This window comes from Bradyrhizobium huanghuaihaiense (assembly GCF_007830635.1).
In the GTDB taxonomy this organism is placed as follows: domain Bacteria; phylum Pseudomonadota; class Alphaproteobacteria; order Rhizobiales; family Xanthobacteraceae; genus Bradyrhizobium; species Bradyrhizobium huanghuaihaiense.
In genome coordinates this window covers 1-82,061 of record NZ_VLLA01000028.1, presented here as the reverse complement: position 1 = coordinate 82,061, position 82,061 = coordinate 1, and the positions used below count along the sequence as shown (strand labels likewise).

The window sequence follows — 82,061 nt, the reverse complement described above, 5'->3', positions numbered from 1 at the left end:
ATCGCTGCGGCTCCCGATGTCCTGGCGCTCGCGCCACCCATGAGCGTGCTCCTCGCCGACAAAGGGTATGATGGCGACAAGCTTCGCGGCGCAATCATTCGTCGTGGCGCCAAGCCCGTAATCCCCAATAAATCTAACCGTGTCGTCATCCATCGCTTCAACAAACGCGCCTACAAAGGACGAAATGTCATCGAACGCTGCTTTGGCAGGCTCAAGGACTTCCGGCGCATCGCCACGCGATATGACAAGCTCGCCCGTAATTTTTTGGCCGCTGTTCATCTCGCCGCTCTCGTCGCATATTGGCTCAATTGAGTCTGGACCCTAGTTTTTGGGAGCGTGAGTACGCCAGGAAGCTAGGAGTCGTGCTCGGACCGCTTTAGGATCGACGCGCCCATTGTCTTGCGGCTTTCGTCCCTCGCGGCATCCTTGAGCGCGTAATGATAGTTGATCGGCAAGATCGGATGGACCTCGGCCGACGAAATCGATCACACGATAGTCGCTGATCTCTTATCTAAACAGGTCCTGATATGGCAGTATGTAGGATCGTGACCAGATGGGACGGATGCTCTCTGCATTGCGCGAAGCTAAATCGGAGGCGCAAAGATCGAGCCGCGATAAGCCCTCATCAAGTGCGTTTGTAACAGCACATCTGCTACTCTGACATCAAGCGGCACAATCGGCCTATCCTAAAGGTAATATCAGGATCGGTGCCCGGGCCATCTCAGGAAATATCGAGGATCAAGACTCAAAAGTCAGTGCGAGAACGGGCACATCCGCGGAGATCCGGCGTTGGGTAAGCTCTAGAGATGCAATGAAGTCCGCCTCGAGGAGATACCTCATCGAAAGCGCTCCCGCGACGGTGCGCCAAGGAGCTCTGCGCGCCAAGGGATGTCTGTCGAACAAGGCTCCGCTCGCAAATCTTCTTGCTCGGTAAGGCAGCTAGAAAATTGGCCGAGTCGGTCGATGGCCACAACGAGTTGCCGAAAGTCTTGCCGGCGTAATTCGCCAACGGATCAAGTCGTCAGACCGCGAACTTGAATCCACCGTCGCCTAGCCCGTTGGGGCATCAAGATTCATGGATGGTTCTTCATTCCACGATACGTCACACCGTGGATCGAAAAATAAGTAATTGCAGGTCAGTTCTTCACCGGGTTGTACGTCACGGGCTGTGAAAACTCGGCGGTCGTCTTGGTATGTGTTTGGGCGGCTGCTGTGGTTCATGAAGCGGGCATTGTCAGCATTGTACTCGATAACACCATCGTAAGCCTTGTAGTCTCTTGGATAGGCATGCTTATCAAGTAGCGCTTGGAATGTTGGAGCTAGGGCTTCGTATTGTTCAGGCGTCACCGTGATGTCAACGATTGGGTTGTGAATCCAGATCAACGAACCTTTGGGCAAACGAGTCGCGGAGAAAAGTCCAATACCGCCAAACCTGTCTGGCTTCAAAATTGTGTCGACGATCAGCATTGAAGAAGTCTCCCGGAGTTACTACCCAGCAAACTAACTGACGTGAGCTGCGAAATCTGCTGCACGAATTGGTAGGCTCGTTTATCCGCGCCTCCATCACAATTTATGTCTTCTCCAGGCGTATTGGGCCGCCTGCTGCGGATCGCCTCCAGCGACAAGGCCGTGAGCTGGGAGGGCTGCAAGTCAGTCGCATTCCGAGCAAAGATCCGTGTCGATTATAGCGGCGAGCTCGTGTCGCACGATCATGACCTGTTACCAGCGCGACGGCGCGCTCGATGCTCTCGCGGCCCGGCAAGCCGCCGACAAGCCCTTCATCGCAGCTTCAAGAGCCGCCCGCGGGTGAATGCGTCAGTGCGTGCCCAGGCAACTGTGGATGTGGAGCAGATATTGCAGGCAAAGTGCGCGGGAGGCCGGCACTCGACTGCCGATTTCGCTGCACAACCGCCTCGAGGCAATCAACGTGATCACGCCGTAGTTAGCAAGAAAACGGAGGTAGAAGTTCGGCCCAACGAGGAGTTGCTAAGCGATGATGCTGGCAAGTCATCGACGCGAGCAGCGGACATCTGTGCTGCCCAGAACCGCGCCAACCTCGCAGGAGCAGCCGGAGCAAGCTATGGTCCAATAACAAGTCCAATTCCGGAACTATCTGGACGGGCTCCATGCGTTTGAGATGTCCCTCGGCGTCTACATTCGTGGGTGATGGATGAGCCGAAGGTCATCGGAGCCTCCGGGTCCGAAAAGGGCGGTGTAGCGCTCACCATGAATGTCGTATTGTTTTGTCGGATGCGCTTCGTCCGGCAGAAGGCCCCACTGGCCGAGTTTCGCCCGCATCGTGTCCGGCGCGGGTTGGGTGCCGTGCAAAAAAGTCTCGGGAACGGAGAATGATGCAGCGTAAATCTCGCGGGCCGCGGGGTACGTCCTCTGAGCCCTGGAGGACGCCGGAGCGGCTTGCTCAATCGACCGTCCAAAAAGCGATCGGGCGGTTCGATCCGTTGGCTGCAGGCTGGGCGGCAGAACGTTTTCCGGTCGAGATCCGAATTGAATGGTTGAGCCTGGCGGATTGAGTGGGGTGCTTCGCCTCATCGCCCCCGCAGGCACGAACAGCGCCGTGTAACGGTCATTGTGAACGATAAAACTGGTAGGTCGGCTGTCCTGGCTCGGCGGGACGTTGCTGCGCTCGTGCGCAGCGGACGCGTGCTGGTCGCCGTGCTGCGCGTTGAACGGACCAACGGCCGCTTCTGAGTCCAGGGCTTGGTGATGACCCTCGTTTGGTTCGAGAGATGACGATGGGCGAGCGTTATCCACCATGGCCCACAGCAGATCCTGATCGTAGACTTCCTCAGGAAGGACGAACCGGCTGCTGGCCAGAAGCGGTGCGCCGGCGTCTTCAATTAACTCGCGACCGGTTGAATTGCCGGGCTCGGTGCGCTGGCGCGCAGTGGCATTTTCTTCCGCCAGGCTTAGTGTCCTCTGCCTCTTCGTAGGTTGGCCGGTGTAATCCTCATCCACAACGACTTCGTGACCTGAGCTGGAAGCGACCGAGGCTAGCTCGTTTGCAGCCGGCCGGTAGGCGCCGCTCCAGCTGAAGTAACGAACGGCTTCTTCGGGATCCGGTGCCAGACCACCCGGGGCTGGCCGGTTGAGAGACGATGCTAGGATCGCTTCGCGTATCGGCTCTTGCCACGGATCCTGATCGTGACCTTGCGCAGTCAGTTCCTCCGGCCCACCCTGCGGCGCGCGATGCTGCGCAGCGGCGTCCTCGCGTCTGGTGACTGCGTGTTCGGGATGAGGACGGTCCGTGCTCTGGTGCTCAAGTCCCAATGCCTGGGCCAGTCTAAGGCCTTCTTCAGACAGATGAGGGTAGTAGGGATCATGAAAAACGGGATTCTCTGCGATTGTCGAGGTATCAAGCTGGGGCACTTCATCCAAGTAAGGCTCAAACTCCGCTTGCTGCTGTTGCGGTGCCGCGGCGTGGTCACGGTCGAGTGGGTTGATGCGGTTAAAAGGGTCCATGTCGACTCTCCGGTGGTTTGAGTCGGCTCGCAATGCCGATCCAATCGTGTCACTGTCTCACTCTATTAGGATCAGCTGTCGACAAGCTGACGTGCTTAGAGACTAACCGGAGTGCGATCTCAGCTCAGTCATTTCGCCGCAATCGCGACTGGTGACGAAGCCGAGCAGGCGGCATCGTTTTTGCCTGTTTGGGACGGGCTCAAATACTGTCGGCACTCTGACGCCGCGATGATCTCGGCAACTGATTGTGGCTCTTCGGTCATCCCAACGTCTCACGCTTGCTCAGCTTGCACAATCTAATACGGTTGGTGGCCGACAACGGTTCCTGGCTCGCATGTTCGTGTGCCGTACCGCGGCGGATGCTCTCGCTCGGATTGTGGTTCTCTGCTGGTGCTCGGCCGGCAAGACACAGAAAGCCAATAGGCTTTATATCGGCGATCCTTGTCCGGTAATCGCGGCCACGCACATATTTGGTGCGCTCGCAGTAAAGATGTCGAGTGCATGCTCCGCGACCGCGCCGGCTGGGCGCCGTTGAGACCCTCCATGGCCTTCTTCTTGCCGCTCAGAACCAGCTCGGGCTCTCTTTGATCGCCGGCGGACTTGTGCTGCGGCGCACGTATTTGCCCCGCGATCGATTGTTCAGGCCCCAAAAATCGCTAATAGCAAAAGATTCGCCGCATCCTTTCCAGCAGGGCCGATCGTGCCTCCTGAAATCGCGAGTCAACATACGGCCCGGCTAAGCAGGGGATCAAAGCTCCTGGTCGCCGCGCTCGGCTGGCAAAATCAAGTACGTGAAGCGGATCCAACCGGCGAGAGTCGCGCGCCCGGTCCTCACCTTGGGCCCGGCCGCCTCGATTGCGCCGATAGCTTTTGCGGTGTTGCGCGGCCATCCTTGGCCGCTTCATCTCGCCGGCGTCTCTGGAACGATTCCGTCGCGGCACCGGGCGAGCAGAACACGCGCTCTGTTGCGCAGAATTTGTAGCACGCATGATCAACCGCAGGCGGCTGAGCGAAGGGCAGGATGTTGATAGTCTCATTCTGGCCATATCGCCTCGTCGAGAAGTTCTCGCAAATTCACCATCCGCGTTGCTCCGCTGCTTCCCTAAGCGCGTCATCAGCCAGATTCCTGCATAGCTCCCGCTTTGTTCGTATTCACCCGGTCCCGTTCAAGACCTCGATGTGCAGAGCCCGACAGCACATTGCAATTGAATCGATCTGAGATCGCAAAGAGATGATTGTCTGAACCAAGCGCGCGAGTCCTGGCATGTCGATTGCTGGGAAGTGCTTGCTACACCATGCACTGAACTAGACGCAAAGGCCGAGTCAGATCCAACTTGCCGTCGAAACCAATTCTCTAGCTTAGAAGCGGCGCTGCTTACTGCCGCTCCGCCCAACGGAGCCAAGTCATGCTGAGCGACACATCCAAATTCTTCGCCTCCATTCGCATCAACAAGCAGGAAGCGCAGGAGGAGCGCCGGACCGCGGTGCGATGCGAATGGCCTGATTGCCAGAACAAGGCAACCCATCCCGCGCCAAAGGGCCGCCACAATGCGCGCGAATATTGGCACTTCTGCATCGAGCATGCTCGCGAATACAATCAGTCCTACAATTTCTTCTCCGGGATGGACGCCGAAGCGATCGCGCGCTACCAGAATGACGCGCTGACGGGCCATCGTCCAACTTGGAAAATCGGCGAGCCCATCAGCGCCCGCAAGATGACCGGCAGCCCGGCCCATTCCGAGGACGACTGCGATGCTTTTTGCATGCTCGCTGAGCTGAAGGGACGCGCCCGCGCGGAGGCCAGGCCTGAGACGCGCAAGCTTTTCAATGCCAAGCGGAAAGCGTTGCAGGTGATGGGCCTGAATGTCGATGCGACGCTCGGAGATATCAAGGCGAGGTACAGGGCGATGGTCAAGAGGCACCACCCCGATGCCAATGGCGGCGACCGCTCTACGGAGCAGCGCCTGGTCGAGATCATCAAGGCCTACCATTACCTGAAGACCGTGGTGCGGGAGAGCTAACCCGGACACGACTTGAACGGCTTCACCTCACCCGCCATTCCATAGCCCTTCATCGTGTGAAGGCTGCACCCGAGCTGGCGTGTAACCCGCTTCAGACCCTAGGCCCGAGAGGCGCAACATTTCCGCCACGCCACAAGGAGTTCTATCAACCTGCTCCCGGACCGATCAACAACGAGCCTTTGTTTCTTTCCTCGTTCATTCGCTCTCTCCTCGGGTTTGCAAGGAGGGGGCAAGTCTTCACGACGCCGATGGGAAGTTCGCAAAGGCGAGCCACAGCGAAAGTTCGAAAGTGCCGTCCTCGACTGCTCGAAAAGCAGAGCCACACTAAACTGCTGCTCCGCTGCCCGCAGGAAGGTTGGTACTGGACTTGCCTCGCGCGTTAAGATGGCACTCAGGGAGTGCCATTCGCGCCCCGTCAATGCAGGTGAGACGGCAGGCCTTTAATCACGCTCTTGATCTATATCAAATTCTGTGTCGCGCATGAGACGTTGTCGCATGTTCGACGTATGTCACATCCGCTCAACCAGAGGAGACCATCTTTCTGCGAGTGCCCCTATTATGGGGGCAAGTTCTCCGATCGGCGAGTGGTGCGAGAATTGCTGTGCGCATCGGTGGTTCTTGGAAAGTCCTGAGGATCGCATGCACGCTGTCGTCCTCGTCAAGCAGCCATTTGTTGATGTCCGCGGGTGGTGGCCCAAAATGCGCAAGCACCTGAGGGCGCTGGACCCGTCCGGGTGTGGTGTGCCGAGCTGCGAACAGTTCCATGCCGACCTCGCTCCTTTGCGGTGGCGCTCGAGATGCCGGCATGTTCTTACGAGAAGTGCTGACCGTGTCCGCCGCAATCGTTGCATGATTTGCCAGCCGTTCTTTCGAGAGACTGGGGCACTGGCACCTCGGAGAGCAGCCCGACCGGTCAGCAGCGAACAAAGTCAGCTTCGCTTTGGCTCGACCTGCCAGCGTGCGTCAAGTCGCTCCGATTATCTTCTCGGAGCGTGCTGGGACCGTGTGAAACAGTTCTGGGCCGGCGCTTTCCTTTCGCGCGCGAGCTTTCAGCTGCAAGAAGCAAAGCCAACATCTGTGTAAGCAAACGGAAATAGAAAATGGATGACCAGTCGCACGGCAAAATGCCACTCGCTTCAAGCAGACGGGAAAGCCGCGGGCCCGACCTATTCAGCTTCATCGAGTGCGCTATACAGACAAGATCAATCGCAGCGCTGTTCGATCTTCTTGTGAATTTCGCGAGCAATGAAGGCTTTGATAAAGTCGCCTACGGAGCACTCTCCTGCTCCAATGAGCGTCGTTTGCCAGAGTATCTACCGCCCCCGCCAACTATAAACTTCCCGTCTGATTGGTGCCAACGCTATGCTGAACAAGAATATCAAGCGATCGACCCGGTGGTCCGGCGGACAGCAATGCTGCCAAGGCCCTTTCTTTGGGATGAACTAACCAGTCGATATGAACTGCAGCCCCGTGAGCTGCGCGTCTTACGCGAGGCCAAAGAAGCAGGCCTTAAGCATGGCATGAGCGTGCCATTGTTTGGATCGCAAGGCCGATCGGCTTTCGTATCGTTTGCATCTCCTTTCGATGATGCCGATCCACAGGATCGCATGGCTCATCTCACGACATTGGCGTCGGCGTTTCACAACGCTGTCGCGCAGATTACACCGCCGCTTGATGAGAGTTGCGAGACAGACATTCCGCTAACACCGCGAGAAACAGAGTGCCTATACTGGGTCGCAGAGGGGAAGTCAGCCTGGGTAATCGGGCAACTTGTTAACGTCACTGATAATACCGTCAATTTCCACATGAAGAACGTCATCAGAAAGCTAGGGGCGGCAAACCGGACAAATGCTGTAGCCAAAGCAACCCGGCGCGGCATCATTTAGCTCCGTACGCCTTCAAAGGAACGATCAAGGACCCTGCGTCGGCGGGCTCTTCCTTTGCGATTCATCTGCTGCGGTCGGGATAGCCGATCTCTAGTGGATTCAACGATGTACTTCAACGGAATTGGCTCAAACCAGATGACGGGGCAAGCGCATCCGGCGCGCGTGTCCGGTGTTTATCAGTGGCTGGCGTGGACCTAGGGGCGTCGGCGCTTCATGCAAGTCTCGCTGCGTCAGACTCGCCTGAGGCTGGATTTCCTAGTTCGGACAATGCAGGTCCTAGGCGGTAAATCGCATGCTTTGTCATACCGACCACGCGATCCCGGCGCTATTGATATGAAGTTCCATCCGTTTCAGATCGAGGATGTCGATCTGTTTGCCAGGAATCGCGCTGTTATAGGTTTTTGCAAGTAAGTGTTGCTAAACAGGCTGCTCAACGCAATGAACGGGTTGAAGCAACAATGACAACATCTTCATTCTCGCCACCAACCGTCTCGAGGCTCTCGAGGCTGCGCCAGCCGGCCGTCCCGGCCATATCAATCAGGCAACTGAGGTGCCGCTGCTCGATGCGACCGCCCGCGAAAGCTGGTTCGTCCCTATGGCAGGGGCTTGCCGCTGGACGAAGCCGTGATCGCTGAAGCCAGGCCCTTCACCTGAGCGGCAGCGCGGCCCTTATCGAGAAGTTGATGCTTCGCGTTGTGCAATCGAGGCTTGCCAGCTGCGGCAATGTCGGCGCGATTTCCACTAACATGAAGCTACCTGCCCGTGCGCAGCGAGTTCAATCGCGATGCGCATTGCATTGTGGCTATGGTGCGCGCCCCACAACTAGGCGCGTCCCAAGTTACCTATCGAAGGATTTGTGGTGAGGGGTCTCCAGCCGTCGACCTTGCGCATGTTGATCTGGCCGGGGGTGAGCAGGCCAGGACGGCATTGCCGCGGCGGCCGCTGATGGCAAACGGTCTTGATCTTGATCCGTCGCTCGAACTCCTCACGCGGCCGCTCAATTGCGTCGGTAGCCGGAATAAGATGTCGCGGCGCCAACTTCCGCTGCGGTGTTCTACAGCGCGGTGTATGGTGCTACCATCGGCGCAGAGGCAGCGGGAGCGCGAATGGCAGGTACGACGACGCGGGCGATGAGCCGGGGTTCGGCTCGGGAGCTTGCCTCTGCGACCCGGTGAGTTGTACCAAGAGCGCGAATTCTTCTTGTCGTTTCGCCGCAGCTCAGATGCCACTGAGGCGAGTGATTGGGGGCGGCATCCCACCGAAGCTTCGGAGAGGTGTTGTTTGGGGAGGCGGCAGGCTTCACCGGCAGCACCGATATGGCGAGGAGTGGGCCAACGCGCTGGCAAGACCCCGCTGGCCAGCGATGAAATGTTGCTCGAGGTCGTAGGAACATCATGGCGGTCTCGCGCGTGCGGACGCCTCTCGCGGAGCGAGTATGTCGGCCGGCCGCTGCAAGCAAGGCGACTGGCGCAGGGCTCTCGACCAAACCGACAAGATCGTCCCGCTCAGCGGCCAAGCGGAGGAAACTAACTGTCCCAGATTTGATGCGTCAGAGGCCCCAGATTCGTCATCCCGAATACGTTGGAACTTTCGGCAGGATAAGCCGAAGAGCAGGCCAATATATGCCCGCTATTCGAACTTCTGCCGATTTGCGTCAGCAACCCGGACAAGAGACTCTTCTCGACGCACATGGGGCAGACGCTAGCGGCCAACAAGCGGCAGGCGTTGGGCAGCTGAATGGTGATCGCCTCGCAATCGCGTTTGACGCAATAGCGATCTTGCGGCCGGTTCAACCCGCTACCTCAACTATTTTCGACTGCCAGCCCTAGTGCCAATTCGTTTGGGCAACTTCCTTCCACGATCGGCTTCGAAGTTCGCGCTAATTCGAGCGTGCAGCAAGGCTCGACAGCGAGGGACTGTCTGAGTGGCGGCAGGCACTGATCCTGAGCCCCGCGCAGCTGTTGCCGGCGCTCCTGCGGGAGGGTGGAGGATCGCGGCTACGCGCAGAACTCACCGAAACTGCCGGGGACTGCAAGTCCTTGATAGGAGTATCGCCACGGGAAGCTGTCCTGTTTGTTGATGCCCTCGCGTCACAGTGCCGCATCCGAATTCCTAGTCCTCTCATCTCGCGCACAATGGGGATTGACGAGGGAGCTCCGACTGAGTGTCGGATTCCGTTGTTCGCTGCCTTCATCTCACCTCGCATCCGCTTTTGCGCGACATCAAAGCGCTTAGATCAGCTCCTGACTAGATGAGCAAAACGCAGACCAACTTCAGTAACGGTTCTTGCTTCATGGCGCTCACGCAAAGATTAGAGTTCCGGCAATCCCAGTCGCTGGTCATGTCGCCGCAGCTGATGCAGGCGATCAAGCTGCTGCAATTATCTAATCTCGACCTCATGACCTTCGTGGAGGAAGAGCTGGAGTGTAATCCGCTGCTCGAGCGTGCCAGTGACGATGCAGCTGGGGCCGAAGCCCCGACTGAGGTCGATCAGGTCAGCGGCGATCAGCTGGCCGAGGCCCAAGTGCGCGACGCCCGGGATGGCGCCATGACCACCTATACCGAATGGGGTGGCGGCGGCTCGGGTGACGAAGACTACAATCTCGAAGCGTTTGTCGCGTCCGAGACAACATTGTCCGACCACCTGGCCGAACAACTGTCGGTCGCATTCACCGCGCCGGCGCAGCGCATGATCGGGCAGTATCTGATCGATCTCGTCGACGAAGCCGGCTATCTGCCGCCGGATCTCGGCCAGGCCGCCGAGCGGCTCGGCGCAACGCAGGAGGATGTCGAGCACGTTCTTGCCGTCCTGCAGGAGTTCGATCCGCCCGGCGTCTGTGCGCGTAACTTGCGCGAGTGCCTGGCGATCCAGCTCCGCGAGCTCGATAGATACGATCCGGCGATGCAGGCCCTCGTCGAGCATCTCGATCTCCTCGCCAAGCGCGACATCGCGAGCTTGCGCAAGCTCTGCGGCGTCGACGACGAGGACATCGCCGACATGATCGACGAGCTCCGCCGGCTCAGTCCCAAGCCGGGCATGAAGTTCGGGTCGGCGCGGCTGCAGACGATGGTACCCGACGTCTATGTCCGTCCGGCTCCTGATGGCGGCTGGCATGTCGAGCTCAACAGCGACACCTTGCCGCGCGTGCTGGTCAACCAGACCTATTATTCCAAGCTGTCGAAGAAGATCGGCAAGGACGTCGATAAGTCCTACTTCAACGACGCGCTGCAGAACGCGACCTGGCTGGTGCGCGCGCTCGACCAGCGCGCCCGCACCATCCTGAAAGTTGCGACCGAGATCGTGCGTCAGCAGGACGGCTTCTTTACCCTTGGTGTTGCGCATTTGCGGCCGCTGAATCTAAAGGCCGTTGCCGAGGCCATCCAGATGCATGAATCCACGGTGTCGCGCGTCACCGCCAACAAATACATGGCAACAAATCGCGGCACATTCGAGTTGAAATATTTCTTCACGGCATCGATCCCTTCGGCGGATGGCGGTGAGGCGCATTCCGCTGAAGCGGTGCGTCACCGCATCAAGCAGCTGATCGAATCCGAAGAGCCGTCAGCGGTTCTGTCCGATGACGCGATCGTTGAGCGCCTGCGAGTCTCGGGCATTGATATTGCCCGCCGCACGGTCGCGAAGTACCGCGAAGCCATGCGCATTCGGTCCTCGGTGCAGCGCCGCCGCGACAATATGTGGTCAACGATGAACAGTAGAGCATCGGGCGGAACTGGCCTCGATAAATAAACCCCCAGCTGTCGATTTAATCCGGAAGCGTAGCTTTGGAGGTCTCTGAAAGCGGGCCTTTGGAGCGAGATTGTTGATGGTGATGGAAGGAAGCTTCTGGCGCGGCATTTGAGGAGAGGTAGTATAGGCCGACTGCCGTCTAAGAGGGGCGAGCGTTTTCAGAGGCTCCGTCGGCGCCAAGCTCTTATTCCTCCCAAGTCCTCGCCTTGGCTTATTGTCGGCCGATATACGGCCCCGATCGGTAGCAGCCGGCTGATCTCGCACGCCAATGATCGCCACCACCTCTTCCGCGATAACTTTCCGGTTCGTTGCTACGCTGCACAACAAGGTTGTAGGGCGAATTATTGGCTTAACCATAATAGCTCGGCGCTAAATGTTGTAAAAACTACACTTGGAGCGCCCAGATTTTGGAAAATGAACAGGTTTTCGAGTGCGCAACTGTAGCCGCGCCCAGCATCGCCAAGTGCGGTTGGGCGGGATCGTCAGGATTGCGCCAAGTCGGGGCTGCTTAGGACCGGCGAGCTCATGGCGGCTTCAAGACAATCGACGACGTCCCGGCAGGAGGGACACATGACCTGGCTGAGCAGGGACAATCTGCCGAATGGCACGTGTTCTGACGAGGCGCATTCGAACTCGGCGGAAGCTAGCGACGCCGGCACACAAGTCGGCGTCGAACGCCATCGCTCATAGAGTCTTGAGATATCTCGACAAGCGCTCGCCGTTCGGCGTCGGTCAACTCTGGTCCGATGATGCCGGGCGGCAGTTTCCTTAAGTCGGTTTCCTTACCCTCGAAAGAATGTCCGCGATTGCTGTTCCCAAGCAGCGACACATCGAAGTTCGTCAGACCGGCCGCACAGCTTTCGGACGACTGTGCTTTCGTCGCGAGCCCGACGTTGACCGGGTCGAACGCACGGCTGCCTACGCAAAACGACATCGGCCGCTTGGCGTGCGGCACCAGCATGTCTCTCAGGGTCGGAACAGACCCGTTGTGCAGATAAGGAGCTGTTGCCCAAACACCGTCCAATGGTCGCGCCCGGTACTGAGTGAAAAGCTGTCCCAGCTATTTAGGTTCATCGAGGGTACGATCAAGCATGTCATGCCGACCATCGTTGCCGAGATCGCCTATCAAAGCCTTGGAAGCGAAAAGCTGGTTGATTTTATCGATGAGCAGATACGCAGCGAGAAGACATCTGCAATTCGCACGCTGCTCTGCTCTTTCATGTTGCTCGAGATCGACTCGTTCCCTAGCTATAACCAGGATAAGTGAGTTTTACGAATCGGAAGATACGCCACGGTGGGTGACAGCTGTCATAACCGAGCGCCTGTACAGCTATTATCGGCAACGACCTCTGGCGGGCGCAACACGCAAAAAATTTGAGGAACTTGTTGTGACGCTAGAAATGCGCTTGGCCGGTAAATCTCGTCCAAGAGTTCGAGGAAATTATTTATCCGCCTTGAAGAAGAAGGCATTCAAAGAACCAAAGTCCTAAACTCTTATTCTGGATGAAGCGCCTCCTACAGTCAAAGATCGAGCCATGTCGCTGGACTTGCGGCGCGGATGGGGCGGCGGACTCGATCATGGCCATGGATCGCCTCAAGGGTCGCGCATGGCAACCGAAAGGCTACCATACGCCGGCCAGCTGATCGTTAGGGTCGCGCCGGGCGGCGATCATGGTTCGATGAACGCCGCTGCGCGCGGATCACGCCCGGCCTGCCTTGACCAGATCGAACCACCGCTTCAGGTGCGGATGCGCGCACCAGTCGATCCGTCGTTGATCGACCGGGAGCGGTAGCCCGCGGGTCGCTTCGTCCGATGTCGATACGTTGCGCCACGCCTTCGATCTCGCCCAGGCCATCCTGGACAACAAGCATCTCGACGTGGACTATAAGACCTTCTCGCGACGGACGGTGAGGCACAGCAAGACGCTGGAACGCGTTGAAGGCGTCGTGGTTCGGCTCCTGAGTGGCGTCCTCGAGTTTCCTCCGGGCGCGCGGCCCCGCGAGGCACTGCGGGCGATCGGGCTGGAACGCTTTGCCCCGCCGCTGCTGATCGCGGGTAAGATCGATCTTCTTGGGGCCGATCTCTCCGGAGCCACTCCGCTCATCTCGGGATCGCGCCTAAGGAGGCAGATCATGTCCGCTTCCGGGAGCCGCCGGCGTATGTTTTGACGATCGAAAACTTGGCAAGCTTCAACAGGCACGTCGCCGAGGCCGACGCCGCTCGACTGGGTGCTACGCTGTATGTTGGCGGGTATCCCTCGCTTGCCAGCCAACAGGCCCTGCGCACGATCTCGGCAATGGTGTCCGAACAAACCCCGATCTTTCACTGGTCGGATATCGATCCGGACGGCACCTGGATATTCCACACGATGGAGCGCGCCGTCGGACGACCGATCCTGCCGCATCTCGGGGCGGGCGCCGACCAAAAAGTCCGCACCCGCTCGTTGCCCACCAAACTCCGGCATCGCTTCACTGGCGGCATACTTGGCCAAAGATGGATCCAAGATCCTCGAGCAGGAGGAGCTTGATCCGATTCTTCCTACGCCCACGTAGGCGTTCGGACTGACGAGGGCGCCAGCTTGCGTAACGGGCACGCTTGGCCATTGACGTAAGCGGCTCGGTGACAAGCTGGAGCTCTTGCTGGCCGAGAGCTTGAGGGGGCGCATGAGACCGGCGCGTTGCGGACGCGCGATCTCAAGCAGCGACGGTGGAGACCACCGTTCAGCCCAAGACCATCACCTCCCGACCGATGCCAAGCTGGAATATGCGGCGATTAACCAATCGGCTGGCCCGCGAGTGCGGCCTTAAGTTGCGGCAATCTTATCTGCGCATCGGCTCAGGCGCCTCTCAGTCATCGAGCCGTGAATGGCCACATGAAGAGCGACGGGCATCTCGGTCGCTGCCATCTCAAAGGGCCGGGAGGGGGACGCCGCCAACATCGCCTTCACCGCCGTCGACCACAATCTCCGCCTCACCCTCAGCCTGGCTGAGGCTTTCGTTGGGCCTAATCCGCAACGCCTTGTTGCTGATGCTCGCGGTCGCGCTCGAGCTTCGTCCTGCAATATGGCGGGTTGAGAGACCAGATTGTTTGCGGATCGAGAAAGGTTGCGGCAATGCATCAAGCACTCGTCCCTCTTAAAAGCAGCACAATCAAGAACAAGATCGAGGCGTCCGTGCCGCAAGGTGAGATTAACAGAGGGATTCGAACGAGCTACTATGCATCAGCTCGGGCGGTTGGCCCGGCTCGGCCCTCGTTTGTAGGCTGGCTGCGCGGGGTCTGAACATGGGCCTGCATTGATCATCTCCCCATGGCTTTTGCAACGGCTGCTGTAACGCTGTTTTCTTGACTTACCCAAAAATACCCAACTTCGATCTGAATGGGTGCATAAGGGCGGAAAATCACGGCTAGCGTTACCAACACTCGCGGCCCTGGAAGACGACAGGCACGTGAACTTGAGGGCCGAAGAGCCCAGAGGAGGGACCAATGCCAAGGACGCTAGCCGCACCGCGCGGCCATTCTTACCATTTCGTCAAAGCCGCTCTGATTTGCTCAACTCTCTTGTCCGGTGCGGCCGCATCTTTCGGCCAGGCCAAAGCGGAGGATATCAACTGGCGCCAGTTCGAGGGCGCTTCGATCGTTTGGGCTTACGACATCCATCCATATGCTGACGCGGTTGCAGCACAGCTTCCTGAGTTCGAGAAGTTGACGGGCATCAAGGTGACGCCCGAGCTTTATCCGGACGATGCCTATTGGAATAAGCTGACCATCCAGCTGAGCACAAAATCGCCCTCGTGGGATGTCGTCGGCACAGGAATTCAACCGGCTTGGGATCTTGCGCCCGGTCAACTGCTTGAGCCGCTCGACCGCTATCTGAACGACCCTAAGCTCACATCGGCAAGCTATGACTACAAGGACTTCTTCCCCGCATTGCGTGACGCGCTGACTTGGCAAGTCAATGGCGGGCAGATCGAACCGGGCCGGGGTCAGGTGTGGGCCATCCCGCACGGGTTCGAAAACATCCAATTGTTCTACCGTAAGGACATTCTTGACAAACACGGTATCAAGGTTCCGACAACCCCGCCGGAAATGTCGGCGGCATGCGAAAAGCTAAAATCTGCCGATCCCGCGATCACGCCCCTGGGTGTGCGAGGAGTGCGCTTTTGGAGCAGCATCCACACGGCCGCGATCTCAATCGCCAAGTCCTATGGTGTACACGACTTCGTCGTCAAGGACGGCAAGTTGGAAACCGGTCTCAATTCTCCCGAGTCGATCGCCTTCCACAAAGACTACGTGGAGATGATCAAGAGGTGTGCTGCCCCATCCTTTGCCAACGACAACTGGTACCAAGTGGTCGATGGCATCAATTCGGGTCGGACAGCGATGGCGATCGATTCTAACATGTTCGGGTTCTGGAACGATGTTGCCGGCAAGCCCGCTTCGGGCAAGATTGCCTTCGCTCCGCCACTGCGAGCTCCGAACGGCAAGACTTTCGAATCGAACATCTGGATCTGGTCCCTGGCCATGAATGCTGCTTCCCAGAAAAAGGGAGCGGCCTGGCTCTTCATTCAGTGGGCGACGTCAAAGCAGGTCGAGCTGAACGGTGCCATCGCCGGCAAGCTCGTCAACTCGCCGCGCGCTTCGACCTGGAGCGACAAGGTTTGGCTCGACTATGCGGCTAAACCGGAATTCACAAATTTCGTGGATACCTTCAAGAGTGTTCAGGACCGGGCTGCGCTCGCCTTTACGCCGCGCGTAGGGTTTGCCGAGGCCATGAACGCCTGGGCAGTTGCCATGCAGAAGATGGTTAATGGTGCGGACGTGAAGGCGACATTGGCCGACCTCGCCTCCGAGATTCGCTCCTCCATGTAAGGCAACCGGGGAGCGGCATCACCGGATTGCCGCCTCCACTACCCCCGCGTATCTTTCGAGAAGTGAGCGATGAACCTTCGAGGCATCGACGCAACCGTGATGCTACAATCATCGGTAGGCCAACTGGCACCGCCCAAAAAAGAGCAGGTGCAAAGCGCCGGGCAGCATGCTCTTGACTGGTGGAGCCTTGCTGCGATTGCTCCCGCGATCATCATACTGCTCGGATTTCTTTTTCTGTTTTTCTATGGCGTCTTCCAATCGCTGACCGATCTCAAGTTTGGCCGTCCCCTGGTTCGTTTCATTGGGGTCACCAACTATGAAGTGGCAATCAAGACTCAAGATTTCTGGAACAGCATGCGGGCGACCACGGTGTATGCCTGCTCCGCGGTCCTCGCGGAAGCGTTCTCTGGGCTTGCGCTCGCCAAATTGTTCGCAAGCCGCGTGTTTCTTGCACAATTGATGCGGCCTGTCATTCTCCTTCCGTTGGTATTGCCGCCCATGAGCGTCGCCCTGATGTGGACCACAATGATGGATCCACAAAACGGGATTCTGAACTATTTGCTTTCGCTCGTCGGGATCGGCCGCTTCGCCTGGATTTCGGACGCCGGTACGGCGATGTTCTCGCTAGTTCTCATCGACATATGGACTTACACACCATTTTTTGCGCTCATCATCTTCGCCGGTTTGCAGGGCATTAACGAGGAGATCAGAGAAGCCGCGCGGATCAATGGCGCTAAGGGTTGGGCGACGTTCCTCCATATTGAGCTTCCACTTATTGCACCGTATATCCTGATCGCCGCAGTCTTTCGGCTGATCGAGTCGCTCAATCAGTTCGATATCATCTTCGGAACAACCCAGGGCGGTCCAGGTGACAGTACCTCCGTGCTCTCGGTTCGCGCCTACATCACAGCCTTTCAAAACCTCGCCTTCGGGCGTGGTGCCGCGCTCATGGTTGTCAACTGGTTGATCGTGCTTCTCGGGACCTTGGCCATGGTAAAATTGTGGCGGTTGGTTCGGCAGCGCGTAAGCTAGAGGAGGCTGGCAATGCGCTTCAAACGCTTAACGCCCGCAAGCTTGTTCCTTAATGGACTGGTTGTTGTCTGTACGCTCATCCTGACATTTCCCCTGGTCTGGATCGTGATGATGTCGCTGAAGCAGCAGGCCGAGGTCATGACCTTGCCGCCGCGCTTTGTCTTCACTCCAACATTTGAAAACTTCCGCGTTTTGTTCGATGCCGCCCAGGCCGGGGCGACAAGCTACGGCACCATCAAGGTTGATTTCCTGACGCCGGTCGCCAATAGCGTCGTGATATCGCTTGGCGCGGTGCTCGTATCGCTGATCGCCGGCGTACCCGCAGGTTACGTCTTGGCAAGACGTGATATCCCTAGGAAGGAGGACATCGCGTTCTTCATTCTGGGCTTCCGCTTCGCGCCGGCACTCCTTGTCGTTATACCGCTGTTCAGCGTGTTCCAAACAGTTGGCCTTTATGACACTTATCTCGGCATGATCTGGGTTTATCAGGTCGTCACGCTGCCAATGATCATCTGGCTAAGCCGATCATATATCGAGGACATCCCAAAGGACATTGAGGAGGCGGCGGCCATGGATGGTGCAAAGCCGTTCCGTGTAGTCTGGCACATCGTTCTTCCGCTTCTAAAGCCCGGCCTAATCGGCGCTTCATTGCTCATTTTCTTGCTTGCCTGGCACAATTTCGCTCTCGGCCTGATCCTCAGTTCGACGAAAGCACCGGTCACCGTGGCCCTGCTCAAGCTGCTTAATCCAGGCGTTCAGTTCTATCCGGTCATGGCTGCGGGTTTGGTGGTGACCATGATTGTGCCGATCGTCCTGATTATCCTTGGCCAGCGTCATCTCGAACGTGGCCTTACCTTCGGGGCCGTGAAATGAGCCCCAGACCATTGATGTTCTTCGGAACGACCAATCTTGACCTCTGCTTCAACGTCGAGCGGCTTCCAACGCCGGGTGAAAGCCTGATGGGAAGCTTAAAGCAGAATGCGGGAGGCAAGGGCGCAAATCAGGCGGTCGCCGCCGCTCGATTGGGGCTTCGGCCGAGCTTCTACACCCGGCTTGGCGATGATGACGCTGGCCGATCGTTGCTGCAAGCGCTGCGTGAGGCAGGTGTCCGCCTTGATGCCATTGAGGTATGCCCGGGGGAGATATCCGGTTCTGCTCTTGTCCTCGTCGGCGACGACGGCTCCAACATGATTGTCATAGACCCGGGAGCCAATGCAAATGTCACTCCGAGCATGGTCGAGAAGGCGGCCGAATTCATTGAGCGGGACGCAATCGTCGTTGCCGAAATGGGCATGCCGGTCCCCGCGCTCAATCACCTTTTTGCATTGAAGAGCGTCAAGGAATTCGATCTTATTTTCAATCCGGCCCCCGTGAGGGCGGGCCTGTCGCCCGCGGCGTGGAGGAGTGTCGATTTCGTCACACCAAACCAGACGGAAGCTTTCGAGCTCACCGGTGTCGAGGTGCATGACTTCGACGGCGCCGCTCATGCGGCTGGAAAGCTTCTCGATCTCGGGCCGAAGGCAGCGCTGATCACGCTAGGTGCGCAGGGAGCCTACTACGCCGATGCCAGCGCGACTTTCGCGCTCCGCGCATTTCCTGTGAAGGTCGTTGATACGACCGCGGCGGGGGATGCCTTTAATGGAGCTTTCGCAGCCTCTCTTGCTCATCGGTTGCCGATACGAGAAGCGATCAAAAAGGCGCTCGCGGTTGCCGCCTTATGTGTGACGCGACGCGGCGCCCAAAGATCGATGCCTAGCAGTTGGGCCGTCGACGAATTTCTGAATTCTCAATCGATCTTGGAGTTGGAATGACCGAACAGTTCTCAGTTGCAGACAGGACCGTGCTTGTGACCGGTGCAGGTGGAGGCATTGGCTCAGCCATAGCTAATGCTTTCCGTCAAGGCGGTGCGAACGTCCTGGCAACCGACGCGAATTTGGAAAACCTGCGAGTCATTCTGACTCGTTTGCCGCACGGCAATGGCATCCTGCCGATGAGCATGGATGTGTCACGAGAAGATGATGTCGGCAGGGTGCTTGATGAGATCGCCAAGCGCTTCGGCAGGCTCGATGTCCTGATCAACAACGCCGGAATAAAATCGGCTCAGGCGCTTCTGACCGGAAATGCCGATCGAATCGAAAAAACCATCCAGATCAATTCCGTCGCAGTGCTTCGTTGCGCGAAGCTGGCGATCGAGCGCTTCATGAAGAGCAAAGGCGGCCGCATCGTCAATGTCGGGTCCTCGTTGTCATCTCAAGGTGCTGTTTTCAACTACCAGGCTGGCGGTGCCGACTATTGCTTGTCAAAAGCCATCGTGCACGATGTGACAAAGCTGCTCGCTTATGAATGTGCTCCGTTCAAGATCAACGTCAACGCGATTGCTCCCGGGATTATCGATACACCCTTGCACGGGCGTCCGCGGGAGGAAACCGAAGCGCGCCATAGTGGCCGAATTCCGCTGGGCCGGGTCGGACTGCCGGAAGATATCGCAGGGCTTGCGGTGTTCCTGGCCAGCCCCGCAGCTTCCTACATGACCGGGCAGATTGTCCATGTGAATGGTGGGATGCTGATGAATGGTTAGCCTCAGCTCTAAGATCAACTGGCCGCCGATAGAAGGGATTATCTCCGATCTGGATGGCGTCGTTTATCGTGGCGGCACCGCAATAGCGGATGCCATAGAGGCGTTTACGAGATGGCAGAAAGCAGGCGTGCCATTCTGCTTTGCGACGAACAATTCAACGCATACCCCGGAGGACGTCGTCGGCAGGCTGAGAGGATCTGGTCTTTCGATCGCACCGTCTCAGGTCGTTACAAGCGCTATCACCGCCGCAGAACTCGTTCGAACCAATTATCCGCACCTAACGCGAATCTATGTCATCGGAGCTTCCTCGCTTGTGACGGCCATGCGAGATGTTGGGCTGGAGGTCACGGACCGAGCGCCCGAAGCCGTCGTGATGGGGCTTGACCGGGACATCACGCATGAGAAGCTGCGAATTGCGGTTGAGTCGATCCTCAATGGAGCTGTGTTCATAGGAACCAATCCCGATCTTCTGCTGCCGACGGCCAGCGGGTTCGAACCTGGCGCTGGTGCGACCATTGCAGCTGTGGCCGCTGCTACGCAAGTGCAGCCTTCGATCGTTGGAAAGCCGCAAGTGCCGATGATCGAGACAGCGCTCTCACGCCTCGGTACGAAGCGCGGGTCGACCATCATGATCGGAGATCAAGTTCCTACTGATATTCAAGCCGGAAAGAGGGCGGGTCTTGCCACGGTGCTTGTTACAACCGGCGTGCCAACGCGTCAGGATCCGTCCTTGATGGCTCCCGACTTCATCGTATCGAGCTTGCGCGAGATTGAGGTGAGTGCTGCTCGCGCGGCTCAACCGCGACAGAGGAGGGCATAATGGCCGACGTTCGCCTGGAGGGCCTCAAGAAGACTTTTGGGACAATCGAGATCCTGCGTAATATCGACCTGACTATCGATCACGGCGAATTTGTCGTCTTTGTTGGTCCGTCCGGGTCGGGCAAATCCACGCTTCTGCGCATGATTGGCGGGCTCGAGCCCATCAGCGGTGGGCGGCTCCTCATCGACAATGAGCTCGTCAACGACATCGATGCGGCCGATCGCAACCTCGGCATGGTCTTTCAAAGCTACGCTCTCTATCCGCATATGACGGTGAAAGAGAACCTGGCCTTTCCCCTGCGCATGGCCAAAGCCGGGAAAGCCGCGATCGCCGCCAAGATAGCCAAAACAGCATCGCTATTGCAGATCGACCATCTATTGGAGCGCAAGCCTCGACAACTTTCAGGAGGGCAACGCCAGCGCGTCGCAATCGGGCGCGCCATCATGCGAGAACCAAAAGTTTTCCTGTTCGATGAGCCGCTCTCCAACCTGGACACCGATTTGCGCGTGCAGATGCGGGTTCAGATCGCCAAGCTCCACAAGCAGCTCGGAAATACCATGATCTACGTGACGCATGACCAGGTGGAGGCGATGACCATGGCTGACAAGATCGTGGTACTCAAGGACGGCAACATCGAACAGGTCGGCAGCCCGCACGATCTGTATCACAATCCCGCTTCGCGCTTTGTTGCAGGATTCATCGGCTCGCCCAAGATGAACTTCCTGGGCGGCAAGGTCGAAGCAGCTCATGAACATGGCATGGATGTCCGGTTGGACGCCGGGCCCACGATCTCCGTTCCGGTCCAGCCGGACCAGATGCTGGTTGGCAAGCCGGTCACTGTTGGAATTCGCCCGGACGACTTCTCCTCGTCAATGCCCGGGCAGCAGGAGATCTCGATTGAACTTGGGGTCGATTTCGTCGAGCATCTCGGCAGCGTCACGTACATCTACGGTAATGCCGGAAACGAAGCTCTCGTCGCCAGGGCGCCACACTCCGGTTGGCCCAAAGGCGCCTCCAAGTTCACCCTCACCGCCGCTCCAGCCGATTGCCACTTGTTCATGGGCAATGGAAAGGCGGTATGGCGGTTGCACGCACCTGCGAGTTGGAGCTAGTCTTCACGTAGAGCCGTGCGATGATGCGCGGCTCAGGATCGACAGGCGGACGGCTGAGGTGAAGGGAGCCGGTATCAGGCAGTTCTTCCGCAATTCCCGTTCGTTTGTCCTTGGTGCGGGGATCGGGTCGGGCATGACCGCCAGAGCCGCCGAGCGGGCGGGGGCCGATTTCGTGCTCGCGCTCAATGCGGGCCGTTTTCGTGCCATGGGTGGGGCCTCGCCTGCCTCGATCCTCCCAATCCGCAATAGTAACGAATTCGTGGCAAGCTTCGGACGGACCGAAATTCTGCCCAGCACGAAACTGCCGGTCTTCTTCGGCACCTGTACATTCGACCCCGAGCTCGATGTTGATCGTTGGCTCGATCGGATCATCAAATGGGGATTTGCCGGCGTGACCAACTTCCCATCGGTCATACACATCGACGATGAGCGCAGGTCATTGCTCGAGAAGTGTGGTCTTGGTTACTCCCGGGAAATCGAGCTCCTCGTGAAAGCTGCAAAACGCGGCCTGATGACAATTGCCTATACGCGCAGTCAATCCGAGGCGCGTCGAATGGTCGAAGCGGGCGCCGAGGCCATTTGCATCAACTTCAATCTAAACCGCGCGATTGAAAGCGGAGCCGATCCGTCGGTCAGCCTGTCTGAACTTGCAGCGCGTACGAGCGCCGTTGCGCGCGTTGCTCAATCCGTCAACAAGAGCACCATCTGCCTGCTTGGGGGCGGCCCCATTACGAAGCCGGACGAACTCCTCGACATCTGCCGCGAGACCGGAATCCAGGGTTTCATCGGAGGCTCTTCGCTGGACCGCGTGCCTCTGGAGATGTCGGTCCTCGAGGTGACGTCGGGCTTCAAGACCATCCACCTGTTGCGCGAGAAGGTGGATCTACTCGAACGGCAGCTGCAGTTGAGTGGTTTCAGGCACGGCGTGATCGCGCAGTCCTCGGCAATGAAGCGCATCCTTGAGATCACCAGACGCGTTGCGGCGACCCCCCGCCCGGTCCTCATCTGGGGGGAGGCCGGCTCTGGCAAGCGTAGAATAGCAACCCTGGTTCACGCGTTTAGCGACCGCAGGCACGCCAAAACGGCGTTGTTTCATTGCCGCCCCGGTCCGGCGATGGATATACTTGGCCCGTTGTTCGGCGCCGAGCGTCTTGAGAGCGGCAGACGCCAATTGTCACTCCTGGAGGCGTCGAGTGACGGTGCCGTCGTGCTATTGCATGTCGACCAACTTTCGCGCGATGGACAGGAGCGCCTTGCCGATTACCTCGAGACAGGCGGATTTACCCCTCTGAACGGGGTAACTGTCATGCGTTCCAACGCCCGGATCATTGCCACCGCGACCGTGGCCCGAGGCGCTGGTCTTGAAACGGTTCTGTGCGCGCGGCTTCTCGACCTTTTTACCGGGCTGGATGTCCAATTGCCTTCGCTACCCGACAGGCTTGAAGATCTGCCGCAACTCGTTCAACACTTCACCGTCGAAGCCAAAGGAGATTCCAGCGCCCAGACGCTCACGATAGAAAACTCTGCATTCCTTGCGCTCGCCGGGCACGATTGGCCAGGCAATTTGCGCGAGTTGCGGCAGGTCGTGAACCAGCTCGTGACCTTGCCATCAAGTCACATCACCGGTGAGGTGCTAAAGCCGTTGTTGGAGCCACCTTTTGGCGCACGGCCCGCGGCCTCGCTGTCCGAGCGAGACTGGATCATCGAGGGCTTGAAGAGAAACCGGCTTCACCGCGGCAAGACTGCTCGCTCTCTCGGGCTTTCGCGCAAAACCCTCTACAATAAAATCAAGAAACTGCGGATCCTCGAATAAGGCCTCATGCCCGTCGTAGCGGCTGCTTGGCCGTGGCGGCCTGCTCCAGGGAGAACCTCGGTACCGACGACGATCCATGAGAGCCAAGGCTTACGAGCCCGATATCCGATCCAATCGGCAGCGCAAGCGCCTCGGGTCGCAGATAGACGGCCCCATCCAGCTGCGAACCAAGCCGTTGCTCCGCTGCTGTCATCTTTGCCTCGTCCGCCGCGATAAACAGGACTTTGAACCCGCGCCTTGCAAACCACTCCATACGGCGAAGCTCGAGCTCCTGACCGCGATCGAGCGGCACTCCTGCCGATGTCCGTTCAATCATGCAGGCTGGCGGAAAATTCGTCACTCCGGTCATCTTTGCATCCTGTAACAGATCTCCGAGATCTTCCCAGCAGGCAAAGGGATCGATCATGACGACGGCCGCATAGCAGCAAGGGGGCGCCTTGGGGCTCGCGTGCAAGTCCCGCACGAGGCAGTCGTTCCAGTCGATGACAGGAAGTGTAGCCATGACGAGCATGGCATTCTGCGGAAGAGTCCGCAGTGACGGCGCATAGATCGTTATCTGATCACCGCGAGGCGAGGGGAGACTTGCGGCAAGGCGACCAAAGACATTGGCTCTCACGGTTCTACCCAATCCTACCCATTTGAACCTTTCGCCGATCTTACACGCCATTCCATCGAGGTCTAGACCACCACTCGTCGATCTTTGGGGGAGCAATGTCATGTCTTTCTTCGGCGGGGGAGCCGGGCTCGGCTGGATGCGATGAACGCTAACGCCGTCATAGCCGTTCTTGCTTGAGTAGCCTCTCCGCGCCTTGCTGTGAGCCGGATACGATTTGCCGATGCTGCCCGAGTTCGGCTCGTTCTGAAAAAGGGCCCGTGAAGCGTCTCGGGTAGAAAATTCCGGGCGAGCTATCGCTGCGTCCTACGGATCCGCTAGCAGACCGGCTCGTCTGCTTCCTCCCTGACTCGCGCCGCTGCTGGAAGATTCCGGCAGCGGCATCTTTTTGTCTCGGAGCGCGCCGACGATGCGGGCGGCCCAAACCACAAAGCTCCGCCAGCTGACGCTCGCCTCCTTGCAAAGGGGAGAGGCGGCTTCCCTCGTCACGGTGGCGCTCAGGATGAAGCGGCTGCTGCTATGGCCGCTTGGCAGCTACCCAACTTTACCCAATCGCGCTCGTATCCGGGCTTATGGGCCATTTCACTCCGATCTAGACCTCCAGGTGTCCAGAAGCGTCCAGGAGGAAGATCGTGTCTCACCATTACGCGGACGACGAAAGGTCGATCCGGGATGGTCAGCGGTGCGATCCTGCGGGCATGGCCGCGATCGTCGCAACCCTGGACACAAAGGGCCGCGAAACCGCTTATCTCGCGCGCGTCATCGAACAGTGGGGCCGCAAGACTCTTACGATTGATGTAGGCACATCAAACCGGAGGAACAGCAGCGATGCACGCGTGGTTTCACCCGCCGAGGTCTTGCGGGAAATAGCTGCAAGCGCGCGTGAAGAGGTCAAGGAGCTCCTCCGATCAGGTGCGATCGACGCCATCGTCGGCGTGGCGGGCGGCAAAGGCAGCGCGGTCTTCGGTGAAGTTGTATCGGATTTGCCGTATGGATTCCCGAAGCTACTGGTGAGCAGCGCGAGGCCAGCCCTCCTGGCCGAATTGGCCCTCCACAACGACATCATCCTCTATCCGACCCTGGTCGATCTTTTCGGGATCAACGCGTTCACCGAACGCGTTCTGGACAATGCGGGGCGGGCCATTGCGGCGATGCGCTATGTGCCCGCTCAGGATCGGCGGAAGAAGAAGACGGTTGCGATCACGGCCTTTGGGGTCACGACGCCGGCGGCAAATCGCTGTGTCGCGCGGCTGGCAGAGGCAGGCATCGACGCGATTGTCTTTCCGGCCAATGGCGCCGGGGGCCGCAAGATGGAGCAGCTCGTGTCCGCCGGCGAGTTCGATGCGGTGCTCGATCTGACCACAACCGAGCTCGCTGACGAGCTTGTCGGCGGCACCGCTAGTGCGGGTCCGGGTCGGCTCAAAGCAGCATCTCGCCGCATGATTCCGCAGCTCATCGCCCCGGGGGCCGTCGATATGGTAAATTTTGGCCCTCCCTCGAGCGTGCCTGCCGAGTTCAAGGAGCGCCAATTCTATTCGCATACCCCCTTCACGACGCTCATGCGTACGACCGTCTCGGAGAATGAGCGCATAGGCAGGCTCACAGCCGAGCGCCTTTCGCAAGCAAAGGCGCCCGCCCTCGTTCTGTGGCCGGTCAAGGGGGTCTCTGACTATGACCGGGACGGCGGCATCTTTCGAAACCCTGAAGCCGATAGGGCCTGGTTCGACGCGGTCAGGCGACATCTGCCGCGATCGATCATCGCCCGCGAGCTGGATTGTCACATCAATGATCCGGAATTTGCGGAGGCGGCCGCATCGTGGATCGTCGAACAATTGACACCAGGAGGTTCATCAGTTGCGGATGTTTGATCGGGCCGAAATACTCGCAAAGATCACAGCTCAAGTTGAGGCTGGAAAGGCAGTGCTTGCCGCGGCGAGCAGTTGCGGCCTCGTCGCAAAATGCGCAGCTCTCGGCGGCGCCGACATGCTCGTGGTCTACAGCACCGGGCTGTCGCGGTTGATGGGGCTGCCGACGAGCCGGATCGGCGATTCCAATGCGCGCACGCTCGAGCTCGCGGCGGAGATCCGCAACGTCGTCTCCTCGGTTCCTGTTATAGGCGGTGTCGAGGCCTGGGATCCCCTCCGGCTCGAGCTCGATGATCTCTTGGACAAGTTCTGGGCTGCCGGATTCTCCGGCGTGATCAATTACCCGACCATTTCAACGATGGGTGAGAAATGGCGCGAGCGTCGTGGCCGCGTCGGGCTCGGCTTCGAGCGTGAGGTCGAGCTGATCGCGGCGGCCCGCAAGAAGAACATCTTCTCCCTCGCCTATGTCGCAAGCCCGCACGATGCCAAGGCGATGGCAGCCGCGGGAGCCGACTGCATTGTCCCACATGTCGGCGCAACGCGCGGCGGGCTTGTGGGTCATGAGGCGGGACAGTCGATCGAAGAGGCCATCAGGCGCATCAACGAGATCAATGCTGCCGCTCAAGCCGTTCGGCCGGAAGTCATCCTTCTCTGCCATGGCGGGGCAATCGCCGAGCCCCAGGATACCTCGGAAGTCTACCGGTCTACCGGATGTGTCGGTTTCGTTGGCGCCTCCTCCATCGAACGGATTCCGATCGAGCGGGCGGTGAAAGCTGCAGCCGAAGAATTCAAAGCCGTTCCGCTCCCGCGAAAGCGTCAGCAATCAATGCAGAAATCTGCACCGAGGCACGAATGAACAACCCGATCACCAAATTGAAACCTAGTACCGCTTCCTCCTCCAAAGCGAACAAGCCGACGCACGATTGGGAGACGGACGTGCTCGTGATCGGCAGCGGCGCTGCCGGGCTGTCCGCGGCGCTCTATGCGGCAAAAGCCGGACTTCGCGTGACGGTATGCGAGAAGTCTGGCCGGCTCGGTGGCACGACCGCCCTCTCGAACGGCATGATCTGGGTTCCATGCTCAATGCAGGCTCGAGCGGCGAAAATCGATGATTCGATTGCGAATGCGAAGATCTATCTGCAACACGAACTTGGCGATTACTATCGTCCCGACTTCGTGGATGCCTATCTTGAAGACGGCCCAACGGCGCTCGCCAGCTTGGAGAATGGGGGTGAAGTCAAGTTCACACTGGCCTCCGCTCCGGATTATCATTCGAGCCAGATCGGCGGGATCGAAATGGGCCGGACGCTGAGCCCCGCACCTTACGACGGACGGCTTCTCGGCAAGGATTTCGACCTGATAGGTGATCCGATTCGCGTCGTGCTCGGCGGCATGATGATTTCGTCCGGCGAGGTCAGAAGCTTTCTCAATCCCTTCCAGTCGGCTGCCTCGCTCAAGCACGTCCTTCGCCGGGTCAGCCGCTACGCAGGCGACCGGCTGCGCTACAGGAGGGGCACTGAACTCAGTGGCGGCAATGCTCTGATCGCGCGGTTATTGGCAAGCCTTCGCAGATACGACACTGAAATCTGGCCAAGCTGCCCAGCGGTTGATCTGATGAGGGAGGGAGGGAGAGTTACTGGCGCACTCCTCAAGCGGGATCGCACGGATCTCCGCGTCCGAGCCTCGCACGGAGTAATCCTGGCAACCGGTGGCTTTGCGCGGAACGGTAAATTGCGAGCCCAGCTCAGCCGAGCCCACCAGCACAATGATACGCTGGCCCACAGCGATGTCACAGGAGACGGCATTGCGCTCGCAGGCAGGCTCGGAGCTGCGATCGATAATGACGTTGCATCGAGTGGATTCTGGACGCCCGTGTCGATCCTCAGGAACGGCCGCTCCTCGCAAGTGGTCCCGTACGGCTGGCTCGATCGTGGCCGTCCAGGTGTCATCGCGGTGGGGCCAAATGCTAAGCGCTTCGTCAATGAATCCAATTCGTACCATGACATCTGTCTTGCCATGTTCAATAGCGGCTATCCGGCGGACAAGCGGTTCTATTTCATCTGCGACAAGGAATTCGTCCGCCTCAGAGGCATGGGACACCTGCTCCCCTGGCCCTGGACTTTGAGTATCAAGAAGTATGCCCGCTTGGGTTACATCGAGATTGGCCGGACGATTGCGGAGCTTGCGGCGGAATTGGGCCTCGACCCGCAAGAGCTCCAAAAGACCGTTGAAAAACATAATGCCCACGCAGCTGAAGGGCGCGATCCGCTTTTCAAACGCGGTGAATCGGCTTTCAACCGAACCCTGGGAGATCCCGCGGTCGGAAAGAAAAACCCGAACCTTGGAGCTATCAAGAACGGGCCATTCATTGCGCTCCCGATTGTCCCGGCGACCCTTGGAACTGCGACCGGCCTGTCAACGGATCCTGGCGGAAGGGTCCTAAATGGAAACGGCGTGCCGATCGCAGGTCTTTATGCCTGCGGCAACGACATGACTTCACCGATGCGTGGGATCTACCCTGGGGCCGGCATTACGATCGGACCAGCCATCGTGTTCGCCTACCGCGCGGTGAACAGCATCGTACAATCCACCCATCAGGGACAGACGGCGGCGGCATCCGGTGCATAAGTGCAGTGTTTTCACCTCTTGGTCCAGCAACGACGGACGGTGGAGAGAGCGAAAGTGCGCAACGTCGGCCAGCTCGCTTTGAATACCTTGTGAGCGGCCCTATCTCGTTTGATGCTGAACTTATCTTCTGAACTAGAGGGGCACGATGCGCCGCTCACGCCATGCCAAGATTGTCGCAACCGTTGGGCCGGCAACCGCATCACCTGAAAAGCTTTGTGCGCTCTATCTTTCGGGGGCTGATACTTTCACGCTGAACTTCAGCCGCGGGGACCCATGACGATCACGCCCGTGTGCTCGTCTCGATCCGTGCGCTGGAGCTGGAATTCAATCGGCCGATCGGCGTGCTGCAGGATCCGCAAGGCCCGAAGATCCGCAATGGCCGGCTCGATGAAGGCAAGCTCGCGCTGGATGCCGGGGAGACGGTCTGCTTCGCGCTAAGAGACAGGCGGGAAGCAGTCAATCCCGCGGCCTCATCCAGAAATATTCGCAGCCGCTTATCCCGGTCAGGCCCTGCTCATTGACGATGGGCGTTCGTCTAGCTAGTCGTCGAAAAGCTCGGTTCTGAACGGAGAATGGCGTGCGTTGTGATCGGCGGCGTCATCCGTGATCACAAGGGCGCCAGCCTTCCAGGCGCGCTGCTCAAGATCTCGCCTCTAACCAAGAAGGATCGAGTCTTGCGTTCGGCCTCGAGCTTGGCGTCGACTGGGTTGCTGTCCTTTGTTCAGAAACCATCTGACCTGGTCGAGGCACGAGCTTTGATCGGTGAGGCCGCCGGTGGCGTTGCCAAGATCGAGACCCCGATGGCGCTTGATCGTATTGGGATATGATCCACTTGTCAGACGCCATCATGGTCGCGCGAGGCGACCTCGGGGTTGAAATCCCCCTGAGGAGGTGCCGGGCCGGCAAAAGGAGTTCGTCAGGGCCTGCCGGCTTGTTGCCAAGCCCGTCATCGTCGCAACCCAGATGCTGGACTCGATGGTCACTGCGCCGACAGCGACCTTATCGTTGCCATCGATGCACGCTGTACCGCTCGGCAACAACTATGGCGGTGTAAGGGAGTGGCTCGGCGTGTGGATCGACGCGCATTACGATATACTCGCAAGGGAGCGGAGAGCCGCACGGGGATGCTGAACTGGTCGGTGAAGCAGTTGGCCGAGCGAAGCGGGTTATCGTGCGCCGTCATCAGGCGGCTCGAAGAGTACAATGACACGCCTCCCGCATCCGACGATCTGCTGCAGACTCTGTGGATCACGTTTGCGGGTGCGGGAATTGAATTCACATTTCCGCTGGTCGGCAAGCCAGGTGTTCGGCCACAATGACTTGATGCCTTCTCGGTGCTGAACTCACGGCCTGCGGCCATCGCAAATGGTGCGTCAGCTCTTCTGGTTTCCTCCGATAGTTCGATAAGCGCTAACGACGCGCGCGTTTGCGAGAGCCTGCGGTGAGGGCATGCGGATAGCTCTCTATCGCTTTTGGCTGCATCGAAATTGGGCTGGCGAGAACGGCCGGCGACCCGCCGTAGGACCTCTTTAACGTGTCCGCAATGTCGGTAGCCTGGCCAACATTACCCAACATTACTCAAAACTTCCTACGTTGATCTAGGCAATCTCGCGCCGCATGTCGTGAATGAAGCGCCGAGAGGCGGGCCGCCCAAGAAGCCCACCATCGCCTGCAACTCCCATTGCCGGGATGACCTTCCAGGAGCGCTCTCGTGCCAGCAGCCCTTCGCATTCCAACGTGCAGCTCAGGCCTTCGCGCGGTCGGCGTGAAGATGATTTACCCGCAAGCCCAAGGAATGTGACGCAGCAGCATGGATACGCTACTTATCGCGACCTTCGAGATTTTGAGCTTCGGTGCCATTGTTGTGCTGGTCGTGCTCGGTCTCGGGATCATTGCCAGCATGATGGGCATCTTCAACTTCGCCCAAGGCGAGTTCGTCCTGCTCGGCGCTTACGTCACTTATCTCATGCACAGCGTCGGTTTGCCGGTCCCGCTCGGCATGCTTGCCGCGCCCGTCGCGGTCGGCACGCTTGGTTTCGTCCTGGAAAAACTCGTGGTGCGCCGATTCTATGCCGCTCCAATCGTCGCCATGCTTGGCACCTATGCGCTGGGGCTGATCATTCGCGAAGCCGTGCGCGGCCTGACCGGGGGACTGTATCTCTCGGTGCCGGAGCCAATCAGTGGCTCTATCACGATCGGCAGTCTGCATTTCGCGGCCTGGCGCGGCGTCATCGTCATCATCACTTTGCTGGTCATGGCCGCGAGCCATGCACTGCTCGCCTACACCTCGTTCGGCCTGCGAGTCCGCGCCTCGCTGGAGAACCCACAGCTGGCGCGTGCCTCGGGCATCTCCACGGGCATGATCTACAGCGTCACCTTTGCATTTGGTGCGGCACTCGCGGGTCTCGCCGGCGCGCTGATCGTGCCGGTCTTTTCATTGTTCGCCGATCTCGGCATCCGCTTTCTTATCCAGGGTTTCGTTGCCGTGATGGTCGGTGGCGTCGGGTCCTTCGCCGGCCCAGTCGCTGGCGCCAGCGTCATCGGCACGTTCAGTGCCTGGCTGCCTTGGCTGATGTCACCGGTTATCGCCGACGTTCTGGTGTTCGTGCTTGCCATCATTTTCATCAAGTTCCGGCCGCAAGGCCTTGTTTCGGGAAGAGGGGTCAACCGATGATCAACGCCAGCCGTCAACTGAGCCGCCGCCGCTTTCTCGGCAATTTCGCCTTCGCCTCCGCCGCCATCGCGGCGGGTCCGGGCAGCTGGATAATTCGCCCGGATTGGGCAAATGCTGCGGAAGGCCCGATCAGGCTTGGCATTGCGACCGATCTTACCGGGTCACTTGGCTTTGCCGGCAACACCGACGCCAATGTCGCTCGCATGCTGGTCAAGGAGATCAACGACTCCGGCGGCTTGTTGGGACGCCCGATCGAACTCCTGATTGAGGATACTGCCTCCGACGAATCCGTCGCCGTGGGGAATGTGCGAAAGCTGATCCAGCGAGACAAGGTCGACTTGGTGATTGGCGGTATCTCGAGCTCGATGCGCAATGCGATCAAGGACGTCATTATCTCTCGCGGCAAGACGCTCTATATCTATCCGGAAGGTTACGAAGGTAAAGAGTGCACGCCCTATCTGTTCTGCACGGGACCGGTACCGGCACAGAATTGTGACCAGTTCATTCCCTGGTTGATCAAAAATGGTGGTAAGCGTTTTGCCCTGCCTGGCTCCAATTATGTTTGGCCGCAAACAATCAACGCCTATGCACGCAAGGTGATCGAGAGCAGCGGTGGCGAAGTCGTCTTTGAAGAATACTACCCGCTCGACCAGATTGACTTTTCCTCCACAGTTAGCCGGATCATATCCAACAAAGTCGACGTGGTTTTCAACGCCATTGTCCCGCCCGGCGTCAGCCCGTTCTTTAAACAGCTCTATCAAGCCGGCTTCTCCAAAAACGGCGGGCGGCTGGGGTGCGTCTATTACGACGAAAATTTCCTGGAAATGAACCAGGCCCAAGAGATTGAAGGGCTCGCGAGCAGCCTCGACTACTACAAGGTGCTTGCGGCGGAGGATCCGGTAAGCGCCAGGATTCAATCGGCCTACGACAAACAATTTCCAGCCAAGTTCCGGTTCTCGGCAGGCAGCGCCGCGACCGGCACCTATCGAGGATTAAAGCTGTGGGAGGCTGCAGTGAAGGAGGCCGGCACAATTGACCGCGACGCGGTAGCCGCCGCCCTCGACCACGCGAAGATTGCGGAAGGGCCGGGCGGGCCTGCCGAAATGGCGCCCGGCAAGCGCCACTGCAGGATGAACATGTACATTGGAGTGGCGAAGGGCGGCCAGTACGAGATTGTCGCGCGTAGCGCCGGCCTGGTCGATCCGAAGGAGTGCTGATGTCATCGACCGGCACTGGCACACAGCCCCCGCCACACGTGATTGAAGCTGCTCGTTCGCCCGTCATGGCATCTGCCATCGCAGGGCGAACGAAGGTGCTTCCAATTCTCGAACTGGCATTGCTGATTGCCGCTTCGATCGCACCGCTCGTCCTGCGGGATTACATCACTGTCTATGCAACGCGAGTGCTCATCCTGTGCCTCTTCGCGTTGTCGTTCGACCTGGTGTGGGGCTATGCCGGGATCTTGAGCTTGGGTCAGTCGTTGTTCTTCGGCACGGCCGGCTACGGTGTGGCGCTGCTTTCACGCGATTTCGGGGTCGCATCGATTTTTGCCGTTCTTCCGGCCGGAACCTTGATCGGTTTTGTAGCGGCATTGTTGCTGGCAGGTTTCCTGCTGCTTGGCCGTCACCCCTCCAGTGTGGTCTTCGTTTCGCTTGGTACTATGACCGGAGCTTATGCAGCCGATCGGCTCGCTCGGGGTTCTCATTATCTTGGCGGCCAGAACGGTATCCCTTCGATCCCGCCGATGACAATCGGCTCGCACGAATTGAGCGAGGGACCAGGATTTTACTATCTGGTTCTCGCCATTCTGGTTCTGATCTACCTTCTGTCGCGCTTTTTGCTGCGGTCGCAGTTCGGTCTGGCACTGGCGGGATTGCGAGAGAATGAACAGCGCATCGCCTTCTTCGGCTACAATGTGCAGCATTTGAAGGCCATCATATTCGCAATCAGCGGCGCGATCGCAGGTGCTTCCGGCAGCCTCTATGCGTTTCACGAGGGCTTCGTCTGGACGAACATGCTGGGCGTGGTCATGTCTACTCAGGTCGTGCTCTACGTCTTGTTCGGCGGCTCCGGGACATTGATCGGTGCGGTCATCGGCACCGCGATTGTTGAGGGCCTCAGCTTCTGGCTCTCCGACAATTATCGCGATATCTGGCCGATCATTCTCGGCGTTTTGCTGTTGCTCGTCATTCTGTTCCGCCCCCTCGGCTTGATCAGCCTCGTGCTGGGCGAGCGGGAACGTGTAGGTCATTTCGGCCCGAGCCTGAAGGAGAAGCGCAATGCCGCTCCTTGAAGCCGCCGGCATCTCCAAGGTCTTTGGCAAACTCACCGCGCTGGACGGAGCGGCGCTCAGCGTCGGCGAGAGAGAGTTTCATGGCCTGATCGGGCCGAACGGCTCGGGCAAGAGCACGCTGATGAAGTGTCTTGCAGGTGCGCTAGTGCCGACGCGAGGCAAGGTGACATTCATCAATACTGACGTCACCTCGTTGACGCCGCCAGAGCGTGCGCGAGCGGGCATGAGCCTGAAATTCCAGATCACCGCCGTGCTACCGACCCTCACGCTATACGACAACATCCTGCTCGCGCTGCAGGCCCGGTCCTCACTGCTGGATCTGGCGTTCTCGCGCAGTCGGGGACGACTGCACGAGGAGGTCATGACGTTGCTCCTCCAGTTCCGGCTCGCCGATCGCGCGTTTGATGCTGCGGCGACCCTTTCTCACGGTCAGCAGCAATGGCTGGAGATCGCGATGGCGCTCGCATGCCGGCCGCGCCTTCTGCTCTTGGACGAGCCGACCGGTGGCATGAGCCTTGAGGAGCGCCGCGTCACGGGCGAGTTGCTGCAGCCGATCAAGCAGCATTGCTCGCTTGTCATCGTGGAGCACGACCTGGATTTCATCCGAGACATCTGCGACCGGCTAACCGTGCTCGATCAGGGCAAGGTTCTGGCGTCGGGGACGGTTGCCGAGATCCAGGCCAACAGAAGCGTCCAGGAGATCTATTTGCGCCGTGCCTGAATTCCTCAATCTCAAGCATCTCGACGCCGGCTACGGACGCAGCCAGGTGCTGTTCGGTGTCAATATGACCGTCCCACCGCGGGGCGGTGTGGCCGTCCTCGGCCGTAACGGCGCCGGAAAGAGCACGCTCATGAAGGCGATCGTGGGCGAACTGCCGGCATGGAGGGGCGGCGTGCAATTCAACGGCCAAGATATCGATCGCCGCCGAACCGAAGAGCGGGTGCGGGCCGGCATTGGATATGTGCCGCAAGAGCATTCAGTGTTCGGGCGCCTGTCGGTGCGCGACAATCTCGCCGTCGGATCGCTTTTGCACCGCGATAGATCGGCAGTGGACCGGGTCATGATGATGTTTCCAAAACTCGGCCAGCGTCTGGATCAGCCGGCCGGAACGTTGTCCGGTGGCGAGCGCAAGATGCTCGCAATCGCCCGCGCGATGCTCGGAAACCCCAAACTCCTCCTGCTGGATGAGCCGACCGAGGGTGTCTGGATCGGCGTCATCGAGGAGATCACCGAGCGCTTGATCGAACTAGCCAGAGAGATCGCGATCATCATCGTCGAGCAACATCTCGATCTCGCAATGCGCGTCGCGGAGCAGGCCTATGTGGTCGATCGCGGCCGTGTCGCGCTGTCGGGCCCGTCGCAACAGCTGCGCGACGACCCGCGGCTCTTGACGTATCTGGCGCCGTAGAGGCGTCCCGGCTGCCATCCCACGCCCGAAAGATGGCGCGTTGAAGTTCCTTGCGATGACTGAACAGAGAGGGACGATGTCCAAAACCATGAGCGATTTTGTGAATGCGTGCCAGGTCGTCGATGTCCATGAACATCACATGTCCGAGGTCGCACATAGCCGGGACGTGAATCTTTTGAAACTGTTCCAGCAGAGCTATGCGGCTTGGACAAGCCACGTCCTGCCATCCGAGCCCAAGGCGACTGGCGATATGTTATCTACCGCTACCGAGCCAACCACCTGGGAGGCCCTTGCTCCGTTCCTGGAGAGGAGCGGCTCAAATGCATTCGTTCGTAACCTCGCCGGCGGTGTCGCCGAGCTTTACGGCGTCGCCGAAACCGGAATCACGCGCGACAACTGGGAGGCAGTAGACGCTTTGGTGCGCTTGCGCCACAGGGAGGCGACATGGCCAAGTGAAGTCATTGGGCGCGCCGCCATCGGAAGGATCGTAACGGACCCTTTTCTCGATCCGTTGATGGATCCGCGGCCGGTCCTAGGGCAAAGTTACGATGCGGTCCTGCGGATCAATGCATTCGCCCTCGGCTGGCACCCGGAATCTCGCGATCACAATGGAAATTGCGGCCATACGTTGCTGCGGCGCCTCGGCATGGAGGTGAAAACCTTCGACGATTATTGCGACGCAATCCGGGAGCTCGTAGCCGGCTGCGCCCGGCGCAATCACGTTGCGCTCAAAAACGCGCTCGCCTATGACCGGGATCTAAGCTTTGACGAACCGAACGAGGACCTCGCTCGGCAGGCCTGGGGACAAAGGTCTCCATCCCCTGCGGCGCGCAAGGCTTTCTGTGACTTTGTCGTCGATTTGTTTTGTCAGCTCGCAGGCGAAGCCGGCCTGCCAGTCCAAACTCACCTTGGAACGGCAATCATAAGCGGCTCCCACCCGCTACGCATGACCGGGTTGATTGAGCGTCATCCTCGGACCCGTTTTCTGCTGATGCATTTGGCCTATCCCTGGAGCCGGGACTTGTTGGGAATGGCTTTTGTGTACCGCAATGTTTGGCTCGATTTGTGCTGGTCCTTCCTGTTGAGCCCGTCCCATTTCAAGCTGGCCCTGCACGAGGCTATTGAAGTCTTGCCGGATGAATCGCGAATGATGATCGGAGGAGATTGTCTTCACGTTGAGGAGACATTTGCCGCGATACAGGGCGCACGCCGGCTCATCGGCGAGGTTCTGAAAGAAAAAGTTGCGAGCGGCTACTTTCGCCCCCGAGACGCAGAGCGCTTGGCGGTCAGGATCCTTGGCGAGAACGCGAGGGAGCTTTTCAGACTGTCCTGATTGCTGCACTTCGTTCGCGATTTTAAAAAGTTGATCCGAAGAGCCGACTTGAAACCGAAAAATGACGGATAGCGTTCCGGTTACCGCGCCCCCCAGGAAAGAGCAGGGCGCGTGGATTAAGGCCATGAGCCAAGGGGAGGTCAGTTCCATGTTGAATGATCACCGGCAACTCAGCCGCCGCCGCTTTCTCGGCAATTTCGCCTTTGTGTCTGCGGCCATTGCGGCCGGCCCGGGCAGCTGGGTGATCCGTCCTGACTGGGCCAACGCCGCTGAAGGCCCGATCAGGATTGGCATTGCCACCGACCTTACGGGGGCACTCGGCTTTGCCGGGAATACCGACGCCAATGTCGCGCGCATGGTCGCGAGCGAGATCAACGAGAACGGTGGTCTCTTGGGGCGCCCGATCGACCTCCTGATCGAAGACACCGCGTCCAACGAGTCCGTCGCTGTTGGCAATGTCCGCAAGCTGATTCAACGAGACAAGGTCGACCTGGTACTCGGCGGCATTGCGAGCTCGATGCGCAACGCCATCAAGGACATCATCATCTCTCGTGGCAAGACGCTCTACATCTATCCACAGGCCTACGAAGGCAGGGAGTGCACGCCCTATCTGTTTTGCACCGGGCCGGTACCGGCGCAGAATTGCGACCGGTTCATTCCGTGGTTGATCAAGAACGGTGGCAGACGCTTCGCGCTGCCTGGATCAAACTACGTCTGGCCGCAAACAATCAATGCCTATGCGCGCAAGGTGATCGAGAGCAGCGGCGGGGAGGTGGTGTTCGAGGAGTACTACCCGCTTGACCAAATCGATTTTTCATCGACCGTGAGCCGCATCACGTCCAACAAGGTAGACGTGGTCTTCAACAGTGTTATCCCCCCGGGCGTCGGCTCGTTCTTCAAACAGCTTTATGAAGCGGGCTTTTCTAGGAATGGGGGACAGCTGGGCTGCGTCTACTATGACGAGAACACGCTCGAAATGAACCAGGCTCACGAGATCGAAGGCCTCGCCAGCAGCCTCGACTATTACAAGGCGCTCGCGGCGGAAGATCCGGTGAGCGCCAAAATTCAGTCGGCCTACGAAAAGCAGTTTCCGGGCAAGTTCCGGTTCTCAGCAGGAAGCGCCGCGACCGGCACGTATCGAGGACTGAAGCTGTGGGAAGCCGCAGTGAGGGAAGCCGGTACAATTGACCGCGAGGCTGTCGCTGCCGCGCTTGACCACGCCAAGATTGCGGAAGGGCCTGGCGGGCCGGCGGAGATGGTGCCGGGCAAGCGCCACTGCAGGATGAACATGTACATTGGCGTGGCAAAGGCCGGCCAATACGAGATCGTCGCCCGTAGCGCCGGCCCGGTCGAGCCGAAGGAGTGTTGAATGTCGCATGTTGCGCGGGCGAGCTTCGCCGGCGCCGCGTGCGAGCCAATCGCGGGGGGCTACTTCCCGCGATAATTCGGCGGCCTCTTGTCAAAGAAGGCGTTCATTCCCTCCGTCTGGTCAGCTGTGCTGAAAGCGTGACGTATCGCTTGCCGCTCGAACTCGAGCCCGGCGTCCAACGTGGTCTGAAAGGCGGCGAGAACGGCAGCTTTGGCAAGTTCAGCCGAGCGGGGAGGCTTTTGCGCTATCAGATCGGCTATTTCGAGCGCTCGCCTCTGCGCCCTGCCGCTTTCGACAACTTCCGCCACAAGGCCGGCCTGCATCGCACTCCGCGCCGTGATGGATTGGCCGCTCAGGATCATCAGCATGGCCAGTGATTTGCCAGCCACGCGTGTCAGCCTCTGCGTTGCGCCGTCGCCGGGCAATATTCCGATGTTGATCTCAGGCTGCCCAAATACCGCCCCTTCACCTGCTATCACGATATCCGCGAGCAGCGCCAATTCGTGGCCGCCGCCGAAGCAAATGCCCTCGACCGCGGCAATGAGAGGCTTGGGGAAATTGGCGACATCCCCCCAGGCAGAACGTCGGGCGGAATTGTCGATTGCCTCAAAGCCGCGCTCCCGCATCTCCTTGATGTCGGCTCCGGCAGAGAAGAACGCATCGCTGCCACAAAGCACGACACAGCGGACATCCTCATCGATTGCGGCACGGCGCAAGATGGCGCCAAGCTCCACGATCAACTGGTTGCTCAAGGCGTTTCGTTTTGATGTCCTATTCAGCGTCAATAGGCGCACGTGGGGCGCGACAGATGTCGAGAGGATGAGATCGGGCGTCTCGGACATGGAGCGGTTCTCCTGAAGGAATATGAGAACCACGCCTTAGACTGAAATCGATTTCTTCGCAACGAGGCATCCAGAAGCCTCTTCTTGGAAGAACCAGCCTCAGCGGCGCTGAGCCACCTTGCTCAACGCGGAGCCGACGGAGACCATGAGGCGGGCTTCACCCGTAAAAAACGGCTTGACTCCGCAGTTCCGAATTCCTACTAATTTTGAAATCGATTTCAGAACTCGATGTCGAAATGCCCGGTACTGCGGGAAACCAGAAGGATGCGGCCGGCGAGAGTGGGTCACATCTGAAGGATCTCATTGACGATGCGACGGGTCTTGTGACGCCGCGCTGTCCAACAAGAACATCAGCTTCTTCAGAAGCGCGCTTAGAGCAACAGGAGGAAGGCTGGCCATGGGAATGGCACGGAATCTCGCGCGCGCTTTATGCGAGTCGCCGCGCAAGTCGGAAGCAACGATGAAGGCGTCCTGCGCCATTAGGATCGTGCAATGGCCGCTCGTGAGGCGAGGCCCGCAATTACGTGAAGCCAGGCGGGCTTTCCGCCGGCATCCCGGGCAGCTGTTGCGCTTGCGCTTCCGCGGTCCGGCCTGCTCAAGGCCGCCGCTCTCGTAGACCCCCGCTCGCGGCGGGCGCAGTTGAGCCGACGAGCGGCTGCTCGTTCTCGCGCGACCCGCAAAATCATTAAGTCATCAATAGAGCCCGAGGACCCATGAACATCATTGCTCAGCCCAGCGCTGTACCCGTCCAGCTTGACAAGCAAACTGCCAACAAGCGAATGACCGCCGGCCTTGGAGGAGGGGTGGCGCTAGAGTGGTACGACTGGAATGTCTACGGCGTAATGGCGGCGTTTCTCTCGCCGCACTTCTTCCCTTCCGATGATCCCACCACCTCGCTGCTGGCGGGACTTGCCGTGTACGGCGCGGGCTTTTGCGCTCGACCGCTGGGCGCTGTTTTGCTGGGGCCGGTCGCAGATCGCATCAGCCACAAGCGCGTCATGCTGATCTCTGTCACGGCCATGGCGGTTTGCTCGCTTTTGATATCCTTGTTGCCCACCTACAAGGACCTCGGCGTCACGGCGGCCATAGCGCTGCTGATCATGCGGCTGATTCAGGGGTTTGCCACAGGCGCTGAAGCTGGTGTCGCCAACGCCATTGCAATTGAACTGGCGCCACCTGGTAAGGAGGGACGCTATCTCGGTCTGATTGGCGGCACATTCATCCAATTGGGAAGCCTTGGATCCAGCCTAGTTGCCTTCCTGGTGAGCGCCTCGGTCGCACCTGAAGCCATGCGCGAGTGGGCTTGGCGTATACCCTTTGCGGTCGGCGGCGTGCTGGGCCTTTTGATCATCTATCTGCGCACGACGGTGCCGGAAACCTTGATCAATCGAGCCATGCATCGGCAAGACGAGTCTTCGCGCATTCAGGAATCGACTGGCGGTGTGTGGAAAACGCTATGGAGCGTCCGCCTTTCGCTGCTCGCCGTCATCCTGGTGATCGGGTCGGTGCAGATCGCCAACTATGCCTGGAACACCGGTCTTCCCAACATGGCCAATACGGTCTTCAAGGAGGACAGCACGTATGTGTACGGGATCATGACCCTGATGGTCCTGATCTGGATGTCAACGGCGCCGTTTGTCGGCGCTTTCGCGGACAAGGTGCGACCCTCGCGCGCGTTCGCGCTGCTGCGCCTGTTGCTCATCCCATGCTTCTTCCTGACACTGCTCTATTCGGAAAAAGGCATCGTCACGTTCTTCTTTGTTACGGTGTTCGGCGGCGCGATCGTGGGCTTCAACATGGCCCTCTATAACTTCATCGCTACCACGCTGATGCCGCGCGCCGTGCGGACCACCGGAGTGGCTCTCGGCTATGCGCTCGGCGTCTCCTTGTTTGGCGGGACGTCACCCTATCTGCTGGTTTGGTTGCAACGCGAGCACATCGCCTGGATGTTTCCCGTCTACGGATCGTTGATCGCGCTCCTGAGCGTGCTGGTCTACCAGATCGCAAAGAAGCGCGGCTGCCTCTACATAGGTGAATGAACACGCTCTGCCCCTGCGCTTCGCCGTGCCCGCGACGGACGCAAGGCGTCCACGTTAGCTGCAAAACATAAGGGCTCGCGCGTATCTCTTCATGCTCGGCATGAGCATGGGGTCGGCGCAAGCGTCCTTGCGCGAGCAGTCATTCACAACAAACAAAGAATGCTTGCGAGGCACTGAGCTGCTGAAACTGGAGTCCGAAGCATGAAAACACCTTCATCGCCGCACTTCACGCCTGTGGACTTGAAGCGATATTTCAACGCCAAGCGCGCAAATGCCGGTGAAGGGTTCGCCGCCCGCCCGGGTGACACCGGCTGGATCGATTCACTTCGCGGGCTCCAGACCCATCGCGGCATGCCCTTTCTCTTCGGCAGCGAAATAGGGCCGGATGTGCTGGAGCTGCGCCCCGGCGCCCCTCCTGCCGTAATCGCGTTGCCGCCGACGATGGCGAGCTATGTGCTGTTCGTGCAAGTGGCGGCAGACCGCCCCAGTGCAAGCCCCGAGGGTTTCGGAGAGATCGGCCCGGCTACGCTGCCTGTAGAAGGCAATCCACTCGGCGACCGGGTGGCGACATACGGGCTCCGCTATGCCGACGGCAGCGAGACCGACGTGCCGGTGCTGCGCCGCTTCGCGATCCAGCAGAACCACATCTCCTGGAGTGCGAGTGCGTTCGCCGCCTTGCCGCTACGCGCGCCCATCGTACATGCAAGCACCGGCGAGGACTTTGTACTCGGCAGAGCGCCGGGGGCGAACTTCTTCCAGGGCGAGGCTCGCACCCAATCGGGACGCATGGATCGACAAGGTGAGAACGTGTGGCTTTACGCGCTCCCCAATCCTTATCCGGACAAGGAGCTTTCGGCGTTGAGCTTGCGCGCGGAACAGGAAATCTCGCTTGTGTTTGCGGTGACCACGACAGCGCTCACCCAGCACCCGCTGCGCCTCCAGGGCCGTCGCAAGCTGAAGGTGAGGCTGCCGCCGGGGTTCCATCTGAACAAGCTTGGCGAGCTCGATGTCGACGATCGGGGCGAGCAGATCGGCATGGACCTCGGCACGGTCATCTCGGCACGCGCAGTGCTCGAGTACTCCAGAGCGGATTGGCTGGGCGCCAAAGTTGATGTGCAGCCCGTGCGCTGCGGGAGCGAAGTCATCGTTGAGTACTCGGCGCATCCGGACGCAAGACTCTATCTGCGCTCCGACGATGGCCGCTTGCACATGTTCGAGCTTCGATCGTTGGAAGGTGGCGGTAACGCAGGCGCCTCGCTAATGTGGCGACAGTCGAACCGGCCACAAGGCCGGTCAAGATCCGCATCATGGAAAAGGACAGTGGCGTGCGCGTTGCCGCGCGGTTGCATGTCCATGGTGCGCATGGGGAGTATCTGCCACCCAAGGGACATCACCGCAAGGTCAATACCGGCAGGTTCGAGGACTTCTCGGGCGAATTTGCCAATGGGCTGAACCAGTACGTCTACGTGGACGGCAGTTGCGAGGCGGACCTGCCGCTCGGGCCCGTGTTCGTAGAGATCTGCAGGGGTTTTGAGGTGCGCCCGTTGCGCACCATCGTCGACATCACTGCAAGCACGGACACTCTCACCTTTGAGCTCGATCGTGTGCTGCGCTGGCGCGAACAGGGATGGGTTAGCTCTGATACGCACGTCCATTTCCTAAGCCCGCAGACAGCGCTGCTTGAGGGCAAGGCGGAGGGTGTCAACGTGGTCAACTTGCTCGCCGCACAGTGGGGCGAGCTATTCACCAACGTCGCCGATTTTGACGGACGCACGACGTTCGGGGCAAAGGATTTCGGCGGCGACGGAGAATTCCTGGTTCGGGTCGGCACGGAGAACCGGATGCAGGTTCTGGGGCACATATCGCTGCTCGGCTATGAAGGTGAGATGATCAATCCGCTCTCTTGCGGCGGGTCCAACGAAGCTGCAATCGGCCATGTTCTGGAAGCGACCATGGCCGACTGGGCGGAGCGCTGCCGTCAGCAAGGGGGGCTGGTGGTAATGCCGCATGCGCCGAACCCGCAGGCGGAGCGTGCGGCCGACATTGTGCTCGGCCTTGTCGACGCCATCGAAATGATGTCGTTCAACCCGCGGACCGCGCAGCTCAGCGCATTTGGTCTCGCCGATTGGTATCGCTACCTCAACATCGGCTACCATCTGCCGCTGGTGGCGGGCTCCGACAAGATGGACGCGGCCGCGCTCCTCGGGGGCTCACGGACCTATGTGCGGTTGGGCGAACGCGACTTCACGTATCGCAACTGGATGGATGCCGTACGCAGCGGGGACACGTTCATCACTGTCGGGCCTCTGGTTGAGATGACCGTTGAAGGACGTCGCCCTGGAGGCACGGTGTCCCTTCCCCGTTCAGGCGGCACCCTCACGATCGACTGGCGGATCGAATCGGTCAGCGTCCCGCCGGCGCGGGTGGAGCTCATATGTAATGGCACGGTCCTCGAGGAGGTTCGATGCGGAGGCTTGTCGTGCAAGGGGCAGCTCTCCCTGCCCATCAACGAGTCATGTTGGATCGCGCTGCGCGTTCGGGGCAGTGTCGCCGGACGCGAGGCCGACATTGCGGCGCACACCAGTGCGGTATATGTCAAAGTAGGCGGAATGCCCATCTTTGCCACCGCGGATGCAGTGTCGGTCCTTGCTCAAATCGAGGGATCGATCGCCTATATGGACACGCTCGCTCCCAAGTCCGACGAAGCGCGACACTCGCGGCTGCGAGCTGCCCTGGAACTTGCGCATCATCGCCTGCATCATAGATTGCACGAACTGGGCGCCAGCCACCACCATGCGCCCGTTCACTCCGTTCACGTTGAACGCGAGCATTGAGAAGTCTCTTGTGCCATTGACGATCGCGCAGGCGGCGCATCGCATGCTCAGCCACCTCTACTTACGGGCGAATAATGATAAGGGGCGAGCAGCTTGCGTCATCGGGTCCTGGGATGCGGACGCCAGCCTCCGGTTCTGAAATAGTTATCAGGACCGTGGCCCGGTCAATGATCTCGACTGCGCCCGCGACGGGCGGGACGGACGCTGGACCGCGGCGGGGCGCTCGATGAGCGCATGACCAGCCGGTACGGCAACACGACACTTCTCGGGACAGGACTTCCGGCAATGGCATTGATGAGATAATCGGCGGCTCCCCGGCCGATTTCTGCTGCCGGAACGCTGACTGTTGTGAGCGGCGGGTCCATTTGCGCTGCCAGCTCCACATCGTCAAATCCTGTGATGGAAAGCGTAGCCGGTACGGCCAGCCCCATCTTGCGAGCCTCTGCCATTGCACCGATGGCAAGCGTGTCGGTGGTGCAGATGACTGCTGTCGTGTCCGGATGATCGGTGAGGAGCTGACGAAGGGCGCTACGGCCCTGGGCAAGCGAATAATCGGCCTTGACGACCTGGCTCGGCTTGAGCGGGAGACCGGCGTCCGACAGCGCGCGCTGAATTCCCTCGAGCCTGGCGCGGGATCTGTCGTTGGACGCGGCGACAACGTTGGCAATCGCGCCAAAACGGACGTGTCCAAGCCTTAGCAGATACTCCGTCATCTCGCGGGTGGCGCTTTCGTTGTCGATTCCGATCGCGGGGATGCCGCCGCCGGCCTTGGCAACATAGGTGGTGATGACGGGTACGCCTGCCTGTTCGATCAGGCTCCTCAGCTCCCGTCCGTGGGAAGCTCCGACCAGCACGATTCCATCGATGCCGCGTTCAATGAGACTTTGCAGTTCCTGAAATTCACGCCGCTGGTCATATTGCGAATTCGCAATGAACAGCGTGTAGCCGCTTTCGCTGAGGCGGTTCTGGAGGGCTTCCACGCCTTCTGCAAAGATACCGAGCGCCAGTGTCGGAACGATGACGCCGACGGTCCGCATGCGTCCCGATTTCAATGCTCTGGCTGCGCTATCGCGCGTGTAGGCGAGGTCATTGATATGCCGCATGACCCTGTCGCGAAGCTCCGGCCGTACGATATCGGGGTGATTGAGAACCCGCGACACCGTCGCCGGCGACACATTCGCCTTCCGGGCAACGTCCTCGATCTTCACGCGCGGCTGCTGCCGGCCTTTGGGCGCGATTACAGGTTTCTTGTCCATTTGCGTTGGTCAACCAGGAGAAGGAGAGGGTCTCCCCTCAAAAGGGTTAAACCATCACGAGCGCTACCTTCTCAAGCCCTGTATGCGGGCCATCGGCGCTATTTTCTGCCCCTCTCATGCACAGATGGAGCGGGATGAAGCGAATCTCATTCGAAAGTTGGTTGATTCGCTTGACTCCGCTTCTCGCACAGCCTAAGTCTGAAATCGATTTCAGAAATCGAGAGCCAACACCTCGATTTCAGGTAAAACCGAAAGCAAGGATGTATGGTCGATCTTTTGAAGGGCATTCGAGTCCTCAGCCTCAATCACTTTCTGATGGGTCCGGTCGGCGTGCAGTTTCTCGCCGACCTCGGTGCGGACGTGATCGCCGTGGAACCGCCCGGGGGGGCCTTTCAGAGGAAATGGGGCGGGGCGGACAAGCGGGTTGACGGCCAATCAATGTTGCTTCTGACGGGAAACCGCAACAAGCGCAGCCTCACGCTCGATCTGAAAAAACCCGAAGCCGTGGTCATCGCCAGGCAACTGATCGCCAAATCGGATGTGATCGCAGAGAACTTCCGCCCGGGTGTGCTCGACAAGCTTGGTCTCGGCTACGAGGATGCAAAGAAGATCAATCCGCAGATCATCTATGCCGCTGCCTCCGGCTACGGTCCTGACGGGCCCTATGTCGATCGCCCAGGCCAGGATCTCTTGATCCAGGCGCTATCAGGACTTGCGATGATCACCGGAAGTCGCGAGCAGGGGCCGCGGGCTGTCGGCGTTTCCGCCATCGATCATCACGGCGCCGCCTTGTTTGCGGCGGGGATCCTGGCTGCCTTGGTGCGGAAGGCGCGGACGGGGCAGGGCTGCCGCGTCGATGTTAGCCTGCTGTCGGCTGCGCTCGACCTGCAGATGGAATCTTTTACCTGCTACCTGAACGGCCAAAGGCCTGACGACGTCCGTCAGCCGGGCCCGGTGGCCGGCTGGTACTACGGTGCGCCTTACGGCATCTATGCGACACGCAATGGGCACATTGCGATCTCTTTGGGATCGCTGGAGGCGCTCTCAGGCGCGCTTGGCCTTCCGGCCGACCAGCGAATTCCTGACGAGGAGGCGTATCGCCGGCGGGACGAGGCCTCAGCCATGATTGCTGCCAACATCGCCAAACGCTCAACCATGGAATGCATCGTCCTGTTCGAGGCGCGTGGAATTTGGCACGCTGCGGTGAACGATTATGCCGACGTCGTTGCGGATCCGCAGATCGCGCATAACAAAAATTTTCAGGTCGTGACCGGCGCGACCGGAGCTCCCATCACCCTTGTCAGCCATCCCGTGCGCTACGACGGCGAGCAGCCGGACGTGCGTTTGCCGCCGCAAAAGCTCGGTGCGCAAACGGAAGAGATTCTGAAAGAGCTGGGCTATGACGCTAGGAAATTGAAGCATCTTTATGAAACCGGCGCCATCGGCGCTGCGGACTCGCATCACTAACGAACAACGAGGATTGTCGAAAGCAGCACGCTTACGTCGGAGGGTCATCGTGATTGGCATAAACTTGCACGCGGCTTTCCCTGCGGTGCTGCTGACGAGGCTTGCTACTCCGCAGAGATGCAGCCAAGCACGATTGGAAGTCTCGTGAACACCAACCGTTCGCGCCAGTCCAGGATCTGTTGGTAAAGAGCTTTAAGTTGCCGCCAGGGCAAAGCCGCGCGGCGAGTATTATGTTGGACCAGAAGCCATGTCGGAAAGCCAATATCTGCCCGCGCGCGAGCGTATGCTGAAGCGCATTGCCGAGACTCGGGACACCGCACGCTCGGGCTTGCCACACTGGGCGAGTGCCGCCGACGGAAAATGGACGTTTACCCCCGATGGTGATTGGACCGGCGGGGCATTTGTCGGTGAGCTTTGGCTCGCGCACCTCGCTGATCGCAGCCAGTTCCCAATCGAAGACGCGCGTGCTGCGCTAAGCCGAATGTTGCCGCGTGCCGAGCGGCTTACGGCCTTCAAGGGCTTCGGCTTCTATCATGCCGGCGCCCTCGGCAGCATCCTGTTCAAGGAAGAAAACGCCCGCGCGGTGGCTCTGACAGCAGCAAGATCGCTTCGTGATATGTTCGATCCACACCTCGGACTGATACCGTTGGGCAGGGATGCCGAGGAGGCGAGCGCAGTGGGAGCTTCCGAGAGCAGCATCGACTCGCTCCAGGCGACAGGCCTGCTCTATTGGGCCGCGGACGAGCTTTCCGATGCCCGGATGGAGGAGGTCGCCAATGCACATATGCGGCGCGTCCTGGAGATCCATGTGCGGCAGGACAATTCAGTTATCCAGTCTTCCACCCTTGATCACACCGGTAAGGTGCTCAGAACGCACACGCACAAGGGATATAGCGATATCAGCACCTGGGGCCGGGCGCAGGGATGGGCGATGCTCTACACCGCTCACGCCGCCATGGTCCGCCCCGACGAACCGCTATGGCGCGACTACGCCGTCCGCCTTCTTGACTGGTGGATCGACCATGTCCCCGCGGATCTCATTGCCTTCTGGGATTTCGACGATCCGGCGATCCCCAACACCAGCAGGGATACTGCGGCCACTGCTATCGCTGCCGCCGCGGCGCTGCGCCTCGCATCCGCACTTGGTCCTGAGGGGGGCGCCAAATATAGATTATTTGCGGAGCGCACAGTTACTCAACTGAGCTCGAAATACCTGACACCGACTGCTCCCGATGACCCGCGCCCGCCTGGAATGCTCACCGGCGGCTGCTTCACCCGAACGGCGATCGTGCGCGATATCGATGCGGCCCAGAACGTCGAGCTGATTTTCGGAAGCTACTTCCTGTTTGAATGCCTTGCCATCCTGACGGATCTGGTGCCGCCTGGCTGGATCTAGAGGCGCGAAAGGCTTCCAACGCGAACAAAGCCTCCAACCAATCTTGTTTGTGACGCCACGCCAGTCAATCTGTCCAAACAGTCCGACGGCATCGGCTCCACTCCTTGGATATTCGCGATGGGCTGATCGAGTTAGACAGCAACTGACTGCCTCCTGTCTGGAATCCTCTACATGAGAAATGCGAAACCCCCCATCTATCGCGGCTTGTTCCCGGTCGCTCCGACGCCGTTTACGGAATCTGGAGATCTCGATCTCGAAGGGCAGCGGCGCGTGCTCGATTGCATGATCGACCAAGGCGTGGACGGGATCTGCATTCTGGCCAACTATTCCGAGCAGTTCCTGCTGTCTGATCAGGAACGTGACCTTCTGGTCGATCTCTGCCTCTCGCATGTCGCGGGCCGCAAGCCCGTCATGGTGACCTGCAGCCATTTCAGCACGCAGATTGCGGTGCAACGCGCCCGCTATGCGGCCGAACGTGGCGCAAGCCTCCTCATGCTGATGCCGCCTTATCATGGTCCAAGCCTCAAGGCGGATGAAGGCGCCATGATCGGGCATTTCGGCCGGGTCGCGGACGCCGCCGGGATTCCAATTATGGTCCAGGACGCGCCGCTCTCCGGCGTTACATTGACGGTCCCGTTTCTCGTCCGGCTCGCTTGCGAGGTGCCGCTCGCCAGATATTTCAAGATCGAGGTGCCGTTTGCGGCTGCCAAGCTCCGCAGTCTGATCGAGCTCGGCGGTGAGGTCATCATTGGTCCTTTTGACGGGGAGGAAGCCATCACCATGATGGCGGACCTCGATGCCGGTGCGAGCGGAACAATGTCGAGCGCGCTGTTGCCCGATTTGCTCCGCCCCGTGCTCGATCATCACAAAGGGGGCAGCAGGCAGGAAGCCGCTCTTGCATATGCAAGGGTGCTGCCGCTCATCAATTTCGAAAACCGCCAGTGCGGCCTGCGCGCCACCAAGAGCGTAATGGCTGAAGGCGGCGTGATCAAATGCGAAGCCGTGCGGCATCCGCTCGAGCAGATCCATCCGGCGACGAGAGCTGGATTGATCGAGCTTGCGCGTGAGCTCAACCCGCTGTCTCTTCGCTGGGGACATTGAGATGCGGGCATGATGCGCCGAGAACAAGCCACGCAGGCAGAACCTGTGTACCCCAAGATCAGGATGTTCATTGCCGGCGAGTGGACGGAAGGGGGTTCGGATCGCTCGGAAAAAATCCTCAATCCCGCAACCGGCCAGCCGATTGGCGAAACTCCTTATGCGTCTCGTGGCGATCTCGATCGTGCGATCATGGCCGCTCAGGAGGGATTTGAGATTTGGCGAAAGGTTTCGGCCTTTGACCGATACAGGACGATGCGCAAGGCCGCCGATCTCATACGCTCGCGCGCAGCCGGCATCGCATTGATCATGACGCTCGAACAGGGTAAGCCGCTCACCGAGTCGAGTGCTGAATCGCTCCTTGCTGCCGATATCATCGACTGGCTCTCCGAAGAAGGGCGGCGCGCCTATGGACGGATCGTCCCGGCGCGCTTTGGCAATGTTGTCCAGCTCGTGACCAAGGAGCCGGTCGGGCCGGTTGCCGCATTTACGCCCTGGAATTTTCCGATCAACCAGGCCGTGCGGAAGATCTCCGCCAGCCTTGCAGCCGGCTGCTCCATCATCGTCAAGGGACCTGAAGAGACGCCAGCGAGCTGCATGGCGCTGGTGCGCAGTTTCGCGGATGCTGGCTTGCCTGCGGGCGTGATCAATCTCGTCTTCGGGGTGCCATCCGAAGTTTCAGATTATCTCATACGCCATCCTATCATCCGGAAAGTCTCCTTCACCGGTTCGACCGTGGTCGGAAAGCATCTCGCAGCCCTTGCCGGCGCCCATATGAAGCGCACCACCATGGAGCTCGGCGGGCACGCGCCTGCCATCGTTTTCCCGGATGCCGACGTCGAGAAAGCCGCAAGAATCTTGTCGGCGAACAAGTTCCGCAATGCGGGCCAAGTCTGCGTCTCGCCGACGCGGTTTCTGGTGCATGACAGTATCTATGAAGATTTCGTCAAGAGGTTCGTTGCCGAGGCCAGCGCGATCAAGGTTGGCAATGGCCTTGAAAGAGATAGCCGGATGGGGCCGCTCGCCAATTCGCGCCGGGTCGATGCAATGGAGACCCTCGTCGCGGACGCTCTCGATTGCGGCGCCCAGTTGCGCATCGGCGGCAAGCGTATCGGCAATACGGGGTACTTCTTCGAGCCGACGGTCCTGACCGATGTTCCACCTCAAGCGCGCATCATGAATGAAGAGCCGTTCGGCCCTGTCGCGCCGATTGCGCGGTTTAAAACCTATGACGAGGTTGTGGCGGAGGCCAATCGACTGCCTTACGGGCTCGCCGCCTACGCCTACACGCGATCCGCCGCAACGATGGCCGCGATCGGGGCCGATCTCCAATGCGGGATGGTATCGATCAATCATCATGGGCTTGGGCTTCCCGAAGTGCCCTTCGGAGGAACGAAGGAGTCAGGCTTCGGTTCGGAAGGTGGCCTCGAGGCAATCGAGGGCTATCTCGACACCAAATTCGTGAGCCAGGCGAGCTAGAACCGGAATACCAGATACCAAACCGGAGCAGAACGACTTCGTTAGTGCCGCCGGATCGCTTCAAGCGCTCCGCCCTTCTCCGCTGGCAGACCGGTACGTCTGCCTCTCCCCAGACTTGAGCCGCTGTCGGAGAAGTCCGGCAGCGGTCCTTTTCTTTGCTGGACCGACACCTTCGTGTTCTTTCAGGCGGGAGCAGAAATGAGATACTTTGTCCGCAGATCAGCGCGGACGGATAACAGCTGCGTGTGCCAAAGCCCTCAAGTATCCGCGCCAATGATAAGCCCGCGAGCACCACGAATATTGGTGCGGTCCAGCATGACCATCGCCTGGAATTTCTCGGCGATGACCATCTCACGCGCAGAAGCGCGCAGATGCGAGCAGGAAGATCGTGGAGAACCGACAGGTCCATGTCCAGTAGACCCGATTCGACCGCATCACCAAAGGCGAAATCGATAATGATTCGGGCCTTGGCAGTATCGACCAATGCGTCGGCGGTGATGCGCAGGCCGCCATACTCAGTTTCCTCGCGAATGCGATTGACCTTGACGCTGTTTGGATCGAACTCCACCCCATCGTATAAGAAACGCCGCTGACTTCTTTGAAGATGCGGACCATGTCGTCCTAGTCATCGCTCTCGATGCCCAGGAAGTCGAGGGGCACCAGGGACTCGTGGAAAAATGGCCCGCTTGGAACCACACCAAGCGTCTACGATCGGGCCAAATGTGGGAGGGTCAGTTCACCTTTGCCTGCGACAACTGAGAGGTTGAGTTCCTGCGCGGCAGCATCCAGGACCGGCACGGAAACGGCACTCTCGCGCGCTAGGCGCACAGCACACTCGATGTCCTTTGCAGCATTTGCAATCGAGATTGCCAGTGCATCTGGTTTCTCTCCCAACAAAAAGGCGGCGAAGGCTTGGAATATTCCACTGTTCGTAGAGCCCCGACTGACCAAAGAGCGTAGTGTTACAAGATCTATCTGAAGACTATCCGCGAATTGGCAGACCTCAGCGGCGACCGCAGCGATGCCCATAGTCATGCTGTTGTAAACAAGCTTGAGCTTGTGGCCGTGTCCGACATCTCCAACATGCATAACGGTCTCGCAAAACGCAGCAAGAATGCGTTCAGCAACGGGAAAGAGTGTTGCATCCGATCCAACCATCGCATTGAGAAGGCCGAGCTCTGCTTGCTCGGGGCTTCGTGTTACTGGAGCATCAATGAAGCTAAGACCTCGTCTTTCCGCCGTTTTGGCCAATGCAATGGTCGATGCGGGATACGAGGTCGTACAATCAATTATCAAACCTCCTCGGCACATGTTAACAAACAGTCCATCGTGATCGAGGCACACCGTCTCAACTTCGCGGCTGGACGGTAATGACAACACCACCACACTTACATGCTGCGCCAACTCAGCGATCGACGCATGCTCGCGGGCCCCTGCATCCATCAGGCGATCAGCACCGAACCGGTTCTTGTTGACTTTGATGTGGAGTTCGTTTTGCTGACGCAGCAGGCTGATCCCTATACCTGTTCCCATGCGCCCCGCTCCGATAAGCCCTATGCTCTGCTTGATCGTTTTGGGAGCCGGGTTCGCTGACGATCCCTTGCTCATGATTTAGTATTCCGAAAGAAGCCATGGCTTTGTAGGATCGGCAACAGCTCGTGATGGTTGTTGATGGTGTAATCTGGACGCGCGGCTTGCAGGCGCGAGGTCGAAACAAATCCTCCGGTAATGGATATGCTTGTCAGCCCGAGACTGCGTGCAATATCAGTCTCGACGGGCATATCGCCGACGATGAAGGTTGACGACGGCTTTAGGTTGTGCCTGTTCATATAAAGGCGAAGCCGCTCTCCTTTGCTCATCGATTTGTATTGCGTGGCGCGGCTTTCAAAGGCGAGCACGTCGGTGACGTAGTCATCCACTCCAAGTCTCCTCAGCTGGAACTGTAGAGGCGCGACTATGTGGTTGCTGAGGATGATGAGTAGAGCAGATTCTCGGCGCGCTAACGCGAGCACTCTGCGCGCCCCCTCACGTAAATCGGCTTTATCCGCAAGAGGCTCGTACGTGTCGTGAAACAGTGCGCCTTCGTCACGCTCCACCGCCTCAACCTCCTCCTGCGACATTCCGAGGCTACGATAGAGACGATCGAGGGGAACATCACAATGCTCTCGAAAGGTGTTTATATCGATGCTCGGACGACCAAAGCGGTCCAAAATTACATTGGTCGTTTCGAGCAGCGCGTATGTGTCATCGAGCAGTGTTCCGTTCCAGTCAAATACGAGAGCGGGCTTCATGATGCTGACCTCAGACGGGGATTGACAGGAAGAGCGGCCAGCAAAGCTTTCAAGTTTCTGTCCGCGCGCTGACGTCCAGCGGGGGTCGGCATCTCCAACGTGAAGGGCGACAAATCGATGCCCTCTAGCCTGTTGGCCAATATGGATACAAGGGCACGGAAGGGCAGATAAGTGATGGTGGCTGCTTGGATTGCCGTCGCAATGTTGCTTTCAATAATTTTGAGGGCTGGCGGATCCATCCTGTGGAAGCGAAGACTCTGGGCGCGTAGTTCGGGCGGCAGTCGCTTCAACGCCTGCCAGAATGCGAGCTCATCTAGCGTATCAATACCCATGCCGTAGTAGTGTGGAGCAACTATAGGCGGCGAACCAATTGCCCAATGTACGGCTTCGGCTCCAGCGGCAAGGAGCATCATTGTGACGGCTTGGCTGGTATCACCTCGAATGAGGGCCTCATCGACAACTATGATGGTCCGTTTAGCGACGGCAGAGTCCGACACGAGATACTTCTGAGCAATGCGAGATTGTCGGGCCTTGGGTCTGCCCAGGAGCGTTCGCTCAAGAAATTGCGCTGCCACTACGTCACTACGCTCGGCGAGCACGCCCTGTTCGGCGAGAGAGTCAAACAGACCATCGGCGTACGGCCCCCCAGTCTTTGGCATGGAGGACACGATTGGTGGCATCAATAGTGGGTCTGCTTGGACTCGCTCCGCAACGATTCTCCCCAAGGCCAGCCCGATGTTGTGACGGGTCTGGCGATGTGAATGGCCCTCAACCGATGTGTTCGGACTTCCCAAATAGAGAGTTTCGTAGGCGCAGAGTTTGGCCTTACATCCTCGGCTGTTCAGGATATGGTCAACGCTGCGGCCGGACTTGGCGTCCACGCGCCGTATGCTCCCAGGCAAGAGCTGCTGGGTCTCGCCTTTCAAGCCAGCGAAGGCACAATTTTCGGAAGCAAAGAGCAAGAATCCATTGCTTGCCCGCATAGTCTCCAACGGTCGCAAACCGCTTCGATTGCGATATGCAACAAGATCACCGTTCATATCTAGCAAAAGCGCGGAAATGGCACCATCGATACGATCATCAAGCTCGCGAAAGATAGCCTCGTAGTCCGCGGGCAAGCCACGACGCCAATATTTTCGTTCGCAAGATCGTTCAATCCACCTCAGCAAGAGCTCGGCGTCCGTGTTGGTATCTATCAGTCGTCCCTGGGCGAGCAATTCGCTCCTGAGTTCATGAGCGTACACTAAGGCGCCGTCCAGAGAAATTGCAAAATGGCGGCTGGGAGTTGACTGCACATCGCCGTCACCCCGAGTTCCACAGGATCCGCTACGGATCTGCGCGATTGCAACATGAGGCCGAAAGCGCGGCTCCTGTTCGATTCCGTCAATGCGCAGGGAATTATCGTCCGATTGAAACGCCCTTCCATGTCGGATCCCACGCTCTTGCATGAAAGCAGAGACCGCGACACCTGCTTGCCCACGGAGTGCAAGTGTCGGAATCATTTTCTTCAGCTGATCAACAACACGCGACCATGGTTCGCTTGAAGCGCAGAGAAACGCACCGGCGACACCGGACATATAGTCACCCACTTGTTAAGGAGCCGATCTGGCGGGGCGCCTCGCATGGCTAATGTGCCTATGAAGGCGGAAGTTCGCTTGATCCTTAAGCAAGCGTCGTACCACTCCTTTGAAAATACTGGCTGGCACTTCTAGAGCGAGGAGAATTGGAAGACGAGCCACTCTAGCCACTCAGTTGAGTGCTGTGCCTCGTTCAGGCCCTCACACGATGTTCAAGATGCTACGACTGTGTGCGAAAAGCGCCACACCGGAGCGAGAAGGTGCGAGTGCTTGAAGTCGGTGAAAGCCTTCTGATCTTCCGCTCATTTCCTTCCATTCTGCGGGCAAGCCACCAAAGCGGGTCCTTACGGACGACCAGCATTAGAAAAGGGCTCCGAGCAGGCCTGGTAGCGACGCGTTGGTATTTTCGTGTTTTGCGAGTAAGACCCGGCAGATGATGCAAAGCGACCCATTGCGCGATTGCCGATACCGAGAGCCGGGTCCCGGACAGCCGAAGTGCGCACGTCCGTCTGCGGGACAGAGTAACGAATGGACTTATAGGCAACCTAGCCCCTCCGTTCTTTGGCCAACTCACATTTGGTAGCCGCTGTGCGCACACTGCTACGAACAGGCTCTCTGGGGTAGCGAGCGCCTGACCGATCTCGCGGCCCGATGTTTTCCTGCCTTACCCTAATCAATCTCAGGGGGCGAGTGACGAATAGAACGGCTTTGTCGATCTCAACCCCCACAGAGTGAAAACCGTCCTTCTCACGCCATTGTAATCTTCGCTTCCATTTGGCTTACATATTGACCCTCTATCATCAGCTTGCATGGTGCATGATTGTCTGGAAAGGTCGCGACATCTTAACGCGCGTTTTCAACGCGTACCAGATCAACTACTAACACTGGTGATTGATCAGGCACCAAAATTCCTGGCGATGACACACCGTGCCGCCTGCGCGGATCGGGCGCCGATGCACCTTGAACGAGTTTGGCAAGAGCAACTGCAATATGTCACCGTCAACGCTCTGTCGCGGCGCACGTGCCTAGTCCTCACGTTTGCGAAATCCTTAGCCCGAGGTCATTCAAGTATCCACGTGCCGGCTGCAAAACGCTTCGCAAGTAGGAGGATGGCAGGGGCCCGCATTTTGCAAGCAGTCCAGCCGTTCTATGCAGCGTAGTCGAGCCAAAAGAGCCGTCAGTTTGATGTTGAGCCACAATAGTCGCACCAAGCACTCAGCATGGAGCGACGGGCGATTAGGCTGTCGGCTTTGTGTAGGGGGCTGTGTCGGTGTAGGTGAGATCGCCAGCCTCGCCGAATATGGTTCGATGGCTAGACCGCGAGAGTACGGCGGTCGCGAGCTTTGGCTCGCTGCTCGAGTGCGACGACCGAGGAGGTCACTTGCAGTCAGACTCGATATCGTTCTGTTTTACAGAGCGTGTGCCCGGCGCCCAGGACGTGGCGTCGGGTTGTGCTTTTGGCGGGCATGAGTTTATCGATCTCGCAAATGACGAGATCTTCCAGTCACTCTCATTAGCGCACGAGAGGGCGACGGTTACTGTCGATTCTGGGGCGAGCGGCGTCCTGGATCCCATTGGCCTCATGCCGCTCCGCAAAGCTATTGCGGAAAGGCTCGCCGCCCAGACAGGCTTTGATTGGAGTGCGGAAGAGATCGCAATCACTGCCGGCTCAAAGGAAGCGCTGCTTTGTGCGGGCCTGGCTGTCCTAGAGCGGGGCGACGAAGTTATCATTATCCGCCCCTGGCAACCGTTTGTCCCAGCACTGGTTCACGCCGCTGGCGCAGTACCAGTGTTCGTCGACGCTCAGCGCCCACGATATACTCCTGATGTCAACTCAATCCGAGCTGCCATTACATCGCGGACTAAAGCGATGATTATCAATTCACCCAACAATCCGACGGGCGCAGTCTACAGCCGAACAACATTGCAGGAGGTCGGCGAGCTTGCTATCGAATTCCGAATATGGATCATTTCGGACGAGCGCTACTCAAGATTGGTATTCACTGGTTTACACCGCCATGAGTCGATCGTTGTGGCGCACCCCGCCGTGCGATCGCGAACGATCATGGTCAATCCATGTTCACAGGCGCTGGAGATATCAGGCTCTCGCTTGGGTTATTTCGCGGCTCCAAGGGCCATCGTTTCCGCCGCTAGAAAGCTTCAGGGCTATGCAGCGATGATACCAAGTCGAGAGGCGCAGCAGGTTACGCTGAGCCACTTTCAGGTCGGCGGCCGTATTGAGCGGGAGACATACCAACGGCTTTTCGACGCTCGCGACATAGGTCTTAACATCCTTTCTAATCTACGTGATGTAACGCCACCTCGTGCCGACGGGGCATTATTCTTCTATCTTGATCTGAACAGGCTTGCATCTGCTTTGAAGGACGAAGGTCGCGTTGGAGTGACGGATGATGTTGCAAGCTGGCTCCTGAAGCAAACTAACGTGGCTTGCGTTGCGGGAGACGCGTTTGGCGACGTCAACGGTTTGCGACTCTCATTCGGCGCCCCTCCGGGGGCATCGGCCATCGGCCTGACGCGCGTCGTTCAGGCGCTAAATAGCCTTAGGATCAAATAACGGCCGGTCCAGTTCCAGACGAAAGGCATGGTTGTGAATATCTGCGCTTCAGCTGATGACTTGCACTCGGCAATGTAAGCAGCTCCTATGTCCGTTAACGGCGAGCATCGGTCGAATCGTAACGTCAAAGACCGCATGTCGTCGCCGCCTTAGGAGGTCACGTCTCGTGATCTGGTCGACGATCTCACCATCCGGTAAAGAGTTCCGATGCACTCGTTCGCTCGACGTCGGAGAAGGCACAAAGGGCCGCAGGTCGCACGCACGCAAATTGTCGCCGTAGGCGGGAGTGCTTGGTCCGAAACTGAACGCGTCCGGTGTCACGAATCGGTCAAGTCGCTTCCAACTCCGACTTTGATCAGACAATCGCCAGCGATTCCACTGATTGGAACTGGCCCAGAGCGTGCATCGTGACAGATGGGAGCCCATCTGAGTCTCGCGATGAGCAACAGTTGCGGCGCCTTCAAGTCGAGTGGATCACCGGCATTAGGTTCGGAGACAGTATGCGCATCTGCGGTATCAAACTGACCCATGACGGAGCAGTCGCCCTTATCGAGGACAGACGGCTTGTCTTTTGTGTCGAGCAGGAGAAGCGGGGCAATAATCCGCGATATCAAAAAATCACCAATCTCGATGCGGTTGTTGTCGCCTTGGCAGAGCACGGTTTAGATCCGCGGGACGTTGATCGGTTCGTCATCGACGGATGGTGGGGCGAGGTTGAGTCACAATTTGAGGTTTTCAGTGGGACTGCGCCCATTACCCTTAAAGGGGCACCGTATGTTGAGGGCGATGCCGAAGGCCTCCTCATAGCGCACGACGGATCTGGGCTGATGCTCAACGAGAGCGCTTTCCCTTATAAAAGCTATCCGCATGTCACAGCCCATGTGGCTTCCGCTTTTTGTACCAGCCCTTTCGCCAAGGCCGGGCAGCCCGCGTTCTGTCTGGTGTGGGACGGCGCTTCCTTTCCACGTCTCTACCATGTAGAGCGCCGCGCCGCCAGGTTCCTCGAGTGCCTCTTCCCGCTGATCGGGCATGCTTATGCTGCCGCGGGCTATCACTTCGGACCATACAAGCAGACGAACCGGACCAAGTGGGACCTCGGTGTTGCGGGCAAGTTGATGGCCTACATCGCGCTCGGTTCAGTCGATGAAAGCATTGTCGAGGTGTTTCAGGAGCTCTACGAAAAGCACTTTAGCACGTTTACGGAGCCAGTCGGTCGTTGCAGCGAGGACGCCGCGCTTGAGCCTGTCCACGAGTTCCTCGATGCCAGCGCGCTACGGTTAAAAGCCAAAGCCCCCGAAGATGTGCTTGCATCCTTTCATTGGTTCCAAGAGCGTCTGCTCGTTACCAAGCTCGCGAGTGCTATACAGAGACATTCGAGGCTTCCCGCGCGCAATCTGTGCATGGCCGGCGGTTGCGGTCTCAACATAAAATGGAATAGCACACTACGAGCTGCCGGCTTGTTCGATGCTATCTGGGTGCCACCCTTTCCGAATGACAGTGGCTCGGCAATAGGTGCCGCTTGCTCCGCATTAGCGGCGGACCAAGGCTTTGTACCATTGGAATGGTCCGTCTATAGTGGTCCAGCCGTGGAACGAGGCGACGTGCCGCCCGGATGGGACGGCTCACCATGTAGCATGCGTGAACTTGCAACGATTCTCGCCAGCAACAAGCCCGTCATTTTCCTTGCCGGCCGCGCGGAGCTTGGACCTCGGGCTTTGGGTAGCAGAAGCATACTGGCCGCGGCGACATCGCCGCGAATGAAGGACCGTCTCAACGACATCAAACTTCGCGAGCACTTCCGGCCGGTAGCGCCAATATGCCTGGAGGATCGTGCGCCGGATATTTTTAGTCCTGGAACGCCAGACCCTTACATGCTCTTCGAGCACCTAACACGAGCAGAATGGCGGGCCAAGATCCCCGCTGTTGTGCATCTGGACGGATCTGCTCGATTGCAGACTATTTGCAGGACCTCTCAGCACAAAATCGCCGAACTTCTCGTCGAATACGAGGGCCTCACGGGCATTCCGCTACTATGCAACACAAGCGCCAATCACAATGGACGCGGGTTTTTCCCGAATGCGGCATCTGCCTGCCAGTGGGACCGCGTTGACCACGTGTGGTGCGATGGCGTGCTGTGGACGAAACGCGCGGGCGGAGACTCAGTGCTGGCCAACGACATCTTTCTCTCTCAGCGCGCGGAGGCGGAACCGTACGCCAAAGATCGGATACCTCCCGCCAGAGGCCGCCTTGTTTGACGAATGCGATCGCTGCAGGCCTAGGGGTAACGAAGAAAGGTAGGGATCGAGACCAAAGCAATCCGTTTTCTGCTGAAGACGTGGCCGCTATATTCCGTCAAGCTCCATGGAGAGGATGCAAGGATTCCGAAAACAGGATCGAGGCCGGTTCGCTCGTCTATCACGACGCATTGCACGTCGTACCGTACCTCGCGAGATACACTTTCGGGCGCCGAGAGGAGCTATGCGGCTTGGACGTCGATGACGTTCTCGAAGAGAATGGAATTCCCGATATCTTCATTCAGCCGAACGAGCACCGAGCGCTGAAGAATCTGCAGTCGATGCGGCGAGTGCCGCTCATAAGTGAAGTTCTCCGACTTGGGTTTCTTCAATACCACTCCGCCATTAAAAAGCTGGGCCACAAGCTTTTATTTCCGGAGCTGCGAGCGGCCAATGACCGGACTCGGCGACACGTTCTATGGTGATTGGATCAAAGTGCCAAACGTCGCGGTGCCCAATGCCGCCGAGCAGAAGGTTTTCCATTCATTTCGCAAAAGCGGAGGCGCTGATCTGAAGCACGCTGGCGTGGCTTCTGAACTCCGCGCCGACATACTCGGCCATGGCGGCGACAACATTACGGAAGAGCGATACGCCAGTTCGGCCAAACTCAAGCAGATGTTGGAAGCGCTCCAAAAGCTACCAATCGTGACCGATCACATCCGATTCGAGAAGGTTCGATTGCTAAAGCAGGTTTCGCGAAAGCGGATCCGCCGTTCGGCCCAACCGAGACGGCGAGGCATGCTGCCGTAACGGTGGTGTCAGCTTTCTTCAAACAATTTGATCGTCTTCATTCTTGATCGAGAAAACTCCCTGTCGACGGCCTCGCGGCTTAGCCATTCGTCAGGGTCGAACCAGCCGGCGGCGCCAAACAGCCGGAAGAAGGGAAGTGCGACGCGGCGAAGCGCTTCAAAATAACTGTCTCGGAGCAGCCCCCACTCGATGGCTATGGTCTTCACAAAGCGATCATCGGCCATGCCGCCGCCGCCAGCCGCATGCCGGAAATGGTCCCACGCAAGCATTCGGCCCTTCAAGCCACGCCAATCCATCCGGACCACGACTTGGATCACGCCGGGAGTTTCCTGCCCGACAAGACGGGCATGAGCGAGAAGCGAGTGAATGACGATCAAGATCCAGCCCGCCGTCAGATGAGGCGGAATTGCCTCCGCCCCAGATCGCCGCCAATCGTCCCGGAAAGACTCGACGCTGACCCCGATCCCGCATTCGTAGATGCGCCAGTAGTCGTAGATGCGCCAGTAGTCAAAGGCGCTACTGATCAAGTCGGTGTTTTCGACGCGCATTCCTTCCAAGTACACCATCTCCTGGCCCGCTAAAGTAGATGAGCGGATCTGCGGCGCCCGCTCAGGCACGTGCAATGGCAGGAATGAGTTCCAGCCGTAATGTGCAAGGCGATGCATTTCGATCGATACGCGTTCATTCACCGCACGTGGATTTGAGATTTCGACGAGGTCGCCGTCGCTACCAACGAACGCCTTGTCCGCCAGCAGTCGGGTCTGTGCAGTAAAATCTTCCGCCGTGTCATCGACGGCGATCCGCAGGAGATTGGCCGCGCGCTCATCAGGCTTCGATTGCCGGGCGAGCGATTGCCGCAAGACGTTGCCTAAAAGGTCACTCCGATGCGTGAGACAACGATCGAGCAACGTATTCCAGTCGTCTGCTCCGCGGATAGGCGCGCTCTCCGGTCCCGGTGCCCGAATATAGATTGTCCCCTGCGACACGCCGACAGGGCGATTCCGGTTGTCCTGTGGTCCGTCTGCGATCGCAATGACAGGGCGCGCTCCGTGTGAGGGAACCACGACAACCGGATACGTAACCCTTTCATGCACGACGTGCTCGACGAGAACCGAGGATCAAGGTATTTTCTTACGATTCCTGTGATTGCATCCTGGCTGAACAGAGCGAGATCCAATTCCGTTGCTCCGAGGGGAGTCCTCGCCTTGTCATCCACGCCAAAAACCAAATACCCGCCACCATGATTGGCGAGGGCGGCCAGATGCCGGGCTAGTTTCGCCCGTGTCTCATTGTCCCTCGGGTCCATCCAGGCTTTGAATTCAACATCAAGATTCTCGTTTGTTCGCGCCAGGAGATCCGACAAATCATAGGAGGGCATGGTTCGTTCCTGCTTATCGCGGCGGCAGAACTGGGCATCTCGACGAGGACGTGAGCTCGCTTATTCCGCCGCAGCTCGCCCGAACCGCGTTCGGACATTACGGAGCACTTAGGCCATAGCGACTGGATCCAAGGCCAGCCAAAGTTCTCAGCTAACACCGCGGAGCCGGTATCGACTGTCATCCACGCGACCTTCCGAGGGTGGTCGGGATCCCCTTTCGCCCTCCTCGCGGAAGGATTCGGCGAAGGATTCGGGCGGCGAAGGTAGGATTAGTTATCCAGCGAGTATCGCCGCTCTCTCTTTTGAAATGCTGCTGCGCCGCCCTCAAGTATCCGACACACCTGCTGCCGAGTACTTTGTGTATCTGCGCAATCCTCCAAAGCGCCGGCTGCGTAAGAGAAGGACGGTAAACCGCCGTTCTCTTTTACGCATTGAGCGACAATGACTTGCTCGGCGTCCGTGTTGACGACTAGATTCGGGTTGTGTGTGATGAGAAGGATTTGCCGCCGGAGCTTGGCTCTTCGAAAATAGCTCGCCAAGAGGCTATAGATGGATTCGTTGTCAAGGTTCTCTTCTGGCTGATCGATCAGGAGCGGTCGGGTATCCTTCTGGTCCATAGCAAGGTAAAGGATAAGCAGGACGATACCCTTCGTTCCCGGCGAGAGATTCTCTAACGGAGTGCCATTATAGCTAAGTCCATAGGTGAGGCTGATGTGATCCGTGGAGTAGAGCCAATCGAAAAATTCGACGGCGGTTTGGCTGGGTTTAAGATAGTCACCCACCGTGGCACCGGCTTCACCATACGGCGCGAGAAATTTGTCCAATCCAGCCTCCAAATCAGAATGGCTGCCCGATCTCCAAGCCGGCTCTAAATGCTCGGAAGCAGCTGCGGTCATGTCGTCTAGGGTGGGGTACGGCAATCTCTTTCTTTGATTGAAGAGCCGTATCCCCTTCTCGATCCAGCCATCGAGATCGACACTTAGCCGTATCGCGAAATCCAGATGTCTCTCCTGCTGCTCTCCCAAGCTCAGGTGCTGCTGGAGCGGCTCGTATAGCTGAGCAAGGACCGTCCGCTCTTTTTCCAAGGTATCGAAATAAGAGTAATAGGTTGACCGTCGTTGTGCTCGAAGCGAGGCTAATTGCTCGCTCTCTGACCCTTCAATCGTATCGATTTCATTTCGCACGCGACGTAAGTCGATATCTAGTGCTGCTATTCGGTTCTGTAGCTCGACAATGCGCTTACGTTTCGCCTCATCAGCGGTTGTGAGATCACTAAGTTGCTTCACCCGGGCTTGGTGGAAACGAAGCGTTCCGACGGTCGGATTAGTCGGGTCACCCTCCAGCCGGTCAATCTCTGCTTGCAATTCGGCATTTCGCCGGTTGATGGGCCCGGTGGGGTCATTCGCAAAACGAGGCTTGAAATCACTCCAGCGATCTTCGGGTATGCCGAGAGCCTTAAGTTCTGGAGTTATGCCATTCCAGAACCGGTCCATGTCGCCCTGGAATGCTGTGATCCTTCCTTGTAGCTGATCGAGCCTCAGCACCTTCTCTCGCTCAGTCCCTACCAGGTCGATGAGCGTGGCCGAGGCATCCCGTTCGGTCTGGAGCTCAATAGCAATTTTCGCCTCTTCGTCAGAGGCGGAAGGAGGGACTTGCGACACCACTCCTTCGCGCTCCTTCATGAGAGAGGCTTCCTTGGCTCTACGTCCGGGAATGCTTAGGCGGCGACTGTAAAGGTCACTAATCTGACGGTGGAGGCGGCGCAACTCCTCCTGCAATCTTCGCTGTTCAGCAACGATTCCAGCTGTGCGTTTCTCTCGCAGGTCGTGAAAATTCGATGCATTCAGAGTCTCGGTAGGGCTTAAGTAAGAAAAAATAACAGCTTCGATCTCTCTAGTAAGCTCCCCACTAGCCGCATGATCGGCGCACAATCGCTCAACGAATTTCTGGGAGAGATATCGCACCTCGTTTTTGTCGGATGCTGCACCTTTTGCAGAGACGTCGACTATGGCCTCACGACCATCTCCCCAGATCAGCCCGATCGACATCCCCTTGATGTGCTGGCGGGCCCGATCGATAAAGGAGTCTCTATCTCCGTCTTGCCAGCTACCGGCCGCGTACGCGATGAGATCATTGATCGCTGATTTTCCCATGCCCTTTTGCCCGATCACCGCAACCAGCCCAGGATTGAAGGGATAAGTTACGGTACCGAACCAGTCAGTGCCGGAAAGCTTTACTGCGGCGAGGGTGCGAGACTTATCATGTAGGGTCGGCGGTTCTTCTCCGATCCACACGCGGTCTTCAGGCTCATAGATTACTTGGCGGAGCCCTTCGAATGTGAGGTCAGCCTTTATCCAGCAAAATCGATTGTTGTCCGGTTTTAAGAGCTTCTCTAACGCGTGCGCGTCCGATCCATGGATGCATGGCTTGGGACTGCCGTAAACGCTGATAGCTTGCCCTTCATAGGTCTTTCCCAGCCAGTATTCTCTGTCAGCAGGATTGCCGGAGAAAATCGTGTCGGAAAAGCGATAGAGTTCCTCTCTAAATGCTTTGAATCCGTCGTCGTGCTGAATGCCGCTGGCGCCGTCATTGCTGCCAACCGCGATTGCAACGATTGAGTTGCGTCGTAACCACCCCTCATCCTTGAGCCACGCTCTGAACTTGTCAAACTCAACCTTGAATTGATTGACCCCTTCACGGAGTGCTGCCGTATCGCTGGCTATCTCCGGTTTGACTGCTTTCCCCAAGGCAATCAGCTGAGCATGTTGGCACGAGTAGGTCCGGTGGTTAAACTCTATCGAGAGCCGCCCCAGAGCATTGTCAATTTCGTTTTCATGGTTTGGATCGTCAGGCGATATCAGCAGATGTATGTTGATTGCCCTACCGTCGCGCGTCTTTGGAGTAATCCGAAACTCGACATTCGGGAACATCATACTGATGTTTGCAAGCCTGCCGTCCGCCTTGAACTGAAGTATTCGACGATAGTTGGCGATGCTCATGTAATCGGTTATTCCGAGCACATGAACGTCGCTCTGCGTCTCAAGGGCTGCTAAGTAGGGGGGCCACCCTCCGACAAAATTGTCAGCAAGAATGCTGCCCGGAGTGTGAATGTGAGGATCCCATCTTCTCCAAATCGAACCTACTTCGAAGCTCAAATTGATACCCCCAGCAATATGGGGCGCCGACTCCGGTACCATGCCGGTGACATCTTCGTTCGACAACCCCGAAAATAGATTAGCAGGCAGGCGCGCAACTGCAAGTGGAGCTAATGCCTCAGAAGCGACCCACCACTTAAGTTTGGCGCGCAATAGTTAGCTAACTTGGCGCTCCCCTTGTGCCGCCCCCTCCAGCAGCGGCATATCGAGGCTCGGGATCTCCGGCATCGATTTGCCGGCAATGGCCTGCAGGTCACCAACCATTCCAACGGTAGACTCGATCACGGAAAGGATCTGGGTCTCGCGCTTAGCCCACTGGCGGCCCATGAATTTGCGCTCCCTGTCCAAGTCCTCTCGCATGTCATTAAACTTCTCGACAACAGCTTCCACCCGCTGCCGAAATTTGATTCCAGTCAGATACTGATAGACCTGCTCCATTTTGGTTTGCTGTCCCTGTTGCGCCATTCGCGATCCGCTGACTTCGATGAGAGTCTGACGGAGTGCGACAGCAACGGGTAATGCGTAGCGCGGGTGCGCAACCCACACCCCGTCCATCAAGTCGAAGTGCTCGATGTGCTTCCAGGCGATCCTTGCCGAAATTGGTTTGAGTGGGCACCGCCGCCCCAAGGCGCGCTTTCACGATGTCTCGGGCTAGCTCTCCGATCTTCTTGTCTGCCGCGACAAATGCTTCAATTGTGGCTTCGTGCTTCTCCGCGAGAAAACTACTGAGAACCTCGTCCTGGTTTACAATAGCTTCGGCAATCCAGCGCGCATAACTGATCGAGCAGGTCGGCTACTGCGAGCACGCTCGCTCCGTCAGTTGTGACCTGCCTAACCAGCTCCGACGCTGTGCAGTTGCCGCAGGCGATTAGATGGCCAACGGAAGTCGGAGCGATGTCGTCGAGCACCCGGTGTTCCATGTTGCGTGACCGGAGATGAAAGCATCGGTTCCCGGCCTGGTATTGCAGGTCCCTGCGGAAGCGGATCGGCAATTTGGGAGCTGGGCTCTCGAGCATATGCTGGTCAATCATGCGCTGCAGCCCCTCGCGGAACTCGTCAGGCGTCCTGAAGAAGCGTTCACTCAAGACGCGGTAGCCGAGAGGCCAGCGTTTGCTACCCGGCACCGGCGTCACCAATTGTAAACGCCCCTGCAGCATATTTACGAGAAAGCCGGAAACACAGGCGATGGTCGTGTGATCGCCCTCCAGCAAGGCGATTGCATCATCTTTGTTGGCGACCCTAAGTTTCTCGCTCCGCTCGCGCGCGCGCCCAGCAAAAGCCTTTGCAGTCAGCGCCTCCTTGCCCTGCAGGACGAGTTCGACACCGATCAGCTCCTCAGGCGAAAACGCCATGTGAATCTGGTCGAGATGTGTTGTGCTCAGCGCGGAGAAACGATTTGTCACGGTGCGATAGCGCTTGAACAGTTCGAGCACGCGCGTGGTGAGCGCGCGATCCCTGATCGGGGCCGCCGTCGTTGTTTGTGGCAATGCGCCCGTGATCTGATAGTAGTCGAATAGAAAGCGGTCGTAGTGTGGGTTGTCCATAGGCTCTGTGGCCCAGTAGCAGAAACCAGTACGGGCAGCCGAACCAAACATCTCGCTCGCGATACCGACCACACCGCGCCAAAGCGCTGCATGCTCTTCGCTATATTCGTAATAGCCTTTGAAGCGGTCGGCCGAGAGGCCGCAGAACCAACAACCGACGGAGCAGCCGTCGCTCAGCTCGAAAGCGATGATCGGGTACGTGACCGACGCCGCCGTTACGCCCAATTCGTCGTTGCAGCGCCGGATTTGGCGCTCGCGCCAAGCATGAAAGCGAGAGTTGATCGTCGACATTTCGCCCTCTTCGCGCAGGATGCCGCGATGGCGCAACATCTCGCAGATAAACTCGTCCCACATCATAGCCAGGGGCCAGGGCGTAGACTCCGGCTTGAAGCGGTGTTTCAGGTAGCCGCCGCGCCAGAGCGGCAGCATCTTCATTGGGTCAACTTCGATGCCGTAGCGCTCTGTTACCGCGCGAGGAGAATCAACGTTCTCCGAAAGCGCCCTGCGGAACTCCAAGTCACAGCCAGCCGCTCCATGAAGCGCTTGATGTGTGACAACGTGCGCAGTTGCTCGGGGGTACGCCGGTCAAAGATCTGTCGGCAGTGTTCGGTGGCAGTGTGCGTCATACGGTGCGGGTGCGCCCTAAAGCCGCATCTCTAGGCCTGAAAGCAATGATCTCACGCCTGACGAGGCGTGATTTCAGTTCTCTTCGCACCGGTTCGTCTCCTTGAGGACGAGCCAATGCGATCAGAGCTGAAAACATGTCAGGCCGCGACCGCGACAACAACTACAATAAGCAAAACGATAGCGACCAGGTCACGGCCGGCTTCCGCGGCTTGCACGGCGCTCGTGGGTGCCTCCGACGATGAACTAGCCAACGCAGTGGTATGCACAATGCTGCTCAAGCCCGCACCGCTTAAATCCTGCCTGCCGCCGACAATCGCGTCGACCTGCATCAACTCGTGTCGGCCTGGCGCTCGGATGCTGCTCCTAATCTCGTCAACCGTGAAATCGTAGCCGTGACTTCTTCCGACCGCTACAATCGGTGCAAGACCTGTAGCACTCTGCTTAAGGTTTTCGAGCAGACTACCCTCTTTCGTTAGATTCTTGACAAACCGTTCTACCTCAGCCTGCGACATAGCCGGGCCTCTGCTGTTGCTACCTATCCGTCGCCTTGGAAGCGATCGGTGATCATGCCGTAACAAAGCAATCCGCATACCAAACTGAAGTTGCCGCTTTTGCGCTTTGTCCGACCGTGCGTATCGTCAACTTGCCGACATTGGTCTCGAACCTAACAAGCGCTCAGTGTCGAAGTCGCCGCTGAAATGTCCGCTTCCTCCAAGCTCGCCCTGACACGAGCGCCATCTGCATCACGCTGAGCGTCAATAGCAGCCGGGACAAAGTTGGCCGTTCGTATTGCCTCGCCTGAGATGAAACACGCCGCTTGATCGATGTAGCTCCGGTTGTCAGTCGGAGGTTGCATCATGACGCGCAGGATCGGAGGCGCCGGGGACGTCGCGAAGTGCCCATTACACGCAGTGGCAGCCGCAGTCCCGGGATCACCGGCACGGCCGCTCCTTTAGCCGTACGCGGGATGATCGGCTCGGCCGCTTTGCGTCTGAGCGATTTCGTTCTTCATCTAATTAGGTGAACAGTTCGCTCCGCGCTTGCCGGAACTCTCACGTAGGTCGCGCTCTCGTCTGTTCTCGCGCTGGCGCGACTATGATTAGCGGCCCGAGCATGGCTCAAATTGTAAGGCAGAACGACTGGTCGCGAGTAGAGATCGAAATTCACATGTTCGGTGCAAGACTGGGTCTGGCCGCGGTCCGCATCGCCTGGACCTCCTAACCAGCTTTACCGCCAGATGAATGCGATGCACGACGCAAATCTGCGCGCCGACTGCGAGGTCGGGCGGAATGAGACGTTGCTCGGAGATGATCGCATCAGACGTGGCAGATGCGGCCGCCGGTTTATCTCCCTTGCTTGACCTTTGTCAGCTTCTCGAAAGCCAGCCTCTTTAACACTCGAACTTGGCCTCTCGATGACGAAGCCACCCATGTCTGAATTCGTGACGAACTTCAGCTCACTCCCTGGGGGAGATCTTCAAGTGGCCTTTGTTCTCATAATAGAAAGGGGAGCTTTATGGATCCGAACCCGATCGATAATGCCCGTTCACCAGAATCACCAACGGCGCACGTCTGGACACAGGAAGATCATGATTTGTTCAGTCAGATCATAAATGAAGCTGGACCGATCATCATCTGCCGCACCTGAGGAAGCGGTAGATGTCTCATTTGCCGGGACTGAAGATAGTTGCCGCTCTCGTTGTGGAGCAAACAGTTCTCCGGCTCCGCCAGCAGATAGGGCACCGTCTGGCAGCCATGATTTCCAGCGGCAACACTCAGACCGAGCACCTCTTCGAAAGTCGTGCCCGGAACAACGAGCTCAGGCGAAAGATCACAGATCTCACGGAAGCGCCGGTTTACAACTCGCAGCCGCCCCCACTATCGTAGAGGCAGAGACCCTGAGACATGTGCGTCAGCGCCGCATCCAGTCTCAGGTTCGTCGCATGCAACTCGGCTTTCTGATGCTTCAAACTGGTGATATCGCTATAAACGAGGATAACGCGCCCCTCTTGGGTCGGACTGCGGCTGACTCGTAGCCACCGTCCATCTGGGAGTTGAGCCTCGCTCGCCAATCCTTCGACGTCGTCAAAGACCTCACGTTGGGTAATTTCAGCTGCGGTTGATTCATCGCTCGGTACCTGGTCGGCTCGCAAAAGATCGGAATGGATAAGCTGCGAGGAGCAGCCGATGAATTCGCTCGCTCGGGAATTGATCAATGCTATCTGTCCGTTCGCATCTGTTTGTAGGAGCGTAGCCTGCGGGCCCAAGGTATCGATGCCCGAATCATGGCAGTCAGCAGCAGCCGCTCTGGAGCATGAGACGACAGATGTCCGCAGTGTCGCCGCATTGGCTCCTTCGGCGATCGGGATGCTCAATTTCCGAGGTCGGGCTCCCGTCGCCAGCATGAGCCGGTGATACGCTATTGCTGATCCGTTTGAGAGCGTGACAATACTGGCCGCGCGATCAATTGAAATCACTTCGCTGCCCTGGCGATAATCGATCCCCAAGCTCGGCAAGGCGTTCCGACGTGACAATCAATTTTGGTCCAGGGTTGACCTCGTCGCTCAGGACCGCCTTCGACAGAGGTGGGCGCTCATACGGCAGCGTACTTTCATTGCCGATGACCACCATGCCAGCAGCCTCCCGCAGAGCGACGGCAGCGGCGTTACCAGCTTCGCCCGCCCCAACGATCACTATCGTGGATTGGTTACTCACGCGACTAAACGATTTACGGGTGACGACTGCTCATCGTTCGCCGCCTCCTCAAACAGATTGCGCGCACCAGGGATTTGAGCAGGACAGCTTCCTGCCAGCGGTCCGTGGTGTCGTTGCCCAGCCGATCGCTAATTGCGTAAGGCTGTGGGCCAAGTTCGCATGCGAAGGTGAGGCGGGCATCCGCAGCAGCGCGTCTTCCAGCTCTTGAATCCGGATTTCGACCATCCAAGAAATAGGTCCAGCCAGATCTTGTGTTGAGGGAACGTGATCTCGACCTGTATCTGCTCGCGAGACGCAACACGGCCATGAAATGCCCAAGTGCGATCGAGCACTCGCCGCACCAGCGCTTCGTCCTCGTCCGAGATCGGATACCAGAATTCGCAGCTCACCAAGAAGTGCGAGAGATCGGCAAGCAGGCGCATCTCCGGAACCTGATCCATCAGGTCGAGCGTGAAGAGGAGATCCGTCGTCATCCTGTTGCGATGCGTTTCGAAGTAGATTACCCAACTTTACCCGGATGCTGAGTTCGTGCGCTGTGACCAATCCGACATCTTTTGAATAATAGCGAGCGGGGGCCAGAATTCCGCTCTTATCTCTTCTCCGCTGGCAGACCGGTTCGTCTGCTTTCTCCCAAGACTTGAGCCGCTGCCGGAGAAATCCGGCGGCGGTCTTTTTTGGGGCGTCATCATGCCCACTTGGCAGTCGAGATATCGAGGTGATTGCAGCCGGTCCGATGGACGGATAGCGTAACGATAGTCGTGCCTGACACATCCCGCCCGTTGCGCCGTCTCATGTAACGAAAAAGACGGGCTACGAAGTAGATCATGGGACGGAGCAGCACCGGAAACGATGTGATAAGTGGTTCAGGCTCATCCGAGGCCCGAACGGCGAGTTCATCGAGCTGGAAGCGCGCGCTGTCGCGGCCTCCTGATGCCGTGCACCCCCGCTGCAAATCGCTCGGAAATCTGTAATCCCGTGGGGTTCTTCAGCGGCGTCACCACGATCGCCTCCATAGAATAGCAATTAGCGACGGGGCCGCATCCAACTTTTAGCTAATGCCTATTGCAACGCCAGCTGGGATGGATTCCGGCGATATCGACGAGATCACCTCGCGAGGCAGCCCAGCATTGCCAGTCCCGAGCAGGAAATGCACAAACTGCGCTGAATTCCCCCTAGATCGTGAACCTGCTGTTGACGCTCCCAGATACGCATATCAGGTCGTCCTGAGACCGCTGTTGAGCGCGTCCTCACCAGCCAAACGGAAAAATGCATTCTCTCGAGCGACAACGATTCACCGAAGGCTTGAACCCGCACAGACTTCATCGCGGAAAGGCGGCCAGTCTTCTGGGGTCGTCAAGACAAACCCATGCTCGGGAAGCTACGGATCACAGAGCAGTCCCGCGCGTCACTTTGCTCAAGTTGGCCGCTTCGAAGTCGTCCCATCCAAAAGCGCGGCCATTGGAAATGACGATCCGTGCTGGCCAAGACTTACCAGCTCCATCTCCTCGCTCATCGTCCGTGTAAGAGCCTCGGCTGGTAGATGGATGAGTCCGCCCAGATGGGAGCCAAATCGCTTCTCCGCTGCAGTAATTTCAGAATCGCTCGCGACGGCAAACAACGCCTTGAAGCCAAGGCTTATGAACCATTCCTTCCGCCGAAGTTCGAGTAGCTCCTGTCCGGCATCAACAGGTACGCCCGCCGCCGACCGCTCGATCATAGATGCGCGCGGAAATTGGCGACGCCGGTGATGCCGGCATCCTTCAACGATTCGGCCCTATCCTCCCAGCAAGCGAACGGGTCGATCATGATTATCGCCGCATAGAGAGCGGACGTTGCCTGGTCGAGGGTTAGCAAGTCTCGCAAAAGACAGTCGTTCCAGTCCAGGATTGGCAGGGTCGCCATGACCAGCAGGAAGCCTTTTGGAAGGCTGCGCAAGGAGGGCGCGTAGACTTGCAATTGGCGCCTTTAGCTATGTCCGACATCTGTGTAGCAAGTTTGCCGCAAACTCGCTCTCAACGTTTCTACCCAATATTACCCATTTGGCCGCCTCACCAATCTTATACCCGGGTAGAGCCGGGTCTAGACCACCTATAGTTAGGTATGATCTGGGAGGAAGATCGTGTCTCACCATTGTACGGACGACCAGAGGTCCAGGCTTTGGCGCTGACGCGGTTCTTGTGGGCGGCGTGGGGCCCATGAATCAAGACATCATGCGAGTGGTCCATGATCAGAAGGGGACGATACAGTCAACTCATATTCTATCTCTAAACGACGCTGATGCGAGTGGTGGTGGCGCCGGTCGGCGCGCTGCTGCCGTTGATCGTTCCGCCCCGGAAAGCGGCGCTTGCTCTGGGCCGCAACAGCACCGTTACGGAACGGTTCGCAGTGAGGGTTGCACTAGCCTTGAACCAGCCCGGCTGATCCGGCAGCAGCGGGCATTCTCGGATCGAAAATCTCGCCCTTGATCTCGTTTGTGTAATAGGGGGTTCGAGGAAGACCACGGCTCGTGCGTGGGTTGCCGCCGGGTGGATCAGGATCGTTTAAAAGCTGGGCCGTAGCTCCCTCAATTGCTGCTGATGCCCAGCTTCATTTCGCCGTTTTACCCGAAGAACCTGATCTGGTGCTTGTACGTGTTGTTGATTGTCGGCTGAATCTTAAGACGTGTTGCAACGTAGGCCGTTTCTGGAGCGCTTTTACTCTCCTCGTCTCGAGCGCAAGCCTCTCGGCAATCAGTCAACGAACCGATCGTTCGGCGTGACTAGTGGGTTTCGCGAGGAAAAGGCTCGTCCAAATCGGCAACGCTTGCAGTCAGCGAGTCGGAGGTCGCTATGCATACCACCCTTGGCGATGCCGGCTTAGCTGCTGATCAATGCGCTGCTCTTCGTGGGGATGATGCCCGTCGACAAGTCTGCCCGGTGACCCAGCGAGAAGGAGCAATCTCATATGCGGAGGAAAGCTGCTTCGCTGTGTCCCGGGTCTTTGCCACTGAAGATCAAAAATGCTGGCGCTGTCTGGCAGGCTCTGCGCCGAGACGCTGTGATGTCGCTCGGCGTACCAATGTCGGCAACCGAACATGGTCGTGCAGCCACTAACGGCTGAAACTTGCGACTCTTCAGCCGGCACGCAGCTTGCAATGAACGGCCCGTGACATAGCGCAAGCCGCGCTATGTCATGCGCTTGTGTGCTTTCCGCCGCTTCTGCTTGACCCGGCAAGGCCCGCGAGCCTGACCGCTCGACCTCAGCCGGAGCAAATCCATGAATACATTACTCTTCTCCGCCACGCTGCTTTCGATTGCCTGCATCACCTCCACGGCGCTTTCACAGGAGCGAACGGATGCGGCGGTGACTGATGACCCATTCCTTTGGCTCGAGGAGATCGAAGGGCCAAGCGCAGTGGCTTGGGCTCGCGCCGAGAACGAGAAGACGCTCGGGGTGCTCCAGTCAGATCCTCGCTATGGGCACTTCTACGGACAGGCGCTCTCCATCCTGCAGGCCAAGGATCGGATCGCATATGTTTCATTGAAACGGCGCGGCTTGGAGAATTTCTGGCAAGATGAGAACCAGGTGCGCGGCGTCTGGCGACGCACCACGCTCGAGAGCTATCGTAGCAAAGACCCACAGTGGGAAACCATTCTCGACGTGGACGCCTTGGCGGTCGCCGAGAACAGGAATTGGATCTTCCAAGGTAGCAGCTGCCTTCCGCCTGAAGAGCGCCTCTGCCTGATTAGTCTTTCCGATGGCGGCAAGGATGCCGCGTCCATACGAGAGTTCGACTGCGACGCCAAGACCTTCGTTGCGGATGGCTTTTATCTCCCAGAGGGCAAGCAGCACGTCAGCTGGGTCGATCGTGACACACTCCTTGTTGCACGGGACTGGAACGAGGGGACTTTGACGCAAGCCGGCTACCCCTTTGTGGTGAAGGAGCTCAAACGCGCTCAGCCGCTCAGTGAGGCTCGCGAGATCTTTCGTGGCGAGCCCACCGACGTTTCGATGTCCCCCTTCGTGCTTCGTGACAGCGAGGGCAACATTCATGCGACCGGCGCGATCCGCGCAATCAGCTCTTTCGAGTCCGAGTATGTGGTCTTCCGCCCCGGTGGGCCCGTCAAGCTCAATCTGCCGAAGAAGGCCGCGATGATCGGTCTAGTGGGTAGTCACCTGCTTGTAAGGCTTGATGAAGATTGGAGGCCGCCGGGCGATATCAGCTTCGCCGCCGGATCGCTGATTTCGTATGATCTGGCCGAATGGAAACAGGATCCGATGCGCGCCAAAGCCTCGCTCGTCTTCCAACCTGGGCCCCGCCAGGCCCTGAGCGGGTTAGGCGCCACAAAGAATTTGTTGATCCTGACGATCCTTGAGAACGTTCAGAGCAGAGCGTTCGCTTATAAGTACGATCACGGAGCTTGGTCCGCGACGCCGATCCCGCTGCCGGAACATGCAAATGTCAGCCTGTCAGCCACCTCCGATGAAGCGGACCGAGCCATGTTCGCGGTCTCGAGCTATCTCAGACCAACCTCAGTCTGGTATTTTGATGCCGAAAGCAAAAGCCTTGAGGAGTTGAAGACGACACCGGCTGCCTTCGATGCGTCCAATCATATCGTGGAGCAGCTCGAAGCCACTTCGCGTGATGGCACGTCAATTCCCTATTTTCTGGTGCGGCCGAAGAACGCAAGGTTTGACGGGACGATCCCGACACTTCTTTATGGCTATGGCGGTTTCCAGGCTTCGCTTCTGCCCTCTTATCTGGGACCGGTGGGACGGCTCTGGCTCGAACAGGGCAATGCCTATGTCGTGGCGAACCTGCGTGGGGGCGGCGAGTTTGGCCCACAATGGCATCAAGCGGCCCAGACGGCAACGAAGCAGACGACATGGGATGATTTCATTGCCGTTGCCGAGGACCTGATCCGCCGGAAGATCACAAGTCCGAGCCGGCTCGGAATCATTGGCGGCAGCCAGGGCGGCCTGCTCGTTGGCGCCGCAATCACCCAACGTCCCGAACTCTTCAACGCGGCCATCATCAAGGTGCCGCTGTTTGACATGCTTCGATACACCAAACTGGGCGCAGGCGCCTCCTGGATCGGCGAGTACGGTGACCCTGCCATTGCCGAGCAGCGTGCGTGGATCGAAGGCTACTCGCCCTACCAGAAGCTGATGGCGGGCAAGACTTATCCCGCTCCCCTAATTCTTACCTCCACCAAGGACGACCGCGTGCATCCAGCGCACGGCCGCAAAGCTGCCGCGAAGCTCGCCGCGCTGGGCCAGCCTTACTTCTATTACGAGAACATCGACGGGGGGCACAGCGCCGCCGCCAACCTCAGGGAATATGCGCGTCAACTGGCCCTTGAATACACCTATGCATCGAGGCGGCTTTGTTCTGAGTAAAAACTCGGTCAGCGGGCTGAGACCATTGGTTATCTCAACGTCTTCACGGTGCTCAGCTGAATTCATCCAACCCAAGGCGAGAGAGCTGATGAGCCGCCGGCAGACGCGATGAAGGTCGTCAGATGCGCAAGTTACCGGTTTGAACAGCCTCCACCGCTGGCGAGCGGGTTTTCTGGCGTCCAACCACAACATGACGAGCGGGCGGTAAGTTGCCAGATGCGCTTCCTTGAGGATTGTCTCGCAGACCCCTGTTCGTCCGACATGGCCGGCGTGCGGCTAATATCTAAACGCGAACAGCTAAAGCGCAGCTCTGGGACTGTCTTCGTGCTTGAGAAAGCATGTCACGTAGCTCAATGCAGGCATGGCGCGGATTGATTATCCTGATCCAGGCTGCGCGAAGGAGTTCACGGCCGCCCTGTTGTTCAACGACGATCAATCCCATTCGCTTTAGCTCGGCTCCGGATGAGCGCGGCGTGTTCGAGGCTCTGCAACTCTTCTGTAAGCCGCTAGCGCGCGACGAGTGAAGCGAAGGTCAAAACGTCATCCGGATGCTGAAGCCTTGAAGCGAAGTGTGGTCGACGTCACGGCGCTTTCTGTCGTTTGCACAATGCGGCCGCAGATAGACCATGCGATAAAAAAGCGGGCACGTGACCAGCGCAGCGACGCTGGCGTCTTGCCGACCATCTTGATGGCCGGCAGACTCTTCGCTAGATCACAACGGTTCACTATGGAGATGCCGCCGTGGCAATGGGTATTGTGAAGTGGTTCAACTCGACCAAAGGTTATGGGTTCATCAGGCCTGAGGACGGAGGTCCCGATGTCTTCGTGCACATCGGTGCCGTCGAAAGGGCCGGTTACACCACTCTCGAAGAGGGGGCTCGGGTAAGTTATCAGCTCAAGGCCGGGCGTTCGGGCAAGATGTCAGCTGAGGATCTTCGGGTTGGCTGATCCGACTCGCCTCCGGAAACTGCTCTCTGCAAAGCGTGTTCTCGCACCTGTCCGGCGATGCCTTGTCAGGGCGCGCCGTGCGTTTGGCTTTTCGACGGTCTCTTCCAGCCATGAGGCTGTCTCGCAAACCGCATGACAGCGTCGATCTCCCGAGGCCGTCCACCGATCACTGCCGTCAGAGTTACAAGAGTTGCGAGCGGATCGCAGTGTGGGCGTGGCAAGATATTCCTGCGCCCCGAACCGTACGCTCGTGACCGACGCGCCGGGAAGTGCACGCCGCCGGGCTGGTGCTCCCCTGTCCAGGCGTGATGCATGTAGCTCATGAAGGTGCTCGCACAACCGGGTTCGTCCGTTATGGACCATACTGGCCGGCTGCGCTGAGGCAACAGCACGCCCGCAGCAGCTTCTCCGGCAGGATCGCAATCGGCGAATAGAGCGCGGCAAACTCGCGCTCCAGCGTCGACAGCGCCTCGTTCACGATCGTCCGGATCGCTCGCAGCGGATGGTCACGCCGCACCCGAGCCTCGAGATCGACGTGGCTGAACAGCTCGCCCGTTCGATTGTCGCCGCCGCGCACGCATCATTTCCGAATCTCGTCGGAGCCAATGAATCACGGTCGCTGGTCGGCGGCGAGCACGTTTTTCAACGGCCTGCTAGAGGCGTACCTCGCCTAAAGACTTTCGAGGATGAACGTTACGCGCGTGAATTGTATTGGGATTGGTCAAACCATCCACTTCGATAGACAGATTGGAGTAAGCGCCAAAGTCACCGCTGCGCGGCCAGTTGCTCCACCAGCTTGTCGCGTGGCCCTGCCGGGCCCGCCCTTGGACGCCTCCGGCTCGGCCTCTCGTGACTGGAAATGGGGCTCCTCATCCTCGGATGAACCCGCGCGCCACCGTACGCCACCCTCGTAGCCGAGCGACACGGACGCGCCGCCCGCCGCCATATGTGCCGGGTCGAGACCCGTTGTCCCTTCAAGGCGTCCATCTCCGCCTCCAATTGGTTCAAGCGAGCCAGCATCGCCTTGAAGGCGCCAGGGCGGCCCCTTAGTTGTTTCGTACGAGGCGGAACGCGTGCGGCTTCGATCCAAATGCATAGCACGCTGTGGAAATGTCGTTTGAGGCTTCGTTCTTAATTGTGGGACGGCAATAACTCGATCGTTGAGCGATATCATCTCGGACATGCTGCAGTCGCGGTTTCTGCAGGTGCTGCGTCACGCATGAAGGCAACAGCCAGCCCGATGCCGATGAGACCAATCAGAATCGATGCCGCAGCCAGAGACGGGACGCCGCTAGTCTCGACAAGGATGCCGCCGAGAAAAGCGCTAATGGCGATCCCCGCGAAGGTGGTCGAGCTGTTCATCGCCAGTACCAGCTTCGACCTATCTCCGGCCAGACCGAGAAGACGGTGCTGGATCGGGACGAGATACATGTAGCTCACGTTACCCCAAAAGAAGGCGATGAGCACGGTGAGGGCACCATGCTGTCTGAACGCAACCAAACCTACGAGCAGGATGAGTTGCGCGCCTACAACCGCAATGAGAACTTTATACGGGCCAAAACGGTCAGTCAGAACGCCGCACGCAACGTTTCCCGTCACGGCTCCGAAGCCGTAGGCAAAGAGTGCGGCTGAGAGCAGCGGCACCCCGGCAAGCAGAGAACCGATGATGAATACGCTCACATAGGAGTAAACGATGAACTCGGAAACGACGACGAATAACGTCACGGAAAGGATACCGTAGGTGGCCTTGGAGAGGCCTTTTGAGATCGGGCTGTTTCCGCGCTCCGGCGCCTTGGTAGCTATTCCGGACATCATCGGAGCGAAGATTTTCAATGCGAGAAGCCCGGCAATGACGACGAAACCGAATGAGAAGCGCCAGCCGATAGCATCCGCGATCCAGCTTGTGGCAGGAACGCCGGCAACCTGTGAAACAGTCATGCCGCCAAAGATGAGAGACAACGCGAACCCTTTGCGGGCTGGCGGCAGGAGTTCCACGGCCAGCGCGGTAGCCGACGGGGTGAACATCGCCGCGCCGTAGGCCGAAATGACGCGGCCTGCAGCAAGGGTGAGGAAGTTCGGAGCGATCGCGCAGATCAGGTTACCGATGATGAAGATCGAAACGGACAGAATCTGAACATTATGGCCGCTCATGGCCTTGAACATCCAGGCATTCAGCGGCGCGAAGACTGTCATTCGGCCCTTTAATTGCGGATTGTTGTCAATCACCTTTTAAACTTTCCGACGGCACGACGGTAGCGCTCGCGCTGTCGGAGCTGGTCAGGGTTGCGGAGACGGCGCGAGCGCGGCTGATGCGTACTTTGCCGGCCAGGCATTGGATCGCCCGGGCTGGTTATGTCTTCACTGGGGTCACGGTCCTTTCCGAGGTCGCGCAGCGCCTCATGATGATGTCCGGGTCGGACGCCTCAACGTTTGCAGCGGAGTACGGTCGAGCCGCCACCAGCCGAATGAACGAGGTCGCCTCAACACCGTCCCAGCGGGACATCGCCAGTCCGGCAGACCGGACCAGGAACTTGCGAGCAAATATCAGACTGGCTGCGGCTGCCCCCAGTCGAAGGATGTGCCATCGACCCAGATGCAGTGAAGGATGACTGCGATCTTTCGGGCGACAGCGACCTTTGCCTTCCTCATACCGATCCGCTTGGCGAGCTTCATGCCCCAGGCCTTGAGGGAAGACCACTTCTTTGTCCGATAGAGAAGTACGGTGGCGGCCTCAAACAAGTAGGTTCGGAGAAGCCGGTCGCCCCATCGAGATATCTTGCCGTTGATGTCAGTTTCGCCAGATTGGTTGCGCCGAGGTGTAAGGCCGAGGTAGGCGCCGACTGTCAACGCCGACAATGGGTCATCGATCGTATGGCGGAAAGTCAAGGCGGTCACCACGCCGACACCGGGAACGGTCATTAGGCGGCGCGTCGTCTCGTCCGCCTTCGCCAACTGGCGAACTTCGTCGTCGAACTTGTTCTGCTGCTGCTGACAGATATGCTCATGGATCAACAGGAGCGGCGAGATCACGCTAAGGAGTGGATGATTATCGCCCAATAGCTCGCTGACCAGGTTGCGGAACTGCTGGCCGATTGCGCGCGGGAACAGCAAGCCGTATTCTTTGATCAAGCTCCGGACCTGGTTCTCGATGTCTCGGCGCATGGACACGAGCCGGGATCTCGCGACGAGTATCGCGCGGATCTTCTGACTTTCCTCGCTCTTGACCTTGACTTCTCGATACCAATCAACCCGCACCAGTTCGGCCAGACCTCGAGCATCATTCTGATCGCTCTTGTTCATGCGTACGGACAAAGCCGCGTGGGCATGCCGCGCGTCGATGCAAACCACTGGGAGATCGACCCTACGAAGTTCATGCCATAGCCAGCTCGCCATCGCCCCGGTCTCAAATCCGATGCGCTCCGCTTGTGGCGCCCGCTTGCGAAGCAATGCCGCGAGCGCCCCGGGGGCGGACTTTGCCTTTCCTTCGAACAAGATCTGACCCACTTCGTCGACCACACATACCGACGTTTCTTTTTGCGAGACATCCAGCCCAACATATTGCTTCATGGCCCCCTCCGATTCGTGAGATTGCGGGAAGGCTTGAAGATAGCGGACCTTTTTGAGCCGCGGGCGCCGACCGCAATTACGTCATCGTCTGCAAAATTGGCTCTGACGCAGTTTTGGTGCAGCTGGGTTTATTCTGCGCCGATTAGTCTGGCTTGAAGCAGATCGATTTTGCCACGGCCGTACATTTGGCGTCTGACGAGCTTGAGGCGCGTGATCTGCCCCTCAGTCTGTCCGTTGGACCAGGGCGAGGTGATCGCCGCCCGAACCGCCGCTTCATCGTTCGTTACGCCGCGGGCGAACGATGCAACAAGACTGGCGCGAGCGCGCTCGATCCATGGGACGAGGCCCGCCTCGGTCTTGCGTCGGATCATCAGGTGGAATTCGGCGATGATCTCGCGTGCCTCGACCAGGGGTGGCACGCCAGCTTCTACCGCAGCGACGGTCACCGTCTCTGCCTTCGATAGCGTATCCCGTCCGACGGTCATGAGACGAGCGATCGTTCTGGCCGATGGAATCCGATGAAGGGTTTCGACATCAGTCTTTTCGGCCCGCCGTCTACGAGTCGTCCACTCGCCGACAACACGAAGGGAGCCTCGGAAACCGCGCGCCCGTAAGCGGCGCCAAAGTTCAGCGCCGTTTCGGCAACCGGCTGCCCATTGGTCGTCGAGCCATGGCAGGTGCTGATCGAGAGAGCTCTCCCGGGTCCGGAAGACATCATGGCGTTCGCCGCGGATCACCTGTCGCACCAGCCCCCTGCTGTGGCCCGTCTGGCGCACTATCTGCTTGATCGGCGTCCCACCTTTCGACAGGCTCAAGATGGTCGCGTTAGCCTCCTCGCGCCGGAGATAGCCCTCATATTGGAGACGCTCCGCAGCTGTTAGCAGCTCGGGATTGATCGTAGTTGCTCCGATTGCGCTGCGGATCTGGCGCATCGATTTTCGGACGGCATCGAGGTAGGCCCGGCTGGCGTTCTCCATCAAATGCCAACGATCTGCGACCTGTACCGCGTGCGGCAGGGCCTTTGCTGCGGCTTCGCCATATCCTCCGCCGCGGTCGCGGGCGACGATCGCGATCGTGGGATGGGCGGCGAGCCAGGCTTGGGCGGTCGAGGGCTCACGGTCCGGCAGCAGGGTGACCACCCGGCGCCTTTCCAGGTTGCAGATGATGCTGGCGTATCGGTGATTGCGCCGCCAGGCCCAATCATCAATGCCGATAATCCTGAGCGGGTCAGCCGGCGGACGGCTACGGCGTCGAACCACGCGAAGGAGCGTATCCTTGCTCACCGGCAGCATCAGCCGTTTTGCGAAGCCTGCCGCCGGTCGTCCGCCAAGAGCCAGACCGAGGTGATGGACAATGGAGTCCAGCCTCGCCGTGCGTCGCGCTGATGGAGCCGGCACCCCTTCGTCGAAGCGCTCAGTAAAGATTTGGCGCCCGCACAGGACGGCGTCGCAGCGGAAGCGGCGGGCGACCACCAGGAGCTGTACGATCCGCCCCGAAAGCGGGAGGTCAGTCACGCGTCGCCGATACCGGCTATGGACACGCCGAGAAACTGTTCCGCACAAGGGACACAGACCGACGCTTCCGGACGCCCGGATCTCAATCACGGCCTTATCACCTTCGTAGTACGCACTCTCTACAACAAACCCACGCGGCACCAGACTGGAGCGGTGGAGTGCTTGCTGCATGGCGTTGATTCTCCTCCAATCAAAGCGCCACGCATCCCCCAAACTGCATCAAAAGTGAGTCAGAGCCAAATTTACAGGCCGATTGACACTTTGCTGTCCCGACGAATGGCCGAGCGCTCAATGCGTTTCGGTTCTATCTGACCGATCTCTGGAGGCGGACGCTTCGGCGGCGCAGTCAGCGGACCTGTCTGACCTGGGATCGCATAACGCAGATCACCGATGACTGGCTTCCCAAGGCTCGCATCCTTCATCCATGGCCGAAGCTGCGCTTCGCCGTCAAACACCCGAGGTAGGAGCCCGGTGCCTTAATTGGGCTCGCCGGGATCTGCGCGGGGGGCGCCCAGTGATGGGTGTCCCTACCGCGAACAGAATGCGTTTGCGCCACTGTTTTTCAAGGATTTGCTTTCGGCAATATGGGCACTGCTGAGACGGCGGCCGAAGGATGAGATCGACGATGGCATGGCGTACGGCGGGCATGGTTGGTTGAGGCGGAGGCCCGTTGATTCTCTTTTTTTTGCCCCGCGTATGCGAGGCGATGATGTTGCAGGAAGGCGTAGGCAATCATTGTCATCAGGGCGTGGCGATGAAGACCTTGCCATGATCGCCCTTCGAAGTGATCAAGTCCAAGCTCCTCCTTCAACTGCTGATGCGCCTGCTCACAAATCCACCGTGCCTTAATGGTCTCATCGACGCTGAGGACAATGGCTCGGTTCGGGTAAAGCCAGACAATATCGCGCACCTTATCGACGAATAGCGGATCGCTCGACAGTTTAAATGTCTGGCTGCGGTGCGGCTGCAGGCCGAACGCCGTCCACTTTCGGCCGATCGTGGTGTGAGAAAAGCCAGTTTCCGCAGCCATCGAGCGGATCGACCAGTGCGTCCGTCGCGCGGCGTCGTACGCAATGTCCGCTCGATTACCACAGCAACCTGATCGTCGTCGATGGTTCGAGGGCGCCCAGGACGGGCTTCGTCAAGCAGGCCATCACAGCAATCCTTCAAGAATCGGCGCCGCCACTTGCCAACGGTGTGTTCATGGATGCCAAGTTTGGCAGCCACCGACTTGCTTGGCAGACTATCTGCACACCGCAGGATCGCGCGGCAGCGCTCAGATAGCGATTCGGCAACGCGATGACGACGAGCCTCTCCAAGTACGCCCGCTCCTGCGGACTAAGCACCAGCGGCGCGATCGGCCGGCCTCGCACACCCGCATTCGCCACGAGCACTCTCCTCTGTCGAGATTCGAGCTATCAACTAATGTGACGAACTTGCGTTCCAGAGGACTAGCACTACTTTGGGTGCGCCGGGAGACCGGCAAGGAGTAGATGGTGGAAGTCCATTGCGATGAAGGTGTAGCGAACCACATCGGCCCCGAGCCGTGCGCAGGCGTCCGCGAGGGTGTCGGCGAAGCGTCGGTAGGGGAGCATGCAGGCCAGCCATTGAGCCGCGAAACAGTGTTATCTCGGGAGCCGACGCTGTCCAAAGAGCGGAAGGCAACATGGATGAGTGCGCAATTGCGAGCACCCGTCCAACCCGGCGTGGTCGTAGACCCTGGCATGCATGGAAGCTCCTTGTACGGGAACCGGGATATCTCCGGGTCGGCCATCTTCCTCCTCGGAGGAGGT

The 82,061-nt window shown here is 58.7% G+C and carries 63 protein-coding genes and 6 pseudogenes; 40 read left to right on the top strand and 29 right to left on the bottom strand.

Annotated features, from left to right (window positions below):
- The coding region (locus IQ16_RS37215; RefSeq protein ID WP_145643203.1) for a transposase at positions 1-312 on the top strand (312 nt) is incomplete at its 5' end.
- Between the two features lie 738 nt (positions 313-1,050).
- Here the strand turns inward: IQ16_RS37215 and IQ16_RS37210 are convergent.
- Positions 1,051-1,467 (bottom strand): SET domain-containing protein, encoded by a 417-nt coding sequence (locus IQ16_RS37210; RefSeq protein ID WP_011084680.1) that lies wholly within the window; start codon positions 1,465-1,467, stop codon positions 1,051-1,053.
- Positions 1,468-2,151: 684 nt separating this feature from the next.
- Complete coding sequence (locus IQ16_RS37200) at positions 2,152-3,480, bottom strand: hypothetical protein (protein ID WP_011084682.1); 1,329 nt, start codon at positions 3,478-3,480, stop codon at positions 2,152-2,154.
- Positions 3,481-4,886: 1,406 nt separating this feature from the next.
- On the opposite strand from IQ16_RS37200, the gene IQ16_RS37190 reads away from it, so the two are divergent.
- The 3 genes from IQ16_RS37190 (at position 4,887) to rpoN (ending at position 11,135) form a co-directional block, all read left to right on the top strand.
- A complete protein-coding gene (locus IQ16_RS37190) occupies positions 4,887-5,501 on the top strand; it encodes a J domain-containing protein (protein ID WP_011084684.1) in 615 nt (204 codons plus the stop codon).
- Positions 5,502-6,601: 1,100 nt separating this feature from the next.
- Positions 6,602-7,387 (top strand): helix-turn-helix transcriptional regulator, encoded by a 786-nt coding sequence (locus tag IQ16_RS37185; RefSeq protein ID WP_018645272.1) that lies wholly within the window; start codon positions 6,602-6,604, stop codon positions 7,385-7,387.
- A 2,293-nt stretch (positions 7,388-9,680) separates the two neighbouring features.
- Positions 9,681-11,135: an RNA polymerase factor sigma-54 gene (rpoN, locus tag IQ16_RS37175; RefSeq protein ID WP_011084688.1), complete on the top strand. Its 1,455-nt coding sequence runs from the start codon at positions 9,681-9,683 to the stop codon at positions 11,133-11,135.
- A gap of 643 nt (positions 11,136-11,778) precedes the next feature.
- Here rpoN and IQ16_RS47585 read toward each other — a convergent pair.
- On the bottom strand, positions 11,779-12,159 hold the full coding sequence (locus tag IQ16_RS47585) for a c-type cytochrome (protein ID WP_347340204.1): 381 nt from the start codon (positions 12,157-12,159) through the stop codon (positions 11,779-11,781).
- Positions 12,160-12,231: 72 nt separating this feature from the next.
- Here IQ16_RS47585 and IQ16_RS47580 point away from each other — a divergent pair, with 72 nt between their 5' ends.
- The 4 genes and pseudogenes from IQ16_RS47580 to IQ16_RS46055 form a co-directional block, all read left to right on the top strand.
- Positions 12,232-12,402 (top strand): hypothetical protein, encoded by a 171-nt coding sequence (locus IQ16_RS47580; RefSeq protein WP_014497906.1) that lies wholly within the window; start codon positions 12,232-12,234, stop codon positions 12,400-12,402.
- Positions 12,403-12,959: 557 nt separating this feature from the next.
- Positions 12,960-13,304 carry a hypothetical protein gene (locus tag IQ16_RS46920; RefSeq protein ID WP_014497905.1) on the top strand — a complete coding sequence of 115 codons (345 nt, stop codon included), beginning with the start codon at positions 12,960-12,962 and terminating at the stop codon, positions 13,302-13,304.
- Entirely contained in the window at positions 13,301-13,663 is a 363-nt protein-coding gene (locus tag IQ16_RS46915; RefSeq protein WP_026312353.1) for a Wadjet anti-phage system protein JetD domain-containing protein, read from the top strand. Before IQ16_RS46920 ends, IQ16_RS46915 begins: the two co-directional genes overlap by 4 nt.
- 79 nt (positions 13,664-13,742) lie before the next feature.
- Positions 13,743-13,998: pseudogene (locus IQ16_RS46055) on the top strand (IS5/IS1182 family transposase); the annotation flags it as partial.
- 44 nt (positions 13,999-14,042) lie between these two features.
- Here the strand turns inward: IQ16_RS46055 and IQ16_RS46050 are convergent.
- The gene (locus IQ16_RS46050) at positions 14,043-14,261 is read right to left on the bottom strand and encodes a hypothetical protein (RefSeq protein WP_161966258.1); all 219 of its coding nucleotides are present in this window, start codon (positions 14,259-14,261) and stop codon (positions 14,043-14,045) included.
- 358 nt (positions 14,262-14,619) lie between these two features.
- On the opposite strand from IQ16_RS46050, the gene IQ16_RS37145 reads away from it, so the two are divergent.
- From IQ16_RS37145 to IQ16_RS37110, 8 genes are all read left to right on the top strand, one after another.
- Positions 14,620-16,005, top strand: a complete 1,386-nt coding sequence (locus IQ16_RS37145; RefSeq protein WP_011084694.1) for an ABC transporter substrate-binding protein — start codon at positions 14,620-14,622, stop codon at positions 16,003-16,005.
- 69 nt (positions 16,006-16,074) lie between these two features.
- Entirely contained in the window at positions 16,075-17,037 is a 963-nt protein-coding gene (locus IQ16_RS37140) for a carbohydrate ABC transporter permease (RefSeq protein ID WP_011084695.1), read from the top strand.
- Positions 17,038-17,049: 12 nt separating this feature from the next.
- Positions 17,050-17,910 carry a carbohydrate ABC transporter permease gene (locus IQ16_RS37135; protein WP_011084696.1) on the top strand — a complete coding sequence of 287 codons (861 nt, stop codon included), beginning with the start codon at positions 17,050-17,052 and terminating at the stop codon, positions 17,908-17,910.
- The gene (locus IQ16_RS37130; protein WP_018645268.1) at positions 17,907-18,848 is read left to right on the top strand and encodes a ribokinase; all 942 of its coding nucleotides are present in this window, start codon (positions 17,907-17,909) and stop codon (positions 18,846-18,848) included. Before IQ16_RS37135 ends, IQ16_RS37130 begins: the two co-directional genes overlap by 4 nt.
- Positions 18,845-19,615: an SDR family NAD(P)-dependent oxidoreductase gene (locus IQ16_RS37125; RefSeq protein ID WP_011084698.1), complete on the top strand. Its 771-nt coding sequence runs from the start codon at positions 18,845-18,847 to the stop codon at positions 19,613-19,615. The genes IQ16_RS37130 and IQ16_RS37125 overlap by 4 nt, the downstream gene beginning before the upstream one ends.
- A complete protein-coding gene (locus tag IQ16_RS37120) occupies positions 19,608-20,435 on the top strand; it encodes an HAD-IIA family hydrolase (RefSeq protein WP_018645266.1) in 828 nt (275 codons plus the stop codon). The genes IQ16_RS37125 and IQ16_RS37120 overlap by 8 nt, the downstream gene beginning before the upstream one ends.
- Positions 20,435-21,547: an ABC transporter ATP-binding protein gene (locus IQ16_RS37115; RefSeq protein WP_018645265.1), complete on the top strand. Its 1,113-nt coding sequence runs from the start codon at positions 20,435-20,437 to the stop codon at positions 21,545-21,547. Before IQ16_RS37120 ends, IQ16_RS37115 begins: the two co-directional genes overlap by 1 nt.
- The gene (locus IQ16_RS37110) at positions 21,501-23,360 is read left to right on the top strand and encodes a sigma-54-dependent Fis family transcriptional regulator (RefSeq protein ID WP_011084701.1); all 1,860 of its coding nucleotides are present in this window, start codon (positions 21,501-21,503) and stop codon (positions 23,358-23,360) included. The genes IQ16_RS37115 and IQ16_RS37110 overlap by 47 nt, the downstream gene beginning before the upstream one ends.
- A 4-nt stretch (positions 23,361-23,364) precedes the next feature.
- Here IQ16_RS37110 and IQ16_RS37105 read toward each other — a convergent pair whose 3' ends face one another.
- The gene (locus IQ16_RS37105; protein WP_018645264.1) at positions 23,365-23,871 is read right to left on the bottom strand and encodes a hypothetical protein; all 507 of its coding nucleotides are present in this window, start codon (positions 23,869-23,871) and stop codon (positions 23,365-23,367) included.
- Between the two features lie 800 nt (positions 23,872-24,671).
- On the opposite strand from IQ16_RS37105, the gene IQ16_RS37100 reads away from it, so the two are divergent.
- From IQ16_RS37100 to IQ16_RS37045, 12 genes and pseudogenes are all read left to right on the top strand, one after another.
- Positions 24,672-25,841, top strand: a complete 1,170-nt coding sequence (locus tag IQ16_RS37100) for a Tm-1-like ATP-binding domain-containing protein (RefSeq protein ID WP_018645263.1) — start codon at positions 24,672-24,674, stop codon at positions 25,839-25,841.
- The gene (locus IQ16_RS37095; protein WP_035667160.1) at positions 25,834-26,694 is read left to right on the top strand and encodes a phosphoenolpyruvate hydrolase family protein; all 861 of its coding nucleotides are present in this window, start codon (positions 25,834-25,836) and stop codon (positions 26,692-26,694) included. The genes IQ16_RS37100 and IQ16_RS37095 overlap by 8 nt, the downstream gene beginning before the upstream one ends.
- Positions 26,691-28,466 carry an FAD-dependent oxidoreductase gene (locus IQ16_RS37090; protein ID WP_145832050.1) on the top strand — a complete coding sequence of 592 codons (1,776 nt, stop codon included), beginning with the start codon at positions 26,691-26,693 and terminating at the stop codon, positions 28,464-28,466. The genes IQ16_RS37095 and IQ16_RS37090 overlap by 4 nt, the downstream gene beginning before the upstream one ends.
- Positions 28,467-28,611: 145 nt before the next feature.
- Positions 28,612-29,465, top strand: a pseudogene (locus IQ16_RS47575) (pyruvate kinase); the annotation flags it as partial.
- 125 nt (positions 29,466-29,590) lie between these two features.
- The gene (locus IQ16_RS37080) at positions 29,591-29,785 is read left to right on the top strand and encodes a helix-turn-helix domain-containing protein (RefSeq protein WP_020607990.1); all 195 of its coding nucleotides are present in this window, start codon (positions 29,591-29,593) and stop codon (positions 29,783-29,785) included.
- Between the two features lie 491 nt (positions 29,786-30,276).
- A complete protein-coding gene (locus IQ16_RS37075; protein WP_018645260.1) occupies positions 30,277-31,140 on the top strand; it encodes a branched-chain amino acid ABC transporter permease in 864 nt (287 codons plus the stop codon).
- Entirely contained in the window at positions 31,137-32,357 is a 1,221-nt protein-coding gene (locus IQ16_RS37070) for a substrate-binding protein (protein ID WP_018645259.1), read from the top strand. The genes IQ16_RS37075 and IQ16_RS37070 overlap by 4 nt, the downstream gene beginning before the upstream one ends.
- Before the next feature lie 65 nt (positions 32,358-32,422).
- Positions 32,423-33,433, top strand: a complete 1,011-nt coding sequence (locus IQ16_RS37065) for a branched-chain amino acid ABC transporter permease (RefSeq protein ID WP_018645258.1) — start codon at positions 32,423-32,425, stop codon at positions 33,431-33,433.
- Complete coding sequence (locus IQ16_RS37060) at positions 33,420-34,154, top strand: ABC transporter ATP-binding protein (protein WP_018645257.1); 735 nt, start codon at positions 33,420-33,422, stop codon at positions 34,152-34,154. The genes IQ16_RS37065 and IQ16_RS37060 overlap by 14 nt, the downstream gene beginning before the upstream one ends.
- A complete protein-coding gene (locus IQ16_RS37055; protein ID WP_018645256.1) occupies positions 34,147-34,842 on the top strand; it encodes an ABC transporter ATP-binding protein in 696 nt (231 codons plus the stop codon). The genes IQ16_RS37060 and IQ16_RS37055 overlap by 8 nt, the downstream gene beginning before the upstream one ends.
- A gap of 76 nt (positions 34,843-34,918) precedes the next feature.
- Complete coding sequence (locus IQ16_RS37050; RefSeq protein WP_157158159.1) at positions 34,919-36,175, top strand: amidohydrolase family protein; 1,257 nt, start codon at positions 34,919-34,921, stop codon at positions 36,173-36,175.
- Positions 36,176-36,323: 148 nt separating this feature from the next.
- Positions 36,324-37,544, top strand: a complete 1,221-nt coding sequence (locus tag IQ16_RS37045) for a substrate-binding protein (RefSeq protein ID WP_018645254.1) — start codon at positions 36,324-36,326, stop codon at positions 37,542-37,544.
- 59 nt (positions 37,545-37,603) lie between these two features.
- Here the strand turns inward: IQ16_RS37045 and IQ16_RS37040 are convergent, their stop codons facing one another.
- Complete coding sequence (locus tag IQ16_RS37040; RefSeq protein ID WP_026312345.1) at positions 37,604-38,386, bottom strand: enoyl-CoA hydratase-related protein; 783 nt, start codon at positions 38,384-38,386, stop codon at positions 37,604-37,606.
- A gap of 713 nt (positions 38,387-39,099) precedes the next feature.
- On the opposite strand from IQ16_RS37040, the gene IQ16_RS37035 reads away from it, so the two are divergent.
- The 3 genes from IQ16_RS37035 (at position 39,100) to IQ16_RS46890 (ending at position 43,259) form a co-directional block, all read left to right on the top strand.
- A complete protein-coding gene (locus IQ16_RS37035; RefSeq protein ID WP_063615341.1) occupies positions 39,100-40,425 on the top strand; it encodes an MFS transporter in 1,326 nt (441 codons plus the stop codon).
- Positions 40,426-40,626: 201 nt separating this feature from the next.
- Positions 40,627-41,877: a hypothetical protein gene (locus IQ16_RS46895; protein WP_244636007.1), complete on the top strand. Its 1,251-nt coding sequence runs from the start codon at positions 40,627-40,629 to the stop codon at positions 41,875-41,877.
- Positions 41,878-41,891: 14 nt separating this feature from the next.
- Complete coding sequence (locus tag IQ16_RS46890) at positions 41,892-43,259, top strand: CehA/McbA family metallohydrolase (protein ID WP_244636010.1); 1,368 nt, start codon at positions 41,892-41,894, stop codon at positions 43,257-43,259.
- A gap of 164 nt (positions 43,260-43,423) precedes the next feature.
- On the opposite strand, the gene IQ16_RS37025 is transcribed toward IQ16_RS46890, so the two are convergent.
- Complete coding sequence (locus IQ16_RS37025) at positions 43,424-44,515, bottom strand: LacI family DNA-binding transcriptional regulator (protein ID WP_018645249.1); 1,092 nt, start codon at positions 44,513-44,515, stop codon at positions 43,424-43,426.
- A 264-nt stretch (positions 44,516-44,779) separates the two neighbouring features.
- On the opposite strand from IQ16_RS37025, the gene IQ16_RS37020 reads away from it, so the two are divergent.
- The 4 genes from IQ16_RS37020 to IQ16_RS37005 all read left to right on the top strand — a co-directional run bounded on the left by IQ16_RS37020 (position 44,780) and on the right by IQ16_RS37005 (position 49,955).
- Positions 44,780-45,982: a CaiB/BaiF CoA transferase family protein gene (locus IQ16_RS37020; protein ID WP_018645248.1), complete on the top strand. Its 1,203-nt coding sequence runs from the start codon at positions 44,780-44,782 to the stop codon at positions 45,980-45,982.
- Positions 45,983-46,229: 247 nt separating this feature from the next.
- Positions 46,230-47,378 (top strand): glycosyl hydrolase, encoded by a 1,149-nt coding sequence (locus IQ16_RS37015; protein ID WP_145832049.1) that lies wholly within the window; start codon positions 46,230-46,232, stop codon positions 47,376-47,378.
- A gap of 171 nt (positions 47,379-47,549) precedes the next feature.
- Positions 47,550-48,479: a dihydrodipicolinate synthase family protein gene (locus IQ16_RS37010; RefSeq protein WP_018645246.1), complete on the top strand. Its 930-nt coding sequence runs from the start codon at positions 47,550-47,552 to the stop codon at positions 48,477-48,479.
- Positions 48,480-48,488: 9 nt separating this feature from the next.
- Positions 48,489-49,955 (top strand): NAD-dependent succinate-semialdehyde dehydrogenase, encoded by a 1,467-nt coding sequence (locus IQ16_RS37005; RefSeq protein ID WP_370126336.1) that lies wholly within the window; start codon positions 48,489-48,491, stop codon positions 49,953-49,955.
- Between the two features lie 705 nt (positions 49,956-50,660).
- On the opposite strand, the gene IQ16_RS37000 is transcribed toward IQ16_RS37005, so the two are convergent.
- Genes IQ16_RS37000 through IQ16_RS36990 form a run of 3 tightly spaced genes read right to left on the bottom strand, consistent with a single transcriptional unit; the run spans position 50,661 to position 53,823 of the window.
- Positions 50,661-51,563: an NAD(P)-dependent oxidoreductase gene (locus IQ16_RS37000; RefSeq protein ID WP_049813052.1), complete on the bottom strand. Its 903-nt coding sequence runs from the start codon at positions 51,561-51,563 to the stop codon at positions 50,661-50,663.
- Positions 51,560-52,246, bottom strand: coding sequence for an HAD family hydrolase (locus IQ16_RS36995; RefSeq protein WP_018645245.1), 687 nt, complete (start codon positions 52,244-52,246; stop codon positions 51,560-51,562). Before IQ16_RS36995 ends, IQ16_RS37000 begins: the two co-directional genes overlap by 4 nt.
- Positions 52,243-53,823, bottom strand: a complete 1,581-nt coding sequence (locus tag IQ16_RS36990) for an amidophosphoribosyltransferase (RefSeq protein WP_244636006.1) — start codon at positions 53,821-53,823, stop codon at positions 52,243-52,245. Before IQ16_RS36990 ends, IQ16_RS36995 begins: the two co-directional genes overlap by 4 nt.
- Before the next feature lie 1,381 nt (positions 53,824-55,204).
- Between IQ16_RS36990 and IQ16_RS36985 the strand changes: the two genes are divergently transcribed.
- Positions 55,205-56,398, top strand: coding sequence for a pyridoxal phosphate-dependent aminotransferase (locus tag IQ16_RS36985; RefSeq protein WP_158646963.1), 1,194 nt, complete (start codon positions 55,205-55,207; stop codon positions 56,396-56,398).
- A gap of 500 nt (positions 56,399-56,898) precedes the next feature.
- The gene (gene nodU, locus IQ16_RS36980; RefSeq protein ID WP_080584113.1) at positions 56,899-58,653 is read left to right on the top strand and encodes a nodulation protein NodU; all 1,755 of its coding nucleotides are present in this window, start codon (positions 56,899-56,901) and stop codon (positions 58,651-58,653) included.
- Between the two features lie 221 nt (positions 58,654-58,874).
- Here the strand turns inward: nodU and IQ16_RS45340 are convergent, their stop codons facing one another.
- Positions 58,875-59,054, bottom strand: coding sequence for a hypothetical protein (locus tag IQ16_RS45340; protein WP_157789185.1), 180 nt, complete (start codon positions 59,052-59,054; stop codon positions 58,875-58,877).
- 31 nt (positions 59,055-59,085) lie between these two features.
- On the opposite strand from IQ16_RS45340, the gene IQ16_RS36975 reads away from it, so the two are divergent.
- Positions 59,086-59,442 (top strand): site-specific integrase, encoded by a 357-nt coding sequence (locus IQ16_RS36975; RefSeq protein ID WP_038958510.1) that lies wholly within the window; start codon positions 59,086-59,088, stop codon positions 59,440-59,442.
- Between the two features lie 8 nt (positions 59,443-59,450).
- On the opposite strand, the gene IQ16_RS36970 is transcribed toward IQ16_RS36975, so the two are convergent.
- From IQ16_RS36970 to IQ16_RS46865, 12 genes and pseudogenes are all read right to left on the bottom strand, one after another.
- Positions 59,451-60,302, bottom strand: a complete 852-nt coding sequence (locus tag IQ16_RS36970) for a hypothetical protein (protein ID WP_038958511.1) — start codon at positions 60,300-60,302, stop codon at positions 59,451-59,453.
- An 8-nt stretch (positions 60,303-60,310) separates the two neighbouring features.
- Positions 60,311-60,820: an AlbA family DNA-binding domain-containing protein gene (locus IQ16_RS47715; protein ID WP_038958512.1), complete on the bottom strand. Its 510-nt coding sequence runs from the start codon at positions 60,818-60,820 to the stop codon at positions 60,311-60,313.
- A gap of 269 nt (positions 60,821-61,089) precedes the next feature.
- A complete protein-coding gene (locus IQ16_RS46885; RefSeq protein ID WP_018645242.1) occupies positions 61,090-64,017 on the bottom strand; it encodes a TrlF family AAA-like ATPase in 2,928 nt (975 codons plus the stop codon).
- Positions 64,018-64,131: 114 nt separating this feature from the next.
- A pseudogene (locus IQ16_RS36955) lies at positions 64,132-64,554 on the bottom strand (DUF2130 domain-containing protein); the annotation flags it as partial.
- A 143-nt stretch (positions 64,555-64,697) separates the two neighbouring features.
- Positions 64,698-66,035, bottom strand: coding sequence for a radical SAM family RiPP maturation amino acid epimerase (locus tag IQ16_RS36950; protein WP_100214047.1), 1,338 nt, complete (start codon positions 66,033-66,035; stop codon positions 64,698-64,700).
- Positions 66,036-66,283: 248 nt separating this feature from the next.
- Complete coding sequence (locus IQ16_RS36945; protein WP_018645240.1) at positions 66,284-66,658, bottom strand: Nif11-like leader peptide family natural product precursor; 375 nt, start codon at positions 66,656-66,658, stop codon at positions 66,284-66,286.
- 1,089 nt (positions 66,659-67,747) lie between these two features.
- The gene (locus tag IQ16_RS46880) at positions 67,748-67,984 is read right to left on the bottom strand and encodes a hypothetical protein (RefSeq protein ID WP_244636008.1); all 237 of its coding nucleotides are present in this window, start codon (positions 67,982-67,984) and stop codon (positions 67,748-67,750) included.
- A gap of 17 nt (positions 67,985-68,001) precedes the next feature.
- The gene (locus IQ16_RS46875) at positions 68,002-68,652 is read right to left on the bottom strand and encodes an NAD(P)/FAD-dependent oxidoreductase (protein ID WP_071916585.1); all 651 of its coding nucleotides are present in this window, start codon (positions 68,650-68,652) and stop codon (positions 68,002-68,004) included.
- Complete coding sequence (locus IQ16_RS47380) at positions 68,609-68,839, bottom strand: FAD-dependent oxidoreductase (RefSeq protein WP_245289550.1); 231 nt, start codon at positions 68,837-68,839, stop codon at positions 68,609-68,611. The genes IQ16_RS46875 and IQ16_RS47380 overlap by 44 nt, the downstream gene beginning before the upstream one ends.
- A 34-nt stretch (positions 68,840-68,873) precedes the next feature.
- Positions 68,874-69,360, bottom strand: a pseudogene (locus IQ16_RS36930) (sugar phosphate isomerase/epimerase); the annotation flags it as partial.
- 914 nt (positions 69,361-70,274) lie between these two features.
- Positions 70,275-70,577, bottom strand: coding sequence for a hypothetical protein (locus IQ16_RS46870; protein ID WP_018645238.1), 303 nt, complete (start codon positions 70,575-70,577; stop codon positions 70,275-70,277).
- Positions 70,574-70,795, bottom strand: a complete 222-nt coding sequence (locus IQ16_RS46865) for a hypothetical protein (protein ID WP_240536487.1) — start codon at positions 70,793-70,795, stop codon at positions 70,574-70,576. The genes IQ16_RS46870 and IQ16_RS46865 overlap by 4 nt, the downstream gene beginning before the upstream one ends.
- A gap of 1,320 nt (positions 70,796-72,115) precedes the next feature.
- On the opposite strand from IQ16_RS46865, the gene IQ16_RS36920 reads away from it, so the two are divergent.
- Both IQ16_RS36920 and IQ16_RS36915 read left to right on the top strand, forming a co-directional pair.
- Entirely contained in the window at positions 72,116-74,239 is a 2,124-nt protein-coding gene (locus IQ16_RS36920) for a prolyl oligopeptidase family serine peptidase (RefSeq protein WP_018645236.1), read from the top strand.
- A 741-nt stretch (positions 74,240-74,980) separates the two neighbouring features.
- Complete coding sequence (locus IQ16_RS36915; protein WP_018645234.1) at positions 74,981-75,187, top strand: cold-shock protein; 207 nt, start codon at positions 74,981-74,983, stop codon at positions 75,185-75,187.
- Positions 75,188-75,578: 391 nt separating this feature from the next.
- On the opposite strand, the pseudogene IQ16_RS36910 reads toward IQ16_RS36915, so the two are convergent.
- From IQ16_RS36910 to IQ16_RS46040, 6 genes and pseudogenes are all read right to left on the bottom strand, one after another.
- A pseudogene (locus tag IQ16_RS36910) lies at positions 75,579-75,764 on the bottom strand (transposase); the annotation flags it as partial.
- Positions 75,765-76,357: 593 nt separating this feature from the next.
- Positions 76,358-77,413: an MFS transporter gene (locus tag IQ16_RS36905; RefSeq protein WP_231166586.1), complete on the bottom strand. Its 1,056-nt coding sequence runs from the start codon at positions 77,411-77,413 to the stop codon at positions 76,358-76,360.
- A gap of 318 nt (positions 77,414-77,731) precedes the next feature.
- Positions 77,732-78,754 carry an IS110 family RNA-guided transposase gene (locus IQ16_RS36900; protein ID WP_145832046.1) on the bottom strand — a complete coding sequence of 341 codons (1,023 nt, stop codon included), beginning with the start codon at positions 78,752-78,754 and terminating at the stop codon, positions 77,732-77,734.
- A gap of 128 nt (positions 78,755-78,882) precedes the next feature.
- Complete coding sequence (locus IQ16_RS36895; protein ID WP_018645229.1) at positions 78,883-80,439, bottom strand: ISL3 family transposase; 1,557 nt, start codon at positions 80,437-80,439, stop codon at positions 78,883-78,885.
- Between the two features lie 391 nt (positions 80,440-80,830).
- A pseudogene (locus IQ16_RS46045) lies at positions 80,831-81,121 on the bottom strand (IS701 family transposase); the annotation flags it as partial.
- The gene (locus tag IQ16_RS46040) at positions 81,076-81,495 is read right to left on the bottom strand and encodes a helix-turn-helix domain-containing protein (protein WP_370157543.1); all 420 of its coding nucleotides are present in this window, start codon (positions 81,493-81,495) and stop codon (positions 81,076-81,078) included. The gene IQ16_RS46040 and the pseudogene IQ16_RS46045, both read right to left, overlap by 46 nt.
- Between the last annotated feature and the right edge of the window lie 566 nt (positions 81,496-82,061).

Coding starts and splice junctions, on each gene's coding strand:
- IQ16_RS37210 (WP_011084680.1), bottom strand. CDS start 1,467: ATGCTGATCGTCGACACAATTTTGAAGCCAGACAGGTTTGGCGGTATT.
- IQ16_RS37200 (WP_011084682.1), bottom strand. CDS start 3,480: ATGGACCCTTTTAACCGCATCAACCCACTCGACCGTGACCACGCCGCG.
- IQ16_RS37190 (WP_011084684.1), top strand. CDS start 4,887: ATGCTGAGCGACACATCCAAATTCTTCGCCTCCATTCGCATCAACAAG.
- IQ16_RS37185 (WP_018645272.1), top strand. CDS start 6,602: ATGGATGACCAGTCGCACGGCAAAATGCCACTCGCTTCAAGCAGACGG.
- rpoN (WP_011084688.1), top strand. CDS start 9,681: ATGGCGCTCACGCAAAGATTAGAGTTCCGGCAATCCCAGTCGCTGGTC.
- IQ16_RS47580 (WP_014497906.1), top strand. CDS start 12,232: ATGCCGACCATCGTTGCCGAGATCGCCTATCAAAGCCTTGGAAGCGAA.
- IQ16_RS37145 (WP_011084694.1), top strand. CDS start 14,620: ATGCCAAGGACGCTAGCCGCACCGCGCGGCCATTCTTACCATTTCGTC.
- IQ16_RS37140 (WP_011084695.1), top strand. CDS start 16,075: ATGAACCTTCGAGGCATCGACGCAACCGTGATGCTACAATCATCGGTA.
- IQ16_RS37135 (WP_011084696.1), top strand. CDS start 17,050: ATGCGCTTCAAACGCTTAACGCCCGCAAGCTTGTTCCTTAATGGACTG.
- IQ16_RS37130 (WP_018645268.1), top strand. CDS start 17,907: ATGAGCCCCAGACCATTGATGTTCTTCGGAACGACCAATCTTGACCTC.
- IQ16_RS37125 (WP_011084698.1), top strand. CDS start 18,845: ATGACCGAACAGTTCTCAGTTGCAGACAGGACCGTGCTTGTGACCGGT.
- IQ16_RS37120 (WP_018645266.1), top strand. CDS start 19,608: ATGGTTAGCCTCAGCTCTAAGATCAACTGGCCGCCGATAGAAGGGATT.
- IQ16_RS37115 (WP_018645265.1), top strand. CDS start 20,435: ATGGCCGACGTTCGCCTGGAGGGCCTCAAGAAGACTTTTGGGACAATC.
- IQ16_RS37110 (WP_011084701.1), top strand. CDS start 21,501: ATGGAAAGGCGGTATGGCGGTTGCACGCACCTGCGAGTTGGAGCTAGT.
- IQ16_RS37105 (WP_018645264.1), bottom strand. CDS start 23,871: ATGCTCGTCATGGCTACACTTCCTGTCATCGACTGGAACGACTGCCTC.
- IQ16_RS37100 (WP_018645263.1), top strand. CDS start 24,672: ATGGCCGCGATCGTCGCAACCCTGGACACAAAGGGCCGCGAAACCGCT.
- IQ16_RS37095 (WP_035667160.1), top strand. CDS start 25,834: ATGTTTGATCGGGCCGAAATACTCGCAAAGATCACAGCTCAAGTTGAG.
- IQ16_RS37090 (WP_145832050.1), top strand. CDS start 26,691: ATGAACAACCCGATCACCAAATTGAAACCTAGTACCGCTTCCTCCTCC.
- IQ16_RS37080 (WP_020607990.1), top strand. CDS start 29,591: ATGCTGAACTGGTCGGTGAAGCAGTTGGCCGAGCGAAGCGGGTTATCG.
- IQ16_RS37075 (WP_018645260.1), top strand. CDS start 30,277: ATGGATACGCTACTTATCGCGACCTTCGAGATTTTGAGCTTCGGTGCC.
- IQ16_RS37070 (WP_018645259.1), top strand. CDS start 31,137: ATGATCAACGCCAGCCGTCAACTGAGCCGCCGCCGCTTTCTCGGCAAT.
- IQ16_RS37065 (WP_018645258.1), top strand. CDS start 32,423: ATGGCATCTGCCATCGCAGGGCGAACGAAGGTGCTTCCAATTCTCGAA.
- IQ16_RS37060 (WP_018645257.1), top strand. CDS start 33,420: ATGCCGCTCCTTGAAGCCGCCGGCATCTCCAAGGTCTTTGGCAAACTC.
- IQ16_RS37050 (WP_157158159.1), top strand. CDS start 34,919: ATGTCCAAAACCATGAGCGATTTTGTGAATGCGTGCCAGGTCGTCGAT.
- IQ16_RS37045 (WP_018645254.1), top strand. CDS start 36,324: ATGTTGAATGATCACCGGCAACTCAGCCGCCGCCGCTTTCTCGGCAAT.
- IQ16_RS37040 (WP_026312345.1), bottom strand. CDS start 38,386: ATGTCCGAGACGCCCGATCTCATCCTCTCGACATCTGTCGCGCCCCAC.
- IQ16_RS37035 (WP_063615341.1), top strand. CDS start 39,100: ATGAACATCATTGCTCAGCCCAGCGCTGTACCCGTCCAGCTTGACAAG.
- IQ16_RS46895 (WP_244636007.1), top strand. CDS start 40,627: ATGAAAACACCTTCATCGCCGCACTTCACGCCTGTGGACTTGAAGCGA.
- IQ16_RS37025 (WP_018645249.1), bottom strand. CDS start 44,515: ATGGACAAGAAACCTGTAATCGCGCCCAAAGGCCGGCAGCAGCCGCGC.
- IQ16_RS37020 (WP_018645248.1), top strand. CDS start 44,780: ATGGTCGATCTTTTGAAGGGCATTCGAGTCCTCAGCCTCAATCACTTT.
- IQ16_RS37015 (WP_145832049.1), top strand. CDS start 46,230: ATGTCGGAAAGCCAATATCTGCCCGCGCGCGAGCGTATGCTGAAGCGC.
- IQ16_RS37010 (WP_018645246.1), top strand. CDS start 47,550: ATGAGAAATGCGAAACCCCCCATCTATCGCGGCTTGTTCCCGGTCGCT.
- IQ16_RS37005 (WP_370126336.1), top strand. CDS start 48,489: ATGATGCGCCGAGAACAAGCCACGCAGGCAGAACCTGTGTACCCCAAG.
- IQ16_RS37000 (WP_049813052.1), bottom strand. CDS start 51,563: ATGAGCAAGGGATCGTCAGCGAACCCGGCTCCCAAAACGATCAAGCAG.
- IQ16_RS36995 (WP_018645245.1), bottom strand. CDS start 52,246: ATGAAGCCCGCTCTCGTATTTGACTGGAACGGAACACTGCTCGATGAC.
- IQ16_RS36990 (WP_244636006.1), bottom strand. CDS start 53,823: ATGTCCGGTGTCGCCGGTGCGTTTCTCTGCGCTTCAAGCGAACCATGG.
- nodU (WP_080584113.1), top strand. CDS start 56,899: ATGCGCATCTGCGGTATCAAACTGACCCATGACGGAGCAGTCGCCCTT.
- IQ16_RS36975 (WP_038958510.1), top strand. CDS start 59,086: ATGACCGGACTCGGCGACACGTTCTATGGTGATTGGATCAAAGTGCCA.
- IQ16_RS47715 (WP_038958512.1), bottom strand. CDS start 60,820: ATGCCCTCCTATGATTTGTCGGATCTCCTGGCGCGAACAAACGAGAAT.
- IQ16_RS46885 (WP_018645242.1), bottom strand. CDS start 64,017: ATGGTACCGGAGTCGGCGCCCCATATTGCTGGGGGTATCAATTTGAGC.
- IQ16_RS36945 (WP_018645240.1), bottom strand. CDS start 66,658: ATGTCGCAGGCTGAGGTAGAACGGTTTGTCAAGAATCTAACGAAAGAG.
- IQ16_RS46870 (WP_018645238.1), bottom strand. CDS start 70,577: ATGATCGAGCGGTCGGCGGCGGGCGTACCTGTTGATGCCGGACAGGAG.
- IQ16_RS36920 (WP_018645236.1), top strand. CDS start 72,116: ATGAATACATTACTCTTCTCCGCCACGCTGCTTTCGATTGCCTGCATC.
- IQ16_RS36900 (WP_145832046.1), bottom strand. CDS start 78,754: ATGAAGCAATATGTTGGGCTGGATGTCTCGCAAAAAGAAACGTCGGTA.
- IQ16_RS36895 (WP_018645229.1), bottom strand. CDS start 80,439: ATGCAGCAAGCACTCCACCGCTCCAGTCTGGTGCCGCGTGGGTTTGTT.